The organism is Streptomyces pseudovenezuelae (assembly GCF_029892565.1).
Lineage (GTDB): Bacteria > Actinomycetota > Actinomycetes > Streptomycetales > Streptomycetaceae > Streptomyces > Streptomyces pseudovenezuelae_A.
Genome location: NZ_JARXVH010000012.1, coordinates 1 through 115343 on the forward strand (window position 1 = coordinate 1; position 115343 = coordinate 115343).

Sequence of the window (115343 nt, forward strand, 5' to 3'; positions counted from 1 at the left end):
GCCCTCGTGGCTTGCTTGAGCCGGATGCGGGGAAAGCTCGCACGTCCGGTTCTGAGGGGGCCGGGGATCAGCAATGGTCTCCGGCTACCCGACCAACGTACGCAAGCTCTAGTCCGCGCCCAGCGCCTGCGGCAGCTCGCCCCTCCGTCTTATCCCCAACTTCTTGTACGTGCTGGTGAGATGGGTCTCCACGGTGCGGCGGGCGAGGTGGAGGAGGCCGGCGATCTCCGTGTTCGTGCGCCCCTGGGCTGCTAGTTGGGCGATGCGGCGTTCGCTGCCGGTGAGGGAGCGGGAGCCGGTGCGGACCAGGGCGGGGCGGCGGGCGCCGCCCTCGCGCAGGGCCTCCTCCGCGAGGGTCCGCAGCCGCAACGCGCCCAGGCGCTCGGCTCGTTCGGCCGCCTCCCGCAGACACTCCCGGGCCCGGGCGCCCTCGACGGCGGTCAGTTGCCGGCCCTGTGCGAGGAGGGCCGCCACCAGCTCCGGCTCGGTCGCAGCGGGCGCCGCGCGCAGCAACCGTACGGACTGCTCGGCCAGTTCGAGGCCGCGGCGGCCGCCGGTGACCGTGCCGAGGACCCGCAGGGCGCGGCCCACCGTGCGGGGCGTGCCCCACTCGCGGGCCAGCCGCAGCTCCTCCTCGGCCAGCATGAGCGCCTCTCGGGGGTCGCCGAGCGCGAGCCGGCACTCGGCGGCGGCCGAGCGCCACGGCGTGACCACCGGGCTGATCACATCGCGCGCGGTCTGGCGGCGCCCGCACTCCAGGAAGTCGTGCAGCGCCCCCGCGTGGTCGCCCGCGGCGGCCCGCTGGACTCCGCGCGCGTAGAGGAACCGGTTCAACTCCCAGGAGTCCGGCGCCTCCCGCAGGTCGAAGCCGTCCGCGAGCCGTCGTGCCTCGACGGTGCGGCCGGTCTCCACCAGCGCGATCAGGGTGTGGGCGTGCACGTTGGAGGGTCCGTCGTGCAGCCGGACGGGCGGCTCGACCGGGAGGTCCGCCCACTCGCCGCGCACCGCCGCGATGTCGGCGCGGGTGTTGAGCAGCGCCTGGTGCATCGGGTGCAGCATGCCGGGGCGCTGACCGGCCAGGCCGCGCTCCACGAGCCGGTCCGCCTCGTCGAGTTCGTCGGCCCACTGGGCGATGGTGGCGGCCGTGCCCAGCAGGAATGGCTCGGTCATGGGGTCGGCCGGTTCGGCGAGCAGGTCCCGTACCTGGCGCATGGCGTCCTCCGCCGAGGTCAGTCCGGCGGTCGCCACGAACCGTACGAGCAGCGCGCGGGTGGCCGGGCCGACCAACTCCGGGGCGCTCTGGGCGCGTTCGCACAGGCTTCGGTACACCTCGCGGCGGACCGTCTGGTCCTGCTCGGACAGCAGGGCGGAGGCGCTGTGCAGGATGCCGGCCAGATCGGGGTGGCCGACGAGCTGCTCGTCCACCCCGCGCAGCACCTCCACCGCCGCGCGGGCCCGGCCGCGCCCGGCGAGCGCGGTGCCCAGGGCCATGGCGGCCCGCACCCGGTCCTGCGGCCGGCCGGGCAGTGCCAGCGCCTCGGTGAGCCGGGGTATCCCGGCCGAGGAGCCACGGCCCGCGCACTCCAGGGAGCCCAGCTCGGTCAGCAGCCGCTGCCGGCGTTCGTCGGGCAGCGTCTCGTCCAGGGCCCGGCGCAGATACTCCACGGCGTCGTCGGGGCGGCCGTCGCGCACGGCGAGCGCGCCGGCCTCCTGGAGCACGCCCGGTGCCCAGGCGGTGCCCACCCGGTCGGAGACCAGCAGTTGCCGGGCCACCGCCTCGGTGGGGGCGCCGCGGTGCAGCATGGCCTCGGCGGCGGCCCGGTGCGCGGCGCGCCGCCGGGTCATGGGTACGCCGGTGAGCACCGCGTCCCGCAGCAGCGGATGGGCGTAGCGCGGCCGGCCGTCGGCGTCCGGGCGCAGCAGGCCGAGCCCGGTCATCGCGGTCAGCCAGCCCGCCACCCGCGCCGGGTCAGCCCCCGCCAACTCGGCGAGCAGGTCGCCGAGTTGACCGGCCGGTTCGACGTCCTCGGCGCCGGCCGGCGCGTGGTCCCACCCCTCGTCGAGGGCGGCGAGGGCCCGCGCCACCTCCGCGGTGCCGGGCCCGGCGCTGTCCAGCCACCATGAGACGGCCGCCGAGTACTCCCCGGGGTACAGGGCGGCGGTCGTCTCGGGCACGGGCCGGGGGACGCCGGGGGCGGCGAGGTCGTCAAGGAGGGCACGCAGCAGCAGCGGGCTGCCCGCGCCGGCCCGCACGCAGTCGGCCACCCAGGACGGGCGGGCCGAGGGGAACTTCGCGCGCACCACGAAGGCCGCCCGGTCCGGGGTGAACGGGGCGAGGGTGTGGGTGTGCACGAGCGCCGGCGAGAGGGTGTGGGTCAGGCCCGGTGTGGGCACGTCGATGTCGTACTGGCTGCGTTCGGTGACGGCCAGCAGGACGGGCTGTCGTAATCGGCCCACGTGCCGGGCGATCTCCACGAGCCAGCGGTGGGAGGGGGCGTCGGCGAGGTGGATGTCGTCCACGGCGAGCAGCAGGGGGGACTCGTCGGCGTACGAGCGAAGTACACGGCGCAGCAGGGCGGCCCGGTCGCGTTCGCTCGCCGCGGGGCCGGGTTCGTCGAATTCCGGTACGAGGCCGAGGAGTTGGAGCACGGTGGCGAAGGGTGCGGCGGCATCGCCCGGCGAACAGCGGGCGCGCAGCACGCGCATGCCGTGGGCGGCGGCGTCTGCGGCGGCGGCCTCCAGGACGGTGGTCCGGCCGGTGCCGGTGGCGCCGCGCAGCAGCACCAGGCTCCCGGTGCCGGCCCGGGCGCGGGCCGCCGCGTCCGCCAACAGCGCGGCGGCTTCCCGATGTTCGCGCGGTCGGTCATGGTGCGCCTGGGACATCCCTGCCTCCTTGCTCGGACGTGCCGTGTTCCGCTGTCGAGGACGACCGCAGAAGCTGGTAGGTGACGTGACAAGTCCCACGGCGGCCGGAACCCGTCGTTCGGGAACCGGGCAGTCCACCTCCGTCGTGGTACCCGTACGGCCGATCTCGTGGTGCTGCTCGTGGTGCTCCACGATTGCGCCCGCCCCACCCGCCACACGAGTGTGAGGAGTACACGCCTGTCACCGCCCGCACAGAGGTGGCACGCACGTGGACATAGGGGAAACGCTTGCTCAGCTCATCGCGGACCACGCGCTCCGGGACGGCGGACGTGCCCGAGCGGATACCCGTGGCGGTGCACGCACCCGACCCGATCCTGCGCGAAGGGGCCACCGGGCAGCTGCGCCGGTACCCGGAGATCGAACTGCGCGAGGAGTCCGGCCCCGGCACGGTGGCCCTCCTCGTGGGCGACGTGCTGGACGAGGCCACGCTGACCCGGCTGCGCCGGCTGGTGCGCAGCGAGGGGGCGCGGGCGGTGCTCGTGGTGAGCTCGCTGCGGGAGACCGAGCTGCTCGACGTCATCGAGTGCGGGGTCGGCGCCATCGTGTGGCGGCACGAGGCCACGGCGACCCGGCTGGTGCAGGCCGTGATCGCGGCGGCGCGCGGCGACGGGGACCTGCCGGCCGATCTGCTGGGCCGGCTCATCAACCAGGTCGGGACGCTGCACCGCAGCGCCGCAGGCCGGACCGGCGCACCCTCCTCGGGGCTGACGCCGCGTGAGGTGGATGTGCTGCGGTTGGTCGCCGAGGGACTGGACACCGGAGAGATCGCCGCCAAGCTGTCCTACTCCGAACGCACCGTCAAGAATGTGATGCACGGGTTGACGACCCGACTGCATCTGCGCAACCGGGCGCACGCCGTTGCCCATGCCCTTCGGGAAGGTTACATCTGACCGGAAGGGCAGCCGGGGCCGCCCCCTCGGACAGGGCGTTCTGCCCCGCCGCCGTCCCCTGCGTGCCTGCGGGGGCGGGGCGGGCCGGGGGCAGGATCGGGTAACGGCAGGCCACACACGCGGTTGAGCACGGCAGGGCGGGAGCACGACGGTGATCCACGAAGTGGACGAGGTCCTCAAGGAGCTGCTCGGCGGCGGCGCGCTGACGGGTTCCGGGATCGACGTCGCGCTCGACGCACCGACCCGCGACTGGGCCGCCCGCCGCAACGCCCCCACCATCAACGCCTACTTGTACGACATCCGTGAGGACGTCAATCGGCGGCAGCGCGGACATATGCCGGTGCGCGACGAGCGCGACGTGATCGTGAAGCGGCGGCAACCGCCGCGCTGGTTCCGGCTGTCGTATCTGGTGACGGCGTGGACGAAGCAGCCGCAGGACGAACACCGGCTGCTGTCCGCCGTGTTGGCCACGCTGATCCCGCGCGAGCTGATCGCCCCCGGGGAACTCCCCGGCTCGCTGGGCGCGTTGGGCCTCACGGTCGGCATCTCGGTGGCCGGCATCCAGACCGAGGCGCGCTCCTTGGCCGAAATCTGGTCCGCGCTGGGCGGCGAGCTCAAGCCGTCCCTCGACCTGGTGGTCACCGCGCCCTTCCCGGCCTACCCCGAGTACGACGCCGGCCCGCCCGTCACCGAGGGCGCCGCGGTCCGCGTCCGCACCATGGACGAGGAGCACCCGGTCACCGAGGAACGCGCCCACCGCCCGGCCCACGTGGCCGCCGCCCGCGACGCCCGCACCACGGCACGGCTCGGCAAGGGCCGGGGGACGGACGGCACGTGACGACGCAGATCCCCCAGGCCCAGCCGGGTTCGGCACGCGAGGCCGCGCTGGAGGAAGCCGCTCTGCACGAAGAGGCGCCGCGCGAAGGGGCACCTGACGAAGGGACCCCGCACGAAGAGGCGTCCTACGCACCGACGGAGTCCGACTTCGCAACCGACCTCGCCCCCGCCCCCGCCGTCTCCCTCATTGCCCGGCTCGGCGCGCTGCGTGACCGTGTGGCCGAGCTGGTCGACCTCCGGTCCGCCGACGACCCCACGTCCGCCGATCCGATGCGCGGGCTGTATCTGTCGGACGAAGCGATACGGCACCTGCTGCTCCCGGTGGAACCGGTCCGGGAGGCCTTCGCCGAGGGCCGCCTCGGTGCGCCCGTCGCCCCGCAGGACCGTCTCGTCGCCCTCGCCGGGCGTCTCGGACTGACCGAGTTCGACGCCGTGCTGCTGCTCATCGCGCTCGCGCCCGATCTGGACCGCACCTTCGAGCCGCTGTACGGATACCTGAACGACGACGTCAGCCGGCGTCGGGCCACGGTCGCCCTCGCGCTGGACCTGCTCGGAGTGCCCGTGCACTCGGCCGGCTCCCGGGCGCGGTTCCATGCGACGGCCCCCTTGTCGACGCTCGGGTTGCTCACCGTGGAGGAGCCCGAGCGTCCTTTCCTCAGCCGGTCGTTGCGGGTGCCCGACCGGCTCGTGGCGCATCTGCTCGGCGACGACACCCCGGACGCGACGCTCACCGGCCACCTGCACCCGCTGCCGGCGCCGCCTCCCTCGTATGACCCCCAAGAGCCGTTCCTGGACGGAGAGTTCGCGCCCTTCGTGCACCGGCTGACCGCCTCTCTCACCGCCGGCCCGCTCACCGTCTACCTCCGTGAGCGGCGCGAGGGCGAGGGGCTCGCCTGTGTCGCCGCCGCACTGGACACCGCAGGCATGCCGGCGCTGCGCTTCTCGGGTCCCGAGGACCGGGTGCCCGACCTCCTGCGAGAAGCGCGGCTGAGCGGTCGCGCGATCGTCGTCTCCGGGCTGCCGGACCAACCGGCCGGGCTGATGCGGGAGTTGATGAGCGCCGCCGACGTGTCCGTGCTGGTCACCGGGCCCCGCCCGTACGACCCCCAATGGTGCGAGCACGACCCGCTCGTGCTGGACGTGCCCGCGCAGCAGGCGGAGGCGGTACGCACCTGGTCGGCCGCCCTGGGCGAGGAGCCCGACTTCGATCTGGCCGCCGTCGTCGCCCCGTACCACCTCTCCGGCGACCGCATCGCGCGCGCCGCGCAGGCCGCCCGCCAGCTCGCCCGCTTCGACGGGACCGCGCTCTCCCCCGCACATCTGCGCCTGGGCGCCCGACAGCAGTCCGCGTCGGGCCTTGAGCAGCACGCACGCCGTATCCACCCCGCCGTCGACTGGCAGGACCTGGTCCTGCCCGACCGGCCCCTCACCCAGTTGCGCGAACTCGCCCTGCGCGCCCGGCATCGCGACCGCGTCCTCGGCGACTGGCGGCTCAGCGCGGGCGGCGGCCGGGGCCGGGGTGTGCTCGGGCTGTTCGCGGGCGAGTCCGGCACTGGCAAGACGCTGTCGGCGGAGGTGGTCGCCGCCGAACTGGGTCTCGACCTCTACGTCGTCCAACTCTCGTCCGTGGTCGACAAATACGTCGGCGAGACCGAGAAGAACCTGGAGCGCATCTTCTCCGAGGCCGACCGCACCGACGCCGTGCTCCTCTTCGACGAGGCCGACGCCGTGTTCGGCAAGCGGTCCGAGGTGAAGGACTCACACGACCGGTACGCCAACATGGAGAGCGCCTATCTGCTCCAGCGGCTGGAGTCCTTCCACGGCATCGCCCTGCTCACCACCAACCTGCGCGCCAACATCGACGAGGCGTTCACCCGGCGCCTGGACCTGGTGGTCGACTTCCCGTTCCCGGACCGCCACCAGCGGCTCGCCCTGTGGCGGCAGAGCCTGTCCCACGTGCCGTGTGCCGGCGAGCTCGAACTCGGGCCGGTGGCCGCCGACTTCGAGCTGGCCGGCGGCTCCATCCGCAGCGCCGTGGTGACCGCCGCGTACCTCGCCGCGGCCCGCGACGACCTCGTCACCGGGGCCGACCTCCTGGAGGGCGCCCGGCGCGAGTACCGCAAGGCGGGCCGACTGGTGCCGGGCGAAGGCTCCTGGTAACCGGGGCACTTGGCGACGGCGGCGGCCGGGCTCCCCCTCGGCCGCCACCGGTCTCGGTCAGTCCTGCACGCGCCATTTCTGGTTGGGCGTGCCGGAGCAGGTCCACAGCTGGAGCTTGGTCCCCTTGGCGGTCCCGTTGTCCTTGGCGTCCACGCACTTGTCGGCCTGCGGGTTCACCAGGTCGCCGGCCTGGCTCAGCACGAACTGCTGGGCCGGGTTGCCGCTGCACCGGGCGAGCTGGATGTGCGCCCCGTCGTCCTTGGAGCCCCACGCCACGTCCATGCACATGCCGACGGAGCGCACGGTGCCGTCGCCGCGGAAGTCCCACTTCTGGTTGGCGGCGGTGTCCGCGCAGTCCCAGAGCTGAAGTTGGGTGCCGTCCTTGCCCTTGCCGTTCTGCGCGCCGGGGACGTAGATGCAGCGGTTCGAGCCCTGTCCGATGATGAGCTGACCCACCACCTTGGCGGTCTTCTTCGGCTTGGGCTTCGACTCGGTCGACGGCTTCTTCCCGCCGCCCGTCGAGCCCGAGGAACCGGACGAGTCGGTGTTCCCCGAGCCGCCCGACCCGTTGTCCGACTCCTCCTCGGTCGCCAGCGGAACGGACGGCTCCGGAGCCGCCTGGGCGAGGTCGGGAGAGGCCTGTGACGAAGGAGCGAGGGTGTTGCCGGCCACGACGGGCTTCGGTTTGGCGGCGGTGCCGACCTGGGGCTTGTAGGCGATCCAGAACATCGTGAAGGCGAGAGCGAGGGCGAAGAAGAGGCCGAAGAAGGTCGCCAGCCAGCGGGGCAGGAACCCGCGCTGGAGGTAAGTCCCCTCCACGGGAAGGGGGTTGGCGCCCGACCGCAGTACCGACAGGGTGTACGGCCGCTGTTCCTTCGACCCGAACCAGATGATCTTGCGCGGCTTCAGTGTCGTCTTCACGAAGGCGGCCCGCCCCGGCTCGATCTGCACATTGCTCGGGTAGATCTCGTACGCGAGATGGTCACCGTGGTCGTTGCCGCTGATCGACGCCGTCAGCTTCGTGTTGCCGATGTTGTCGATCGCCAGCCTCGGCCGCCCACGAAAACGCCCCTTCACAGTGGGGGGCACCAATTCGGCCCGCACCTCCGTGAACGGAGTGATCGTCAGGTTCCCCTCGGGAACGGTCGTCGCCTCCGGATGCTCGGTCGGCGTGATCCGTACCGCGTACGGGTTCGGTCCCGCCGCCGCGTCAGGCGTGCGCGGTGGGGAGAACGTCAGATCCACCGACCCCGTCGTCCCGGGGTACAGCCGGAGCGTCGGCGGCTCCACCGTCGTCCAGGGCGCCACCGGCCCCACCGCCTCGAAGCGGTACTCGTCCACCACGTCACCGGTGTTGCGCAGGCGCAGCCGCACACGCGTGCTGCCGCCCGGGTCAACCGTCGCGGAAGCGGGTTCCAGAGAAGTCCACAGAGCGGTCACGTCATCCCTCCGTCGGGTGGACGATCCGCCACTCCTGGTCGTCGGTGGTGGAGCAGTCGAAAAGAGTGAGATTGAGGTCGTTGGCGGTGCTGCTGTGCCCGTCCACGTCAAGGCACTTGTTGTTGCCGGCGAAGTTGCGGATCCAGTAGGCGCCGCTCTCCTGCTTGTCGATCCACCACAGCTGGTTGTCGGCGGTCGTACCGTCGCAGGTGAACTCGGTGATCTTCGTGCGGATCGGCTGTGCCCCGTAGTACGGCAGATCCATGCAGAGCTGGTCCTTCACATTGCGGATCTGGAAGAGCGGACGGCTGCCGGGGCCGCCCTTCGCGTACTTCACCTCAAGGTTCCAGAGCTGGTTGTCGTGGCTGGTGCCGTCGCAGATGTACTGGCGCACCGGACCGTTGATCGTGCCCTTGTCGAAGTTCGGGATGTCCGCGCACTTGTTGGTCGTCGCGTTGCGCAGCAGGACGTTCGTCGCCGGCACCACGGGCTTCGGGGCCTTCTTCTTGGGCGGGGCCTGTGAATTGCCGCCTCCACCACCGCCCCCGCCGCCGGCCTGCTCGGTCTGCCCACCGCCGGTCTGCGCCGGAGCGGACGGCTCCGGAGCGGGGGGCGTGAGAACCGGACTCGGGGTCGGGGTGGGCGTGAGGGCGTTGCCTGCCTCGACGGGCTTCGGCCTGGCGCCGGTACCGACCTGGGGCTTGTAGGCGATCCACAGCATCGCGAAGGTGATCGCCAGGGCGAAGAAGATGCCGAAGAAGGTGGCCAGCCAGCGGGGCAGGAACCCGCGCTGGAGGTAAGTCCCTTCCACCGGATGGGGGTTGGCGCCCGACCGCAGGACGGAGAGTGTGTACGGCCGCTGCTCCTTCGGGCCGAACCAGATGATCTTGCGCGGCTTCAGCGTCGTCTTCACGAACGCCGCGCGACCCGGCTCGATCTGCACATTGCTCGGGTAGATCTCGTACGCGAGTTGATCACCGTGGTCGTTGCCGCTGATCGACGCCGTCAGCTTCGTGTTGCCGATGTTGTCGATCGCCAGCCTCGGCCGCCCACGAAAACGCCCCTTCACCGTCGGCGGCACCAACTCGGCCCGCACCTGCGTGAATGGAGTGATCGTCAGGTTCCCCTCGGGGACGGTCGTCGCCTCAGGGTGCTCGGTGGGCATGATGCGGATCGCGTAGGGGTTCGGTCCCGCTGTCGCATCCGGCGTGCGCGGCGGGGAGAACGTCAGATCCACCAACCCCGTCGTCCCGGGGTACAGCCGGAGCGTCGGAGGCTCCACCGTCGTCCAGGGCCCAACCCGGCCCACCGGCTCGAAGCGGTACTCGTCCACCACGTCACCGGTGTTGCGCAACCGAAGCCGCACGCGCGTACTGCCGCCCGGATCAACCGTCGCGGAAGCGGGTTCGAGTGAGGTCCACAGGGTCATGGCGTCACACCGTCAGCTTGATGGCTTCGATCCAGTGGTTGTTGTTGAAGTTGCCGGCGGTGTTGAGCCCCGGGCGGGCACCGTTGCAGACCTGGCTGCTCCAGTCCTGTTCGACCTGCTTGACGCTGTTGCAGAGCTGACCGGAGCCGACGTTCCAGACGAAGGTCACCATGTACGGGGCGTCCTTCGCCGTGCTGCCGACGTAGTTGTCCTTGCGGTCCGCGATGACGGCCGTCCACTTGGGCAGCCAGCTGCCCTGGCCGTTGGTCGACTGGGGGTTGTGCACCATGGCCGTGCCGGCGGAACCCTCCACGTTGTACACCGCGATGTTGAGAGCCGTGACCTGCTTGCCCTGGCCGACGGTGCCGCCGATGGTGCCGTCGCACACCGGCTTCTGCCAGCCCACGCCGAAGACGAACGCGCGGTAGCAGACGTGCCGTCCGCCGGGGTCGCTCTTGGCCAGGCGTTTCACGGCGGTCGCCGCCGTGTCCGCCTTGGGCTTGGCGGTCACCGTGGCCTTGGCCCCGCCGCCTCCGCCGGACCCGCTCCCCCCGGCCGCCGCGCCGGAGTCGGCGGCCGGCGGTGCGCTGGTCACCGAAGGGGCCGCCGGTATCACCGGAGCGGCACTCGCCGAGGGGGTGGGCGTGAGGGCGTTGCCTGCCTCGACGGGCTTCGGCCTGGCGCCGGTACCGACCTGGGGCTTGTAGGCGATCCACAGCATCGCGAAGGTGATCGCCAGGGCGAAGAAGATGCCGAAGAAGGTGGCCAGCCAGCGGGGCAGGAACCCGCGCTGGAGGTAAGTCCCTTCCACCGGATGGGGGTTGGCGCCCGACCGCAGGACGGAGAGTGTGTACGGCCGCTGCTCCTTCGGACCGAACCAGATGATCTTGCGCGGCTTCAGTGTCGTCTTCACGAAGGCCGCGCGACCCGGCTCGATCTGCACATTGCTCGGGTAGATGTCGTACGCGAGTTGATCGCCGTGGTCGTTGCCGCTGATCGACGCCGTCAGCTTCGTGTTGCCGATGTTGTCGATCGCCAGCTTCGGCCGCCCCCGGAAACGCCCCTTCACGGTCGGCGGCACCAACTCCGCGCGCACCTCCGTGAACGGAGTGATCGTCAGATTCCCCTCGGGAACGGTCGTCGCCTCAGGGTGCTCGGTCGGCGTGATCCGTACCGCGTACGGGTTGGGGCCCGCCGTCGCGTCGGGCGTGCGCGGTGGAGCGAACGTCAGATCCACGGTGCCGGTCGTCCCCGGGTACAGGCGGAGCATCTGCGGCTCCACCCTCGTCCACGGGGACACCGGCCCCACCGCCTCGAAGCGGTACTCGTCCACCACGTCACCGGTGTTGCGCAACCGAAGCCGCACGCGCGTACTGCCGCCCGGATCAACCGTCGCGGAAGCGGGTTCCAGAGAAGTCCACAGGCTCACAGCGTCACGTTAGGTGGGGTCGGTGGTGCCGGTCAGGAGGCTTTGGGGCACATCGGGTGACCGGCGGGGCACAGTGGTGACGGTCAGTTGTCCTTGAGGTCGTCGAGTCCCGGCCTCGCGCGGGGGCCGGTCGAGTAGGGCCGCATGGTCATGTATCGCCGGCTGTTGCCGTCCTGGAAGTCCAGCTTGTCGAGCGAGGTCCGCGCCCCCATGGAACGGTGGGCGGACAGGCCGACCTCGTCGCGGGTGATCTCCGTGACGCTCGGGTCGCGGCGCGCGCCTGTTGTCGAGCCAGCTCTCCATGTTGGCCAGCGCCTCGGCCGTCATCATGACGGCGAGCCGACGGCCCTCGATGTTGTTCCCCCGGCGCTCCTCCTCCTGGCGCTCGTCGCGGCTCGCCGTGGTGGGGTAGGCCCACATCGCGACGGACAGGGCCTTGACGGGCAGCCCGTGGTGCTCGGCGATGACCTCCAGCACGTAGAGCCAGTAGGACGGCCCCTGTTGCACGGCCGGCTTGGTGACCCGCTGCACGGCGCCGGTGGCCGCGGGGGCGGCGGAGCGCGTCGGCGCCGGGATCCACTGCACCGGCGGCACCGAACCGCTCATCACCCGGCGGGCGTTCTCCACCGCCCGGCGTTCGCCCGAGTCGTTCTCGCTGGAGACCTTCACCCCGGTGCCGTGTCATGCACGAGGGCCCGACGCTGCACGGACGGTGTGTGCCCGCAGCCCGCGTCGTGCTCGTGGCGCTCCTCGGCGACGGCCTGGGTCACGGCGGCGTTGCCCGCGAGGCGTTGCAGGTCCAGCATGCGCTGTGCGGGCGTACCCGGTGCCGGGGCGGGGCCGCCGCTCCGCTGATCGCTGTCCTCGCGGACCGGTGTCCCCTGTGCGCACGGCACTCCCTCGAAGCCGCACGCCGGCTCCCCGGCGTTACCGGGCCGTCGGGAGAGCGGGAAGGTCCGCGAGGGCAGCGATGAGGGCAGAAGGGCGGGGCACCGCCGACCGGACTGCCCTTCCGGGCAACCAAGTTGCCCCCGATCAGGCACTGGAGGCCGTTTCGCGGAGAGTTGCGCGCGCGTGAGGGTGGGAGGCGTTCCTGTCTCGTACCCCGAGGAGAGCAGAGCATGCCGTCCTACCTGTCGCCCGGCGTCTACGTCGAGGAGGTGGCCAGCGGTTCGCGCCCCATCGAGGGAGTGGGCACGTCGGTCGCGGCCTTCGTGGGACTCGCCCCGCGCGGCCCGCTGAACGAGCCGACCCTGGTGACCAACTGGACCCAGTACGTGGCGGCCTTCGGTGAGTTCACCGACGGGTACTACCTCGCGCACTCCGTCTACGGCTTCTTCCAGAACGGCGGCACGGCCGCCTACGTCGTCCGAGTCGGCGGTGCCCCGGGCGCCTCCACCGGGAACGGCGCCGGCCCCGCCGCGGTCACCGGCTCCTCCGCCCCGGCGGCGCTCCCCGCGGGCGAGCCCCGCCAGTTGGGCACCTTCTCCGTGACGGCGCTCACCTCCGGCAGCAGCGGCCCGCTGAGCGTCGAGGTCGCGGACGCCGAGGGCGAGGGCCCGGCCGAGCGGTTCAAGCTGCTCGTCAAGGACGGCGAGAAGACCGTCGAGAACTTCGACGTGACCGCGAAGAAGGGTGGCCGCAACTACGTGGTCACGCAGGTGAAGGAGCGCTCCAAGCTCATCACCGTGACCGAGGCCGCGCCGTCCGCGCAGTTGGCCCGTCCGGACAACCAGACGCTGGCCCTGGTCTCCCCGGCCGCCGCGTCGGCCACCCCGGACAGCCCCGCCGAGGCCTCGCACCCCGGCCCGGCCACCTACCTCGGCGACTCCGCCGACCGCACCGGTTTCGGCGGCCTGGAGGCCGTGGACGAGATCTCCATGGTCGCGGTGCCCGACCTGATGGCCGCCTACCAGCGCGGCGCGATCGACCTGGAGGCCGTCAAGGCGGTCCAGTTGGGCCTGATCGCGCACTGCGAGCTGATGGGCGACCGGGTCGCCGTCATCGACCCGCCGCCGAGCCTGAACGCCCGTCAGATCCGGGTGTGGCGACAGGAGACGGCCGGCTACGACTCCAAGTACGCGGCCCTGTACTACCCGTGGATCAAGTCCTTCGACCCCTCCAGCGGCCAGTCCCGGCTGATCCCGCCGAGCGGTCACGTGGCCGGCATCTGGGCGCGCAACGACTCCGAGCGCGGTGTGCACAAGGCGCCCGCCAACGAGGTCGTGCGCGGCGCGGTCGACCTGGAGATGCAGATCACCCGCGGTGAGCAGGACCTGCTCAACCCGATCGGCGTCAACTGCATCCGGTCCTTCCCGGGCCGCGGCATCCGCGTCTGGGGCGCCCGCACCCTCTCCTCCGACCCGGCCTGGCGCTACCTGAACATCCGCCGGTACTTCAACTACCTGGAGGAGTCGATCCTGATCGGCACCCAGTGGGTGGTGTTCGAGCCGAACGACCACGCGCTGTGGGCCCGGATCCGGCGCAACATCTCGGCGTTCCTGGTCAACGAGTGGCGCAGCGGCGCCCTGTTCGGGCAGCGGCCCGAGGAGGCGTACTACGTCAAGTGCGACGAGGAGACCAACCCGCCGGAGTCGGTCGACGTCGGCCGGGTCGTCTGCGAGATCGGCATCGCGCCGGTCAAGCCCGCCGAGTTCGTGATCTTCCGGCTGGCCCAGTTCTCCAGCGGCAACGGGGAGTTGGAGGAGTAGGCAGCCCTGCGCTTCTCCGGTCGTCTTCACCATCCTTAGAAGGACAGCGAATTCATGAGTCTCCAGCCGGGTGACGCCCTCACCTCACATAATTTCGGCCTGCAGATCGACGGTGTGATGGTCGAGTACCTCGCCGAGGTCAGCGGCCTGAGCATCGAGCAGGACGTCATCACGTACCAGCAGAACACCCCCAACGGCCAGAACGTGGTCAAGAACCTGCCGGGTGTGAAGAAGAACGGCACCTGCACGGTCATCCGCGGTATGACCCAGTCGGCCTCGTTCACCCAGTGGATCAACGAGTCCATCTCCGGTCAGATGACGACGGCCCGCAAGAACGCGTCGATCATCATGATGGACTTCCAGAACAACCCGGTGAAGCGCTACCACCTGCGCAACGCCTGGTGCAACAAGATCGACGCGAGCACGGTGAAGGCCGGCGAGGCCGCCGCGCTCACCGAGACCGTCACCATCGCGTTCGAAGAACTGGTCATCGAGTAATGCGTCGTTCGGCTGCCAGGGCCGGCGGCGCCGTCTCGTACTCCGGCGCGGACGCGGCGGCGCCCGCGCCGGAGACGGACGGGGAGTTGACGGCCGTGCAGGCGGCACCGGGTGTACAGACGGCCCCGGCAGCACCACCCGCTCCCGTGCAGCAACCGGAGCCGCTGCGCACGGAGTTCGCCTTCCAACTGCCGCGCGGATACGTCGACGAGGCGGGCACCGTCCACCGGGACGGCGTGATGCGTCTGTCGACGGCACGGGACGAACTGGTCCCGCTGCGGGACGTACGGGTGCAGGAGAACCCGGCGTTCCTCTCGGTGGTGCTGCTGGGCCGGGTCATCACCCGCCTCGGCACGCTGCCGATCGTCCACGACGGCATCGTGGAGAACATGTTCGCCTCCGACCTGGCCTTCCTGCAGGACTTCTACCGCCAGATCAACGCGGAGGGCCACACCCGCGCCGCCGTGCAGTGCCCGCACTGCTCGGAGCCGTTCGAGGTGGAACTCGGCGGGAGCCGCCTGGGGGAATCGTGACGTACGCGACCGACCGGCTGCACGAGGAGATCGCGTACGTCGCCTACCACTTCCACTGGAGCATGGACGAGATCCTCGACCTGGAGCACGCCGACCGCCGCCGCTTCACCGACGAGATCGCGTCCCTGGTGACACGGGCCGGGGCGGAGGGCTGAGCGGTGGGTTTCCTGGACCGGTTGCGCAGGCGGGGTGACTCCGTCGGTGGGCGGGGTGATGGCGACGGTGGCGCGGGCGGGAGCACGGGTGACGGCGAGAACGCCGTCGCCCCCGCACCCGTGTCATTGGGCAGTACGGCACCAGTGCTCGCCTCCTGGCCGGGGTTGCCGCCGATCCAGCGGACCCTGTCTTCGGGGCGCGCGGGGGTCGCCGACGCCGCCTTCGGTGGCCGCCTGCCGACCTGGCAGAACCCGTCGTTCATGGGCACGACGTCCCACGCCGTCCTGGACGGCCACTCCAGCGCTCTCCTCGGCCAGGCGGCCCGCGCGGCGGCGCGTCCGGTGCCGGGCCTCGAACGACCCGCGGGCGCCTTGCCGTTGGCCGGCCCCGAGCCGACACCGACCCCGGTACAGCGGGTACCCGCGGTGCCTTTGCGGGTGCTTCCGCCGTCGGTGCCGGGGGGCCGTCCGGCCGCGAGCGGAAGTCCTACGGCTGGGGCACGAACGCCCGTGGTCGGGCAGGCCGTTCAGCGGGTGGCTCGGGCCAGTGCGTCGCCTACAACGAATCCGATCAGTGCAACCCGCCCAGCCGGCAGTCCCGTTGCGGGCGGAGGTGCGTCGGCTCCCGCTCCTTCCGGAGGTGCGTCGGCGCCGGCTCCTTCCGGAGGTGCGTCGGCGCCCGCTCCTTCCGGAGGTGCGTCGGCGCCCGCTCCTTCCGGAGGTGCGTCGGCGCCCGCTCCTTCCGGAGGTGCCGAGGGCGACGCTCGTACGAGTACACCCTCCATCGGCGCGAGCGGCACGGGCGGAAACACGGTCCCGGTTCAGCGGGTCGCCGCGGTGGGCCCCTCGGCTGTCGCCGCCCCGACACGCGCTGTTCCCGCCGGACCGAGCGCCGCCCCCGTGATGCCGCCGCCGGCATCCGGTCTCCGGGTCAGGAACATCCCGGCTGCCTCACCGTCCCTGCCTCCGCAGTCCCTCACGAGGGCCCGGACCGGTGCTGCGGCGGTACAGCGCCGTACGTTGCCGGTGGCCCCGCGAGCCTCGGCCGGGCCTGCGGCGTCGGGCGCGAAGGCGGCGGCGGGCGGTACGGGTGGGGGTACGGCCGACACGGGCGGATCGGCGGCGCCCTCGGCCGAGAGCGACCGAGCGGGTCGCTCCACGGGTTCCGCGCCGACAGCCCTTTCTGTAGGTGAGGTCGCCGACGTCGTCGTGCAGCGCGCTCCCGGCGACAGCGGCTCCACACCCGTCGACGCCCCGCGTATCGAGGACGCGCCGGGAGTCGTCCCCTCCGCTTCCGGTCCGACGGACACGCCCCCCGTCGTCCAGCGACGCACGGCCACGGGGTCGTCCTCACCGTCCGACGTCGGTCGTACGACGAGGCCGGGCCCCACGCCGACCGCCGCCCCGGCGCAACCGCCTCGCGCGACGGCGGACGCCAACTCCCCTGTTCCGCCTCGCACTTCACCGCCCGTGCAGCAGCCGTCGGCGCCTTCCGGCTCCGCGCCCACTCCCGTGCAGCGCACCACGGCGGCCCCGAGCGGCACTGCAACACCCGCACAGCAGACCCCGGTCGTACCCGGCGCAAAGCCAACTCCGGTGCAGCGCAGTGCCGCGGCTCCCGCCGGCACCCCAACGCCCGCTCACCGGCCGCCGGTAGCGCCCACCGACGCCCCCACGGCACCGCTGCCCACGCCGGGCTCCACCCCTTCCGCCTCCTCCCCCACCTCTTCCTCTTCGGGCACCCCGGTCCAGCGAGCCGCCAAGCCCACCCCCGCGCCGCCCCAGGCCGACCCCGCCCGCCCGACCGCCACCCCGTCGAGCCACCGGTCGAGCCCCGCGTCGGCCACCGCACCGACCACCTCAACGAACCCCCGGTCGGCCACCGCACGGACCACCCCGCCGACCCCCCAGTCGGCCACCGCACCGACCACCCCGTCGAACCAGCAGTCGGCCACCGCACCGACCACCCCGCCGAACCCCCAGTCGGCCACCGCACGAACCTCGCCGACCGTCCCGCCCGCTTCCCTCCCGTCGGTCCAGCGAAGCACCGCCCGCTCGACCTCCCGCTCCACCCCGCGCCCCGGCCTCGGCGCCCCGCTGGCCGCAAAGCCCGTCACGCCCACGGCCCCGCAGACGCCCCCGGCCGCCCAGAACTCGGCGCCCCCGGGCCCCAGTTCGGCCACTCCTCCCCATCCGGCGGCCTCCACACCAACACCCGCCACACCGCCGACCCCCACGACCATCACCACCCCGGTCGGCTCCCCCACCCCGACCACTCCCACGTTCCCCACCGCAGGAAGCAGCGCCACCGGAGCCACGGGCCCCACCACTTCCACGGGCCCCACCACTTCCACGCGCCCCACCACCCCGGTCCTCCCTGCCGTTCCCTCCAGTTCCGCCACGCCCTCCAGCTCCACCCCACCCCCCATCCAGCGCACCCCGGCCACCTCACCGGCGCCCGCCCCTCGCCGCTCCCCGTTGGGCGCCCCCCTGACCGCCCCGCCGGCCGATGCGACGCCCCTCCTCGGCGCCCCCGTCCCGGCGGCACCGGCCGTGCCCGCGGCGCGCTTCACCGCCGTACCGAACGAGTCATTCGTGCAACGCCTCGCCACCGCACCACCTGCGGCGCCGACTGCTACTCCGCCGGGCTTCCCGTCGGCACCTCCGGTGACCGCGTCACCCGGCAACTCCCCCTCGGCACCGGGCACTCCGGCCACCTTCGCCCCGCCCGGATTCCCGCCGGCACCCGTCACGGGCGCCCCCCTCAGCCTCCCGTCGGCGCCGCCCACCGTCATGTCGCACCAGCCGCCCACCCAATTCCCCACCACGGCCACTCCCATCGGCCAGGGTCCGGCGCCTATGCCGCCAACTGCCCACTCGGCACTGCCGGTTCAGCGGAAGGTTGCCCCCGTCAAGCCCGCCCCCCTGCGGCGCCCGGCGGCGCCCGTCACCGGCCGTGCCCCGCTCCCCGTGGCCGCGCTCACTCCGCCCCCGCTGCCTCCGGCCTCGGCCGTCCAGGGCTCTGGCTCTTCCCCGTCGGCCGGCCAACAGAGCACCGCTGCCTCCCCCTTGGCCGTCCAGCGCGCCCCGTGGAGCAGGTCCAAGTCGCCGGCCAAGCACAAGACGACGCACAGCGCCACGGGTGCCCTCGCGGCGGCCGCCGCGGCGACGGTGGCGTCCACGCTCGGCCGGCACGCGCCCGCCGCTCCGCCCGCCAGCGCGCGCCGCGCCGACCCGCCGCCACCGCCGTACACCGCCACCACCTCGGGTCCGCCGCCGAACGAGCCGCCGCCGCCCTACTCCGTGTCCGCGTCCGCCTCGGCCGCCGCGCCGCCGCCCGAGTACACGGCGGTCGCCGCCGGTGGGTTCGACCCGCGGGACCTCACCGACTTCCAGCTCGACGAACTCGTGCACCGGATCATCGGCCGCATAACCCGGCTGATCCGCACCGAACTCCGTATGGACCGTGAGCGGATCGGCAAGCTCCGCGATCCGCGCCACTGACCATCGATCGCCGACGACCAACCGCCCACCGTCCGCCGCCCATTCACCACTGAACGACAGAAAGGCCCCGCGATGTCCCGCCAGGACCCGGGCTCCACCATCTGGTTCACCCTCAGCATCGACGGGGAAAGCCTCGGCTACTTCAACGGATGTGAGGGTCTGTCGTCCCAGGTGGAGGTCGAGCACCGCCAGGAGGGCGGGAACAACGGCTTCGTCTGGCAGTTGCCGACGCGGGTGACGTTCTCCACGATCCGGCTGACGCGTCCGCTCACCCCGGACACCACGAAGGTCGCCAAGTGGATCTCGTCGGTGCAGACGGGGATCAAGCGGCCCACCGCGCAGATCGCGGCGCTGCGCGCGGACGGTTCGGAGGTGGCGAGTTGGGGGCTGATCGACGTGCTGCCGGTGAGCTGGACCGGGCCCACCCTCGACCCGGCGAGCCCGTCCGTGGCCACCGAGGTCCTGGAGATCGCCCACCACGGGTTCACGGACTAGCGGGGAGCGGGAGACATGGCGAAGGGCAGCAAGGGCGCGGGCAAGAGCCTGGTACACGCCACGCTCGCGATCCACGAACCGCCGAAGGGCAAGAGCAGGGCGCCCGGCGGGATCATCAAGACGTTCGGCTTCGACTTCAACCCGGCGCAGCTGTCGCTGACCCGCCGCGCCCAGTGGAAGGTCACCCCCGCGCAGATCGAACGGGACGGTCCGCTACCGGAGTTCATGGGTTCGGAGCCGCGCGAGATGGGCGTCGAGATCTTCCTCGACACCTCCGACGAGCCGACCAGCAACAGCGTCCTGAAGAAGGTCGAGTCGCTGCTGTCGTGCTGTGAGGTGACGGCCAAGTCCATTGCCGCCAAGCAGCCTTCGCCGCCGTGGGTCGTCTTCCAGTGGGGGTCGTTCTCCACGGCCCGGTTCACGGCGTACGTCAGCTCGGCGGAGGCCAACTACACGCTGTTCTCGACGACCGGCGTGCCCATCCGCGCCACCTGCCGCCTGCAACTGCACGAGATCCCGAGCAAGACCAAGGGCCAGAACCCGACCTCCGGCGCGCTCACCGCGCAGCGCGTGCACCGAGTGGTGGCGGGCGACTCGCTGCAGTCGCTGGCCTGGCGGGAGTACGGCAACGCGGCCGCCTGGCGTTCCATCGCCGAGATCAACGGCATAGACGACCCGGGGCACTTGCCCACCGGCATCGAACTCGTGCTGCCGGCCGCCGAGGAGGTGCGTACCTGATGGTGCAGTCCGCGTACTCCAACGTCGTCGACGTGAAGATCGGCGGCGCCAAGCTGCCGCCCGAGTTCGCCCCCGACCTGGTGGAGAGTTACGTCGACCAGGGCGTCGGCGTCCCCGCCGCGTTCCGGCTCACCTTCCGGGATCCCTACCGGCTGTTGCTGGGCAAGCTGAACATCACCTTCGGCACCAAGGTGGTGTTCGCGCCGGTGGCCGACGGCGAGGGCGCCGGCGATCCGCTGCTGACCGGCGAGGTCACGGGACTTGAGGCCGACTACGACGGCACCGGCAGCTACACCGTCGTGCGCGGCTACGACCTCGGACACCGCATGCTGCGCCAGCGCCGGGTGGCCGCGTACCGCAACCAGAGCGCCTCCGACATCGCCCGCAAGCTGGCCGGCCTGGACGGCGTGCCGATCGGGAAGATCCAGTCGACCAAGACGGTCTACGAGTTCATCTCCCAGTCCAACATCACCGACTGGGACTTCCTGTCGCGCCTTGCCGACGAGAACGAGATGGTCATGTCCGTGGACGCGGACGGGAAGTTCCAGTTCGTGAAGCCCAAGTCGGCCTCCGGCGCGCCCTCGCCGAACACCGACGGCGACAAGAGCCCGTTCGTCCTCCAGGCCGGGCACGACATCCTGCGGCTGCGGGCCGCGGTCACGGCCGCCGACCAGGTGGGCAAGGTCGAGTCGCGCGGCTGGGACGTGACGACGAAGAAGAAGCTCACCGCCACCGCGCCCGCGAAGGACAACCCGGGTATCACGATCGGCACCACACCGGGCGCGGCGGCCGGGAAGTTCAAGACGGCCAAGCTGGTCGAGACGGGTACGCCCTACGACAAGCAGAGCGAGGTGAAGTTCGCCGCCGACGCCCTCGCCGACGACGTCACCGGGTCGTTCGCCGAGCTGGAGGTCGTCGCGCGCGGAAATCCCAAGCTGCGCCCGGGAGTTCCGGTCGCGCTCGCGGATGTCGGCGTGCCCTTCGAGGGCAAGTACACGGTCACCTCGGTGCGCCACGTGTTCGGTGACGGCAAGCACTACGAGGCGTGGGTGACGGTCAGCGGCCGGCAGTGGCGGTCGCTGTACGGTCTCGCCTCGGGCGGCGCGGACACCTCGCCGCGGCTGCCGAGTGTGGCCAACGCGCTGGTGACCGACGTCAACGACCCGCTCAAGCAGGGCCGGGTCAGGCTGCAGTTCCCGTGGCTGGACGACACCTACGTCAGCGACTGGACGCGGACCGTGCAGATGGGCGGCCTGGGCGGCGGCGGGATCTTCCCGCTGGACGTCAACGACGAGGTGCTGGTCGCCTTCGACCGGGGCGCGCTCGACCATCCGTTCGTCATCGGCGGGCTCTACAACGGCCGGGACAAACCGACCGTCGTCAGCGATGTGCCGCTGCACGACACCGTGCGCAAGAAGGCGAGCCGGCACACCGTCTCCGACCGGGACGGCAACCGGCTCGACCTGCTCAGCCAGAAGACCGGCATGCGCAAGCAGGGCGTCCGGCTGACCTCCGGCGACAAGATGCTGACCGTCTTCCTGGACCGGACGAAGACCGAGATCACCGTGGACAGCAAGGGCTCGGTCACGATCAAGGGCAGCCGGTCGGTGTCGGTGGAGGCCGGCACAGACCTCACGTTGAGCGCCCGGCGCGCGCTGACCATCAAGAGCGGCGGCCCGCTCAACATCCAGGGCGGCGGCGTGGTCAACATGCGGTCCGCGGGCGTGATCGGCCTGAACGCGGCCGGCGCCCTGAACCTGAACGCGCTGGGTGCCGCGAGCCTCACCGGTGTGGGCACCGTGCAGGTCACCTCGGCCGTCAACACGACGATCAAGGCGCCGACCACCATGGTCATGTCCCCGGTGTTCGGGGTCACCACCATCCCCGTGCCGATGGTTCCGTGAGCCGTTTCCCTGGAAGGCAGGTGTGTTTCTGATGGCCGAGCAGTTCGTCGGTTCCGGCTGGTCGTTCCCGCTACGCATCGGGCCGACCGGCGGGATCGCGCTGGTCAGCGGGGAGCGGGAGGTCGAGGAGGCGATCCGGCTGGTGCTTTCGACCTCGCCGGGCGAGCGGCCGATGCGGCCCGACTTCGGCTGCGCGATCCACGACCTGGTGTTCGCGCCGGTCAACGAGCAGACCGCGGGCCGCATCCAGCACGAGGTGCACATCAGCCTGGACCGCTGGGAGCCGCGGATCGAGGTCGAGGACGTCGAGGTCACGGCCGGCGGCGACCAGAGCGTGCTGTACATCGACGTCCGCTACTCGATCCGCGGCACCAACAACCCGCGCAGCCTGGTCTTCCCGTTCTACGTCATTCCGTCCCACGAGGAGCCCGACGCCGGCCCCGGCGCGGGCAACTCCCTTGAAAGCGACCGCTGATGGCCCTGCCCTCACCCAACCTCGACGACCGCCGCTTCCAGCAGTTCGTCGACGACGCCAAGCGCTACATCCAGCAGCGCGCCCCGGAGTGGACCGACCACAACGTCTCCGACCCGGGCGTCACCCTCGTCGAGACGGTCGCCCACATGGCCGACCAGATCGTCTACCGGCTCAACCGGGTGCCGGAGAAGAACCATCTGGCGTTCCTGGACCTGGTCGGGATCACCCTGTTCCCGCCGTCCGCCGCGCGCACGGACGTGACGTTCTGGCTGTCGGCGCCGCAGGAGGAGGCGATCCCCGTGCCGGTGGGCACCGAGGTGGCCACCATGCGGACCGAGAACGAGGAGGCGGTCGTCTTCGCCACCGAGCGCCAACTGACGGTCGTGCCATGTGAGTTGAGCCATCTGCTGGTGCAGCACCGGGGTGAGCCGGCGGTGGACCGGACGCCGGACCTGGCCATCGAGGACAGGGACCTGCTCTGCTTCTCCGAGTCCCCCGACCCGGGTGACTGCATGCTGCTGGGCCTGACCAACGCGGTGCCGCACTGCGCGGTCGCCCTCGACCTGGACAGCCGGGTGGACGGCGTCGGCGTGGACCCGCGGCAGCCGCCGCTGGTGTGGGAGGCGTGGACCGCGGACGGCTGGCAGCTGTGCGAGGTCGACCGGGACGGCACCGGTGGGCTCAACCGGCCCGGCGAGGTGATCCTGCACATCCCCAGTGGCCACGTCCTGTCGCGCAACGCGGGGCAGGAGGCCGGCTGGCTGCGCTGCCGGGTCATCGAACCCGGCCCCGGCCAGCCCTTCTACACCACCTCCCCCACCCTCCGCGCCGCCGAGGCCTTCACCATCGGCGGCACCACCGCGGTCGTACACGCCGAAGCGGTCTACGACGAGGCGCTCGGCGAGTCCACCGGGCTGCCGGGGCAGCGGCTGCGGCTGGCGCACGCGCCCGTGGTCGGCGACGACCCGCCGGTGCTGCTGCAGACCGCCGAGCACGACGGCTGGACGGACTGGCGGGTCGTGCCGCACTTCGCGGACTCGGGTCCTGGCGACCGGCACATCACCGTCGACGCGACCAGCGGCGAGATAGCCTTCGGACCCGCCGTGCGCGAACCCGACGGCAGCCTCCGGCAGTACGGCACGGTCGCCCCCAAGGGCTCGCCGATCCGGGCCCGCCGCTACCGCACCGGCGGCGGCCGTTCGGGCAACGTGGCGCGCGGGGCCGTACAGATCCTGCGCACCTCCATCCCGTACGTCTCCGAGGTCGTCAACCGCGAGGCCGCGCGCGGCGGAGTGGACGGCGAGACGGTCCAGGAGGCCAAGGTCCGGGCGCCGATCACCCTGCGCGCCCAGGAACGGGCCGTGACGCTCCGGGACTACGAGGAGCTGGCCCGCCGGGCGGCTCCCGAGACCGCGCGCATCACCTGCCTGGAGGGCGCTGAGGGCGAGCACGGGGCCTACGCGGTACGGGTGTTGGTGGTACCGCAGGCGGTGGCAGACCCCGGTGGCCGACTGCGCTTCGAGCAACTGGTCCCCGGGGACGCCCTGTTGGACCGCATCACCCGGCACCTCGACGAACGACGCCTGATCGGCACGAGGTTGGCGGTCGGGCCGCCGTACTACCAGGGGGTGACCGTCGTGGCCACCGTGCACGCCTTCCGGGGCGTCGACACCGACAAGGTGCGCCGCGACGCCCACGACGCCCTGTACCGGCACCTCGATCCGCTCACCGGCGGGTCGAACGGCACGGGTTGGCCCTTCGGGCGGCCCGTGCAGTCCGGCGAGGTGTTCGCGGTGCTGCAACGCGTGCCGGGCGTGGAGCTGGTCGACGAGGTGGTCCTGCACCCGGCCGACCCGCTGACCGGCAAGCGCGGTGAGGCGACGGACCGGATCGATCTGTCCGCGCCCTCGCTGGTGTTCTCGTTCGACCATCGCGTGCGGGTGATCGGGGACGGCAACTGATGAGAGGTTCCATAGACGGCCTCGAATCCTCGGCGCCGATCGGCATGATGCTGCCGGCCGTGTTCGCCGACGACGACCTCGCACAGCGCTTCGTCGGCGGCCTCGACGAGGTGGTGGCACCGATCCACGGCGTCCTCGACTGCCTCGACACGTACTTCCGACCGTCCCTCGCGCCGCTCGACTTCACCCAGTGGCTGGGCAGTTGGGTCGGCGCGGAGACCGACGGAAGCGAACCAGAGGCACTGCTGCGGACCGCCGTAGCCGCTGCCGCCTACCTGCACCGGGTGCGCGGCACCGTGCGCGGGCTGGCCGAGGCGGTACGCCTGGCGTTCGGCGTCACCCCGGAGATCACGGAGAGCGGGGCGGCGGCCTGGAGCGCGCGCCCCCTGGGCCCGGTCCCGGGCGAAGCGCGCCCCCGCCTCCACGTCCATCTACGCCTGCCTTCCCCCACCCCTGCGGACCACCACCGCCTGGACGCCCTCGTGGCGGCCGCCCGCCCCGCCCACATGCCGTACACGGTCCAAGTGACCGCAGGCGACCCCGCCGAAAGGACCCCGCAGACATGACGACCACCCAGAACTGCGCCGAATGCGGCACCCGCGCGGAACCGGGCCAGTCGTTCTGCGACGCCTGCGGGGCTGTGCTGAGCTGGACGGACCGGGCCAGCGCGAGTGCGACTGCCTCCGGCGGAGGTGCGGGGGCCTCCGGCGGAGGTGCAGGTGCAGGTGCCTCCGGCAGGAACGCGGGGGCCTCCGGCCAGGGCTCGGACGGCTCCGGCGGAAGTGCGAACGCCTCCGGCGGCAGCGCGGGGGCCTCCGGCAGGGGCGCGGACGGCTCCGGCGGGAACGCGGGCGGATTCGACAGCGGCGACGGCTTCGGCCGGAACGCGGCTGCGTCCGGCAACGGCGCGAACGGTTCTGGCGCGGCTGCGGACGCATCAGGCGGAGCCGCTAGTGGCTTCGGCGGGAGCGCTGGGGCCGCTGGCCAGGGTTCGGGGGGCTTCGGCCGCGGCTCACATTCAACTGGCAGGAGCACGAGCGCCGTTGGCGGAGGCTCAGACGGCTCCGGCAGGAACTCGGACGGCTTCGGTCAAGACGCTGACGGCTCCGGCGGGAACTCGGACGGCTTCGGCCAGGGCTCGGGGGGCTCCGGCGGGGTTGCCGACGGCTCGGGCCGTGGGTCGGATGAGGGGGCCTTCGTCACGTCCTCCGCAGGGGCCGGCTCCTCTGCCGGGGCGGGCGGGGCGGTTGCCGCCGGCTCTGGGGCGGGTGGTTCGTCGGCCCGTGGGTCCGGGGATCCCGGTTGGGACGCCTTCGGTCAGTCGGATGGGGGTGCGGGACTGGTTCGTAGTGCGCGGGAGGATCTGTTGGCCTCCCGTACGACGACCCCTGCGGCCGATGCGGACGCCCCGGGGGCTCCGAGCGCTTCCACCGGCGGGGCGGCCACCGCCAACCCGTCTCCCTCTGCCTCTTACTCCGACAACCCGTCCTCCTCCGCCCCGCCCATGGACGACGACACCATCCCCAACGACCCCGTCCCCGCCACGACGGGGACGACTCCGAACCGCACTGTCTTCCCGGACGCCCCGGCCCCCGCCGACCCCGCGTACCACGACGACATGGCCCACCGTGCGCGGCAGTTGCTCGTGCCGGTCAATGATCCGGTGCCCCGGCCGGTGGCGGAGCCCGCCGTCGCGCCGGTGCTGCCCGGGCGGCCGGCGCCGCAGCGGCCGCAGACCGTGCGGGCGCCGGGTGAGGAGCTCGGGGCGGACGGGGGGACGCCGTGTCCCTGGTGTGCCACGCGGAACCGGCCCGAGCGGCACTACTGCGCGCGGTGCGCGATGCCGATGGCCGGCGAGGGGCAGGCACCGGGCCGACTCCCTTGGTGGCGGCGGCTGTTGGGCTTCCGGAACCGGGAGACCCCGTGGGCCGGCGACCGCCCCAGGCTGCGCCGCGCCTTCGACCGCGTCCTGACCTGGCTGACCGCCGCGGTCGTGCTGACCCTGGTGATCTGGCTGGCGTTCAGCATCCCCAAGGGCGTCCAGGCCACCCGCGACCACTTCGCCAAGCGCGCGCAGGTGGCCCCCGACAGCGTCAGCGCGTCCCGGTCCTACCCGGGCCACAAGCCGGCGTTGGCCTTCGACAAGCTCAACGACACCTGGTGGGGTCCGGGAGTGTCGGAGTCGGGTCGCGGCGAGTGGATCGAGGTGAAGTTCGAGGAACCGACCCGCCTGCTCGACCTGCTCATCACGCCCGGCGTCTCCGCCCGCGCCGACCAGATCTCCCAGTCGGCCCTGCCGCACCGCATCGAGGCCACCATCACCCTGGCCAACGGCAAGACGGCCAAGCGTGAACTCACCCTCGACCAGGGCGCCGGCGCCCAGCGCCGGGCCTTCCGCGTCGGCGAGGTCACCAAGGTCCGCTTCACGATCGAGTCGGCGTACCTGATCTCCGGAACCAAGCAGGTCGCCATCGCCGAAATAGAGTTCTTCGGCCCGTCGAACGCGAACTCCGGCTGATACAAGCAGCCGAATTACGGGGGCAATTCGTGACGGCGGCGTGTGGATAGTTTCACACCCGCCGTCCGGGCCACGGAACGCTTGCGATGACCCCTGGCGTGACGTAATTACATGAATCATGAACCTGTTCACCCGTGCTGCGTCCCTGCGCCGCCCGGCATCCCCCACGGATTCCCCCCACCAGTCCCCCCAGCACCCCCAGTCCGGCCATTCTTCGCAACAGTCCCCCCAACCCCCGCTCCAGCCCCCGGCGTTCGCGCCCTCCGCCCCTGACCCCGGCCTGGCGGGCCTGACCGGGGACTGGCTGATCGACCCCGCGCACAGCCGTATCGGCTTCTCCGTCCGGCACGCCCTGGTCACGACCGTGCGCGGGGCTTTCACGGAGTACGACAGCCGGCTCCACCTCGACGGCGTCGACCCCTCCCGCTCACGCGCCGAGATCGTCCTGTCGACCGCGTCCGTCGACACCGGCGTGGAACAGCGCGACGCCCATCTGATCGGCCGTGACTTCCTGGACGCCAGGAATTACCCGCAGATGCGCTTCGTCAGTACGACGGTTCGGCTCACGGGCAATGACGTCTACCGCATGACCGGCGACCTCACCATCAAGAACCGCACCCGTCCCGTGGACCTGGAACTCACCTACATAGGACACGTCACCGACCCCTTCGGATACGACCGGGTGGGATTCGACGGCACGACCACCATCAACCGTTCCGAATGGGGCCTGGCCTACAACGCCCGGCTCGCGGAGGGCGGCGCGATGGTGAGCGAGAAGGTCCGGCTCCAGTTCGACATCGCCGCCATCCGGACCGTACCCAACGACTGAGCTCAACTCGTGGGCGCGGAAAGGTCGTAGACCACCGTCGAGCCCACGGTCCGCGGGGTGAACGTCGTCGTCACCCAGGAGGAGATCCGCGATCCGGTGGTGTCGGCGCCGTCGCGGGCGAAGCCGCCCTCTTCGCCGCCCTGGGCCACGAAGTAGTGGATCTCCCCGTCGGCGACGTACTGCTTGAACCGGGCGAGCGTCGGCGCCGGGTCGCCGCCGCTGAAGCCGCCGATGGGCATGACCGGTTCGCCGGTGGCGAGTTGCAGCCAGGTCTGATTGTCCGAGGCGACGGTCGCGGCCACCCAGGTGTAGTCCTGGGCGTTCTCGACCAGGACGGAGCGGAGTTGAGGCGTGACCGCTTCGACGCCTCCCAGCCTGTTGCCGCCGCCCTTGCCCGCACCGGCCGCCGCGCCACCGGTGGGCCCGCCGTGTCCCTGTGCGTCGGCCGTCGAGGCGGGGCCCGCGAGCGGGGTCTGCCCGGTGTGGGCCATGGTGACCGTGGCCCAGGTGTAGGAGGCGGGTCCGGCGAGTACGGCCGCCAGCGCGAGCCCCGTCGCCCCGAGGGCCAGGCGGCGCGGAAGGAGCCGCGCGAGCGCCGTCCCGGCCGCCGCCAGCACCCCAACGACCAGTACCGGCCAGCGTAGTTGGGAGGTCCAGCCGTCCGCGCGGCCGAGCAGTACGAACGCCCATGCCGCCGTCGCCGCGACCGTCACCGCCAGGACCACCGCCGGGACGGCGCGGTCTCGCAGGCGCCAGAGCAGGACCGTACCCATGGCGACCAGGGCGGCGACGTACGGCGCCAGCGCGACGGTGTAGTACTCGTGGAAGATCCCGGACATGAGGCTGAACGTCACCGCGGTGCACACCAAGGCGCCGCCCCAGGCCAGAACTCCCGCGCGGTGCAGGTCGGTTCGGGCGGCCCGGCGGGTGATCACCAGTGCGGTCACGAGAAGGATCAGTGCGGCGGGCAGCAGCCAGGAGATCTGGCCGCCCAGCGCGCTGTCGAACATGCGGGTGATGCCGCCCTCGCCCCCATGGCCGCCGGCGCCGCCTCCCCCCGCGCCACCTCCTCCGGGCACGCTGCCCCCTCCAGGCACGCCGCTCGGGACCGAACTCCCCCCGCTCGGCCCGCCCTTGCTCTCGTCGCCGGTGATGCGACCGAGCCCGTTGTAGCCGAGGGTCAGGTCCAGGAAGCTGTTGTTCGTGGAACCGCCCACGTACGGGCGGGAGTCGGCGGGCCACAGTTCGACGAGGGCCACCCACCAGCCGGCGCTGGCCACGATCGCGGCCCCGGCCAGCAGGACATGGCCGATCCGCCTGGTCAACGGCAGTGCCGCGCAGACCAGGTAGACCAGCGTCAGCGCCGGCAGGATCAGCCACGCCTGGAGGGTCTTGACCAGGAAGGCGAGACCGAAGCAGACCCCGGTGAGCACCATCCAGCGGGCCGCCCGGTGCCCTTCCAGGGCGCGTTGGAAGCAGTACAGCGCGCACACCATGAGCAGGGCCAGCAGCGCGTCGGGGTTGTTGAAGCGGAACATCAGCGCCGCGACCGGGGTCAGCGCCAGCAGCGCCCCGGCCAGCAGCCCGGCGGCCGGTCCGTACAGTCGCCGTACCGCCGCGTACAGCACCCCGACGGTGGCGACGCCCATCAGCGCCTCGGGGGCGAGGATCTGCCAGGACCCGACTCCGAAGAGCCGTACGGAGAGGTCCATGGGCCACAGTGCGACCGGCGGTTTGTCGACGGTGATCGAGTTCCCGGCGTCCGACGCTCCGAAGAACGCGGCCTTCCAGCTCTCGCCACCCGCCTGCACGGCCGCCGAGTAGAACTCGTTCCCGTAGCCCGACGCACCCAGATCCCAGAAGAAGGCAACCGCCGCGACGATCAACAGAGCCCAGAAGGCGGGTCGTTCCCATGGAGGGCTGTCGGCACGACCGGTGACCGCAGCCGTTCGAGGTGGCACTGGTCCCTCAAGAACAGAGGGGTTGAGCGTGGTCATGTGTCTCCTTGTGGGGGGACCGCGGGGACGTGGGAGTCCCTCCTTGGCGCGGCCGTCACCCTGCACGGCGGACTTCTCAGCCCGCTCTCAGCGCCGGGCCTGGGTGAGACGCCCGAGCGGGTCTCCCGTAGGGCCGCGCAGTACCGCTGACCAGGTGAAACAACGGGCCCCAGGAGGCGCCGACACCTCGGCGCGCCGCTCCCCACCCGCACCCCGGGCCCGTACATCTCAGGCGAATCTCAGATTCGGGCGGTGTGATGTCCCGGTGACTCCACGCCCTACGGACCCCGCCGCCACGGCGCTCCCCCTGGTCCGCCCCGACGGCACGCGTGTCCGGGTGCTCGTGGTCGACGACGAGCCGGATCTCACCGAGGTGCTGTGCGGCGCGCTGGCCTACGAGGGCTATCACGCGCGTCCCGCCGCGGACCGGGCGACGGCGGTGCGGGCCACGGCCGAGTTCCGGCCGGACGCGGTCATCCTGGACGTGATGCTGCCCGACGCCGACGGTCTCACCGTGCTGCGCGAGATCCGCGCCGAACTCCCCACCGTGTGCGTGCTGTTCCTCACCGCGCGGGACGCGGTCGAGGACCGGGTCGCCGGGATCCGGGCGGGCGGCGACGACTACGTCACCAAGCCGTTCAGCCTGGACGAGGTGACCGCCCGGCTGCACGGCCTGCTGCGCCGGGCCGGAATGGCACGCCGGAGCGAGGGCGAGACCGCGCTGACCGTCGGCGACCTGGTGCTCGACGAGGAAGCCCACGAAGTCACCCGGGCCGGCGAGGTCATCGCTCTGTCCCCCACGGAGTACGCGCTGCTGCGGCTGCTGATGAACCATCCACGCCAGGTGCTCAGCAAGACGCTGATCCTGGAGCGGATCTGGTCCTACGACTACGGCCACCACGCGCACGTGGTCGAGCTGTACATCTCGTATCTGCGCAAGAAGGTGGACGCCGGCCGGTCACCCATGATCCACACCGTGCGCGGTGTCGGGTACGTCCTCAAGCCCCCCACCTCATGAACGCGACGGTCCGATGAACGCTGCGACGCGTGCCCGCCTGAACCGGCTGCGCCCCCGCACCCTGCGCGCCAAGCTCACCTGGGGCCTCGTCGTGCTGCTCGCGCTGAGCTGCGCGACCGTCGGCGTGACGAGCGTTCTCGCCCTGCGCAGCTATCTCACCGACCAACTCGATCACCAACTGGCCGACTCCGGCTGCCTGTTCCCCTCCTCGCTACGGCAGTCCGCGGACGCCCAGCAGCAGCTCGGCGGGGACATCGACTACGGCGACCTGGCCGCCCGCTGGCGTGCCGACACCCGTGGGCAGAGCATCGGCACCTTCGGCGCGCGTCTGAACGACGGAGTGGTCAGCGATGCCGCCGTCGTCCGGGCCGACCGGGGCACCGCCGTCACCCTCGACACGGCCGACGCGGCGACGCTGAACGCCCTCCCCACCGACGGAAAGGCCCACAGCGTCACGTTCTCGACCCTGGGCGCCTACCGCGTGTACGCCTGCGCGGGAAAGGACGACGACCTCCTGGTCAGCGGCCTGCCGCTGGCGCCGCTCCAGGAGACGGTGCGGCGGCTGGCGCTGGTCTGTTCCGTGGTCTTCGGCGGGGCGTTGGTGATCACCGGGGTCGCCGGCGCCCTGTGGGTACGCCACTCGCTGCACCCCCTGCGCCGGGTGACGGACACCGCGGCGGCCGTCGCCGCGCTGAAGCTGGACAGCGGCGAGGTGACCCTGCCGGGGCCGACGGCTGCGGGCGATCCGCACAGCGAGGCCGGTCAGGTGGCCGCCGCGCTCGACCGCATGCTCGGCCACGTCCAGGAGGCGCTGGCCAAACGCCACACCAGCGAGGAGCGGCTACGGAGCTTCGCCGCCGACGCCAGCCATGAACTGCGTACCCCTGTCGCCTCGATCCGTGGCCACGCCGAACTCGCCCTGCGCCACCCCGGACCGGTCCCCGCCAAGGTCGAGCGGGCCCTGGACCGGGTGGCCGCCGAGGCGGCACGGATGAGTGCGATGGTCGACGACCTGCTGCTGCTCGCCCGCCTCGACGCCGGCCGCCCCCTCCAGCGGGAACGGGTCGACGTGACCCGCCTGGTCATCGACTGCACCGATGACGCCCGAGCGGCGAGCCCCGACCACGACTGGGTCCTGGACCTGCCCGAGACGCCCGTCACCGTCACCGGCGACGCCCACCGCCTGGCGCAGGTACTGACCAACCTCCTGGCCAACGCCCGGCTGCACACCCCGGCGGGCACCCTGGTGACCGTCCGCGTGGCGCGGAGCGAGCCGGGGCGGTGCAGGGTGTCCGTCGCGGACGACGGCCCCGGGATTCCGTCCGAGCTCCGCCCGACGCTCTTCGAACGCTTCACCCGTGCCGACCGCCGCCACCCCGGCACGGGGACGCGCGGTGCGGGCGCCGGGCTCGGGCTGTCCATCGCGGCGGCCGTCGTGGCCGCCCACGAGGGCACCCTGACCTTCGAGAGCGTCCCGGGTTCGACGGTGTTCACGGTGCTGCTGCCTGAGATTCCTCTTTAAAAGAGGCCGAAGGGCCCGTATCCGGCCTGGTCTGAGAGGGAACTGAGAGGTCCGCTGAGGAAGGTGGGGGCAGACCGTCGTCAGCTCCCGAGGAGTCCCATGAGCAGCGTTCAAAGCCATGCAGCGTCTGCGACCGACCTGCCTGCTCGGTACGTCCACGTGGAACACGTCATGGGCACCGTGGTCTCCGTCGACCTGCGCGACTGCGACCCGAAGGAGGCCGCGGCGGGCGCCGCCAGTGCGGTGCGCTGGCTGCACGAGGTCGACGCTCTCTTCAGCACGTACCGGCCGGACAGCGCCATTTCCCGTATCGACCGCGGGGAGTTGTCGCCGGAGAACGCGGGCGCCGAGGTGACCTGGGTGCTCGAAAGGTGCGCGGAGATTCGCCGTGCCACGAACGGGTACTTCGACGCCTGGGCCAGGGGCACCCTGGACCCGTCCGCCCTGGTGAAGGGCTGGTCGGTGCAGCGGGCCGCGGACGCCTTGGTGGCCCGGGGCATCACCGACCTCTGTCTGACGGCCGGCGGCGATGTCGTCAGCCGGGGCAACCGGGCGAGTGGGGGAAGTAGCGGGAGCAGCGGGAGCCGGGGAGATCGCCAGGACGGTCTGCCCTGGCGGATCGGCATCCAACACCCCAAGGATCGCGGCGCGTTGGCCGCCGTGGTGCACGCCACCGACCTCGCGGTGGCGACCTCGGGGGCGTACGAGCGCGGCGAGCACATCGTCGATCCCCACACGCGCACCGCCCCCACCGGGCTGCTGTCCGTCACCGTCTGCGGCCCCGACCTGGGCACCGCGGACGCGTACGCGACGGCAGCCTTCGCCATGGGACGCGGGGCAGCCGACTGGACACTGACCCTCGACGGATACGAGGCGATGACGGTCCTGGACGACGAACGCGTGTTTCTCACCCCGGGCTTCCCCCTGGCCGACCCCGCGGAGGAGTCACGATGACCGCACCCCACCTCTCCCGGCAGCCCCCGCCGAAGCCGCCCGTCCGCCCGCGCAACTGGCCCCCGCCGTCCGTTCCCCCGTCGTCCCGGCACGTCGTGCGGATGCCCCACAGGTTCCCGGCCCCCCGCCGCCCGCTCGCCGTCGACGCCCTGGCCGCTGCCGCCGGTCTCGGCCTGGGCATCTCCCTCGCCCTGGGCATCAGCTCCCAGACCGTCAGCGCGCTGCACGCCCCGGGCGGCATCGCCACCGCGCTCGGCCGCGTCACCGGAATGCTCAGCGGTTACGCCATGGTCGTCATCGTCCTGCTCTCGGCCCGCATCCCGCCCCTCGAACGCGCCCTGGGCCAGGACCGGTTGATCGTCTGGCACCGCCGCCTCGCCCCCTGGGGCCTGTACCTGCTCCTGGCCCACGCCGTACTGATCACCGTCGGCTACGCACGCGCGGCGAAGACAGGCCTCCTCGCGGAGATCGGCCAACTCCTGTGGAGCTACGCGGGCATCCTGTCGGCCACCGTCGGCAGCGCCCTCCTGCTGGCCGCCGGGGTCACCTCCTACCGGCGGGCGCGACGCCGGATGAAGTACGAGACCTGGTGGGCCGTCCACCTCTACACCTACCTGGGCCTCGGCCTCTCCTTCATCCACCAGATCGACACGGGCGCCCCGTTCGTGGGGCACCCCCTGGCCACGACCTGGTGGACCTCGCTGTGGGTGGGCGCCCTGGTCGTCGTACTCACCTTCCGAGTCGGTCTCCCGCTGTACCGATCCGTCCGGCACGACCTGCGAGTAGCCCAGATATCACCGGCAGGGCCCAACACCTGGTCCATCGTCCTCAGCGGCCGGCACCTGGAGAAACTGCCCACGGCCGGCGGCCAGTTCATGATGTGGCGGTTCCTGCGCCGCGAGTTGTGGTGGCAGGCCCACCCCTACTCCCTCTCGGCCACTCCCCAGGCGGGCCATCTCCGCATCACGGTCAAGGAGTTGGGCGACCACAGCACGGCCCTGTCCTGTCTGACCCCCGGCACCAGGGTGGCGTTCGAGGGCCCGTACGGCGTCTTCACCGCCGACGCACGACAGTCCCGGAACGTCCTGCTCGTCGGCGCCGGCGTGGGTGCGACCCCGATCCGGGCCCTCCTGGACGACCTGCCCCGGGACACCCACGTGGTCGTCCTGCTGCGCGGCACCCGCCCCGAAGACATAGCCCACCTGGACGAGTTCGAGCGCCTGGTCACCAAACGCCGAGGCCTGCTCCACACCCTGACCGGCCCGCGGCACACCCTCCGCCTGGACGCCCCCTCCCTCCACACCCTGGTCCCCGACATCGCCGGCCGGGACGTCTTCGTCTGCGGCCCCGACGAGTTCACCCGCAGGGTCGTCACCGCCGCGCGTGACGCCGGGGTGCCGGCGGCCCACATCCACCACGAGGACTTCACGTTCTGACGTTCCGACGTCCCGACCGCCCTTCCCCCTGGAGAACCCCATGCGACGAGCCCCGATCGTCCTGGTCACGACCGTCATCGGCACCACCGGCGTGCTGATGTTCAAGCCCCACGAGATCACCCCGTCGGTCGCGTCATCCTCCTCGTCGTCGTCCTCGTCCTCGTCGAGCCAGGACGCGACCGTCTCGAAGAGCGGCTCCACCACGACCGCCACCGGCTCCGCCATCAGCACCCAGTTCGGCGACACCCAGGTCCAGGTGACCATCAAGGCCGGCAAGATCACCGACGTGAAAACGGTCCAACTCCCCGGCAACGAGCCCCAGTCCGTACAGATCAGCAACGCCGCCGTACCCACCCTCCGAGAAAGCGCCCTGTCGAAACAGAGCGCCGCGATCGACTCGGTCAGCGGCGCGACCATCACCAGCCAGAGCTACGCCGCGTCCCTCCAGTCCGCCCTCGACAAGGCGGGCTTCAAGGCGGCGGACGGCTCCACGGCTCCGACGACGACACCGACGGAGTCGGAGGAGCACGGGCATGGGGGCGGGTTCGGGGATCGCGGGGGCTTCGGCTAGGCCGCCTGGCGCCCATCTCCCGTCTTTCGCAAGGAAGTTGAGCGGCAGGCCGGTCCCCCAAGAATCGGCAAAGGATGCATCGCCCATGCCAGGGGCACTTACCTTTTGATCTTCCTTGGCGTTATTTGTCACCTTTAAGCGCCAGGTAACTTCACAGGGTCATCACAGGTGTGATGCGTCATCACAGAGTGCAACGGGGGGAATCGCCATGCTTCGTAAGCCTGTGCTCAGAAAGCCTTTATCCCGGAAGCCCGGAGTCCGAAGACACAGCCGCTCCTGGTCCGCGGGAGGCACTCGCTGGGTAGCGGGCACCGTGTCCCTGGCCCTGACCTTCGCGATGCTCGACGGCGCGTACGCCGCGGCCGCTCCCGCCCCCGCGCAGGCAGGCGCCGAGGCCCCACGGAAGGCCGCGGCCACGCAGGCCGCGGACATCCCGTCCGCACGCGTGGCGGCCCGGCTGTCCGGCAAGCGGGTGGAGGCCCTGTCCGAGCGCACGGAGACCTCCACGACCTGGGTGAACAAGGACGGTTCACTCACCACGGAACTCACCGCCGGCCCCGTCCGGTTCAAGGACGAGGCCACCGGAAAGTGGCGCACCGTCGACCTCGACCTGGCTCGGACGGCGGACGGGACGGTCGAGCCCAAGGCGCATCCGGACGGGCTGCGACTGGCGGGCAGCACCGGGACTCCGGCCACGTCATGGAAGGCCGCACGCAAGGCCAAGGCCACGAACCTGGTGACACTGGGCGCAGGCGACCGGCAGATCACCCTCCAGTGGAAGGGCGGCCTGCCGAAACCGAAGCTGAAGGGGACGCGCGCCGAGTACGTCAACGCCGTTCCCGGCGCGGACGTGGTCGTGGAGGCCACCCGGACGGGCTTCGAGCAGTTCGTCCAGATCAACGAGCGCCCCGATACGGGCGGTTACTCCTACACGCTGCCCTTGAAGGCCAAGGGACTCAAGGCCAGGCAGCTGCCCAACGGCAGCGTCCTGTTCACGGACGGCAAGAACAGAAAACGGGCTGTCATGCCCGCGCCAACCATGTGGGACGCCTCCGTCGACAAGCGGTCCGGAGAGCACACCCGCAAGGCGAAGGTCGGCTTGAAGGTGGTGCGGAAGGGTTCCTCCGTCGACCTGGTCGTCACCCCGGACGCGAAGTTCCTCGCCGACCCGGACACCACCTACCCGGTCACCGTCGACCCGTCCACCTCCGCGTTGTCCAACGTCTTCGACACCTACGTGCAGCAGGGCGAGACCGTCGACTGGTCCACCGACACCGAACTCGACCTGGGCAACCCCGGCACCACGAACTCCAACGGCACCCCGCGCACCGCGCGCTCCTTCATCTCCTGGAACACCACCCCGATCCAGGACGCCCTGGTCTCCAGCGCCAAGCTGAGCCTGTGGAACTTCCACTCGGGCAACATCGACTGCAAGCCCTACCCGTGGGAGGTGTGGTCGACCGACGCGGCCTCGACCTCCTCGCGCTGGACCGCGCAGCCGTCGTGGATCGCCTCGAAGGCCACTTCCACCGAGACCACCGGCAGCCCCGAGTGCACCGCCCAGCCGGACGGCTGGATCAACGCGGATGTGAGCACGCTGGTGCAGGAGTGGGCGTCGGCCAGGGCCACCAGCAGCCACATGGGCCTGCGCGCCAGTGCCGAGTCGGTGCTCGCCCAGTGGAAGCGGGTCAACTCCGCCAACGCCGCCACCAACCCGCCCAAGCTGACCGTCACCTACAACTACCGGCCCAAGACCGGCACCGACCGGCAGGCGGGCCCGCCGTTCTTCAAGGGCACCGACGGCGCCTGGTACGTCAACACGACCACGCCGACGCTGCGTGACACCTTCACCGACGTCAACAACGACACGGTCGACGGCACCTTCGAGATCGACGACGCGGCCACCGGCACACAGGTCGGCAGCTACCTGGTGTCGCCGTACGTGCCCAGCGGGCAGCCCGCGTCGGTGACCGTGCCGGCCGGGGTGCTGCAGAACGGCAAGACGTACAAGTTCCGCACCAACCCCTACGACGGCACGCACTACAACAACGCGTGGTCGGCGTACGAGACCTTCACGGTCGACACCTCCGCCCCCTCGGCGCCGGCCTCGGTGACCTCCACCGACTATCCGGCCGCCCAATGGGTCAAGGGCGTCGGCCAGTCGGGCGTGTTCACCGTCACTCCGCCTTCCGGCGACCAGAACGGCGTCGAGTGGTCCCTCGACGGCGTCAGCTGGACCACCGTGCCCACCGGCGGCTCCACGAATCCGGTGAAGCTCACCATCACCCCCGACACCGCGGGTACCAACATCCTCTCGGTGCGCAGCACCGACAAGGCGGAGAACAAGTCCGACCCGGTCGTGTACACCTTCCACGTCGGACCGGGCGGCGTCACCAGCCCGCGCAGCGGCACCCGCACCGCGGCCCGGGTGCCGCTGACCGCAGAGGCGGACAGCGGCAAGTACTCCGGCGTCTCCTTCGACTGGCGGCGCGGCGACGCCGACGCGTGGACCCCGGTGCCCGCCACGGACGTGACCGTGGGCGGACAGCCCCTTCCCTCCTGGCCGGCCCCGCTCACCTCGGGCAAGAGCGCCAAGCTCACCTGGAACGCCACCTCGACGGTCAACCCCGACGGCGATGTCCAGTTGCGGGCCGACTTCACCGGCTCCGGGGCCTCGGCGTCGTCCGACCCGATCAGTGTCGTGGTGGACCGTGGCGCGGACGGCGCCGCCACCACGGACGTGGGCCCCGGCAAGCTCAACCTGCTCACCGGTGACTACGGTCTGTCCGCCACCGACGCCTCCTTCTTCGGCATGACGGTGGACCGGACGGCCTCCTCCCGGTCGCCCCAGGCGGGCTCCGACGACGACCAGGCGCCCATCTTCGGCAAGGAGTGGGTGTACGGCGCGGCGTCCGACCAGGTGGACACACCGTTCTCCTATCTGAGCAAGACCTCGGCCACCTCGCTGAGCGTCGTCACGGCCGGCGACGGCTCCGAGATCCGCTTCACCGCGACCGCGGACGGCAAGGGCTGGACGCCCGAGCCCGGCTCGGAGGACTACACGCTCACCGGTGCGTTCTCCGGCTCCGGCGGCTTCACCATCAAGAGCAGCGACGGCCAGGTCACCACCTTCGTCCGCACCACGTCGACCAGCACCACCTGGCAGGCGAGCACCTCGTACACCGACGGAGTCGCGGACTCCACCAACACGACCGTCTCCGAGCCGGTCACCGTCGGCGGTGTGCAGACCGCCCGGCCCAAGTACCTGATCGCGAACACCTCGGCCGTCCCGGCCGCGACCTGCCAGGCCGGCCCCTCGGCCAAGGGCTGCCGCGTACTGGAGTTCGTCTACGCGACCGCCACCACCGCGACGTCCTCGGCGGCCGGTGACGTGAAGGACCAGGTCTCGGCGATCCGGCTGTGGGCCACCGCGCCCGGGGCCGCGGCCGCGACCGCCACCAATGTGGCGGCCTTCCGGTACGACGGCTCCGGACACCTCACCGAGGCCTGGGATCCGCGGATCTCCCCGGCGCTCAAGACCACGTACGGCTACGACTCCGCGGGGCGTGTCACCGCCCAGACGCCTCCCGGGCAGCTGCCGTGGAGCTTCGCGTACGGTCAGGCGGGCTCCAACCCGGCGGCCGGCGCGGGCATGCTGCTGAAGGTGTCCCGTCCCACCCTCACGCCGGGCAGCGCCACCCAGACCAACGGCACCGGCGAGACGAACATCGTCTACGGCGTCCCGCTCAGCGGCGGCTCCGCACCGGAGGACCTCAGTGCGACGGCCACCGCGTCCTGGGGCCAGAGCGACCTGCCCACGGACGGCACCGCCGTCTTCCCGGTCGACCAGGTGCCCTCGGGCCACGACGGTCCGGCCCTCGGTTCCACGGGCTACCAGCGGGCGGCCATCCACTACCTGGACGCGTCCGGCCGCGAGGTCGACCTGGCCGTGCCCGGTCACCGCATCGGCGTCACGGAGTACGACGGGTTCGGGAACACCGTCCGCTCCCTGACCGCGGCCAACCGTGAACTGGCGCTCGGCGGCACCGCCGCGCAGCGCGACCGGCTCACGGGCCTGGGCATCAACGCCCTGTCGTCCGGCGAGCGCGCCCAACTCCTGTCCACCGTCTCCGTCCACAGCTCCGACGGTGTCCGCGAGACCGACACCTACGGCCCGCTGCACCAGGTCACGCTGGCGGCGAAGCTGGTCAGCGGCACCACCACGCTCGCCGCCGCGGGGAGCGCCCTCGCAGCGCGGACGCACACCGTCCAGGAGTACGACACGGGCCGCCCCACCGACGGGACGGCGACCGTCGAGGACCAGGTCACCAAGGTCACCGTGGGCGCGCAGCCGCGCTCCTGGCCGACCCTGCTGGCCGACCCCCGCGTCACCACCAACACCGTCGACTGGACGAAGGGCCAGCCCACCGGCACCACCCAGGACCCGGGCGGTCTGGGCCTCACCGCCGGGACCTCGTACGACAGCCAGAGCCGGGTCTCGGCCACGGCCCTGCCCGCATCGAGCGGGAGTGACGCCGGCACCACCAGAACCACCTACTACACCGGCAACGGCACAGGTACCTGCGGGAACCGGCCCGAATGGGCCGACCTGGTCTGCCAGACCGCGCCCGCGGCCGCGATCGGCGGCGGCGGCGGCAGCAACCCGACCGGCCGCCCCACCAAGACCTTCGAGTACGGCCTCTACGGCCAGGCCACGAAGGTGACCGAGACGGCCAACGGTGTCACCCGCACCACCACCTCCGGTTTCGACGCCGCGGGCCGGTCGACCACCCTCACCACCTCCGGCGGGCTGGGCGCCGCGGTGCCGGCGGGCACCACCACGTACGACTCCGCCACCGGTCTGCCGCTCAAGGACACCTCGACGGACGGCGGCACCGTCACCAAGGCGTACGACGCGCTCGGCCGGGACATCTCCTACACGGACGCCGACGGCGGCGCCACCACCACGTCCTACGACGCCCTGGACCGGCCGGTCACGGTGACCGACAGCGTCCCGTCCACGACCACCTACACCTACGACACGACGATCGACCCGCGGGGCCTGGTCACCTCGGTCGCCGACTCCGTGGCCGGGACGTTCGCGGCGCGCTACGACGCCGACGGCGCCGTCACCAGCCAGACGCTGCCCGGCGGTTACACCATGACCCAGACCGCCGACTCGACAGGTGCGATGACCAGCCGGGTCTACACCCGTACATCGGACGGCACCGTCCTGGTCTCCGACAGCGTCACCCTGACCGTGCACGGTCAGCGGGCCACGCACACCGGCACGCCCGGCATCACCGCGTCCCAGGCCTATGCCTATGACGCGGCGGGCCGCCTCACGCAGGTCCAGGACACCAGCACCGACGCCTACTGCACCACCCGCACCTACACCTACGACAAGAACAGCAACCGCAAGTCCCTGGCGAGCGCCACCGGGACGGTGGGCAACGACTGCACCACGTCGGGCGCCACCACGACGGCCTACAGCTACGACACCGCCGACCGGCTGGTGAACGCCGGCTATGTCTACGACGCCTTCGGCCGCACCACCAGCCGGCCCGGCGCCACGCTGGCCTACTTCACCAACGACATGATCCAGCAGCAGACCGCCGGCAGCAGGCGGCAGACCTGGAGCCTGGACTCCACACTGCGCCTGCGGTCCTGGACCACCGAGAGCAACTCCTCGGGCACCTGGACCCAGACCGGATCCAAGGTCAACCACTACGGCTCGGACGAGGACAGTCCCCGGTGGATCACCGAGGACACGGCCGGCACCGTCACCCGCAACATCGACGGCGCCGACGGCAACCTCGCCGCCACCACCACGAAGAACGGCGGCGTGGTCCTGCAACTGGCGAACCTGCACGGGGACATCACCCTGCAGCTGCCCGCCGACGCCTCGGTCGCGCCGACCGTCCTGGACGCCGACGAGTACGGCAACCCCAGAGCGGGCCAGTCGCCCACGCGATACGCGTGGCTGGGCGGCAAGCAGCGCTCCGACGAGACCGTCACCGGGCTCACCCTCATGGGAGCACGGCTCTACGACCCCACCACCGGCCGCTTCCTGTCCACCGACCCGGTCCACGGCGGCAGCGCCAACGCCTACGAATACGGCAACGGCGACCCCGTCAACAACTACGACCTCGACGGACGGTGCGGCAAGGCGTGTCACGAGGCCAAGGCGTGCTGGAGCCTGGGCTATTCGAACTGCCTGTTCGTGATGTACCTGTCCGGCATCCTGAGCTGGAACATCAAGGGCAACCACGGTCGGCGCAACGCCATCAGGCACTTCATCTGGCAGGCCAGTCTCACGTACTTCTTCGGCTGGAACGCCGCCGAGCGGATCGGCAACGCCCACGAGTGGGGGGAGAAGTGCCCGCGGCACGGACGCTGCGACACCAAGGTGGACCAGCACAACAACCGAGTGGCACGGATCTTCGAGAGCAGTAGCTGGAACCGCAGAACAACCCGGTACTGGCTGAACAGAGGACTGCTGTTCCAGTATCTCTACCAAGTGGGCAGCTACCTGTTCCGGTACGGCTACCTCTGGGGCTAGCCGTCGGCGCCACGCAGTGATCCGAACGAACAACCAAGCCGGGCGCGGCCCCGCCCTGTGCGGAGACCGCGCCCGGCCGTCAGTTGCCACACTTCTAGGAGCACCGTCTTGTCCCCCACCTCATCGCCCGCCACCCGCGTCGGGCTGGCGGCCGCCCTCCTCCTGCCGGCCGCCTTCCTCGGCGCGTGTTCCGCCCTCGGCGGCGACGACGGCTGCCACGACACGGCCGCCGAACTCAAGGGGCTGGCCGCCCAGCCGCTGCTCGGCTCGGCGCCCACCGGTGCCGCGGCGCCCACCAACTACCGCGGTGTGGGCGTGACCACCGGATGCGACGACGACAGCAGCGGAAAGCCCTGGCTGCACGCGGACCGTGTCTACGCCTTCCCGGGCAACCCCGATGACGTCCTCGCCCACTACGCGAAGACCGCCGCCGCCGAAGGCTGGCACCCCGAGGCGGACCCGGATCCCGAAGCGCCGCCCGCCACCGTGGAGGGCGCCTGCTGGACCAAGACCGAGAAGAGCCGGCACCTGCTGCTCAACATCGACTTCCACACCGACGGCTTCTCCCCGACACCCAAGGTCGGCACGGGCCTCGCCTACGCGGTGACGGTCGGCACCGAGGGCGACGGCGGCACACCCACCTGCTGGCAGTAGGGCCGGATTCCTCTGTGGAATCCACCGGAATTCCACCGATCACAGCGTGCTCGCACCGAAGACCGGTGACTGTGGGTTTCCTGTGCTCGCCGCGGAAAAAGCACTGGCCGTGGTGGTGAGCCGCATTCCTGGCGGGGTGCGGGGAACGGCACTCCTCCCCCGCGAACGGCACTGGTGGCCCGTCCCCACGCCGTGGCCACCGAAGCGGTCTGCTGACGCGGTTACTCCCACACCACCACGTTCCGCCGTACCGGCACCGTGGAGGGCCCGCTGGCGAACAGTTCCGGTGAGTGTGCCCGGATGCGCTCGATGTCGCTGAAGACGGCCCGCAGATGGGTGCGCATGGCGGCGCGGGCGAGCGGGACGTCCCCGCCGACGACCGCCTCGAAGATCTCGTGGTGCTGGACGGCGAACACGGCCGGGGAGACGTTCTCGTGCAGGCCGAGCCGCCTGGCCCGGTCGAGGTGGCCCTTGGCCGCGGCGACGTTGGTCCACACGTTGCCGTGGCCGCTCAGCCGCATCAGGCCCTGGTGGAACGCCTCGTCCAGCTCGAAGAACTCCTCCAGGCCGAGATCCGCGTGCCGCTGCCGCTCCAGGTTGCCCCGCAACTCCCCGACCACCTCGGCGTCGAGGTCCGCGGGCAGATCGTCCAGCGAGGCGAGTTCGACGGCCTCCCGCAGGAACTGCGCGTCGGCGACCTGCGCCGGGTCCACCCGGGAGACGAACGACCCGATCTTCGGGAAGACCTGCACCAGACCTTCCTGCGACAGCAGGATCAGGCTCTCCCGCACCGGCGTCCGGCTCACGCCGAGCGACGCCGCGAGCTCGTTCTCCGACAGGGCGGCGCCCGGGGCGAGTTCGAGGGTCAGGACCATCTGACGCAGCTTCAGATAGATCGCGCGCCGACTGGTGCGGTCCCGGTTCGATTGAGCCATACGGCCATCGTATCGGTGGGTGCGCGCCGGTGAGCTGGGCGGCCCGCGGCGGGGCAGGGAACGTAAAAACGTGGTGACACGACCATTGCCACTTCGCGACAGATGCTTGTATACAAGTACTGGACGACCGATCGTACGACCCCTGAAGGAGAGCCACCCGTGAGCAAGATCGAGCGCGTGGACGTGTTCGTCGCCTCCCCCGGGCGCACGTTCGTCACGCTGCGCATCACCACGGACGACGGTGTGACGGGCCTCGGTGACGCCACGCTCAACGGACGTGAACTGGCCGTGGCGAGCTACCTGCGCGATCACGTCGTACCCCTGCTGATCGGCAAGGATCCGGCCCGGATCGAGGACATGTGGCAGTACCTCTACCGAGGCGCGTACTGGCGGCGCGGGCCGGTCACCATGACGGCGATCGCCGCCGTCGACACCGCTCTGTGGGACATCAAGGGCAAGACCGCCGGGCTGCCCGTCTACCAACTGCTCGGCGGCCGGTCCCGGGACGGCGTCCTGGTCTACTCGCACGCCAGCGGCACCGACGTGCCGTCCCTCCTCGACGACGTCGAGCGCTACCTGGAGCTGGGCTACAAGGCGGTCCGTGCACAGGCCGCGGTGCCCGACGTCGGTGGCACCTACGGCGTCCGCAAGGGCAAGGTCTACGAACCGGCCGCGAGCGAGCTGCCGGACGAGCAACCCTGGGACACCGAGGCCTACTTGGGGTTCGCGCCCACGTATCTGGAAGCCGTCCGGGAGCGGTTCGGGTTCGGGTTCCATCTGCTCCATGACGTCCATCACCGGCTCACGCCGATCGAGGCGGCCCGGTTCGGCAAGAGCGTCGAGGCGTGCCGGCTGTTCTGGATGGAGGACCCGACACCCGCCGAGAACCAGGAGTCCTTCCGCCTGATCCGCCAACACACCACGACACCCATCGCGGTCGGCGAGGTGATGAACTCGATCTGGGACGTCCAGCACCTCATCACCGAGCAGCTCATCGACTACGTCCGCACCACCGTCGTGCACGCCGGCGGCATCACCCACCTGCGGCGGATCTTCGACCTCGCCGCGCTGTACCAGGTGCGGACCGGTTCGCACGGCGCGACCGACCTCTCCCCGGTCAGCATGGCGGCGGCCGTGCACCTCGACATCAGCGTGCCCAACTTCGGCATCCAGGAGCACATGGGCCACCCGGACGAGGCCGCCGAGGTCTTCCGCACGGGCGTGACGTTCGCCGACGGCATGCTCTTCCCGTCGGAGGAGCCGGGCCTGGGAGTCGAGTACGACGAGAAGGCGGCCGAGCGTTTCCCGTACCAGCAGCGTTACCTCCCGGTCGCGCGGCGCCTCGACGGGTCGGTGCACGACTGGTGAGCGCACGACTGAGCCGTACGACACCCCTCGTAGCGGAGGCCCGACCCGCGGTCGACCCCGCCCAACTCCGCCCCCGCATCGTCCACTTCGGCCTCGGCGCCTTCCACCGCGCCCACCAGGCGGTCTACACCGAGAACGCCGCCGCCCGGTCCGGTGAGCCCTGGGGCATCACCGCCGTGGCACCGCGGTCGGCGCGGACCGTACGCGCCCTGCGGGACCAGGACTGCCTCTACTCGCTCACCGAGCGCCGTCCGGACGGCCCCCGCACCCGGGTCGTGGGGTCGGTGGTCGACGCCCTGGCCATGGGGCCGGATGCCAAGGCGATCGGCACGCTGCTCGCCGATCCCGAGGTGACGGTGGTGACGCTCACCGTGACCGAGAAGGGCTACCACCGGCTCGCGGCCACGGGTGGCCTGGACACGGCCGCCGTCGCCGCCGACCTCGTGACGGACCCCGACGGGCCGTTCACCACCGTGGTCGGCACTCTGGCCGCCGGACTGGCGGCGCGGACACGGGCGGGCGGCACACCGATCAGCGTCGTGTCCTGCGACAACATGGCGGACAACGGCGCCGTGTTGAGCCGGGTCGTACGGGAATTCGTCGCCGCGTCCCACTGGCCCGACCGCGTCCGGATCATGGACCGGATCGCCGAGACCGTTCGTTTCCCCGCGACGGTGGTCGACCGGATCGTGCCCGCCATGACCGAGGCCGACCGGATCGCCGCAGCGACCGCTCTCGGGGTACGCGACGAACTCGCCGTGACGGCCGAGCCGTACCGGCAGTGGGTCCTGGAGGACTCCTTCGCGGCGCCCCGGCCGCCCTGGGAGCTCGACGGCGCCCTGTTCGTAAGGGATGTGACGCCGTATCAGCTCACCAAGCTGCGCCTGCTCAACGGCTCCCACTCCGCCCTCGCCTACCTCGGGACGGCCGCCGGCCACACCACGATCGCCGACGCCATGGCGGCCGACTGGGGCGAGCGTCTCGTCCGGGCGCTGTGCGCGGAGGTCGCGCCCACGCTCCCGGCGGGTGGCCCCGACCCGTCGGCGTACGCGGACGACCTGGTCGTACGTTTCCGCAACCCCGCCATGCACCACCTGCTCCGGCAGATCGGCTCCGACGGATCGCTGAAGATCACCGAGCGCTGGCTGCCCGCCCTGCGCGCGCTGCGCGCCCACGGCACCAGCACGCCGGTACTCGAACTCGCCTTCGCCGCCTGGGTGTTGAGCACCCGGCGGACCGACGCACCCTCCGACCCCGCGGCCGACGCGCTCGCCGCCTGTTGGAACACGACCACCACCCCCGTCGAGACGGTCCGCGCGCTGCTGCGCGTCCTCGGCTCGACGGACCTGGCGGGCGACGACGCCCTCACCACCGCCGTCGCGGACCGGCTGCCCGCCCTGCGAGCCGGGCGCATCGAGATCTGACTCCCCGCCCACACCGGCCGCCGCACATCGGTCCCCGAACCGCGTCCCGGAACCGCCTCCCCGAACACCGTCCCCGAACAATGGAGTTCACGATGAAGGACAGCGTCATAGCCGCTCAGCAGACGCCACCCGCGCACCGCACCACGAGCGATCTGGCCCGGGCCGCCGTCTCGGGATGGCTGGGCACGGCCATGGAGTTCATGGACTTCCAGCTGTACTCGCTCGCCGCCGCGATCGTCTTCAACAAGATCTTCTTCCCGGACGTCAGCCCCGCCATCGGCCTGATCGCCGCGATGGCGACCTACGGCGTCGGCTACGTCGCCCGGCTCGCCGGGGCCGTCTACTTCGGGCGGATGGGCGACCGGATCGGCCGCAAGAAGGTCCTCGTCATCACGATCCTGCTGATGGGCGCGTCCACCACCCTCATCGGCGCCCTGCCCACCTACGCCACGATCGGCATCCTCGCGCCGAGCCTGCTCGTCCTGCTGCGCCTGGTCCAGGGATTCGGCGCCGGCGCGGAGATCGCCGGGGCGACCGTGCTGCTCGCCGAGTACGCCCCCGTGCGCAGGCGCGGCCTGATCGCCTCGCTGGTGTCGCTCGGCACGAACTCCGGCACGCTCGCCGCCTCCGGTCTGTGGGCCATCCTCCTCGGCGCGCTCAGCGAGGACCAACTCCTCTCCTGGGGCTGGCGGTTGCCCTTCCTGCTGAGCTTCGCGCTCATGCTCTTCGCGGTCTGGCTGCGCCGCGGCCTCAAGGAGAGCCCGGTCTTCGAGGAACGCCCCGACGTCGTGGACGGTGTGGCGATGGACCGCGGCGAGGTCGAGTCCACCATCGCCGCCGGCTCCGCCGTCGACAAGCACCAGAGCAGCGTCCTGGCGGCGGGCATCCGGCAGCGCAAGGGCAAGGCGTTCTTCCTCGCGCTCGGCCTGCGCCTGGGCCAGGCGGGCAACTCCGGTCTCATCCAGACCTTCCTGGTCGGCTACATCGCCACCAACCTCTCGGTCGGCCGGTCCGTCCCCACGGACGCGATCGTCTACGGCTCCCTGCTCGGCTTCGCCACCGTGCCGCTCGTGGGCCTGATCGGCGACCGCTACGGACGGCGCCCCGTCTACATGGCGTTCTCCCTCCTGACGGTCGTCATCGCCTTCCCGGTGATGTTCCTCATCTCGTCCGGCTCCTCGGCGGCGGTGATGCTCGGCATGGTGCTCGGCCTGAACGTCGGTGTCCTCGGCCTGTTCTCGCTGGAGAGCGTGACGATGGCCGAGCTCTTCGGCTCCCGCACCCGGTTCACCCAGCTCGCCCTCGCCAAGGAGATCGGCGGCATCCTCACCACCGCGATCGGCCCGGTCCTCGCGGCCTCGCTCACCGCCGTCACCGGCAGCTGGTGGCCCATCGCCGTGATGCTCATCGTCTACTCGCTCATCACCTTCGTCAGCGCGTTCCTCGCCCCCGAGACACGCGGACGCGACCTGGTCCGACTGGAGGACGCCGTATGAGCAGTCGCAGCATGAGGGCGGTCGTGGTGCACGGCCCCGGAGACGTACGCATCGACGAACGGGCCCGCCCGGTACCGGCCGAGGGCGAGGTACTGCTCGCCCTGGAGTGGGGCGGTATCTGCGGCTCCGACATCGCGTACTGGAAGAACGGCGCGTCCGGCACCGCCTCACTGGCTCACCCACTGGTCCTCGGCCACGAGGTGGCGGGCCGGATCGCGGCGCTCGGCACCGGAGTCACCGGCCTGGACGAAGGACAGCAAGTCACCGTCCACCCGGCCCAGTTGGTGGGCGACGGCATCCTCCCGGCCCGGATCGCCGGACGCACCAACCTCTACCCGCGCATCCGTTACTTCGGCTCGGCGGCCTTCGACCCGCACACGGACGGCGGATTCAGCGAATACCGTATGGTCCCCGCGACCCAGATCCGCCCCCTCCCCGAGGGCGTCGACACCGAACAGGGCGCCCTGGCCGAGCCGTTGGCGGTCGCCCTGCACGCCGTGGGCCGGGTCCCCGACCTGCGCGGCCGAACCGTCCTGGTCAACGGGGCAGGCCCGATCGGCTCGTTGGTGGTCGCCGCCGCCAGACACCACGGGGCGGGCACCGTCATCGCCGCCGACCTCTCTGCCGCCTCCCTCTCCGTGGCCCGAGCGATGGGCGCCGACGAGACGCGTGACATCTCCCTCGGGCAGGCCCTGCCCGAGGACGTCGAGGTGGTCTTCGAGGCGTCCGGCGCCCCCTCCGCCCTCGGCCCGGTCCTACGGGCCACGGCTCGCGGCGGCACTCTCGTCCAGGTCGGCAACCTTCCCGGTGCCGCGGTCTCCGCCGCCCTCGGTGACCTGGTGACCCGCGAGATCACCTGGATCGGCTCGTACCGCTTCGTCGAGGAGATCGACGAAGCGCTGCTCGCGCTGCGGGACGGCTTGGACGTGACCCCGGTGATCACGCACCGCTTCCCGCTGGACCGGGCCGAGGAGGCACTGGCCGTGGCCGCCGACCCCGGCAGCGGAAGCAGCAAGGTGATGCTGCGCCTGACCGCCCCCTGACCCGCCCCACCACCTGACCACACGCACACACCCCACCCAGGAACCAGGAGAATCCCGTGCCCTTGCCGCCCCCGCCCCGTACGGCCGGCCGACCGGAACAGGCGGCCGACGTCGTGTGCGTCGGCGAGACGATGGCCGTCCTCAGCCCACCGGACCATCGCCCGCTCGACGAACAGTCGACGCTCGCGATGGCCATCGGCGGCGCCGAGTCCAATGTCGCCTGCACGCTGGCCGGCCTCGGCCACCGCGTCGCCTGGCTGAGCCGCGTGGGCGACGACCCGTTCGCGCGCCGCATCCTGGCCGAACTCGCCGCGCGGGGCGTGGACGTGACGGGGGTCGAGACCGACCCGGTCCGCCCGACGGGCGTCTACTTCAAGGACCCGGCCCCGGCTGGCACCCGTACCCACTACTACCGCGGCGGATCGGCCGCCACCCTGATGGGCCCGGACCTGACCCGGCTCCCGGCACTGCGCCACGCCCGCGTCGTACACCTGTCGGGCGTGGCCGCGGCCCTCTCGGACAGCTGCGCCCACCTCCTGGAGGCCATCCTCGTGGACCGCGCCCTCACCGAGGACACCGCCGGACCGACCGTCTCCTTCGACGTCAACCACCGTCCCGCCCTGTGGCAGGGCGGCACCGCGGAAGCCGCAAAAAGCCTGCTGACCCTCGCCCGCGCGGCCGACATCGTCTTCGTCGGCCGGGACGAGGCCGAGACCCTCTGGGGCACCGCCCGCCCGGACGACATAGCGGAGCTGCTCTCCCCCGCCCCGCTGATCGTCGTCAAGGACGCCGAACACGGAGCGACCTCCTACGCCGACGGCTCCCCTACGTTCGTCCCCGCACTGCCCACCCGGGTGGTCGAACCGGTCGGCGCGGGCGACGCCTTCGCGGCCGGCTACCTGGCCGCCGTACTGGAAAACCGCGACGAACGCGCCCGCCTGCGCCTGGGCCACCTGGCAGCGTCCGCGGCACTGCGCACCAGGGCCGACGTCCCGGTCCTGCCACCCCGCGCAGAGACCGACCACCACCTCACCCTGGACGACACCGCCTGGGCCGGCACGGCACCGCGATGAGCCACCGACCGACGCCGGACGCCTGACGCCTGAAGGAGCACCCCGCCATGAACACCCCTGATCCGAGCACCGACTTCCTCACCCACCTCCCGAAGGACCGGGTGATCGCCGTCGTCCGCGCCCCGGAGATCCCCGACGCCGCGGCGCTGTGCGCGGCGCTGCGCGCGGGCGGCATCCGCTGGATCGAGTTCACCCGGACCACCCCGGACCTCGTCACCCACCTGCGCAAGGCGGTGGCCGACGGCCGGGACGGCGTCGGCGCGGGCACGGTGATGACCGCGGAGCAGGCCGAGGAACTGATCGAGGCGGGCGCCCAGTACCTGGTCACCCCCGGCTGCCGCCCGGCCGTCGCGCAGGCGGCAGCGGCGGCCGGAATACCAGTCATCATGGGCGCCCTGTCCCCGACGGAGGTCGGCATGGCACTCGACCTGGGCGTGGCCGCGGTGAAGATCTTCCCCGCCCGCGCCTTCGGCCCCCGCCACTTCCGCGACCTGGCCGGCCCCTTCCCCGACGTCCCCCTGGTGGCGTCGGGCGGCGTCAACGCGACCAACGCGGCGGCCTTCCTCGCGGCCGGAGCACGCGCGGTGTGCGCAGGCTCGGAAGTAGTCCCATCCGCGGTGGTGGCCGCAGGTGACTGGCCCGAACTGACCCGCCGCGCCCGAGAGTTCACCACTTCCCTGCCACCCGAGCGGTCACCGGCGTAGCGCGTCAGGACAGGGCGAGAACGCAGAACTCGTGCCCCTCCGGATCGGTCAGACACGTCCAAGGGACGTCACCCTGCCCGAGGTCGAGGTCGGTGGCACCAAGGGCACGCAACCGCTCCACCTCCGCCGCTTTGTCCTCACCGGGATACGGCAGCAGATCAAGATGAACGCGATCCGGCACGGTCTTCACGTCGGCCGTCCGAAGGAACTCAAGAAACGGCCCGCCACCCTTCGCGGACCGCAACACCGCGTGATCGTCGGTCACTTCAAGCAGAACCCAGTCAATGGCCGCACCCCAGAACCGCCCCATGGCCCGCGGATCCACACAGTCGACCACCACCGCGGCGATCGGCCCGGTGTCCCGGTAGACGTCCCGAGGCTCCAGCACGCAGAACTCGTTGCCCCCGGGATCGGCGAGGACAGTCCACGGCACGTCGTCGCCCTGCCCCACATCGACGGGCACCGCACCGAGCCCCCGCAGTCGCGCGACCAACTCCGCCTGATGAGCGGCGGAGTTGGTGGCGAGATCGAGATGCGTACGGTTCTTCGTCGCCGTCTTGGGCTCCGGAACGGGAACGACGTCGATGCAGACGGCATCCGGGTGCGGCCAGACGAGCTCGCCGACGGGCGCGACGTACGTGGTCACACCGGGACTGACAACACTCCACCCGAGCGCCTCCCCCCAGAACCGCCCGACGGCCAACCCGTCAACAGCCTTGATGTTCACCTGAACAGGTCGCAGCGCCATGTCGGCGATCCTATGCACCTGCTGCGACGAAGACACCTGGGGCGACCACGCCTCCGACATCGTTGTCGGAAGCGTGGCCTGCCCGGGGCGCGGCCCTACGGGATGCAGCGGGCCCCGAGGGGGCACAGGACGCCGAGGAGCGCCGTCGGCTTACGGCGTGTAGCGGGCGTCACTGCCGTACAGCTCCCTGGTGAACGCGGAGACATCGGCGCTGCGATCGGCGCCGTCGAGGTTGTACGTCAGATAGACGCCGTACCCCTCGCTGACCGTGCGGCGGGCGAGGGCGGCGGCCGTACTCTGCGAGGTCCCGCCGATCTGGACGGCCGCCGGCGACAGCTTCGACTTGGGCAGTGCGATGCCGGGGACCTGCCAGGTGCCGTAGTACGGGTTCCAGGCGTAGTCGAACTTGGACGAGACGTCGACGCCGCCGTAGGACAGGCGCGACGCGGCCGGGCCGATGTTGTAGAGGCTGATGATCTTGTCCGGCATGTTGGCGCGCAGTGCCGACACCAGGTACACGAACGAACTGGCGTTGGGCTGGCCGGTGCCGTTGTTGCCGTAGTCGGCGTACTCGTCGTCGAAGTCGATGCCGTCGAGGCCGTACTTGGCCACGGTGTCCGACAGTTGTTTCGCGAACGTGGAAGCCGCCTGCTGGGACGGGAAGTTGGCGAAGCCCGCGCCCTGGTGGTTGCCGAGCACCGAGAGGACGACCTTGATGCCCTTCTGCTGCAAGGGCCGTATCTGCGTGGCGGCGTTGTCGAGGACGCGTTTCACGTTCTCGTTGAAGTACAGGGTCGCCGCCTTGGCGCTCGTGTCGTAGTTGATGTTCGCCGCGAAGATCACGGCGACGTCGAAGACGTTGCCGCCGCCGTTGGAGAGGGTGTACTTGCCGACGTTCAGCATGCTGTTGTTGTTCACCTCGACGTACGCCACCGAGGTCGGTCCTTGTTTCGCGGCAGCGGGGGCCGCTGCCGCGCCGGTCGTGGCGGTCGCGCCGAAGGCGAGGGCCGTGACGGCCGAGAGCGCGAGCGCGGCCGTCCATACTCTGCTCCGCACCGGAGTGAACATCGTTGATCGGTCTCCCATCGCATGGAGCGGCGCCCGACCTGTTCGCGAGCGCCGAGTGAGCCCCCCGATCTTTCCGTTCCCGTGACCGAATCCCCAGAACCATGCGAGAACTCTTTACGACTCCCACGCACGTCGCGCCGCAACCCCGAGCCCTGGCAAGGGAGTTACTGGAACGCCACGCTGCCGCACTGTCCGCGGCGCCTCACAACCCCACGATCTTGTTCCACCGCTTGGCGAACGCCACCCGCTCCGTCGACGTGATGTCACGCGCGATGGCAAGGTGCTTGCGCATCGTGGCGTCCGGAAAGATCAGAGGGTTGTCGGCGAGGGCGGCGGTGTCCTTGTCCTTGGAGGAAGCGAGCACGTCCTGCGCGGCCGGGACGGGACAGACGTAGTTCACCCAGGCGGCCAGCTCGGCGGCGACCTCGGGCTCGTAGTAGGAGTCGACCAGCCGCTCGGCGTTGGTCTTGTGGCGGGCCAGGTCGGGGATCATCAGGGAGTCCGACCAGAGCTCGGCGCCCTCCTCGGGGACGACGAAGCGGATGTCGGGGTTGTCGGCCTGGAGCTGGATCACGTCGCCCGAGTACGCCTGACAGGCCAGGACGTCGCCGCTGACCAGGTCCTTGGTGTAGTCGTTGCCGGTGAAGCGCCGGATCTGACCGTTGTCGACGTACTTCTCGACCTCCTCGCAGATGTCGTAGAAGTCGTCGGCGGTCCACTTGGTGATGTCCACGCCATTGCCCTGCATGAGCAGCGCGAACGCCTCGTCGAGGCCGGAGAGCAGAGTCACCCGACCCTTGAGGTCGCTCGCCCAGAGGTCCTTGACGTGCCGGATCTCGCGGCCCACCCGACGGTGGTTGTACGCGATGCCGGTGATGCCCGACTGCCACGGCACCGTGTACTTGCGCCCCGGGTCGAAGGCGGGCGAGCGCAGCAGCGGGTCAAGGTACCTGGCCACATTGGGCTGACGCGCGCGATCCATCTCCTGGACCCAGCCCAGCCGCACGAAGCGCGCGCACATCCAGTCACTGATGACGATGAGATCCCGGCCGGTCTGCTGGTGGTTCATGAGGGCGGGGCTGATCTTGCCGAAGAACTCGTCGTTGTCGTTGATCTCCTCGATGTAGTCGACGGAGATCCCGGTGCGCTTCTCGAAGGCGTCCAGCGTGGGCCGCTTGGTCGAGTCGTCGTCATCGGTGTCGATGTACAGGGGCCAGTTCGACCAGGTCAGCCGGTGGTCCGAGGCGGAGAGATCGGCCCCGGCCCGTTGCCCGGGACTCACGTACGCGGCGGGCACCCCGCAGCCGGCCAGCCCGCCCAGCACCGCGGCCCCGCCGAGCGCGCGCAGCAGGGTCCGGCGGGAGGGCGGGGAAGTCTTCGGTGAGAGGGCCATTACCGAAGCATGCCGCCCCCGCCTGTACCCGGACAATCGACGCAGCGTCGAGCGGCCCAGCGCAGGTCCGACACCTTGTCGATAGCCCCGGTCAAGCCAGCGGCAAGGCCGGGCCCAGCGACGCAAGCACATCCGTCCCCGCCCCCACCCCCGCCCCGCAGCACGGCAACCAGACCTCGACCGTCAGCCCACCCAGAGACCGGGTCCGGGCCCATACCCGCCCCCCGTGCGCCGCGACAACGGCAGCGACGATGGACAACCCAAGTCCCACCCCATCCCGCTCTCGCCCCCGCCCCCGCCCGTGCGGGGCGACACGGTCCGGACCGAGCCGCCGAAACGGCTGAAAGAGCCCCGCCGCCTGATCCGCGGGAATCACCGGCCCACTGTTCTCGATCCGCAGCCCGGGCCGCCCCGCCGCGTCCACCCCCGTCCACACACTCACCCATCCCCCCTCCCCCGCCGGCAGATTGTGGCGCACGGCGTTCTCCGCGAGGTTGACCACCAGCCGCTCGATCAACTGCGGGTCGCCAAGCGCGGACGCCGGCTCCAACCGCGCCTCGACCCGACAGCCACCCACCGCCGGCAGCCGTTCCCGCACGATGGCCGTCAGATCCACGAACTCCCGCCGCTCCAGCCCCCGTTGACTACGCGCCAACGTCAACAGCGCATCGATCAACCGCTCCTGCTCCTGCCCAGCCGCCCGCACCCGCCGCAACGCGTCCCGCAACACCTCCTCGGACGCGTCCGGATCGGCCAGCGTCACGTCCACGACGGCCTGTTGAAGCGTCAGCGGAGTGCGCAACTCATGCGAGGCATTGGCGACGAACTGCTTCTGCGCCTCAAACGCCCCCGCCAACCGAGCCAGCACATCGTCGAAGGTGTCCGCCATCGCCTTCAACTCGTCGTCGGGCCCAGCCACGGCAAGCCGCTCATGCAGATTCTCGGCCGAGATGCTCCGCGCGGTAGCGGCCATCGTCCGCAGCGGCGACAACACCCGCCCGGCCATCACCCACCCCAGGGCAACGGAGCCCAACGCCATCACCGCCAGGGCAATACCCCCCTCGATAAGCAGCTCATGCAACTGATCCGCCCGCACGGCATCCACGACGACACTCACAGTCGGCGGCCCATCAGCCCCACCCGGCACCGTCACCCCGTCCGGCGCCAGCCCCCCACCCTCGACAGTCCGAGCGGCCTGCCCCGGCGCGGCGTGCGCGGCAAGAACGTACGTGATCCCCAACAACAACGCCCCGGCAACAACGAACAACGCGCTGTAGAGCAACGTCAACCGCCACCGAATGCTCCGCGGCCACCACACCACACCCACACCCCGCTCTCCCCCACCTACCGGATCCGATACCCCGCCCGATCCACCGTCTCGATCAACGCCGGCTCCCCCAACTTCCGTCGCAACCTGCTCACCGTCACCTTCACGGTCTGACTGAACGGATCGGCCGCCTCATCCCACCCCCGCTCCAACAACTCCTCCGTGGAGACAACGGCCCCCTGCGCCCCGAGCAACAGCTCAAGCACGGCGAACTCCTTGGGGCTGAGCGGCAGTTGACCCCCCGCTCGACTGGCCTCCCGCCGAGCCGGATCAAGCCGAAGCTCCCCGCGAACCAACACCGGCGGCAACGCAGGCTGCGCACGCCGCGCCAACGCCCGTATGCGCGCGACGAGTTCGGAGAAAGCGAACGGCTTGGACAGATAGTCGTCGGCACCAAGTCCCAGCCCAGCAACCCGATCGGCCACGGTCCCGGAAGCCGTAAGCATCAGCACCCGAGCCCGACTCCCACCCCCGGCCAACCGCCGACACACCTGATCCCCATGCAGACCGGGCAGATCACGGTCGAGCACGACGACGTCGTACCCGTTGATCTCGGCACGCTCCAGGGCGGTCAGCCCATCAAGGGCAAGGTCGACCGCCATGCCCTCCCGACGCAGCCCCGCGGCCACCGTCTCGGCGAGTTCTTCGTGGTCCTCGACCAGCAGCACACGCATGGCCGTCAGTGTGGCGGGCTGGAGGTTACACACGGATAAGAGCGACCGTTCCGCTGCTGTAACCACCCAGGGAGTTGCCTGAGACCCGCAAGCAGCCGCAAGCATCCGCAACCAACAGCGCCTCACCACAGGCCTGATCACAGGAGGAACCATGCGCGCTCTGGCGACCCGATCGCAGAGCCTCGCCCTCGGCATCGCCGTGCTGACGGCCGCCGCGCTAGGCACGGTCAGCGCAACGGCCGCCCAGGCGTCCGGCACATCGACGACCAGGGCCCCGGGCGTGAGCGTAGGCAAGGAGAAGGGCGACGACGCCAAGCCCACCGAACCACCCCGCGGCGCCCGTCTCGCGGTGAAGTACAACCCGACAGCCGACGCCCCGGACGACCTCAACGCCGCCAACGACGACTTCGCCGCCTGCATGAAGAAGCAAGGCCAGTCGGTCTTCCCGGACTTCGAGGCATCCAAGGGCGAAGACGGAGGCGTTCTTCTGAAGGTTCGGATCACGAGCCCGGACTTCGACCCGACATCGAAGAGCTACCGAAAGGCGCTCAAGACATGCGCCCCGATCCTGGCGAAGGCGGGCCTCACGTTCCCGAACCCGTCGGACCTGCCGCTGCCTACGCCGGGCAAGCCCGGCAAGCCCGGTGAAGAGGCCCCGTCCCTGCCCAACCCGACCAACAGCATCAGGACCGCCTGACCATCGCGGAGGGAGAACGACGCGGCCCCGGACGGCACTTGATCCGTCCGGGGCCGCGCGCGTTCAACTACCGCCGAACCGCCGGAGGTCTACGCGTCGAGCGACGTCATCACGTGCTTGATCCGCGTGTAGTCCTCGAACCCGTACCCCGACAAGTCCTTGCCGTAGCCCGACTTCTTGAACCCACCGTGCGGCATCTCCGCGACCAGCGGAATGTGCGTGTTGATCCACACGCACCCGAAGTCCAGCCGCTTGGACATCCGCATGGCCCGCCCGTGGTCCTTCGTCCACACCGACGAGGCAAGCGCGTAGTCGACGCCGTTGGCCCAGGACACCGCCTGCTCCTCGTCCGTGAAGGACTGAACGGTGATGACCGGCCCGAAGACCTCGTTCTGGATGATCTCGTCGTCCTGCTTCAGCCCGGAGACGACGGTCGGCGCGTAGAAGTACCCGACGTCACCGACCCGGTGCCCGCCCGCCTCCACCTTCGCGTGCGCGGGCAGCCGCTCGATGAACCCGGACACCTGCTTGAGCTGGTTCGGGTTGTTGAGCGGCCCGAACAGCACGTCCTCGTCGTCAGGCTGCCCGGTCTTCGTCTCGGCGGCGGCCTTCGCGAGCGCCGACACGAACTCCTCGTAGATCCCCTCCTGCACGAGCACCCGCGTGGCCGCCGTACAGTCCTGGCCCGCGTTGAAGAACCCCGCCACGGAGATGTCCTCGACCGCCTTGGCGATATCCGTGTCCTCGAAGACGACGACCGGCGCCTTGCCGCCCAGCTCCAGATGAACCCGCTTGAGATCCTTGGCCGCGGACTCGGCGACGGACATACCCGCCCGCACGGACCCGGTGATGGAGGCCATCGCCGGAGTCGGGTGCTCGACCATCAGACGGCCGGTGTCACGGTCGCCGGTGACGACGTTGAAGACACCCTTGGGCAGGATCCCCCCGATGATCTCCGCGATCAGGACGGTCGACGCCGGGGTGGTGTCCGACGGCTTCAGCACGACGGAGTTGCCCGCCGCGAGCGCCGGGGCGAACTTCCAAACGGCCATCATCATCGGGTAGTTCCACGGCGCGACCTGCGCGCAGACACCGACCGGCTCACGACGGATGATCGACGTCATCCCGTCCATGTACTCGCCGGCCGAGCGCCCCTCCAGCATCCGGGCCGCGCCCGCGAAGAAGCGGATCTGGTCGACCATCGGCGGGATCTCCTCGGACCGCGTGAGCCCGATCGGCTTTCCGGTGTTCTCCACCTCGGCCGCGATCAGCTCCTCGGCGCGCTCCTCGAAGGCGTCCGCGATCTTCAGCAGGGCCTTCTGCCGCTCGGCGGGCGTCGTGTCGCGCCAGCCGGGGAAGGCCTCGGCGGCGGCCGCCATGGCGGCGTCCACGTCCGCCTGTCCGGACAGCGGCGCGGTCGCGTACGCCTCGCCCGTCGCGGGGTTGACCACCTCGGTGGTCCGGCCGTCGGCGGCGTCCTTGAACTCACCGGCGATGTAGTTCCGTAGTGTGCGCAGCCCACGCGGCTCGGTGCTCACTGCCGGCCTCCTGTCAGGTCGTGATGTCCAGTTCGTACTGTCCGGTCGCTGAGACACCCACCCTAATCCGCCGCCCCACGTTTTCAACACCCCTGGCCGCCGCATTGCTGCGAAATCCGCAGGTCTCAGTCACGTAAACAACGAATTTCATCGCTTCGCCCTTGCGGAACAATCGAGACGTCGTGCACAGTGAGGTCGTGGCCAGTCGAAGCGCAGAGCACAGGGACTCCCGCGAGTCCAGGAACGGCAGCAGCCCGCACCTGGACGCCGTCTCCCTCGCCATCATCGAGCAGCTCCAGGAGGACGGCCGGCGGCCGTACGCCGCGATCGGCAAGGCCGTTGGCCTGTCCGAGGCGGCCGTGCGGCAGCGCGTCCAGAAGCTGCTCGACCAGGGCGTGATGCAGATCGTCGCCGTCACGGACCCGCTCACCGTGGGCTTCCGCAGGCAGGCGATGGTGGGCGTCAACGTGGAGGGCGATGTCGAGTCCATAGCGGAAGCGCTGACCGACATGCCGGAAGTCGAGTACGTGGTGATGACCGCGGGCTCGTTCGACATCCTCGCCGAGATCGTCTGCGAGGACGACGACCACCTGCTGGACGTCATCAACAAACGCATCCGGTCACTGCCCGGAGTGCGCTCCACCGAAAGCTTCGTCTATCTGAAGCTGAAGAAGCAGACCTACATGTGGGGAACCCGATAACCGTGAGCCAGAAGGACCTCAGCAAGACCGCGTACGACCACCTGTGGATGCACTTCACCCGCATGTCCTCGTACGAGAACTCGCCCGTCCCGACCATCGTCCGGGGCGAGGGCACCTACATCTACGACGACAAGGGCAAGCGCTACCTCGACGGTCTCGCGGGTCTGTTCGTGGTCCAGGCCGGTCACGGCCGTGTCGAGCTCGCCGAGGCGGCCTTCAAGCAGGCGCAGGAGCTGGCCTTCTTCCCGGTGTGGTCCTACGCCCACCCCAAGGCCGTCGAGCTCGCGGAGCGCCTCGCCCACCACGCCCCCGGCGACCTGAACAAGGTCTTCTTCACCACCGGCGGCGGCGAGGCCGTGGAGACCGCCTGGAAGCTGGCGAAGCAGTACTTCAAGCTGCAGGGCAAGCCGACCAAGTACAAGGTCATCTCCCGCGCGGTCGCCTACCACGGCACCCCGCAGGGCGCCCTGTCCATCACCGGCCTGCCGGCCCTCAAGGCCCCCTTCGAGCCGCTCGTCCCGGGCGCGCACAAGGTGCCGAACACCAACATCTACCGCGCCCAGCTCTTCGGCGACGACCCGGAGGCCTTCGGCCGCTGGGCCGCCGACCAGATCGAGCAGCAGATCCTCATGGAGGGCCCGGAGACGGTCGCCGCGGTCTTCCTGGAGCCCGTGCAGAACGCGGGTGGCTGCTTCCCGCCCCCGCCCGGCTACTTCCGTCGGGTGCGCGAGATCTGCGACCAGTACGACGTGCTGCTGGTGTCGGACGAGGTCATCTGCGCCTTCGGCCGCCTCGGCACGATGTTCGCCTGCGACAAGTTCGACTACGTACCGGACATGATCACCTGCGCCAAGGGCATGACCTCGGGCTACTCCCCGATCGGCGCCTGCATCATCTCCGACCGCCTGGCCGAGCCGTTCTACAAGGGCGACAACACCTTCCTGCACGGCTACACCTTCGGCGGCCACCCGGTCTCCGCGGCGGTCGGCCTCGCCAACCTCGACCTGTTCGAGCGCGAGGGCCTCAACCAGCACGTGCTCGACAACGAGGGCGCCTTCCGCTCGACCCTGGAGAAGCTCCACGACCTGCCGATCGTCGGCGACGTCCGCGGCAACGGCTTCTTCTACGGCATCGAGCTGGTGAAGGACAAGGCGACCAAGGAGTCCTTCGACGACGAGGAGACCGAGCGCATCCTGTACGGCTTCCTGTCCAAGGCCCTGTACGACAACGGCCTGTACTGCCGTGCCGACGACCGCGGCGACCCGGTCGTCCAGCTCGCCCCGCCGCTGATCTCCGACCAGGGGACGTTCGACGAGATCGAGCAGATCCTGCGCGCGACTCTGACGGAGGCGTGGACGAAGTTGTAGTCCTCGCGCACTGATCTTCTGTCTGGATGATCAATACCGGCCCCGGTACCGCCCGTTCGAGTGAGAAACGGGCGCCCGGGGCCGTGTGCTGTCCGGCCTCCCGCCCCCCGCTGCCTAGCGTGCCAGTGACCGATCGGCCCTGCCTTCGTTCCCCCGCACGGGGGATTGGCACGGGAAATACGGATCTGAACGAGGTGTACGCGGATGGTGGCCCCGCCGGACAACGACGTGCTCTGGGCACGTGCCCTGCACTTCCAGCACAAGGACGGCTCGCCCGCGCTCAGCGGTGTCTCGCTCGGCGTCCAGCAGGGCGAGATCCTCGCCGTCAGCGGCCCCCGGGGCAGCGGCAAGACGACGCTGCTGCGCTGTCTGTCCGGCCTGGTGCCCGCCCAGCGCGGCGAGGTGTGGTTCAACAGCGTGCCGGTGCACACCATGGGCCCGATGACCCGCGAACGGCTGCGCCGTGACCGCTTCGGCTGGATCGACCCGGCGCCCGTGCTCGTCCCCGAGCTGAACGTCTGGGAGAACGCCGCCCTCCCCCTGATGCTGCGCGGCACCAGCCGACGGCGTGCCAAGATCGCCGCCCTGGAGTGGCTGGAGCGCCTGGACATCGGCGACCGGGCCCGCAAGCGCCCGCACGAGCTCCTCCAGTCGGAACGCCAGCGCGTCTCCATCGCCCGCGCGCTCGCCCCGGCCCCGACGGTCCTGTTCGCGGACGAGCCGACGGCCCCGCTGCACCGCGCCGACCGCGCCCAGGTCCTGCGCACCCTCACCACGGCGGCCCGCTCGCACGGCATCACGGTCGTGCTGGCCACCCACGACGCGGACACGGCGGCCTTGGCGGACCGGACGATCACCCTGCTGGACGGACGGCGCGTGAACACCGTCCACCTGCCCCCGGTCACCGAGTCGGAAGGCCGGGCCGCGTGCTCGCTCTCCGTCTGAGCCGCGGCGCCCACCCGGCCGTACAACTGCGCCGTCTCCTGGTCGCGGTGGCCTCGGCGGGCACCGGCTTCCTGTTCCTGTGCACCCTCGGCTACGCGATGAGCCACCCGGACAACGCCGGTGCCTCGCTGCTGCGCCTGGCCTGGTGTCTGACCCCGCTCGCGGCCACCGTCCACTTCGCCGTCGCGGTGGCCCGCACCGACCCCGGCACCAGGCCCCGCCCCGGCCTCGCGGCGATCGGCCTGGGCCCGGCCCGCCTGATGGCCGTCTCGGCCCTCACCACGGCCCTGTCATGCCTCCTCGGCTCGATGCTCGCCCTCCTCTTCTTCCTCCACCTCCGCGGCGACCTCACCGGCATGCCCTTCGACGGCGCGGCGGCCCAATTCCTGGCCGCGGACAGCCCGTTGCCGCTCCCGGCCGCCCTGACCCTGCTGGCCCTGGTCCCGGCGATCGCGTCGACGACGGTGGCCCTGGTCCTACGCCCCCGCGATGTCCGCCCACCCCAGGAACGCGTGGCAGGCCGGTCATACGGCCGCTTCGGGGCGTACGGCCGCTCGGCCGACCGCGAAACCTTCGGGGCGTACGGCCGCTTCGGCGCCCGCCTACGCACGCAGTCCGCGGGCAGTCGTGCCGCTGGGGCGGCGCCCGTCCCGCAGAGAGACGGCACCCCGCAAGCGCGGGCGAGCGAGGCCGACTCCCCAGCCGAAGCCGCAGCCGCAGCCGACGGCACCACTGAAGCACCGGCCCCCGCGCCCGCCTCCTCCCCCGCACCGCGAACCGCCCCGGTCGGCCTCCCCTGGGGCATCGCCATCCTCGCGGCAGGCCTCGCTGTAGAGGCGTACGCGAGCCGCACCACCCCCACCCCCCGCCTCGCCCTCCCCGGCGGCCTCACCACCGGCACCCCCGCCATCCTCGCCGGCTTCGCCCTCGCCGCCCTGGGCCTGGCCCTGGCCGCCCCCGGCCTCACCCACCTCTGCGGCCGCCTCCTGCAGTCCGCCCGCCCCGGCGCGCTCCGTCTGCTGGCCGGCCGCGTCCTCATGGAGGAGGCCACCCGCATCGGCCGGCCCCTGGGCATCGTCTGCGCGGTGGCCGCCGGCGCGTACGCGATGACCGCGCTCTACGACACGGGCGGCCCCGACTTCGGCCCCCTGACCACCCTCGGCACGCTCCTGGTCACCGGCTGCACCGTGGCCACCCTGCTGACCGCGGCCGTCGAGGCGAAGCACGCCCGCGCCGAGACCACCGCCGCGCTCGTCCGTCTCGGCGCCCCCGCCACGATGCTGCGCAGCGCCGCCGCGATCCGGGCCGGCGCCCTGCTGGCGCTGTTCGTCCCGCTGACCCTGGTCGTGGCCGAGCTGGCGGCCCTGCCGCTGACCCGCTGAACGAATCTCCCGGGCACCGATGAGTTGTGTGCCGACCGCCGGTCTACCCCACCGAACGGCACACACTCGACGGGAGCCCTCCAGCCATGTACCAGCAGATGATCTTCGTGAACCTGGCCACCGACGACGTCACGGCGTCGAAGAAGTTCTACACAGAGCTCGGCTACACGATCAACCCGCAGTTCAGCACCGACGACTGCGCCTGTGTCGTGATCAGCGACACCATCATCGCGATGTTCCTGAGCAAGCAGCGCTACGCCGACTTCACCAAGAAGGAGATCGCGGACTCCACGAAGACCAGCGAGGTGCTGCTGTGTCTGAGCGCCGAGAGCCGCGAGAAGGTCGACGAGCTGGTGAACAAGGCGGCCGCGGCGGGCGGCACCGCCAACGACGACGTCCAGGACCAGGGCTTCATGTACGGCCGCTCCTTCGACGACCTCGACGGCCACTCCTGGGAGGTCGTGTGGATGGACCCGGCGGCGGTCCAGGGCTGACCTCCGGGGTGCCTAGCATGGGCGCGTGCAGACGAGCCCGGCCCATGCGGCCCACCACGACGAACGCGAGATCGAGACGGTCGAGGACTTCGACGCGACCGTCTCGGCCCGCGGCACCCTCGCCGGACACCGGGTACAGGCCGTCGATCTGACGGACCGTACGCGGGAGTTGCTCTCCACCGACACCTCGGGCGCCGTCTTCCTCGGCTGCCCGATGCGCGAGGAGGCCGCGGCGAAGGTCCGCGCCGACGGCGCCCTGGTCTTCCCGCCGGTCCCGAACCTGCCCTTCGACCCCTACCGCGGCCATCTGTACACGCCCGACGAACTGTTCGCCTCGCTCGACAAGGGCTACGAGCAGACCCCGGACGCGCGCGCGTACGCCTGGTTCCAGCGGACCAAGGCCGACGGCGACATATACGCCTCGATGCTGCGCGCCGTCCACGACGACTCGGTCTCCGACGCCCTCGACGAACTCCTGCGCGGGGCGCGGGTGGTGGGCGTGATGGGCGGCCACGCGATGGCGCGCGGGACTCAGGCCTACGCCGGTGCCGCGCGCCTCGGCCGTGAGCTGAGCCGCGCCGGGTTCACCGTGGCGACCGGGGGCGGGCCCGGCGCGATGGAGGCGGCGAACCTGGGCGCGTACGCGGCGCCCTACGAGGACACCATGCTGGACGAGGCGTGCGAACTGCTGGCCGGTTCCCCGTCGTTCAGCCCCTCGATCACCGACTGGGCCCAGCGCGCCTTCGAGGTGCGCACCCGCTGGCCGAAGGGCAACCACTCGGTGGGCATCCCGACGTGGTTCTACGGCCACGAGCCGCCGAACCCCTTCGCGTCGCACATCGCCAAGTACTTCGCCAACGCCACCCGCGAGGACGGCCTGCTGGCCCGCTCCGGCGCGGGCGTGATTTTCCTGCCGGGTGCCGCCGGGACCGTACAGGAGATCTTCGACAGCGCGACGCCCAACTACTACGAGTCGCGCGGCGAACCGACGCCCATGGTGCTGGTCGATCGCGCGCACTGGACGGAGCGGCTGCCGGCGTGGCCCCTCTTGCGGGCGCTCGCCCGGGAACGGTCGATGGAGTCCCGTATCGCCCTCGTTGACCGGATCGAGGAGGCTCCGGAGGCTCTGAAACGTCTCGCTGGTTAATAAGAAGGCAAAGCCAACGCTCCAACTGTGCATATGCATTGACACTACTTATGGAACGCTTATAGACCTGTGAGCCTCCTGGGGATCGTGAAGCCTCGCCACACTGTCGCCTCACTTCCCCTCCAAGCCCCCCGCAGTTGCTCATCCCGTGAAGGGCAAACGTGTCCATATCTCGCCGCACCGCACGCCGTTCAGCGCGCGTCCTGGGCGTCGCCGCCGCCACCACCGCTCTCGCGCTGGGGGTCGCCGGTAACGCGCTCGCCTGCAACATCAGTGAGTTCTCCGCCGAAGCCAAGTGCGACGGCACCAACGGTGTCATCACCGTCACCGACAAAGACGCCTCCGGTACCCCGGCGACCATCACCGTGTTCCTCGAGAACAACGGCGCCGACTCCAAGCAGATCGGCGAGCAGGACGTCGTCGGTTCTCGCGAGGGTGTCACCATCACCTTCAAGGAGGACTGGGCGCCGAACGCCGAGTACCGCGTCCACGTCACGGCCGGGAAGGACAAGGAGCACCCGATCGTCGACAAGGACATCGAGGGCAACCTGAAGACCCCGTCCGCCGGCTGCTCGAAGGACGAGACGACTCCGCCGGCCACCACGCCGCCGCCGTCGGAGGAGACCACTCCCCCGGCCGAGGAGTCCGAGAGCCCGACCCCGTCGCCGTCGGAGAGCACCACCACTCCGGCCGACACGTCGAGCAACGCGCCGTCCCCGGCGGCCGGTGACTCCAACCTCGCCGAGACCGGTGCCAACTCCAACACCCCGATGATCGCCGGTGTCGCGGGTGCCCTGGTCGTCGTCGGTGGCGGAGCCGTCTTCTTCGGCATGCGCCGTCGTGGGGCCAACAGCGGTCGCTGACGCCCTCGTAGGACTTGTGTGTGGCCCGTCCCCAGAACACCGAGGGGGCGGGCCACAAGCATGTCATGGTGCCCGCGGCAGTCACGGCGCCCGCGGCACGGCATGTCAGGCGCCCGCAGGGGGCCGCGGCCTCAGAACGTCGCCCGCTCCAGCCAGAACTCCAGCAGCTCCCGCTCGCCGAGCACCTCCAACTCCGGGCTGTCCAGCGGCAGCCGACGGTAGAAGGCGAGCAGCACGGAGGTGAGCGGGCCGCGCAGGGCGACCGTCGCGCGTTCGTGGCCGCGTCGCCAGGAGACCCCGTCCTCGGTGAGTTCGACGAGCCACTCGGCGTTCAGGCCGGGGGCGGTGTCGGTGGCGTGCAGGTGGATGCCGCGGCGGCCCGGTCCGCGCAGCTCCTCGGCCGCCGGGTGCGGCCGCGTCCGTTGGATGTACGCCACGATCTCCAGCCACTCGTCGAGTGCGTCCGCGGCCACGTCCTGTGCGACCTCGTAGGGCAGCCCGGCGGCGAGTGTGGCGTCGGCGCGGTGGACGGTGATCTCGTGCGTCATCCGGCGGGCCCAGAAGCCCGCGTTGAGCACCCCGGCCCACCCCCAGACCTTCGTGTCCGGCCCGGCCTCCCGCAGGGCGCCCACGACCCCCTCACCGGCCTCGGCGAGCCATGCGTCCAGCGCGGCGGCGTCGCCCCGTGCCTCGGGACCGGCGACCCCGGGCACCCGCTCGCCGGGGACGGGCTCCTGGGCCCGGGTGCGCACCAGCAGTTCCGTCCAGCGCAGGGCGACGCCCATGTGCCGCACGAGCTGTTCCAGCGACCAGTCGGGGCAGGTCGGTACGGTCGCGGACAGGTCGGCGCCGGACGTCACCACGGCTCTCAACTCGGCCGTCTGATAGGCGATCTCGGCGCAGTAGCGGTCATGTGCGAGCGGCGTCATGCCCCGCACCCTACGGAGGTTCCGATCAGCCGAGGACGGCGATTTCGGCCGCGTCGAACTCCACGCCGACCGTGTCCCCGACCGCCGGCGCCTCCCGCAGCGCGCACGCCGCCTCCAGCCGGGGCGCGTCCGGCGGTTGGAGGTGTACGGCGACATGGGTGCCCTTGAAGGCGCGTGCGGTGACCGTGCAGCGCAGTCCCTCGTCGGCGGGCACCAGGCGTACGCCGGCGGGCCGTACGAGGAGCGTGCGCGACCCCTGGGGGGCGCCCTCGGGGACGGGGAGCTTGCCCCAGGGGGTCACCGCGAACTGCCCGGCGACCGAACCCTCCACCACGTTGTCGAAGCCGAGGAAACGGGCCACGAACTCGTCGGCGGGGTGCTTCCAGACCTCAAGTGGCGTACCGGACTGCGCGATCCGCCCGTCCCGCATCACCACGACCCGGTCGGCTAGCGCGAAGGCCTCTCCCTGGTCGTGCGTCACGGCGAGCACGGTCGTACCCAACCGCCCGAACAGCTCCCGGAGTTCGACGACCAACCGCTCCCGCAGCGACCGGTCGAGCTGCCCGAGCGGCTCGTCCAGCATCAGCAACCGCGGCCGGGGCGCGAGCGCACGGGCGAGCGCCACCCGCTGCTGCTCACCGCCGGAGAGTGAGCCGACGGCCCGACGGCCGGCGCCCGGCAGCCCGACGAGGTCGAGCAACTCCCGCACCCGCTCGGCCTGTTCACCCTTGGCGGCGCCGTGCATCCGCAGCCCGAAGGCCACGTTTCCGCCCACGTCCCGCTGTGGGAACAGCTGGTGGTCCTGGAACATCAGGCCCACGCCCCGCCGATGCGCGGGCACCCCCGCCTGGTCGCGGCCGTCGAGCAACACCCGCCCGGCGGTGAGGGGTTGCAGCCCGGCCACCGCCCGCAGCAGCGTCGACTTGCCGCTGCCGCTCGGCCCGAGCACGCACACGATCTCGTGCTCGGCGACATCGAGGCCGACGGCGTCCAGCACGGCCCGCTCACCGAACCGCACGGTCGCGTCCTCAAGGCTCAGCAGCATCTAGAACTCCCCGGTCCGGTCCGTGCGGAGCCGCTCAAGGACCAGCAGCGCCACCGCGCACACCACCATCAGAATCGTCGAAAGGGCCATCGCCTGCCCGTAGTTGAGGTCGCCGGGCCGCCCGAGCAGCCGCGCCACCGCGACCGGCAGCGTCGGATTGTCGGGCCGCGCGATGAACACCGTCGCCCCGAACTCCCCCAGCGACACGGCGAACGCGAACCCGGCCGCGACCAGCGCCGCCCGCCGCACCAACGGCAGATCGACCTCGCGCCACACCCGCCACGGCGACGCCCCGAGCACCGCCGCCGCCTCCCGCAGCCGCCCGTCCACGGCCCGCAGCACGGGCAGCATGGTCCGTACGACGAAAGGGACGCCCACCAGGGCCTGCGCCAGCGGCACCAGGATCCAGCTGCTCCTGAGGTCCAACGGCGGCTTGTCCAGGGCGATCAGGAAGCCGAACCCGACGGTCACCGCGGACACCCCGAGCGGCAGCATCAGCAGCGCGTCGAAGCCCCGCACCAGCCGGCCGGCGTCCCGGCGCGCGAGGGCCGCGGCGGCCAGACCTCCGATCAGCACGGCGATCCCGGTCGCGGCGAGGGCGTATTCGAGGGAGTTGCCGATCGCCTCGATCGGCGGCACGAGGAAGGTCCCGCCGTCCTCGGAGGTGAGCGCCCGGTAGTAGCCGAAGTCCGGGGCGCCCAGGGACCGTTGCACCAGCACGGCCAGCGGCAGGACGAGGAGTACGAGGACGGTGGCGAGGACCCCCGCCAGCAGCGCCCACTGCCGGGCCCCGCGCGGCCGGTGTGACGTCACCGACGCGTCGACCAGCCGCAGCGCGGTCTCCCGCCACCGTACGGTCCAGGCGTGCACGGCGAGGATCGCGCCGACCGCGACGAACTGGACGATCGTGAGGACGGCGGCCGTGGAGAGGTCGAAGATCTCGGAGGTCTGCCGGTAGATCTCCACCTCCAGGGTGGAGAAGGTCGGCCCGCCGAGGATCTGCACGACCCCGAAGGAGGTGAAGGTGAACAGGAAGACCATCAGCGCGGCGGCCGCCACCGCGGGCGCCAGCGCGGGCAGCGTGACCCTGCGCCAGGCCCGCAGTGGCGAGGCCCCGAGCATCCGGGCCGCCTCCTCCTGCCGCGGGTCCAGCTGCGCCCACAGGCCGCCCACGGTCCGTACGACGACCGCGTAGTTGAAGAAGACGTGCGCGAGCAGGATGGCCCAGACCGTCGTGTCCAGGCGTACGCCCCACAGCTCGTCGAGAAGTCCCCCGCGCCCGACCAGCGCCAGGAACGCCGTACCGACGACGACCGTCGGCAGTACGAAGGGGACGGTGACGACCGCGCGCAGGACGTGTTTGCCGGGGAAGTCGTAGCGGGCGAAGACGTAGGCACCGGGCAGGGCGATCGCCAGGGTGAGCGCGGTGGACGCGAACGCCTGCCAGGTGGTGAACCACAGCACGTGCCGGATGTCGGACTGCCCGAGGACGTCCACGATCCGCCCGAACCGCCATACCCCCTCGACCTTGAGCCCGCGCGCGACGATCGCGGCGACCGGCCAGGCGAAGAAGACGCCGAAGAAGGCGACGGGCAGGGCCATGAGCCCGAGCCGCGCCGCGTTCCCGCTCCGCCTCCTGCCGGCCGACTCCGGCCGCCTGACGGCTACTTCAGTACGAGTGACGTCCACGACTTGACCCACTGGTCGCGGTTGGCGGCGATCTTGTCGGGCGCCACGGTCTCGGGATCCTTGGCGGCGGGCCCGTACTTCGTGAACTCGGCGGGCACGGCCGCCCCCTTGAGCACGGGGTAGACGAACATGTTCAGCGGCATGTCCTCCTGGAACTCCTTGGAGACCAGGAAGTCGATCAGCGCCTTGCCGCCCGCGGTGTTCTTCGCGTTGCTGAGCAGTCCCGCGAACTCGATCTGCCGGAAGCAGGTGCCCGTCGCGACGCCAGTCGGCGCGGTCGTCGGCTTGGGGTCGGCGTAGATCACCTCGGCGGGCGGCGAGGAGGCGTACGACACGACGAGCGGCCGGTCGGCCTTGGTCTTCTTGCCACCGGCGGAACCGGAGAACTCCTCGTTGTAGGCCTGCTCCCAGCCGTCGACGACCTTGACGCCGTTCGCCTTGAGCTTCTTCCAGTACGCCTCCCAGCCGGCGTCGCCGTACTTGGCGGCGGTCCCGAGCAGGAAGCCGAGGCCGGGCGAGGAGGTGGCGGCGTTCTCGGTGACGAGGAGGTTCTTGTAGGCGGGCTTGATCAGATCGTCGTAGGACGTGGGCGGGGCCAGCTTGTGATCGGCGAAGTACTTCTTGTCGTAGTTGACGCAGATGTCGCCGTAGTCGATGGGCGTGACCCGGTGCTTGCCGGCGTCGAGCTGGTACGCGCTGTCGACCTGCCCGAGCCCCTTGGCCTCGTACGGCTGGAACAGCCCGTTGTCGAGCGCCCGGGAGAGCAGGGTGTTGTCGACGCCGAAGAAGACGTCGCCCTGGGGGTTGTCCTTGGTGAGGATGGCCTTGTTGACGGCCTGCCCGGCGTCGCCGTCCTTGAGGACCCGCACCTTGTACCCGGACTGCTTCTCGAAGTCCTGGAGCACGCTCTTGGAGACGGCCCACGAGTCGTGGCTGACGAGGGTGACGGTCTTGGAGCCCGCCGAGCCGCTGCCGCTGTCGGACGACCCGCACGCGCAGAGCGTGACGAGGCCGAGGCAGACGACGGCAGCCCAATACTTCTTGGTATTCACGGTGATGACCGAACTTCCTACCCAGAATGACCTGGGCGAGGTTCAGAGGGTCTGCGGCCCGGTTGCCGCACTCTCAGCGCTGTCGCGCTCCCCTGTCGGATATGAAGATGTACGTACGGAGAAAGATTACCGCTCGGTGGCCGCCAGCTGGCCACAGGCACCGTCGATCTCCTGACCACGGGTGTCCCGGACGGTGACCGCCACTCCGTGCGCCGCGATGGCCTCGACGAACGCCTTCTCGTCCTCGGGCCGGGACGCCGTCCACTTCGAGCCCGGGGTCGGGTTCAGCGGGATCAGATTGACGTGCACGGGCTTGCCCCGGAGCAGCCGCCCGAGCCGGTCTCCGCGCCACGCCTGGTCATTGATGTCCCGGATGAGCGCGTACTCGATGGACAGCCGCCGCCCGCTCTTCTGCACGTACTCGAACCCGGCGTCGAGGACCTCGCGCACCTTCCACCGTGTGTTCACGGGGACGAGGGTGTCGCGCAGCTCGTCGTCGGGCGCGTGCAGCGAGATCGCGAGCCGGCACTTGAAGCCCTCGTCGGCGAACCGGTGGATGGCCGGCACCAGCCCGACCGTCGACACGGTGATCCCACGCTGCGACAGCCCGAGCCCGTCGGGCGCGGGGTCGGTCAGCGCCCGGATGGACTGCACGACCCGCTTGTAGTTGGCGAGCGGCTCGCCCATCCCCATGAAGACGATGTTGGACAGCCGCGCGGGCCCGCCCGGGACCTCTCCGTCCCGCAGCGCCCGCATCCCGTCCACGATCTGGTGGACGATCTCGGCGCTGGACAGGTTCCGGTCGAGCCCGGCCTGCCCGGTCGCACAGAACGGGCAGTTCATCCCGCACCCGGCCTGCGAACTGATGCACATGGTCACCCGGTCCGGGTACCGCATCAGCACCGACTCGACGAGCGTCCCGTCGAGCATCCGCCACAGCGTCTTACGGGTGGTGCCCTCGTCGGTCGACAGATGCCGCACGACCGTCATCAACTCGGGCAGCAGCGCCTCACGCAGCTTCTCCCGCGAACCGGCCGGGATATCCGTCCACTCCGCCGGGTCGTGCGCGTACCGCGCGAAGTAGTGCTGCGAGAGCTGCTTGGCACGAAACGGCTTCTCCCCGACCTCGGCCACAGCGTCTTTACGCTCGGCGGGAGTGAGATCGGCAAGATGCCGCGGCGGCTTCTTGGCTCCGCGGGGGGCGACGAAAGTGAGTTCTCCGGGTGCAGGCATAACCCATCCAGTGTCGCAGATCCCCCGGTGTAGCCCGCTCCACTGTGGATACGGGTACCTACGCCATCGTCGCGGCACCCCCCACCCCGGAATCGTGGACCCCACAGAGCACCACCCACGCCTTCCACGAGGGGACCGCCCCATGGCCGCCGACCGTCACCACCACCGCCGACGCCGTGTCACCACCATCGCCACCGCCGTGGCAGCCGTCGCCCTGACCGCCGGGCTCGCCACCGGATGTGACCCCGACGACCCCGGCAGCGTGAGCGACTCGCTGGACTGTGCGCGCAACTACGACGACTTCGTCGACGGTCTCAGGGCGATCCATGAGACGCCGGACTCCCAGAAGCTCGACGAGATCGAGGTCAGGACCGACGACAGCAAGGTCGGGAAGGCCGTGCGCGAGTTGAACAAGGCGATCGCCGACTACAACAAGGCCGTCCTGAACGGCGAGCACCCCGACTCCGACGAGATCGACAAGGCGGCCGACAAGTTCAAGGACGTGTGCTCGTAGGACGTGTACTCGTAGGACGTGCGAGAGCCCCCGCCCGAGAAGAAGGGCGAGGGCTCCACAGGTCACACCGGTCACACAGGGTCGTTCCGTCAGCCCGAGCCCACGAACAGCACCAGCAGCAGCCAGACCACCGGGGCCGTCGGCAGGAGCGAGTCCAGGCGGTCCATGATGCCGCCGTGGCCCGGCAGCAGCGTGCCCATGTCCTTGATGCCGAGGTCCCGCTTGATCATCGACTCGCCGAGGTCGCCCAGCGTGGCACTGGCCGCGACCGCGAGGCCGAGCAGGAGGCCCTGCCACCAGGTGCCGTCGTCGATCAGGAACTGCATGAGCAGCGCCCCCGCCACCATGGCGAAGCTCACCGCGCCGAACAGCCCCTCGCGGGTCTTGCCGGGGCTGATGCGCGGGGCGAGCTTGTGCCGGCCGAACCGCCAGCCGACGGCGTACGCGCCCGTATCGCTCACCACGGTCAGCACCAGGAACGTCAGGACCCGCCAGGGCCCGTCGTCGGCGGTCAGCATCATCGCGACGAACGTGGCCAGGAACGGCACGTAGAAGGCCGCGAAGACGCCCGCCGTGACGTCCTTGAGGTAGCCCTCCGGCGGCTCCGTCATACGCCATACGAGGACGGCGAGCGCCGTGAGCGCCATGGCGACCCAGGCCCCCTCGGCGCCCCGCACGTACCCGGAGACGACCATCGCCGCGCCGCCGAGCGCCAGCGGGACCAAGGGCGCCTTGATGCCCTTGCGCTCCTGGAGCCGACTGGTCAGCTCCCAGAGGCCGACGACGACGGCGACCGCTATCACCCCGACGAAGGCGGCCTTGACGACGAACAGGGACGCGACGATCACGGCACCGAGCCCGACGCCGACTCCTATGGCCGCACCCAGGTCGCGTCCCGCGCTCTTCTTCTGCGGGCGGGGCGCCGGCTGCGGGGCGTCGGGCATGGGCTCCGGATTCTGCGGCGCGGCGTAGTGCTGCGCCTGCGGCGATTCGTCGCGGAACAAGGGACCGCTCAGCCGAGCGGCCCCCTGGTCGTCATCCTGGTCTCCGCCGTACGCGGGTCCGTCGGGCACGATGGGCATGGGGCGAGTCTGCTGCGCCTCAGGCGCATCATAGGCGGGACCCGCCGGGGCAGCCCCCTGGACAGGCCCCTGGTCGGACGGCCCCCAGTACCCGGTCTGTGGCGGCGCCCCCCAGGAAGAGTCGTTCATCAGACCTCGAGCAGCTCCGCTTCCTTGTGCTTCAGGAGCTCGTCCACCTGGGCGACGTACTTGTGCGTGGTGTCGTCGAGCTCCTTCTCCGCACGGCGGCCCTCGTCCTCACCGATCTCGCCGTCCTTGATCAGCTTGTCGATGGTGTCCTTGGCCTTGCGGCGCACGGAGCGGATCGAGATCTTGGAGTCCTCGGCCTTGGTCCGGGCGACCTTGATGTAGTCCTTGCGGCGCTCCTCGGTCAGCTCGGGGAACACCACCCGGATGATGTTGCCGTCGTTGCTCGGGTTGACGCCCAGGTCCGAGTCGCGGATCGCCTGCTCGATGTTGCGCATGGCGGTCTTGTCGAACGGGGTCACCACCGCCATCCGCGGCTCCGGCACGGAGAACGAAGCCAGCTGGTTGATCGGCGTCGGCGCACCGTAGTAGTCGGCCACGATCTTGTTGAACATCGCCGGGTGCGCTCGACCGGTACGGATCGCGGCGAAGTCCTCCTTGGCGACCACGACGGCCTTCTCCATCTTCTCCTCGGCCTCGAGGAGGGTCTCTTCGATCACCACTTGCTCCTGCGTGTCTTGAGTGAGGCCCGGCTGCGGTTCCTTGATGGGGCGGCGGCCGGCTGCGTCGCGTCTTCTTTCTGCACGGTTCCCGACCGGCGGGACATTGTCCATCCCCCGGTCAGGGTCCGTGGGTGGTGTTGCCCGTCAGTCCCGGCCGCCCTGTTCACCCACCAGCGTGCCGATCTTCTCACCCTTGACGGCGCGGGCGATATTGCCCTCGGCCAGAAGCTCGAAGACCAGGATCGGAAGCTTGTTGTCGCGGCACAGCGTGATGGCGGTCATGTCGGCGACCTTAAGGTCGCGGGTGATGACCTCGCCGTAGCTGAGGGAGTCGAATCGGACGGCCTCGGGGTTGGCCTTCGGGTCGGAGTCGTAGACCCCGTCCACGCCGTTCTTGCCCATCAGCAGCGCCTCGGCGTCGATCTCCAGGGCGCGCTGGGCGGCGGTGGTGTCGGTGGAGAAGTACGGCATGCCCATACCGGCGCCGAAGATGACCACGCGGCCCTTCTCCAGGTGGCGCACGGCGCGCAGCGGGATGTACGGCTCGGCGACCTGGCCCATGGTGATGGCGGTCTGCACCCGGCTGTCGATGCCCTCCTTCTCCAGGAAGTCCTGGAGGGCGAGGCAGTTCATGACCGTGCCGAGCATGCCCATGTAGTCCGAGCGGGCCCGGTCCATGCCGCGCTGCTGGAGTTCGGCGCCGCGGAAGAAGTTGCCGCCGCCGATGACGACGGCGACCTGGGCGCCGTCCCGCACGACGGCCGCGATCTCGCGGGCGATCTTGTGCACCACGTCCGGGTCGACGCCCAGGCCCCCGCCGCCGGAGAAGGCCTCTCCGGACAGCTTCAACATGAACCGGCCGCGTACTTTGCCGTCGTCGCTCTTCTGGGGCTTGGTGGTCATGGGAGATCCCGCCTCTTTCACGTCGTGCACATACAAAGAAGGCCACTGCCGGTGGGGTGTCGATCGCATCCCATGCTCGGCAATGGCCTCCTCGTCAGATCTGCTGTCGTCCGTCACGCGCGCGCGTGACGGCGTACCGGACGACTGCGTCCGACCCTATCGGGGCCGGGCGCCGATCGCGGCACGGACTCAGATGCCGACCTTGATGCGCGTGAAGCGCTTCAGGGTGACACCGGCCTCGTCCAGGATCTTCTGGACGGACTTCTTGGGGTCGAGCGCGTAGGGCTGACCGAGCAGCGTCGCGTCCTTGAAGAAACCGTTGACGCGACCCTCGACGATCTTCGCGATCGCGGCCTCGGGCTTGCCCTCGGCGCGGGTGGTCTCCTCGGCGACACGGCGCTCGGACTCGACGACCTCGGCCGGCACGTCCTCCTTGGCCAGGTACTTCGGCGCGAAGGCGGCGATGTGCTGGGCGACGCCCCTGGCGACCTCGGCGTTCGGCTTGTCGAACTCGACCAGGACACCGATCTGCGGGGGCAGGTCGGGCATCGTGCGGTGCATGTACGCGGTCACGAAGCCGTCGGCGAACGCCGCGAAGCGGTCCAGGACGATCTTCTCGCCGAGGTTGGCGTTGGCCTCGTCCACGAACGCCTGGACGGTCTTGCCGGCCTCGATCTCGGAGGCGAGCAGGGCGGCCAGGTCGGCCGGAGCGGTCTTGGCGACGTGCTCGGCGATCTGGTTGGCGACGACCTGGAACTTCTCGCTCTTGGCGACGAAGTCCGTCTCGCACTTCAGCTCGACCAGCACGCCGGAGGAGTTGTCGTCGGCGATGACGGAGACCACGGCGCCGTTCTCGGCGGAGCGGCCCTCGCGCTTGGCGACGCCCTTCTGGCCCTTGATACGGAGCGCCTCGACGGCCTTCTCGACGTTGCCGTCGGCCTCGTCCAGCGCCTTCTTGCAGTCCATCATGCCGGCGCCGGTGAGCTCACGAAGCTTCTTGACGTCGGCGGCGGTGTAGTTCGCCATGAGTCTGTGAATCTTTCTGGAAGTCTGGAAGATCGAAGATCTACGGGGTCCACGACCCCCGTCTAGTCGGGGGCCGCTGACTCTCCGCCGACCTACAGGTGAACGGCGGGAGCGGACTTCACCGCGCCCGAAGGCGCTTCTGATGCAGTACCGCTCCCGCCGTCAACACTGACGCTTACGGTCAGGCCTGCTCGACGTCCGCGGCCGGAGCCTCAGCAGCCGGAGCCTCGGCCTCGGGGGCCTCAGCAGCCGGAGCCTCAGCAGCCTCGGCGGCAGGCGCCTCGGCCTCGGGGGCCTCGACAGCGGCCTCGACGGCAGCCGGAGCCTCGGCCTGCTCGGCGTCGGCGACCTTCTCGGTCTCGGCAGAGGTCTGCACCTCGGCCTCGGCCGCCGGAGCCTCGTCCGCCTTCTTCTCACCCTCGAGCAGGTCGCGCTCCCACGCGGCCAGCGGCTCGCCCGCGGCCTTGTCGCCCTTGCCCTCGGTGGCGACACCGGAGCGGGAGATGAGGCCCTCGGCGACCGCGTCCGCGATCACACGGGTGAGCAGGGTGACGGAGCGGATCGCGTCGTCGTTGCCCGGGATCTTGTAGTCGACCTCGTCGGGGTCACAGTTGGTGTCGAGGATGGCGACGACCGGGATGTTGAGCTTCCGGGCCTCACCGACCGCGATGTGCTCCTTCTTGGTGTCCACGATCCAGACGGCGCTGGGCACCTTGGACATCTCGCGGATACCACCGAGGGTCTTCTCCAGCTTGGCCTTCTCGCGCGAGAGCACGAGAAGCTCCTTCTTGGTGAGACCGGACGCGGCGACGTCCTCGAAGTCGATCTGCTCAAGCTCCTTGAGGCGCTGCAGACGCTTGTAGACGGTGGAGAAGTTGGTGAGCATGCCGCCCAGCCAGCGCTGGTTGACGAAGGGCATGCCGACGCGGGTGGCCTGCTCGGCGATGGCCTCCTGCGCCTGCTTCTTCGTGCCGACGAACATGACCGTGCCGCCGTGGGCGACGGTCTCCTTGACGAACTCGTAGGCGCGGTCGATGTACGACAGCGACTGGAGCAGGTCGATGATGTAGATGCCGTTGCGCTCCGTGAAGATGAACCGCTTCATCTTCGGGTTCCAACGACGGGTCTGGTGACCGAAGTGGACGCCGCTTTCCAGCAGCTCCCGCATCGTGACGACGGCCATGGCCGTACTCCTTGGTGTTCTCGGTTCTGCCGCGGATGCCGGACGGCTTCCGCGCCTGACGCCCACATGCGCCGTGCCACGAGGGACCGAGGGGCGCTGACAGGGACCGTTGCCGGCCGCGTGTCGGGGCGTGCGAAGTCGACCCGGTGACCCGGATCGCCAGAAGAAGTGTACGGGACCCTGGAGGTACCGGGTGACGCCGCTGTCCACAACCGGGGAGTAGTCCACAGATCCCGGCCATGATCGCCGGACCACGAGACCGTTCTCGCATGCGAGAGAAGCGATGTACACGGCTGTGGAAGCGATACGCGAGGCTGGTGGTAGCCCTGCTACTGGGCTCGGCGCCAGCCCTCCTGGCCCCATGGGCCCGAGCGGACGCCCAGCCACCACCCCCCGACCCGGGCGAGCGGGCCCCGGCGATCGGACGGGCCTGGCCGGTGGGCACCCGGCCAACGGTCCTACGAGGATGGGAGCCACCGGCGACGGTGTACGGCCCCGGTCACCGCGGCGTGGACCTGGCCGCCACCCCGGGAACTCCGGTGCGCGCGGTAGCCGCCGGCCGGGTCTCCTTCGCGGGCCGTGTGGCCGGCCGGGGCGTGGTCTCCGTGGAACTGACCGGCACAGACGTACGCACGACATATGAACCGGTACGGGCGTCAGTGAAGAAGGGCGACGCGGTGGCGGCCGCCGAGCCGGTAGGCACAGTGGAACCAACGGCCACGCACTGCCCGGTCACCTGCGTGCACTGGGGCCTGTTGCGAGGCGACGCCTACCTGGACCCGCTCACCCTGCTGCCACCCTGGCTACTACACACGGGCCCGTCCCGCCTGCTCCCGGTCCTGGACGTACCGCTGCCGCCGGAGTCGGCCTCGTACGCAGGGTGACGCCGCGCGTGGTCAACCCGTGGACCCCAACGCCGCGCCCCGTCAGCCCCGCACACCCCGAAGCGCCATGCTCACCGCCGCGTTCGTGATCACCGACGGCTCCTCGGCCGCGCCGAGTTCGATCCGGCGGACGGCCGCGTCCACGACGCCCTGGAGCATCATCGCCGCGAGGCGGGGCTGTTCGTGGCCCAGTTCCGCCAGGGCCTCGACGATCATCGCGACGAGGCCGCCGTGTGCGGCGCGGATCTTCTCCCGGGCGCCCGCGTCCAGTTCGCTCGCGGAGATGGCCACGACGGCGCGGTGGCGCCGGTCGCCGACCAGGGCCAGCTGCCGGCGGACGTACGCCTCGACCTTGCCCTCGGCCGTCTCCGCCCGCTCCATGGCCGCCTCGACCTCCGCGGCCCAGACCGGGAAGTCGACCTCGCACAGCTCCTCGACCACGGCGGCCCTCGACCGGAAGTACTCGTACACGGACGAGCGCGCGAGCCCCGTCCGCTCGGCGAGCGCGGGGAAGGTCAGCGCCTCCGTCCCGCCCTCGGACAGCAGGGACCGCGCCGCGTCCAGCAGGGCGGCTCGCTGCATCGACCGATGCTCGGCCACGGAGGCCGCTCGAATCCTTGGCACGTCAACCACTCTACGGACGTGCCTCGCCGGGCGGGAGTCTCTCCACCGGGACGGGCGTCACTCGCCCTCGCTCCAGCGGGCGGCACCCCACCGCTCAGCGGCCGAAACTCGCCAGCTTCGCGCGCAGCTGCAGCACCGACTTGGTGTGGATCTGGCTGACCCGGCTCTCGGTGACACCGAGCACGTTCCCGATCTCGGCGAGGGTGAGGCCCTCGTAGTAGTAGAGCGTGACGACGGTCTTCTCGCGGTCGGGCAGGGTGTTGATCGCCCGCGCCAGGAAGCGTCTCAGCTCCCGGTCCTCGGCCACCTCCACCGGGTTGTCCGCGGCGGTGTCCTCCAGCGTGTCCATCAGGCTGAGCCGGTCGCCGCCCTCGCCTCCGACGTGCAGCAGCTCCTCCAGCGCCACCACGTTCGCCAGCGACAACTGGCTGAACACCGCGTGGAGTTCGTCCACCTGGATGCCCAGCTCGGCGGCCACCTCCCCCTCCGACGGGGTCCGCCGCAGCCGCGCCTCCAGGGTCGCGTACGCCCGCTCCACGTTCCGCGCCTTCTGCCGCACGGACCGCGGGATCCAGTCCAGCGCCCTGAGTTCGTCGATCATCGCGCCCCGGATCCGCGTGATCGCGTACGTCTCGAACTTGATCTCCCGGTCGACGTCGAACTTCTCGATCGCGTCGATGAGCCCGAACACCCCCGAGGAGACGAAGTCGGCCTGCTCCACGTTGGGCGGCAGACCGACGCTGACCCGTCCCGCCACGTACTTCACCAACGGCGAGTAGTGCAGGATCAGCTGCTCCCGCAGCCGCTCGTCGCCCGTCGCCTTGTACGACCGCCACAGTTCGTCGAGCGTCGAGGGAGCGGGCGGTCGCACGCTGCCACCGTCGCGGGCGGCTGGCGGGATCGCCGCCCGGTCGGACCCGGAAGTGTGCTGGGGCATTCGTCGCCTTGTGCCGTTCTGCCGTGAATCGGGGCTGCCTGGGTGAGCTGTCGGTCTGATGTCGAGTTGCCTGTCTGCGTCGGAATTCACGTGAGCGTAGCGTGACTGGAGTGTCGCGGTGAGCGATGGCGGGCGCCCGAGGTGTACCCGAAGGTGTCCCGTCGACCACTCACCGCGTCAAGACAGTCGCTCTAAGTGATCATCACGGAGCGCCAACTGCCGGGATTTCCAAAGGTGTCCGGCCTCCCCCGGACGGCCGAACACGCTCGGTCAGCATCGGCCCCGATCCGCTCCGACGGACAACATCGCCTGGCGTGTCAACTTCCAGCCGTCGCCGTGTCGTTCGACGTAACCGAGTGATCGGAGTTCGTACAGTCTCGCGATCGCGTCGTCCTCCGTGGTCTGCGCATCGCGGGCGATCCCGTCGGCCGGCACCGCGCCGCGGGCGGGCAGTGCGGCGAGGACGTGCCGGGCAGCCGGGTCCAGCAGGTCCCGGGGCAGCACCGGCCCGCGCCGTTCCGGAGCCAGCTCCCCCATGTCGCCGACGAGTTCGACGACTTCGGCGGCGTCGGTGACCAGCACGGCGTCGGCGCGCAGCAGTTCGTGCACGCCGGCGGAGAGCGCACTGGTCGCCGGCCCCGGCACCCCTATCGTGTGGCGCCCCAACCGCCGTGCGGCCCGTGCGGTGACCAGCGAGCCGCTGCGGTAGGCGGCCTCGACGACCACGGTGCCCCGGGTCAACGCGGCGATCACTCGGTTGCGGACGATGAATCTGCTCGCTGTCGGATGCTCACCGGGCGCCAACTCGCCCACGACCAGGCCCTGTTCCGCGATCCTGCCGATCAACTCCGTGTGTCCGCGCGGATAGGGCCGGTCCACCCCGCAGGCAAGCACCGCGACGGTGGCACCACCGGCGCCGAGCGCGCCCCGGTGTGCGGCGGCGTCGACCCCGTAGGCGCCGCCGGACACGACCACCCAGCCGCACTCGGCGAGCCCGGCGGCGAGGGTCGCGGCCATGTGTGCCCCGTACTCGGTGCAGGCCCGCGCGCCCACGACGGCGACGGATCTGAGCGCCCACATCCGCAGGCTCGCCGGACCGCGCACCCACAGCCCGAGCGGACGCGCGTCCCCGAGGTCGTCTATCTGCGCGGGCCACTCGGCGTCTCCGGGCCGGACGAACCTGACCCCGGCGGCCCGCGCCACGGCGAGGTCCCGTTCGGGCTCGGCCCGCTCGGTCCGCGCCCGCAACCCGGCCCACCGTTTGTGGGTCACCCCGGCGAGCTGCGGGCCACGGCCGCGCAACCGCTCCAGCACCTCCTCGGCGCCCAGCTCCCGGACCCACCGTCCGCAGGTCTCGTCCCCCGGTTCGAGGACGCGGGTGAGGTGAACGACGGCGAGCAGCTCGGGCCCGGGACCGCCGTCCGCTGGCCCGCCTCCAGAACCGCCACCCACCGGCCCGGCCCCAGAACCACCGCCCACCGGCCCGACCCCGGGACCGCCGCCCACCGACTCGACCCCAGAACCACCGCCCGCCAGCCCGCCTCCGGAACCGCCACCCACCGGCCCGGCCCCAGAACCACCGCCCACCGGCCCGACCCCGGGACCGCCGCCCGCCGGCCCGACCCCAGAACCACCGCCCACCGGCCCGACCCCAGGGCCACCGCCCGTCGGCCCGCCTCCGGGACCGCCGCCCGCTGGCTCGACCCCAGGGCCACCGCCCGTCGGCCCGGCCCCAGGGCGACCGCCCACCGGCCCCGCCCCGGCTTCCTCCTCCGCGCTCATGTCAGCGCCCCGATGGCCATCGGCACCCCTCGGGGCACTCCGGTGCGCAGTTGCAGCGCCAGGGCCACGTCGGTCGCGTCGGGCCGGTCGTGGCCCACGAGGTCGGCCACGGTCCAGGCCACGCGCAGCACCCGGTCGATGCCGCGGGCGCTGAGCACCCCCCGCTCCAGGCTGCGCTCGGCCTCGTCCATGGCCCCCGGCGTCGCATGCCAGCGGCTGCGCAGCTCGCGCCCCGGCACCTCGCTGTTGCTGCGCCACGGGGTGCCCGTGAACCGTTCGGTCGCGCGCTCCCGTGCCGCCCTGACCCGGTCGGCGACCGTCGCGGTGGACTCGCCCCGGGCGCCGGGCGCGGTGAGTTGAGCGCGGGTCACCGGGTCGACCTCGACCCGGAGGTCGACCCGGTCGAGCAGCGGTCCGGACAGCCGCGCCTGATAGCGGCGGATCGTCGAGGGCGGGCAGTCGCACAGGGAGTTCAGCTGCGAGAAACGTCCGCAGGGGCACGGGTTGGCCGCGAGCACCATCAGGAAGCGTGCCGGGAACCGCACCACCCCGGCACTGCGCGCGATCACCACGTGCCCCGCCTCCAGCGGTTGCCGCAGGGCGTCGAGGGTCTGGCTGTGGAACTCCGGCGCCTCGTCGAGGAAGAGCACGCCCCGGTGGGCCAGCGAGACCGCACCGGGCCTCGGGATGCCCGGGCCGCCACCGACGAGCGACTGCATCGTGGCCGAGTGGTGCGGGGCGCAGTAGGGAGCCGCGTCGACGAGGGGCTTGCCCGGGGGCAGCAGCCCGGCCACCGAGTGCACCGCCGTGACCTCCAGGGACTCCTCCCGGCCGAGCGGGGGCAGGACGGCGGGCAGCCGCTCCGCGAGCATCGTCTTGCCCGCGCCGGGCGGTCCCTCCAGGAACAGGTGGTGTCCGCCCGCGGCCGACACCTCCACGGCGGTGCGCGCCGACATCTGGCCCACGACATCGGCCAGGTCATGGCCGTGGTCATGCTGTGCGGCGCCCATGCTGTGCATGCCCGTGGCCGCTCCGGTGCCCGGTACCCGCAGCCCTGCGAGGAGCGGATCCGGGCGGCCCAGGTCGTCGGGCGTCTCCTCGGGTACGGGCTCGTCCGTGAGCACCGCGATGAGCTGGCGCAGGCTGCGGACGCCCAGCACCGAGATGCCGGGCACCAACGTGGCCTCCGCGGCGGCGCACTCCGGCACCACCACCTGCTCGTAGCCGGCGTCGGCGGCGGCCAGTACCGCGGGCAGGATGCCCCGGACCGGTCGCACGCGCCCGTCCAGGCCCAGCTCCCCGATCATCACGATGTCGGCGAGCACCCGCGGGTCGATCCGCTCACTGGCGCCGAGCACCGCGCACGCGACAGCGAGGTCGAACCCGCTGCCCGCCTTGGGCACCGACGCCGGGCTGAGCCCGACCGTCAGCTTCTTCTGCGGCCACTCGCCCCCGGAGTTCACCACCGCCGCCCGTACCCGATCCCGGCTCTCCGTCAGACTCTTGTCCGGCAGGCCGACCAGCGTGAACGCCGCGACCCCCGGTTCGAGGTCGGCCTGGACCTCGACGACCACTCCCTCGACGCCCACCAGGGCCACCGAGCACGTCCGTGCGAACGCCATCTCAGGCCACCCCCCGCGCGTGCTCGACCACGGGTGCGCCGCGATCGGGGAGCAGGACGCCGACCAGGTCGATGCGGACGCCTCCCGGCGGTGCGCCCCCGTGCTCCTGGGCCCAGCGCTCCGCGAGGGTGCGCAGCCGCTCCGCCTTGGTCGGCGTGACCGCGGCCATGGGATGTTCGAAGGGACCCGCCCTGCGGGTCTTCACCTCGCAGACCACCAGGACGTCCCCGTCCCGGGCCACGATGTCGATCTCGCCGGTCCGCCCGCAGCGCCAGTTGCGCTCCAGGACGGTCAGGCCGGCCTCGCTCAGTCGCCGCGCGGCGAGGTCTTCTCCGTACTTGCCGAGTGCGCTTCGTGCGTTCATGTCGGCACCACCTCCGGCGCCAACGCTCACGCAACCGGGCGGATCAAGTTGATCTTGGTGCGCTACTCACCGGTTGTGGAAAACTCCGCCACCCACACGAGGGACCCTCACCCGCTCGGGTGAGTATCGCCCGCACGAACGACCGTCACAGCCGCCGTCACCCGCCCGGCAGCTCCAGATCGCTCTTGTTGAGCTCTTCGATGTTCACGTCCTTGAACGTGAGGACGCGGACCTGCTTCACGAAGCGGGCCGGGCGATACATGTCCCAGACCCACGCGTCCGCCATCGACACCTCGAAGAACACCTCACCCTGGACCGAGTGCACCTGCATCTCGTAGTCGTTGGTCAGGTAGAAACGCCGCTCGGTCTCGATCACGTATTTGAACAGACCGACGACATCGCGGTACTCCCGGTAGAGCTTCAGCTCCATCTCGGTCTCGTACTTCTCGAGGTCCTCGGCGCTCATGGCATGTTCCCCTTCAGCCGTGCGATCCCACCATTGTGCGCCAGTCCCGCATGCCCCTAGACGATTTCTGGGTCAAGGGTCACCGGGCCGGGCGGGGGACCTTCGTCGAGCAGCCTGCGCAGCAGCTCGGCGAGTCTGGTCGGATACACCGTCTCATGTGCCCGGGTCAGTTCCTGACAGGTCCACCAACGCGCTCCGGCGACGCTGCGCCGCTCCAGCTCGGTCAGCCCCAGGGCCTGGGTCACCGTCTGCGTCGTACGGGCCAGGTAGTACCACTCGTCCTGGTCCCAGCGCCGACCGGCGAACGGGAAGGAGCACATCCGCCGCCACAGCACCGGGCCGAGTTCGATGTCGGTGATGCCGGTCTCCTCGGCGAGTTCCCGCACGGCGGCCTGCTCGCGGGTCTCCTCGCCCTCGACGCCGCCGCCCGGGGTGAACCACCAGTCGTCGGAGGGGTCGTCCGGCTCATGGCCGTACAGGAGCAGGATGCGGTCGTCGGGGTCGAGCAGCACGACCCGGGCGACCTTGCGCAACCCGCCCTCGTAGGTGTCCGTCGCCTCAGCGGGCACCCACGGGCTCCGTCCGATTCCGGGCGCGGCGGCCGCCCAGCCGCTTGGCGATCGGGCCGTACGCGCCGCCGCCCAGAACGAGCACCGCACCTACGACGATCAGCGCGACGATCGTGCGCAGCGGGCCCGGCGTGGAGAGGGCGCCCAGCTCCTCGAAGCCGGTCGGCTTCTTCAGCATGCCGTTCATGGGCCAGACGACCGCGTCGACGCGGGCCGTCACGGCACTGCGCGAGACCGTGCCGTTCGCCGCGTCCGTGAGGTGGGCGGTGGAGTCGAGGGAGCCCTGGCGCTCGTCGCCGAGCAGGAACAGCCGGCCCTTGGGCACGGTGACGGACGGGAAGTTCGTGATCTCGGCGAGGCTGCCCTTGGGCAGATACGGCTCGTCTATCTGCTTGCCGTTGACGGTCAGCTTGCCGTTCGTGCAGCAGGAGACCTTGTCACCGCCGACCGCGACCACGCGCTTGACCACGGCCGCGTTGGTCACCCAGCTCTTGTCGTTGAAGACGACGACATCGCCCCGGTGCAGTTCGCCGCCGTCGACGCGCTGGGCCAGCACCCGGTCACCGGCGTCGATCGTCGGCGTCATCGAGCTGGTGGGCACGGTGTACGGCTTGTAGACCACCGCTCCCCAGGCGAACCCTCCAAGGAACAGCACAATGCCCAGTGCGACCGCCAGTCCGGACAGTCGCTGTCCGGTCCGGCTGCCCACCGGGCCCGTGCCTGTGCCGCCGCTGTGCGGGGCCGTACGCGTCATGCTCTCGCCACCCATGGATCCGCACCCTACCCGGCGGTACCTGACCCGGTCAGCCCCTCACGGGGACCGGGGTCACAGCTCCACGAGGGCTTCACGAAGGGATGCTGCGAGCCGCCTCAGCGGGTCTCGGCGGGCGCGATCCGCCGCCGGCGCCACAGGGCCACCGGCACCATTCCGGCGAGGGCGACCGCGTCGGGCGCGGCCGTCAGGGCTCCGGACGCCGAGGACTGGTCGCTCAGGCCCTGCTGGTCGAAGGTGTCCGGGACCGGGAGGGTGTCCCAGCGGTTGATCGGCCAGGCGATGACGATGGCGCGGCCGACGACGTCCTTGACCGGGACCATGCCGTGGTGCGCGTCGTCCTGGTTGTAGCGGGAGTCGCGGGAGTTCTGGCGGTGGTCGCCCATCACCCAGATGTAGCCCTTGGGGATCTTCACCGTGAACTGACCGCCCTGATCGTCCACGCTGCACGGCGTGTTGCCGGCGTAGACGAACGAAGTGTCGTTCAGTGCCTTGCCGTTGACCTTCACCGGTCCGGTGCCCTTGCAGGAGACCGTGTCGCCGCCGACGCCGATGACGCGCTTGATGAGGTCCTTCTCCTCGGCGGACGGCATCAGGCCGATCCAGCTGAGGACCTTCTGCAGCGCATTCGGGTCGGCCGTGGGCTCGCCCGCCAACCAGTTGTCCGGGTCGTGGAAGACGACGACCTCGCCGCGCTCGGGCTCCGACCCGAACCACGGGGTGAGCTTGTCGACCAGGACCCGGTCGCCCTGCTGGAGGGTGTTCTGCATCGAGTCCGAGGGGATCGAGAACGCCTGCACCAGGAAGGTCTTGATCAGCAGCGCGAGCACGAGCGCGATGCCGATCAGGATCGGCAGCTCCTTCCAGAAGGAGCGGGGCTTCTTCGGCCCCGGCGTCGGATCGCCCGGACCCCGGTCCTCGGCCCGGGTCCGCTCGCCGGACGCCGGAGCGTCACTGGTCGCCCCGGAGTCACTCCCGGGGGTCACGGCGCTGTCCGCGGCCGGGACGGCTGCTTCCGCGGGTTGCCCGCGGTGCTCCTCGCCGTCGTGTCCGGACCGTGCGCCAACCGCCACATCCCCCACGCCAACTCCTTACTCTGTGCCGCCGCCTGCCCCATGTACGGCGCAGGCCCACCACTCCCATAACGAGCGGGAGTTCCGCAGGGCTCGGGAGTTGGATCGTTCCGTTCGGATCGTCGGAGGCAACCCTATGCGACAGCTGGGGGACGGCGGTCGTCCCCGACACCGAGTTGGAAACGGAGGCGAAAGTTTTAGGTTCGTTGAGGCTGGTCATGTGCCCGAACGGCCAGGCGATGACCTTGGCGCGGCCCACCACAGAGTCCAGGGAGACCGTTCCGCCGTAGTCGGTGTCCTGATGTGCCCGGGAATCAGCCGAGTTGGCGCGGTGGTCGCCCATCACCCACAGCCGCCCCTTGGGGACGGTGATGTCGAACTGCTGGATGGAGGGGGCGTTTCCGGGATACAGGTAGTCGCCCTCGGTCAGGGGAACACCGTTGACGGTGACCCGGCCTTGCGTGTCACAGCACTTGACGTTGTCGCCGCCGACGCCGACGACCCGCTTGATGAGGTCCTTCTCGTTGTCGGACGGCAACAGGCCGATGAAGGTGAGCCCTTCCTTGACCTGCTTGATCACGATGGGGTCGCTCTTCTTGGTGGTGGTCTGCTCGTCGTCGAGCCAGCCGCCGGGGTCCTTGAAGACGACGACGTCCCCGCGCTTGGGCTCGGAGCCGAACCACGGGGTGAACTTGTCCACCAGGACACGGTCGCCGATCCGGATCGTCTGCTCCATGGAGCCGGACGGGATCACGAACGCCTGCACCAGGAAGGTCTTCAGGACCAGGGCTATGAGGACGGCGACGCCGACGAGGAGGGGTATCTCCTTGACCGCGCTGCGCCGTCGGCGGCGCTTGACCTTGCGCTGCAGCTTGCGCCGATCGGCACGGGAGCGGCCGTCGCCCGCCGGGGCGCTGCTGGTGCGCCGGGAGCCGGTGGGAAGCAGGTTCTCGGTGCCGAAAGGGTTGCTGGGCACCGAGCCTCGCGGTCTGCCGCGGTTACCCATGCGCACCGTCCCCCTTCTCAGACGCGGTCGCCTCCGCGGCGGGCACGCGCGCATAGGCGCTCGGACGGTGCAGGCGGGTCCAGTGGTCGGTGGGCCAGGCGATCCAGTCGGCGCGTCCCACGACGTCGGCCACGGGGATCATGCCGCCGCCGGGCGAGCCCAGGTGGTCGCGGGAGTCGCTGGAGTCGCTGCGGTGGTCGCCGAGGACGAAGAGGGTGCCGTCGGGCACGCGGACGTCGAAGGGGACCGTGGACGGACCGTCGCCGGGGAACAGGAACGTCGACTCGTCGACCGACCGGCCGTTCACCTGGAGCCTCCCCTCCTTGTCACAGCAGACCACGTGGTCTGCCCCCACACCCACTACCCGTTTGACGTAGTCGCCGTTCCCGAAGTAACCGGTTCCGTCGAACACGACGACATCACCGCGCCGCGGCTCGGCACCAAAACGGTACGCCAACTTATTTACGAGAACGCGGTCGCCGATCCTCAATCCGTTCTCCATGGATCCGCTGGGAATCTGGAAGGGTTGGACCACGAAAGCGTTGAGGAGCAGCAAAAACACCAGGCAGACCAGTGCGGTCAGGGTGATGAACCCGCCGGGCAGCCAGTCGGTGATCCACGCCACCAACGCGAAACGCGACCGGCCCTCCGAACCCTCTGTGTCCGAGTTCTCCCCGGATGTCCCCGGGGAGTCGGAAGGGCTGGAGGAGCGGTCGCGCTCCGTCGACTGTGCTTCGGTGTCCATCGGAGCCAGATGCTATCCGGCCCCTCTGTGACGCCCGGAGAGCGCTCAGTTGTCGCGCTTCTCCTTGATCTTCGCGGCCTTGCCGCGCAGCTCGCGCAGGTAGTACAGCTTCGCGCGACGCACGTCACCGCGGGTGACGAGCTCGATCTTCTCCACGATCGGGGTGTGCACCGGGAAGGTGCGCTCGACGCCGACGGAGAAGGAGACCTTGCGGACCGTGAAGGTCTCGCGGACGCCGGCACCCTGGCGACGGATCACCACGCCCTTGAACTGCTGCACACGGGAGCGGTTGCCCTCGATGACGCGGACGTGCACGTTGACCGTGTCGCCCGGGCGGAAGGCCGGGATGTCGGTGCGCAGCGATGCGCCGTCGACGATGTCGAGCAGGTTGGACATTTCGTCTGCTTTCTTCGCTGATGCCACAGGTCATCACCGGGAACTAGGTTCTCTGAAGGATGCTGTCCGGGTCGGGGCGGGCGTCGTGTCCCCCTGTGGCAGGGGCGCACGCCGGACGACGCACAACAGCGACCTATTCTCCCACGCCGTCCGGCCTGCGCCAAAATCGGCCGTGGGGCTCGCCCTCCGGATCCGGCGCCCAGCCCAGGATGGAGAGCATCTCGCGGTCCTTCTTGTCGAAGGCCTTGGGCTCGCAGCGCTCGATCAGGTCGGGCCGGTGGGCGGCCGTACGCCTGAGCGCCTCGTCGCGGCGCCAGCGGGCGATCTTCCCGTGGTGCCCGCTGAGCAGCACGTCCGGGATGTCACGGCCGCGCCACAGGGGCGGCTTGGTGTAGACGGGCCCCTCCAGGAGGTTGGTCATCGCGCCGGGCGCGAACGAGTCGTCCCGGTGGGACTCGGCGTTGCCGAGGACGCCGGGCAGCAGCCGCGCCACGGCCTCCGTGACGACCAGTACGGCGGCCTCGCCGCCGGCCAGCACGTAGTCGCCGATGGACACCTCGTAGACCGGCATCCGCGTCGCGTACTCGTCGATCACCCGGCGGTCGATGCCCTCGTAGCGCGCGGGCGTGAAGATCAGCCAGGGGCGCTCGGAGAGCTCGACGGCGAGTTCCTGGGTGAAGGGACGGCCGCTGGGGGTGGGGACGATCAGCGCGGGGGCGCGGGAGCCGCTCTCGTAGCCGTCGGCCAGGACGGAGTCCAACGCATCGCCCCAGGGCTCGGTCTTCATGACCATGCCGGGGCCGCCGCCGTAGGGGGTGTCGTCGACCGTGTTGTGGCGGTCGTACGTCCAGGAGCGCAGATCGTGCACGTGCACGTTCAGCTGTCCACGCGCGCGTGCCTTGCCGACCAGGGAGACGTTCAGGGGCTCCAGGTACTCGGGGAAGATCGTGACGACGTCGAGCCGCATCAGGACTCGTCCCGGCTGGAGGCGACCTCCGCCTGGTCGTCGATCAGTCCGGGCGGCGGGTCGACGACCGCCCGCTGCTCCTCCAGGTCGATCTCGACGACGATCGACTCGACGAACGGGATCATCACCTCGCTGCCGTCGGGCCGCTCGACGATGAAGAGGTCCTGGGAGGGCAGGTGCGAGATCTCGGTGATGCGGCCGATCTCGGTGCCGTCCCGGGTGACCACGTCCAGGTCCATCAGCTGGTGGTCGTAGTACTCGTCCTCCTCCTCCGGCAGCTCCTCGGGATCGATCTCGGCGATCAGGAGGGTGTTGCGCAGGGCCTCGGCCGCGCTGCGGTCGTTGACGCCCTCGAAGCGCAGGAGGAGCCGGCCGCTGTGGACGCGGCCGGTCTCGATGGTGAGCGGGCCGGTGGCGGCCGGGTCGGTGGCCAGCACCGCGCCGGGGGCGAGCCTGAGCTCCGGCTCGTCGGTACGGACCTCGACGGTGACGTCGCCCTTGATGCCATGGGCGCGACCGATGCGGGCGACTACCAACTGCACTTCTCTGGATCTCCTGTCATGACGACGACGGGCCGGGGACGGCCCACTGGCCCTCCCCGGCCCGAGCCGGTGCTACGTGTCTCGGCGTCAGCGGACGTGGTCCACGTCGACAAGGTCGACGCGGACACCGCGACCGCCGATGGCGCCCACGACGGTGCGCAGAGCGCGTGCGGTGCGGCCGTTGCGGCCGATCACCTTGCCGAGGTCGTCCGGGTGGACCCGGACCTCCAGCACGCGCCCGCGGCGCAGGTCGCGCGAGGCGACCTGCACATCGTCAGGGTTGTCGACGATGCCCTTCACGAGGTGCTCGAGAGCCTCCTCGAGCATGCTCAGGCCTCGGTCGACTCGGACGAGGAGGACTCGGCCGCGGCCTCGTCCTTCTTGTCGGCCTTCTTCTTCTGGGTGATGGCCTCACCCTTGCTCGCGTCGTCGCCACCGAGGGCGTCGAACACCGGGCGCGCGGCCTTCGGCTCGGCCACGAGCAGCGGCGCCGGGGCCGGCAGGCCCTTGAACTTCTGCCAGTCGCCGGTCAGCTTGAGGATGGCGAGGACGGGCTCGGTCGGCTGCGCGCCGACACCCAGCCAGTACTGCGCGCGGTCCGTGTCGACCTCGATGCGCGAGGGGTTCTGCACCGGGTGGTACAGACCGATCTCCTCGATGGCCCGGCCGTCACGGCGGGTACGGGAGTCGGCGACGACGATGCGGTAGTGAGGCGAACGGATCTTGCCCAGACGCTTCAGCTTGATCTTGACTGCCACGGGAGTAGGTTCTCCTGGTTTTGACGTGGTTGGGCACGGCGGGACGGCCGCGTGGGGTTGCGGTACCCGAGTGCCCGATGGACGCGTCAGCCGGAGGCGAGAGGGTTCCTGTGCGGCTGTCGAGTACAGCTAGCCATTGTGCCACACCCTGCGGGTCCCTTCGCCCCCGGGAGTGCGTGGGCATGCCTGAGGTGCACCCGGCGTCCCGGGTGCCCTCGGGCTGCGCACGCCACTGCGCCGTCCCGAGTGCGGCCGCCACGAGCAGCCGCACCCGTCAGCCGGCCGCCGCGCCCACGACCTCCGGGATCCGGAACGGCTTCCCGCAGCCCCCGCAGACGATCGGCGCCTGGGCGAGGACGGACGGGACGACCCGCACGTTACGACCGCAGTCGCACACGGCCTTGACCCGCACGCCGCCCCCGGAGGAGCCGTGGCGGGCGGCCGGACCGCGGAAGGAGCGGCCGGTGTCCGAGGAGGTGGCCGCGGTGTGGGCCTTCAGGGCGCGCTGGAGCCGCTCGATGGTCGGGCGGTACCGGCGCTTGGCCTCGGGGTTGAGCGTGACCAGCGAGAAACCGCTGCTCGGGTGGGGCTCCTCCTGGTGGTCCAGGCCCAGCTCCTCGGCGATCGCGAGGAATCTGCGGTTGTGGTAGCGGCCGGCGCGCGAGGTGTCGCGGACTCCGCGGGCGGCGGCGATGCCGTGGACTGCCTCATGGAGCAGTCGCTCGAAGGAGAGCTCGTGTCCGCACGCGGACGACGACTCTCCGATCAGGGACTCTGGCGCGGCAAGGTCGGGCAACTCGGGGTGGTACCGCTGAATGTCGGCCCACGCCTGTGCCAGCTCTGCGGCGAGAACAGGTGGTGTCTGTGTCGTGCTCACGTAATGACAACGAGCGGGGGTGCCGCTGTGTTCCTATTCCGGGCCATCCCAAATAATTTGCACGTACCCGTCAGTTGCCGCTGATGCGTCCGGACGAGGGCGGGTGCGCTGATCTGCGGAGAAGCCTCACAGCTCATACCAAGCCGGTACGTAGCCTGACGTACGCACCGACGCGTAGATGATGTCCACACGCCGGTGCGGCTGCGATCCGCAGATGCGCAAGGGGCGTTTCGGTCGCTCTCGCGACGCAAGGGCCCCGCCCTAGTAAGCGCGTGCGACGACCGCGACGTTACCGGGCTGCTCGTCGCTGTCGGGCACCGACCCGTCCTCGGCGACCAGACACCGTACGGTCACCGCGTGCTCGGCCAGTCTGACCTCGCCCTCCGTGCCGAGATCCGCCCACGGGATGCGCGCCCAGCCCCCGGCCGCGGCGACCTCCACGGCCTCCTCGACCGTCGCCACGTCGGAGGTGCGGGACTCCCGGCGCTCCCGTGACTGCGCGAGAAGCAGCGCCTGGTCCTCCTCGAACACCTTGGGAAGCAGTCCTACGAGGGAGCCGAGCGCCACCGGCTCCTTGCCCCCGGGGATCCGGCGGGCCAGCATCGCGGTGCCGTTCTCCAGGTCACGGGGGCCGACCTCGATGCGCACGGGCACGCCCTTGAGCTCCCAGTCGACGGCGCGGCGCCCGAACGGTACGTCCGTGCGGTCGTCGACCTGGACCCGTACGCCCGCCGCCTTCAGCTGATCGCCGATCTCGCGGACCTTGGCCAGAACCGCCTCGTCGCCCTTGATGGCGAGGACGACGGCCTGGGTCTGCGCGAGGTTGGGCGGGACGCGCAGGCCGTTGTCGTCGCCGTGCATCATCACCAGGGCGCCGATCATGCGGGTCGTCGAGCCCCAGGAGGTCTGCCAGACGAGCTCCTGCTTGCCTTCCTTCGACAGGTACTGGGTGTTGAACGCCTTCGCGAAGGTCTGGCCCAACTCGTGGCTGGTGGCCATCTGGAGGGCCTTGCCGTCGCCCATCATGCCTTCGAGCGTGAGGGTGTTGATGGCGCCGGCGAACCGCTCCTTGACCGTCTTGCGGCCCGCCACGACGTCCATCGCGAGGACCTTCACCATGAAGTCCTCGTAGACCTGGCGGTGGATGTGCGCGGCGAAGTCGCGGGCGTCCTCGAAGGTCGCGTGCGCGGTGTGGCCCTCCTGCCAGAGGAACTCGGTGGTGCGCAGGAACAGGCGGGGGCGCAGTTCCCAACGGACCACGTTCGCCCACTGGTTGATCAGCAGGGGCAGGTCACGGTAGCTCTGGATCCACTTCGAGAAGTAGTCGTTGATGATCATCTCGGAGGTGGGCCGGACGACCGCGGGCTCCTCCAGGTCCTTGCCGCCACCGTGGGTGACCACGGCCAGCTCGGGCGCGAAGCCCTCGACGTGGTCGGCCTCCCTGGCGAAGTACGACTGCGGGATCAGCAACGGGAAGTACGCGTTCTGCGTACCCGTCTCCTTGATCCGCCCGTCCATCTCGGCCTGCATCCGCTCCCACAGCCCGTACCCGTACGGTCGGATGACCATGGTGCCGCGCACCGGACCGTTGTCGGCCAGTTCGGCCTTGTTGATCAGGTCCTGATACCAACGCGGGAAGTCGTCCGCTCGGGGAGTGAGCACGGGTGCCTTAGCCATGGCGCGATGGTACGGGTCCAAGTTGCCGGGATGTGAAATCTCGCCACAGACATACCGCAGCCACAAGCAGGACCCGAGAAACCCTGGACGCGGCTGCTGGTGCGGAGTTACCTGGCAATGCGGGGGAAGTGCACGCACGTCTCGGGGGCAATGGATACGGGCACAGCGACAACTCTCGGCGGATTGGGGCGCTTTGATGACACCTACGCTCGTGCGGCAGCACCCTCCTCACGCGGACGAGACGTCCCGCGTGGACCTGTGTGCACGCGCGCGTGACTGGTCCGAGATCCAGGAGCGGATGCTGGTGCCGCTCTACGAGGCCGTCTACGAGCGACTGGAAGTGGGCCCCGGCACCCGGCTGCTGGGCCTGGGCTGCGGCAGTGGCCTCGCCCTTCTCATGGGGGCCGCCAGAGGCGCGGCGGTCAGCGGTGTCGACTCCTCCCGCGAACGACTCGCCCTCGCGCGCGAGCGGCTGCTCCCGACGGCCTGGGGCGCACGCACGCGTGGGGACACCCGGATCGTCGACGGCACACCCGGGGACGCGGCCGACGCGGAGACGCCCGCGTACACCCTGGTGACGGCTTTCGAGCCCATCGGGTGTCTGGCGGGCGACTCGGAGGGACTCGGCGGGCAGTTGCGGGCGGCGACTCCGCTCGCCGAGCGCGGGGCGCCCGTGGTGCTGGCCGGCTGGGGTCCGCCGGAACGCTGCGCCACGTCGTCCGTGCTGCGGGTGGCCACCAGACTGGCGGATCCGCTGCGCAGCGCGGGCAGTTGGCGCCCCGCCCTTCGCGACGACCTGGAGGAGGTCGCCCAGCGGGCCGGCCTCAAGCCGGACGGCTCGGGACGGGTGTCGTGCCCGTTCGGGTACGCCGACGTGGAGAGTGCCGTACGAGGGCTGCTGTCGACGGGTCTCTTCGACGCGGCGATCACCGCGACCGACCAGGCGCAGGTGGACAAGGAGCTGGCGGAGGCCCTGCACCCGTATCAGCGGCGGGACCGGACGGTGTGGATGCCGAACGTGTTCCGGTATCTGATCGCGCGTACGCCTTAACGGACCTCCTAGGAGTCCTCTTTCCTCAGGCGCGTGACGCCCGCGATCCGGTACGCGTCCGTCTCCTCCAACGTCTCGTTCTCCAGCAGCGCCGCGGCCAGGGTGTCCAACTGGCCGCGGTGGTCGCGGAGTTTGCGGCAGGCCTCCTCGTAGCACTCGTCGACGATGCGGCGCATCTCGTCGTCGATGACGTCGAGGGTCTGGGGCGCGGCGGCGAGGCCGTACGCCTGCTGGGCGTCGTTCGGGAGGGCCGAAAGGCGGCCCACCCGTTCGCTCATCCCCCACCGCGCGACCATGCCGCGCGCGATGTTGGTGACCTGTTCGAGGTCGTTCTCGGCGCCGGTGGTGATCACGTCGTAGACGACCTGTTCCGCGGCCATGCCGCCGAGGGCGCCGATGATCCGGCCGCGCAGGTACTCCTCGGTGTACGCGTACTTGTCCGCGTCCGGCGTCGAGAGGGTGACGCCCAGGGCCCGGCCGCGCGGGACGATGGTGATCTTGCGGACGGGGTCGGCGCCGGGCTGGAGCATGCCCAGGAGGGCGTGGCCGCTCTCGTGGTAGGCGGTGCGGCGGCGCTCCTCCACGGGCATCACCAGCGGGCGTTCGGCGCCCAGTTGGACCTTCTCCAGGGCTTCCGAGAGGTCGGCCTGGGTGACCTGGTCCTGCTTGCGCTTGACCGCGAGGAGGGCGGCCTCGTTGGCGAGGTTGGCGAGTTCGGCGCCGGTCATGCCCGGGGTCGTACGGGCGACCTGGGCCAGGTCCACTCCGGGGGCGAGCGGGATCTGGCGGGTGTGGATCTCCAGGATCGCCTCGCGGCCGCCGCGGTCGGGCGGCGAGACCACGACCACCCGGTCGAAGCGGCCTGGGCGGGTGAGGGCCGGGTCCAGGACGTCGGCGCGGTTGGTGGCCGCGATGACGATGACGCCCTCCGAGCCGGAGAAGCCGTCCATCTCGGTCAGGATCTGGTTCAGGGTCTGTTCGCGCTCGTCGTGACCGCCCATTCCCGAACCGCCGCCGCGGGCCCGGCCGATGGTGTCGATCTCGTCGATGAAGATGATCGACGGGGCCACCTTGCGGGCCTCGGCGAACAGTTCACGCACGCGTGAGGCACCGACACCGACGATCATCTCGATGAACTCGGAGGCGGACGCCGAGAAGAACGGCACCCCCGCCTCCCCCGCGACCGCCCGCGCGAGCAGCGTCTTGCCGGTGCCGGGCGGGCCCGCCAGGAGCACGCCCCGGGGCATCTTGGCGCCCATCTTCCGGTAGGCGTCGGGGTTCTTGAGGAAGTCGACGACGTCGTTCAGCTCGCCCTCGACCTCGTCGATACCGGCCACGTCCTCGAAGGTGGTCCGCTGCTGCCCCGGCTCCAACTCGACGGGCTTGGGCGGGGCCTTGCGGCCGAGCATGCCGCCCGCGCCGCCCATGCCCGCGCTCATCCGCCGGGCGATGAAGATCCACAGGACGACCAGGAGCAGCATCGGGGCCAGCGAGATCAGCAGATTGGCCAGAAAACTACGGTGCTGGACGACCGGCTCCGCCGTGACCGTGACGTTGTGCCTGGTCAGGTCCTCCCAGAGCTGGTCGTCCGCGAAGGTCGGCCGCTCGGTGTTGAACTTGGTGTACTTGCCGTCGCCCTCGGGGTTGTCCTGGCCCTTCTTGAGCTGGCCCTGGATCGCGTCGCCCTTGGCGTAGATCTTGCTGACGTTGCCCGCGTCGACCTGCTTGCTGAACTCCGTGTACGAGATCGTCGGCTCGTCGCCCTCGTTGAAGAACGACAGCACCAGGTTGGCGATCAGGTAGACGACCAGCGCGGTCAGGATCAGGCTCCACCAACCGCCGCGCATCTTCCTCCCGCCCGGCGACGGCTTCGGGGGCTCGTCCGGGGTGCCCTCGGTACGCCAGGGCTGGTCGGGCGACTTGCGCGGCGGCGCAGGGTTGGTCATATCGGGACGTTACGACACGGAACAGACGTCGGCACGCCCAGCATGCGTCGAGGGCACCCCTCCGGAGAAGGGCGCCCTCGACGACGTAAAGGGGCTGTCAGCCCATGCACTTCCTGAGACTCAGCCCATGAACTTCTTGAACTCGTCCGGCAGCTCGAAGTCCTGCGGCGCCTGCTGGCCCGGCACGCCGAACGCGCCGCCGCCGGCCTCGCGCCGCTGGGCCTCCTCCAGCTCCTGCTGCTTGCGCTTCATCGGGTTGCCGGAGCGCTGCTTGCCCTTGGCCTTCTTCGGCTGCTTCTTGCTGCGGCCGGGGCCGCCGCCCATGCCCGGTACGCCCGGCATCCCGGGCATGCCGCCGCCCTGGGCCATGCGGGACATCATCTTGCGGGCCTCGAAGAACCGCTCGACCAGGTTCTTGACCGCGCTGACCTCGACGCCGGAGCCCTTGGCGATACGGGAACGGCGGGAGCCGTTGATGATCGTCGCGTCCTGGCGCTCGGCCGGGGTCATCGACTTGATAATCGCGGCCGTGCGGTCGACGTCCCGCTCGTCCAGGTTGTTGATCTGGTCCTTGATCTGCCCCATGCCGGGCAGCATGCCGAGCAGCTTGGAGATGCTGCCCATCTTCCTGACCTGCTCCATCTGGGCCAGGAAGTCGTCCAGGGTGAAGTCCTGGCCCTTCTTGGACGCCAGCTTGGAGGCCATCTTCTCGGCCTCTTCCTGACTGAACGTCTTCTCCGCCTGCTCGATCAGGGTGAGCAGGTCACCCATGTCGAGGATGCGGGAGGCCATCCGGTCAGGGTGGAAGGCGTCGAAGTCCTCCAGCTTTTCGCCGTTCGACGCGAACATGATCGGCTTGCCGGTGACCGAGGCGATCGACAGGGCCGCACCACCGCGCGCGTCACCGTCGAGCTTGGAGAGCACCACGCCGTCGAAGCCGACGCCGTCACGGAAGGACTCGGCGGTGTTGACCGCGTCCTGGCCGATCATCGCGTCGACGACGAAGAGGATCTCGTCCGGCGAGACGGCGTCGCGGATGTCCGCGGCCTGCTGCATCAGCTCCTGGTCGATGCCGAGGCGGCCTGCGGTGTCCACGATCACGATGTCGTGGACCTTGGACTTCGCGAACTCGATGGAGTCCTTGGCGACCTTGACCGGGTCGCCCACGCCGTTGCCCGGCTCGGGCGCGTAGACCGCGATCCCGGCCCGCTCGGCGACGACGCTCAACTGGTTCACGGCGTTCGGGCGCTGGAGGTCGGCGGCGACGAGCAGCGGCGAGTGCCCCTGGTCCTTGAGCCACTTGCCCAGCTTGCCCGCGAGGGTGGTCTTACCGGCACCCTGCAGACCCGCGAGCATGATCACGGTCGGCGGGTTCTTGGCGAAGCGCAGGCGCCGGGTCTCGCCGCCGAGGATCGTGACGAGTTCCTCGTTGACGATCTTCAGGACCTGCTGGGCCGGGTTCAGCGCCTTGTTCACATCGGCGCCGAGGGCACGCTCCTTGACGTTCTTGATGAACGTCCGTACGACGGGCAGGGCCACGTCCGCTTCGAGCAGCGCGATCCGGATCTCGCGCGCGGTGGCGTCGATGTCCGCCTCGGAGAGCCGTCCCTTGCCGCGCAGGTTCTTGAAAGTGGCTGAGAGGCGATCGGAGAGAGTATCGAACACGGCGCTCGCGGTCCTCGGGGTCGGTGGCTACTGGGGAATCGCCCTCCAGGGTATCCCGGCTCGGTACGGCACCGGGATCCCGCGTCATCCCCGGAGCATCTCCTCCAGTTTGCGCGCCACGGACGCCGCTTCCTCGCCGGGCAGGACGGCGCCCTCGGGCCCGGTCACGTAGAAGGCGTCGACGGCGTTCGCGCCCAGTGTGGAGACGTGCGCGCTGCGCATCAGGACGCCCGCGTCCTCCAGGGCCCGGCCGATCCGGAACAGCAGTCCGGGGGCGTCCTGGGCGCGCACTTCGATCACGGTGGCGAAGCGCGAGGCGGCGGACGCGACCGTCACCCGCGCCGCCGGTGCCACCACACCGCGGCGGCGCGGATACGCGGCGTCCCGCTCGGCGAGCCGGCCCGCGACGTCCAGGGAGCCGTCCAGGGCGCGGACCAGGTCGGCCCGCAGCCGCGCGGCCTGGGGCAGCGAGCCGTACTCGGCGGCGACCCGCCAGTTCAGCAGCAGCACGGAGCCCTCGACGCCGTCCGGCAGGTCCAGCGCGCGCAGTTCGGCGGTGCGCACGGTAAGCCGGTGCATCGCGAGGACGCCGGCCACCGCGGGCAGCACCCGGGGCTGGTTGGGTACGGCGATCAGCAGCTCCACGCCGAGCGGCTCCGGATCCCCGGCCGGCTGGTCCTCCGTCGGCGGCTCGGTCTGCGCGCGCAGGGCGAGGACCGGGCTGCCGGTGGCGACCGCCTCGATGGCGAGCCGCTCCTGCTCGGCGGTGGGCGCGGCGGACTCGGGCTCCTCCGGGACGTCCCCGGCGAGCACGGCGGCGACCCGCTTCACCAGGTCGGCGACGAGGGACCCGCGCCAGGACGACCAGGCCGCGGGCCCGGTGGCCAGCGCGTCCGCCTCGGTCAGCGCGTGCAGCAGCTCCAGCGTGCTCTGCGTGCCGACCGCCTCGGCGACCGCGCGCACGGTGGCCGGGTCCTCCAGGTCGCGCCGGGTGGCGGTCTCGATGAGGAGGAGGTGATGGCGTACGAGGGTGGAGAGCACCGTGACGTCCGTGCGGTCGAAGCCGATGCGGGCGGCGACGTCCTTGGCGATGATCTCGCCGGCCACCGAGTGGTCGCCGGGCCAGCCCTTGCCGATGTCGTGCAGCAGCGCGGAGACCAGGAGGAGGTCGGGGCGGCTGACCCGGCGGGTGAACTCGGAGGCGCGTACGGCGGTCTCGATCAGGTGCCGGTCGACGGTCCAGATGTGCACGGCGTTGCGCTGCGGCCGGCAGCGCACCCGCTCCCAGTCCGGCAGCAGCCGCGTGATCAGGCCCTCCGCCTCCAGCGCCTCCCAGACCTCGATGGTGGGCTGCCCGGAACCGAGCAGGGTCACCAGCTGTTCGCGCGCCTCGGCGGGCCAGGGTGTGGGCAGCGGGCGCACGGTGGCCGCCAGGCGCCGTACGGCGTGCAGGGAGAGCGGCAGGCCGGCCTGTGCGGCGGCAGCGGCGGCGCGCAGCGGGAGGACGGGGTCGCGCTCGGGGCGCGCGGCCCGCGCGAGCACCACCTCGCCGTCCTGCTCCACGACGCCCTCGGCGAGCGGCGAGCGCTCGGGGACGGGCTTGTTGCCGCCGAGCATGGCGCGCAGCCGCGGCCGCACCGCCCGCGACCTGAGCACGCGCCCCACCTCGCGCCAGGTGACGTCACTGGCGTACGAGATGACGCGGGCGGCCTCGTACACCTGGCGCAGCAGGGTGTCGGCGTCGAGCAGGCCGAGTTCGGCGGCGACCTGGTCCTGCTCCTGGAGGGCGAGCCGGTCGGTGGCGCGGCCGGTGGCCAGGTGCAGTGCGTCGCGGACGTCGAGCAGTCGCCGACGGGCGTCGTCGAGGCCCTCGCGCGGGGCGTCTGCCAGCCAGGAGGCGGCGACGGCGCGCAGGGTGGTGGCGTCGCGCAGGCCGCCGCGGGCTTCCTTGAGGTCGGGTTCCAGGAGGTACTGCAGCTCGCCCTGGCGCTCCGCGCGCTCGGCGCAGAGTTCCTGGAGTTCGGGGAGGCGTTTGGGTGCCTGGTTGCGCCAGTCGGCGAGGACCGACGTGCGCAGGGCGGCGGTGAGGCCGAGGTCGCCCGCGAGGTGGCGGGCGTCCAGGAGGCCGAGCTGGACCTTCAGGTCCTCGCCGGCGGTCCTGCGGGCCTCGGCCGGGGTGCGGACCGAGTGGTCCAGGGCGAGGCCGAGGTCCCAGACCGGGTACCAGATGCGGTCGGCCAGGGCGGCCACCGCGCCGGAGTCGGCGCCGTCGTGCAGGAGGAGCAGGTCCAGGTCGCTGCGCGGGGAGAGCTCGCCGCGGCCGTAGCCGCCGACGGCGACCAGGGAGATGCCCCGCAGGTCCGCGGCGCCGGCGGTGAAGAGCCCCGACAGCCAGTCGTCCGTCAGTTCGGCCAGGGCGGCACGGCGCGGCGGCCCGGACCGCGCCCCCTCCTGGAGGAGGCGCAGCCGGGCCGCCGCGTAGCCGCTGGGTCCCGAATCCTCTGCTTCGTTGCGCACGTCCGTGCTCGACACCCAGCGACTCCTGTTCCTCTTCTTTTAGAGCGCGTCCGGTCCGCGCTCGCCGGTCCGTACCCGTACGGCCGTCTCGACCGGGAGGGACCAGACCTTGCCGTCACCGATCTTGCCGGTGCGTGCGGCCTTGACGATGACGTCGATCAGCTGCTCGGTGTCGTCGTCCTCGGCGAGTACCTCGATACGGATCTTCGGTACCAGGTCCACCGTGTACTCGGCACCGCGGTAGACCTCGGTGTGTCCCCGCTGACGACCGTAGCCGCTGGCCTCGGTGACCGTCAGACCGTGGACCCCGAAGGCCTGCAGGGCCTCCTTGATCTCGTCGAGCCGGTGCGGCTTCACGACGGCGGTGATGAGCTTCATGCGTCCACCTTCTTCGTCTCCGCGGCGGCCAGCGCGCCGCCACCGATGCCACCGCCGGCGCCGCTGAAGTCGTATGCGGTCTCGGCGTGCTCGGCCTGGTCGATGCCCGAGATCTCCTCGTCCTCACTGACCCGCATACCGATGGTCTTGTCGAGGATGAAGGCGAGGACAGCGGAGACGATCAGCGAGTAGGCCAGGACGGCGAAGACACCGGCGCACTGCTTCCAGAACTGCGTCATGCCGCCGCCGTAGAAGAGGCCTTCCACGTCGGACTGGCCCTTGCCGCTGGCAAAGAAGCCGATGAGCAGGGAGCCGACGACACCGCCGACCATGTGGACGCCGACGACGTCGAGCGAGTCGTCGTAGTTGAAGCGGTACTTCAGGCCGACGGCCGCGGCGCAGGCGACACCGGCGATGACACCGACCGCGATCGCGCCGAGCGGGCTGACCGCACCGCCGGACGGGGTGATGGCGACCAGACCGGCGACCGCGCCGGAGGCGGCGCCCAGAGTGGTGAACGCGCCGTGGCGGATCTTCTCGTAGGCGAGCCAGGCGAGCATGGCGGCCGCGGTGGCGATCTGCGTGTTGACGAACATCAGCGGGCCGACGCCGTCGTCGTTGCCGAGCCACGAACCGGCGTTGAAGCCGAACCAGCCGAACCACAGGAGACCGGCGCCGAGCATGACCAGCGGGAGGCTGTGCGGACGCATCGGGTCACGCTTGAAGCCGGCGCGCTTGCCGATGACGAGGATCACGCCGAGCGCGGCGGCACCCGCGTTGATGTGGACCGCCGTACCACCGGCGAAGTCGATCACACCGAGCTCGAAGGCCCAGCCACCGGTGCCCCAGACCCAGTGCGCGACCGGGAAGTACACGATCGTCGCCCACAGGACGAGGAAGAGCGACCAGGCGGTGAACTTCACGCGGTCGGCGATCGCGCCGCTTATCAGGGCCGGCGTGATGATCGCGAACATCATCTGGAAGACGGCGAAGACGAAGACCGGGATCGTGTACCCCGACCAGATGTCCATCTTGTCGATGCCGCTGAAGCCGACGAAGTCGGATTCCCAGCCGATCAGCGAGCCGTGGTCGGTTCCGAACGACATGGAGAAGCCGTAGAGCACCCACAGGATCGTGATGATCCCCATGCTGATGAAGCTCATCATCAGCATGTTGAGCGTGCTCTTGACGCGGACCATGCCTCCGTAGAAGAAGGCGAGGCCCGGGGTCATGATCAGCACCAGGGCGGAACAGATAAGCATGAAGCCTGTGTTGGCGGCAGACAACTTGTCTGCGGCAAGCGTGATGGCTGGTGCCATCGGCGTCTCCTCGTCGTTGGTACGGCCCCGTGCGGGCGAAGCCTGAGCGGTCATGAGGGGTGGGCCGGTTATGCGCCATGAGATTGGCGCAGCGCGGTTTCCGTCGAAGCCCCTCGTTGTTTCGCCGCCGTGACGAAGGCGTCCTGTGTGTTACGCGTCGATGAACTGGCAGATGTTCGGCCGAGCGATCGTTATCGTGGCGCAACCTTCCGCAGAGGAACGAAACCGGCCGCGGTCGGCCTTCCGATGACCTGGCACGGGGGAGCCGAGTCGGGCAGTTCGGGAGGGCCGGCCGCGGCCGGGGTTCTGGGGCTGCGCCGGGTTTCAGACCGCTTCGGCGGTCTCCGGCAGCTCGATGGCGAGCTTGTCGGTGAGGTCGATGACCTCGGCGAGCTCACCGAAGTCACGGACGGCCGTGTCGACCGTCTTTCGAATACGAGTGTTCACGCGCTCCGAGCGGACCTTCTTGGCTACGTGCATGGCGTCCTCGACGAGGACCGTGCTCCGCTCGGGCTCCCGCTGCAGCAGGTGCACCGTGGCCATGCCGATCAGGTTCAGTGCGTACGACCGCTGGTGCTCGCTGTCCTTGGCGAACAGCTCGACGGCCCGCCGCATCACGGGCTCGGCCAGCGAGGCGTAGGTGGGGCTGCGGCCGGCCACGTAGGCCAGGTCGCGGAAGGAGTGGCTGTTCTCGCCGTGCAGTTCGGCCTCGGAGAAGAAGCGGATCCAGTCGGACTCCGGCTCGTCCCAGTCGTCCACGTCGGCGAAGGTGTCCTCGGCCATCCGGACCGCCCGCTTGCACTTGCCGGGCTGCCCCATGTTGGCGTACGCGCGGGCCTCCATCGCATACAGCATGGACTGGGTGCGCGGGCTCGCGCAGTCCCGGCTGCCGTACTGCGCGAGGTGGATCAGCTCCAGCGCGTCGTCGGGCCGGCCGAGGTGGATCATCTGCCGGCTCATGCTGGACAGGACGTACGAGCCCAGCGGCTTGTCGCCCGCCTCCTTGGCGGCGTGCAGGGCCAGGACGAAGTACTTCTGCGCGGTCGGCTGCAGCCCGACGTCGTACGACATCCAGCCGGCCAGCTCCGCCAGCTCGGCGGCGACCTTGAACAGCTTCCTGGTGGTGGAGTCGGGCTGGGGCTCCTGGAGGAGGTCCGTCACCTCGTGCAGCTGGCCGACGACCGCCTTGCGGCGCAGACCGCCGCCGCACTGGGCGTCCCACTGGCGGAACATCACCGTGGTGGACTCCAGCAGCTCCAGCTCGGGCCGCGACAGCCGGCCGCCGCGCCGGCTCGCGGCGAGCGACTCGGCCTGGGCCGACTGGGGGCTGTGCGACGAGGGCACCAGCCAGCGCTGCATCGGCTCGATGAGGGACGGGCCCGCGGACAGGGCCAGCGAGGTTCCGAGGAAGCCGCGCCGGGCCAGCATCAGGTCGCTGCGCGAGAACTCGCTGAGCAGGGCCACCGTCTGCGGGCCCGTCCAGGGCAGGTCGACGCCGGTCACGGAGGGTGACTGGCGGGCCGCGCGCAGGCCGAGGTCCTCGACGGAGACCACACAGCCGAAGCGCTCGGAGAACAGCTCGGACAGGATCCTGGGGATGGGCTCGCGGGGGTTCTCGCCGTCCAGCCAGCGGCGGACGCGCGAGGTGTCCGTCGAGATGTGGTTGGCACCCAACTGGCGTGCCCTGCGGTTGACTTGCCGGGCGAGTTCGCCCTTCGACCAGCCGCTGCGCACGAACCACGACGTGAGCAGCTCATTGGGCAGCTTCTCCGTGCTGGTCGCGGTTGTCCCGCTTCCGCCGTTGCCGCTCACTGGAACGCCCCCATCCCTGAGACCACTTGTCGCTGAGTGCGCCAAGCCTTATCAGAATGCCGGTAAATACGGCCGTCCGTCTGCCGGTTGTCACCCTTCGAACGGAAAGCCGACTTGCCTCCGGCATACCCACGAGTGCATGTGCCCCCAGGACCCGTGCACTCAAAGTAATCCTACGATCACTGCTCCAGCCATGGCGATCCCGGAAACGCCACCATTCGCCACCCCTTCGAATGAACCTACGGTCGCCCACGCACGATTCACTTGACATAGGACGACCGGGAGTCGGCGGAGCGGTGCACTCAGGGGCGCGCACCACCAGGTTCACCACCCGGGACACATCCGAGCGCCGCCTGGACCACGCGGGGCAGGGAAGTCGGGAACACAGAGTCACGTTCCGCATCCGCGTCGTAACCACCGGCGCTTCGGACACGTTGGAGGGGGCATGGGCTTCACGATCGGCGGCATCCGGGAGATCCGCTCCGGCACGCGTCGGCGCGGCCGCTCCTTCGAGTGCACGGCCGTCGCCGAGTTCACCGGTCTCTGGGGCTGGGACGTGGTGCGGGGCGCGCGGGCCGCGGCCGGCGCCTGCTCGTGCGGTCGCCGGGACTGTCCCGAACCGGGCGCGCATCCACTGGAGTTCGCGCCCCAGGTGCCGGCCGGCGCCACGCTCGACGAAGTCACCAAGGCCTGGGCGGAGTTCCCGGGAGCGTCGGTCATGCTGGCCGTCGGCCGCGCCTTCGACGTGATCGAGGTGGCCGAGCCCGCCGGGCGCCGCGCCCTGGTCCGCCTGGAGCGCATGGGCCTGCCCGTCGGCCCGGTCGCCGCGACCCCCGAGGGCCGTGCCCACTTCTTCGTCGCCCCCGGCGCCGCCGCCGAACTCCCCGAGCTGCTCTACCGCATGGGCTGGGACGACCCCACCTCGCTCGACCTGCGCGGCCTCGGTCCCGGCACGTACATCACGGCCCCGCCGTCCGACCGCGGCGGCCTGGGCCCGGTCCACTGGCTGCGGCCCCCCGCCCTGGACGCGGCGTCCCAGCCCCCGGCGGCCCGCCTGCTGCTGGGCACGCTGGCGTACGTGGCCCACCGGTCGCGGGCGTAAGGGCTGTCGTTCGGATCAGCCCAGCACGCCCGCCCACAGCGAAGCGCCCGTCCCTGACTGCATCTCGGGGGCGGGCGCTTCTTCGTCGTGGGCGAATGGTCGTACGAAGGTCCGCACGAAGGCGCGGTACGGAAACCGGCTACGGGTTCTCGGAGTTCACTCCCCGATAAGGGCATCCACGAACGCCTCCGGCTCGAAGGGCGCCAGGTCGTCCGCGCCCTCGCCGAGACCCACCAGCTTGACGGGTACGCCCAGTTCGCGCTGGACCGCGATCACGATGCCGCCCTTCGCGGTGCCGTCGAGCTTGGTGAGGACGATGCCGGTGACGTCGACGACCTCGGCGAACACGCGGGCCTGGACCAGGCCGTTCTGCCCGGTCGTCGCGTCGAGGACGAGCAGCACCTCGTCCAGTGGCGCCTGCTTCTCGACGACCCGCTTCACCTTGCCGAGCTCGTCCATCAGGCCGGTCTTGGTGTGCAGTCGGCCCGCGGTGTCGATGAGGACGACGTCGGCCCCCATCTCCTTGCCCTCCTTCACCGCGTCGAAGGCGACGGAGGCGGGGTCACCGCCCTCGGGCCCGCGCACGGTGTAGGCGCCGACCCGCTCGCCCCAGGTCTGCAGCTGGTCCGCGGCGGCGGCCCGGAAGGTGTCGGCGGCGCCCAGCACGACGCTGTTGCCGTCGGCCACCAGGACCCGGGCGAGCTTGCCGGTGGTGGTGGTCTTGCCGGTGCCGTTGACCCCGACGACCATCACGATGCCGGGCTTGCGGTCCTCGGGCTCGGTCTTCACGACCCGGTCGACGTCGGTGCCGACCAGCTTGAGCAGCTCCTCGCGCAGCAGTGTGCGCAGCTCGTCGGGGGTGCGGGTGCCGAGGACCTTCACGCGGGCGCGCAGGCCGTCGACCAGCTCCTGGGTGGGCTGCACGCCGACGTCGGCGGTGAGCAGGATGTCCTCGATCTCCTCCCAGGTGTCCTCGTCGAGGTGCTCGCGCGACAGCAGCGTGAGCAGCCCCTTGCCCAGGGCGTTCTGGGAGCGGGAGAGGCGGGAGCGCAGACGGACGAGGCGTCCGGCGGTCGGCTCGGGGACCTCGATCTCGGGAGCCGTGGGATCGGGCCCCGCGGGCGGCTCCTCGACGGCGACGGGCGCGGGGCCGCCCGGCAGATCCACCTCCTCTATCGTCCGGCGCGGTTCGTCGCGCGGCGTCTCGGCCTCGTCGCCGACGTGCGGCTCGGCCGGCGGTGCGGTGATGTCGGGTACGGAGGTGGGCGGCGGAGGCAGCGGCTTCTTGCGCCGACTGCCCACGACGAGCCCGCCGATCGCACCGAGCACGACCACGGCGATGACTACAGCAAGGATGACGGTTTCCATAACGCACTCAGTATCAGCCATGGGCCTCGGCCGGACCCAGGCAGTGTTTTCACATGGGCTGAATGGGCTGATTCCATGACTTAACCGGACTGCCGCACGACGGCACCCCCTCGCACCTCAAACAGGGGCCCACGACTCTGGCCGTCTGACGCTCCGTCAGCTACCGTCCCTCGCACATCCGCCCGGCGAAGGGGACCCCATGCCCGTCACGGTCGTACGTTTCAACCTCGTCGAACCCGACGCCACCCCCGCCTCGCTCGGCGCCCGCTACCGGGCGGCCGTGGAGATGGCCGCGTACGCGGACGAGCGCGGGGTCACCACCGTGCAGACGGAGGAGCACCACGGCGTCGCCAACAACTGGCTGCCCTCGCCGTTCGCCTTCGCGGCCACGGTGTTCGGCGCGACCCGCACGATCGCGGTCACCGTCTCCGCGATCATCGGCCCGCTGCACGACCCGCTGCGGCTGGCCGAGGACATCGCGGTGCTCGACCTGCTCAGCGGCGGCCGGCTGGTGACGGTGGCCGGCATCGGCTACCGGCCCGAGGAGTACGCCCAGTTCGACGTGGACTGGAAGCGGCGCGGCAAGCTCCAGGACGAACTCCTGGAGACCCTGCTCAAGGCCTGGACCGGCGAGCAGTTCGAGTACCGGGGCCGCACGGTACGGGTCACCCCGCGCCCGGCCACCGAGCCGCACCCGCTGCTCCTGGTCGGCGGCTCCTCGAAGGCCGCCGCCCGCCGCGCCGCGCGCCTGGGCCTGCCCTTCTTCCCCAGCGCGCACCTGCCGGAGCTGGAGGCCTACTACAAAGAGCGGCTGGTCGAGTACGGCACCGAGGGCTGGACCATGATGCCGACCGCCGAGACGCCCCTGCTGCACATCGCCGAGGATCCCGACCGGGCGTGGGCGCACTACGGCAAGCACTTCCTGCACGAGGCACGGACGTACGCCTCCTGGCAGTCCGGCGAGATCCGCTCGGCGGTGAAGTCGGGGGCCACGGACGTCGACGAGCTGCGCGCCGAGGGCGTGTACCGGATCCTCACGCCCGACGAGTGCGTGGCGCAGGGGCTCGACAACCTCGTACTGCATCCGCTCGCGGGCGGGATGCCGGTGGACGAGGGATGGCGCAGCCTTCGGCTGTTCTGCGACGCCGTGCTGCCCCGGCTCGTCGACTGAGCCGGGGCGGTCGCTGCGCGGGTCAGCCCATCTCCTCTAGCTTCTTGCCCTTCGTCTCCTTCACGAACTTCAGGACGAACGGGATGGAGAGCGCGGCGAAGACCGTGTAGATCACGTAGGTCGCGGAGAGGTTCCAGTCGGCCAGCGACGGGAAGCTCGCGGTGATGGCCCAGTTGGCGATCCACTGCGCGGAGGCGGCGATGCCGAGGGCGGCGGCGCGGATCCGGCTCGGGAACATCTCGCCGAGGAAGACCCAGACCACGACGCCCCAGGACAGGGCGAAGAAGAGGACGAAGACGTGGGCCGCGATCAGGGCGGTCCAGCCCTGCGTGGACGGCAGCTTGCCGTCGACCAGGTGGTGGGAGAAGGCCCAGGCCTCCAGCGCGAGACCGACGACCATGCCGACCGAACCGATGAGGGCCAGTGGCTTGCGACCGATGCGGTCCACGAAGATCATGGCGATCACGGTGCCGATGATGTTCACGATCGACGTCGTGAAGGAGTAGAAGAACGACTCCGTCGGGTCGACGCCGACCGACTGCCACAGCGTCGAGGAGTAGTAGAAGGCGACGTTGATGCCGACGAGCTGCTGGAAGGCCGAGAGGCCGATGCCGACCCAGACGATCGGCTTGAAGAAGAAGCCGCCACCGCCGAGCAGGTCCTTGAAGGTCGACTTGTGCTCGCTCTTCATCGCGTGCTCGATCTCGGCGACCCGGGCGTCCAGGTCGACCTCGTCGCCCTCGACCTCACGCAGCACCTTGTGAGCGCGTTCCAGCTTGCCCACGGAGATCAGGAAGCGCGGGGACTCGGGGATCGCGAAGGAGAGCAGACCGTAGAGGACGGCCGGGATCACCATGACGCCGAGCATGACCTGCCAGGCTTCCAGGCCCATGAGCTTGCCGCGCTGGTCGCCGTCGGCGGCGTTCAGCAGACCCCAGTTGACCAGCTGCGAGATCGCGATGCCGATGACGATCGCGGCCTGCTGGAACGAGCCGAGCCGGCCGCGATAGGCGGGCGGGGAGACCTCGGCGATGTAGGCGGGGCCGATGACGGAGGCCATGCCGATGGCGAAACCGCCGATGACCCGCCAGAACGCGAGGTCCCAGAGGTCGAAGGGCAGCGCGGAACCGACGGCGCTGACGGTGAACATCACCGCGGAGATCTGCATACAACGGATGCGGCCGATGCGGTCCGCGATGCGTCCGGCGGTCGCGGCGCCGATGGCACAGCCGATCAGGGCGATCGCGATGACCTGTGCCAGGGCCGCGGAGCCGATGTCGTAGCGGTCCCGGATGGCCTCGACGGCGCCGTTGATCACGGAACTGTCGTAGCCGAAGAGGAAACCGCCCATCGCGGCCGCCGCCGCGATGAAGATGACGTGCCCGAGATGTTCGGGGTGAGCCGGTCCGGCTCCTGACTTGGGGGCCTCAGCGGTGCTGGTCACGTGTACTCCTTGGGCCACCGGCAACGCTGCCGAATGGGGGACCCTGCCAGATCGGTGGCATCTGAAAGTAAAAACGACGTTGCCGAGACTATGCCTTCAAGTTTCGAAGTCAAGAGGCGGCACATGTGAGATCTGGGCACACTCGTGAGGGAAGTGTGTTCAATACTTGAAGGGAAGGTTCAGCGAAGCCGCTGGCTGATGACCTTCGAGACCCCGTCGCCCTGCATGGAGACGCCGTACAGGGCATCGGCGACCTCCATCGTCCGCTTCTGGTGCGTGATCACGATGAGCTGTGACGCCTCCTGCAGCTCCTGCATGATCCGGATCAGCCGCTGAAGGTTGGTGTCGTCGAGCGCGGCCTCGACCTCGTCCATGACGTAGAAGGGGCTGGGTCGAGCTTTGAAGATCGACACCAGCAACGCTACGGCGGTGAGTGAGCGCTCGCCACCGGAGAGCAGGCTCAACCGCTTGACCTTCTTGCCCGGCGGGCGGGCCTCGACGTCCACTCCCGTGGTGAGCATGTTGTCGGGATCGGTGAGGATCAACCGGCCTTCGCCGCCCGGGAACAGCCGGCTGAAGACGCCCTCGAACTGCACGGCCGTGTCCCGGTACGCCTCGGTGAATACCTGTTCGACGCGCTCGTCGACCTCCTTCACCACCTGGAGCAGGTCGGCGCGGGTCTTCTTCAGGTCTTCGAGCTGCTCGCTGAGGAACTTGTGGCGCTCCTCCAGCGCGGCGAACTCCTCCAGGGCGAGCGGATTCACCTTGCCGAGCTGCTGGTACGCACGTTCGGCCGCCTTGAGCCGCTTCTCCTGCTCGGCGCGGTGGAAGGCCTTGGGCTGGTTGCGCGGGTGCTCGGGGTCGTCCGGGAGCTCCTCGCCCTCGGCGGCGAGCGAGGGCGGCACGAGCTGGTGGGGGCCGTACTCGTCGACGAGCCCGGCCGGTTCCACGCCGAGTTCCTCCAGCGCCTTGGTCTCCAGCTGCTCGACCCGCATCCGCTTCTCGGCGCCGAGCACCTCGCCGCGGTGCACGGAGTCCGTCAGCTTGTCGAGCTCGCCCTTGAGGTCGCGGCCGGTGGTCCGGGCGACGGTCAGCTCCTGCTCGCGCCGCGCCTTGGCGGCGTCGGCGGCGGACCGCTCCTGATCGGCCCGGCCGAGCGACACCTCGACGTGCAGGAGCAGTTGGCGCGCACCGGAGGCGACGGCCTCGGCGACGGCCGCCTCGTGACGCAGCCGGGCGCGGCGCTGCTCGGCACGCGCGCGGGCGTCTCGCTCCGCGCGGGCGGCACGGTCCAGGGAGTCGGCCCGTCCCGCCAGCCCCTTCACCCGTTCCTCGTGTGTACGGACCTGGAGGCGGGCCTCCATCTCCGTCTGGCGGGCGTTGGCACCGTCGGCGGCGAGCCGGTCCCGTACGGAGGTGTCGGGCTCCTCCTCGACCGGCATCTCCTCGGCCACGGCCAGCCGTTCGGCCAGTTCCTCGGCCTCTTCTAGGGCCTTGTCGAGGGCGTCCTGCGCGCGGGCGGCGGCTGCGGTCGACCTCTCGGCCTCACCTGCGGCGCCGCGTGCCTGTCCGGACAGGCGTCCGAGCTGCTGGGCCACGGCCGACTTCTCCCGGTCGGCTGCCCTTCGCCGCTCCCCCAGCGCCTCGACCTGCGCGGCGGATTCCTTGCGGTGCTCGGCTGCCGCGTGCTGGGCCTCGGTGAGCTCTTCGCAGCGGACTGCCAGCTCTTCCAGTTCGGCGGCGGCCTCGTCGACGGAGGCCTGTACTTCGAGGAGGCTGGGGGCGCCCGCTGAGCCGCCGTGGGCGAAGTGGGCGGCCAGGAGGTCGCCTTCGGCGGTCACCGCGGTCAGCTCGGGGTGCCGGTAGACCAACTCCTCGGCGTCCTCCAGGGTGCTGACCACGACAATGCCGTGCAGGAGGCGGCGGATTGCGGGCACGAGGTCGGAGGGGGCGCGCACCAGCTCCGCGGCGGAGAGGGGGGCGTTCGGTGATGGGGCGTCCGCGGGTGCTTCGCGGCTGATCGCGCCGTTCCCCGCGCCCCTTTGGGGCACGTCTGCCGACGTCGGCTCCTCTGGGGCCCCCGCCAGGAGCAACGCCGCCCGACCACCGTCCTGCTTGCGGAGCAGGCGGATCGCGTCCGCCGCCGCCGACGGGGTGGTCACTGCCAGAGCATCCGCCGCCGCGCCGAAAGCCGCCGCCAAGGCCACCTCGTAGCCCGGTGTCACCGTCAGCAGTTCCGCCGCCGGACCCAGCAGTCCCGTAAGGCGGTCCTTCGCGCCCAGCAGTATCCCGGTGCCGTCCTTGCGCCGCAGGCCCATTGCCAACGCTTCGTGGCGGGCCTGGGTCGCGGCTCGTTTGCGTTCCGCTGCCGTGGCCGCCTCGCGGGCGGCCGTCATCGTGGCCTCCGCCTCGGCCAACCGGCGCTTCGCCGCGTCGTGCTGCTCGCCGAGCTCCACGTCGCCGGCGTCGAGGCCGTCGACCTCCGCCTTCAGTGCCTCGTACTCCTCCTGGGCGGTGACGGCCCGCTCCTGGGCCTCGTCGCGGGCGGCGGCGAGGCGGTCGATCTCGGCCTGGGCGGAGGCGGCGCGGGAACGGGCCGCGTTGACCTGACCGTTCAGCCGGGCGAGGCCCTCGCGGCGATCGGCGATCGCGCGGGCCACGTCCTTCAGGCGCCGTTCCTCCTGGATGAGTTCGCGCTCCAGGTCGGAGCGGTGCGCGACCGTGTCCTCCAGCGCCCGCTCGGCCGCCTCCAGGGCCGCTTCCAGCTCGGCCTCCTGCTCGCGGATCCGGGCGGCCTCGCGCTCCATGTCCTCGGGGTCACGACCGCGCCGCTCCTCCGGAGGCACCGAGGTGGCGCTCTTCACGCGCGCGTCGGCCAGCGAGATCGTGCCGCGCACCCGCTCGGCGAGCTGCGAGAGTTCGTACCAGGTCTGCTGGGCGCGCTGGAGCCGCGGGGTGAGCTGCCGTACCTCGTCCTCCAGGAGCGCCTCGCGCTGCTGGGCCTTCTTCAGCTCCAGCTCGGCGGCTTCCTTGCGTTCCTTGAGTGCGGCCTCGTCGGCGACCTCGGTCTGCAGCGCGGATCGCAGCCGTACGAGATCGTCGGCGAGCAGGCGCAGGCGGGCGTCGCGGAGGTCGGCCTGGATGACGGCGGCCCGGCGGGCGACGGCGGCCTGCCGGCCCAGGGGCTTGAGCTGGCGGCGGAGTTCGTCGGTCAGGTCCTGCACGCGCGCGAGGTTGGCCTGCATCGCGTCCAGCTTGCGCAGCGCCTTTTCTTTGCGCTTGCGGTGCTTGAGGACGCCGGCCGCCTCCTCGATGAAGGCGCGGCGGCCCATGGGATCGGCGTGCAGGACGGAGTCGAGCTGGCCCTGGCCGACGATGACGTGCATCTCGCGGCCGATGCCGGAGTCGCTCAGCAACTCCTGGATGTCGAGGAGGCGACACGTGTCGCCGTTGATCTGGTACTCGCTGCCGCCGTTGCGGAACATGATCCGCGTGATGGTGACCTCGGCGTACTCGATGGGCAGCGCACCGTCGGAGTTGTCGATCGTCAGGGAGACCTCGGCGCGGCCGAGGGGCGGACGCCCCGTGGTGCCGGCGAAGATGACGTCCTCCATCTTGCCGCCGCGCAGCGACTTGGCGCCCTGCTCGCCCATGACCCAGCTGAGCGCGTCCACCACATTGGACTTGCCCGAGCCGTTCGGTCCCACGACACACGTGATACCCGGCTCGAACCGGAGCGTGGTCGCCGAGGCGAACGACTTGAACCCTCGGAGGGTCAGGGCCTTGAGGTGCACGCCGCTGGACTCTACCTTCCGCCGCTATCTCACTCCATGAACGTCCGGTTCCCCGCGGTTTCGCCGTTGAACGTGCAGGGCACACCAAACGTTAAAGAGGGTGAAGGGCGACGGGGGAAAGAAAGAAGGGACGCCGAAGCGTCCCTTGCAAACTCTGACAACTTAGCGGCTGATGTTGGCCACCGAACCCCTGCTGTCGTGGTGCGATGCAGTGATCAGGTGAGCGCAGGCTCCGCCTGGCGTGCGTCGATGCTCTCGAGAAGCGATTCGTGAGAAGCGGCAGCCGTCAGCGCGTCGTTCTCCGCCTGGATCCGTCCGAGCTCGGATTCCAGGTCCTGGACGCGCTGCTGGAGCCGTCGCATCTCGGCGAGGAGTCGCGGGTCGGAACCGCCGACGTAACCGAGAAGCGCCTTTGCCATGATGGATGGTCCTCCACACTGAGTGACCGACCGAAGCGGTGTGGGTCGTGAGGGAATCGCACCCGCAGTGCCTGGCACTGTTGAGAAAGTGCTGCCGTTCTCCATGCCAAACAGCTAAGGTGCGCGGGGTTTTCAGCGTCTCACCAAAAAGTTTGACGGTCAACACGATCACGCCCTGTATTGACGGGCAACCCGCGGTCGGCGGCCTGAAGACGGCGGCGCTGCGACTCCTGCGGGGTCCTGAGGGCGTGGCGATCATTCTTAGCTGCGGAGCCTGCCACGACGCGGGGTCCTTGGCAACCACCAGGCCATTCCTGCTCGGGGCAGCTGCCGGTGGCATGTCCCTCCGCTTCGGCCTGGGCCGCTTTACAGAACCGGCTCAACGGATGGCGAAGCCGTCGTATCCCCCACGGGGTGTGTCCCAGATCTCGGTGACACCGTCCACGCACCCGGGCGTGTCGTCACCCTGCAGCCACCCCAGGAGTCCCTCACACCCCTCCCGGGGGCCCTCCGCGACCACCTGAACCCGTCCGTCCGCCAAATTGAGAGCAAAACCACTCAGGCACCCGAGCTCCAGGGCCTTGGCCCGCGTGAACCAGCGGAAACCCACACCTTGGACGCGTCCCCGCACCCAGGCGACCAGCCGCACATCCTCGCTCATGAGTGCAACCTAACCGGCCAATGTCTCTCGGGGCACTCCCTCCCCTGGCGCCATGCGGTACCGTCCCCATCCAATGAATCTCATATGAAACTCACTCGATCGAGTGAGATGCCGTGAGTCGGGTCACAGCCAAGATTCCATGGGTCCCGAGGTTCAACGGATCCCGAGGTCCTATGGGTCCGCTTGACCGCAAGAACGAGGAAGGCAAGGACATGGGACGCCACCGACGCTCCGCCGCCGGCCGCGCCGCCACAAGCCGCGCCACGGGGGTCACTACAAGGGACGGCTCGTACGCGAGCGGCTACGACCCTCAGGAGTACTCGTACAGCTATGAGCCGTCGCAGTCCTACGGCGGTGGGGCCCCGGAGTCGTTCGGGAGCGGCCCCGCCACGGACAGCGAGGCGCACACCAGGGCGTCCGCGCGCAGCGCCGCCTACCTCTTCGCCAACGAGGACGACTTCGCCACGGTCTTCCCGAATGACGGGCGCACGCCCGTCGGGGACTCCGGCCGGGGCCGCTCGCACCGTCGGCGCAAGAAGACCGTGACGCCGGTGAAGTCCGGTCTGCTCGGGGTCTCGGCGGCGGTCGCCATCGGCACCGTCGCGGTCGCCACGGGTTCGATGCCCGGCCTCGACAACTACAAGCTCGGCGGCGGGGGTGGCGGCGACAAGGTCCAGGCCGCCGGCACGCCGACCAACTCCGCGACCGAGCAGGGCGGCACGTCCGGCAGCGCGGAGAACCGGGACGACGGCTCCTCGACGAGCCGCGACTCCGACCGCGCGGCCTCGCCGAGCACGATTCCCTCGACCTCGCCGTCGACGGCCGCGCCGAGCAAGAAGCCGACCGAGAAGCCGGTGGAGACGCCGAGCGAGAAGCCGACCACCACGCCTTCGGAGAAGAAGCCCGCCCCGCCGGCGAAGACCTCCTCCCCGATCACGGTCTCCGCGGAGTCCGCGGCCGAGGCGCAGGTGCTCCAGCTGGTCAACGCCGAGCGGGCCAAGGTCGGCTGCAGCCCGGTGGCCGCGAACAGCGCGCTGTCGGAGCTGGCCGAGGCCTTCAGCGACGCGATGGCCGCGGAGGGCTTCTTCGACCACACCGACCCCAGCGGGGCCACTCCGTGGGACCGCGCGGCGAAGCTGGGCATCGCCGGTCTCGGCGGCGAGAACATCGCCCGCGGCCAGGCCGACGCGGCCGCGGTGATGGAGGCCTGGATGAACAGCCCCGGCCACAAGGCCAACATCCTGAACTGCGACTTCAAGACCCTGGGCGTCGGCGTGCACCTCGGCGAGGGCGGCCCGTGGTGGACGCAGGACTTCGGGTACTAGACCCGGTACGCACGACTCGAACCCGGCGCTAACTGAGGGTTAGCGCTGCCTTCGAGTACGCTCGTGGCATGGACATCACGCAGGAGCCCACGGACGTGCGGGACCTCCCGTACAGCGTGTTCGCGAAGGCCTGCCCCTCTCGCGGGACGCTGGAGCATGTCACCGGCCGCTGGGGCGGGCTGACCCTCGGGGCCCTGTACGAAGGCTCGCTGCGCTTCAACGAACTGCGCCGGCGCGTCGACGGCGTGAGCGAGAAGATGCTCTCCCAGACCCTGCACGCGCTGGAGCGCGACGGCCTGGTGCACCGCGAGGCCCAGCCGACGAACCCGCCCCGCGTCGACTACGAGCTGACCGCCCTCGGCCGCGAGATCGCCGAGCGGCTGCTCGGCCTCATCCACTTCGTCGAGGGCCGCATGGACGACGTCCTCGCGGCCCGCGAGCGCTACGACGGGACGCGCGGCGCCCTCTGACACGTCGGGCAGAAGTAGCTGGACCGGTTCATCCACGGGCGCCGGCGCATCGGCGTACCGCACCTCTTGCACGGCAGACCCTCACGCCCGTACGCGTCCAGCGACCGGTCGAAGTACCCGGACTCGCCATTGACGTTGACGTAGAGGCTGTCGAAGCTGGTGCCGCCGACGGCGAGCGCCGCGTTCATCACATCCCTTACGTGGCCCAGGAGTTCGGCCGTGCGCGGGCGGGTGAAGCCGGCCGTGGGGCGCTCGTAGTGGACGCGGGCGCGCCAAAGGGCCTCGTCCGCATAGATGTTGCCGACTCCGCTGATCAACGACTGGTCCAGCAGGGCCCGTTTGATGGTCGTGCGCTTGCGGCGCAGCGCCTGGTGGAAGGCCTCGTCGTCGAACAGCGGGTCGAGGGGGTCACGGGCGATGTGCGCGATGACGTCGGGCAGGCCCTCGGGGGTGTTGTCGTGCAACGACAGTCCACCGAAGGTGCGTTGGTCCACGAAGCGGAGTTCAGTGGCGAGGTCGTCCGCGAACCTGACGCGGATCCTGAGGTGCTTCTCGTCGGGTGCGGTGGCGGGCTGGACCAGGAGCTGGCCGCTCATGCCCAGGTGCGCGAGGACCGACTGGTGGGTGTCCTCCAGGGGCAGCCACAGGTACTTGCCGCGGCGGCTCGGGACCCCGACGCGATGCCCCTTGAGGCGGTGCGTGAAGTCGTCGGCGCCGGCGATGTGCCGGCGTACGGCACGCGGGTGCAGCACCTCGGCGTCGGCGACGACACGATGGGTGACCCATCGCTCCAGGCCGCGCCGGACGACCTCGACCTCGGGCAACTCGGGCATCGGGACTCCCGTACCGGAAAACCGCTGTGGATGAACCGAGCGCCCGGCCCCCGGAGGGGACGGGCGCTCGGGATGCGCTGTTCGTCAGGCGGAGACGGACGACGGGCCTTCCCCGTCTTCCTCGGCGGCT

101 protein-coding genes (1 of these 101 running past the window's edge) are annotated in these 115343 nt (G+C 70.8%); 44 read left to right on the plus strand and 57 right to left on the minus strand.

The window, feature by feature from the left end; all coding sequences use genetic code 11:
- Positions 1-108: 108 nt before the first annotated feature.
- A complete protein-coding gene (locus M2283_RS32620; RefSeq protein ID WP_280880067.1) occupies positions 109-2883 on the minus strand; it encodes a helix-turn-helix transcriptional regulator in 2775 nt (924 codons plus the stop codon).
- Positions 2884-3152: 269 nt separating this feature from the next.
- On the opposite strand from M2283_RS32620, the gene M2283_RS32625 reads away from it, so the two are divergent.
- From M2283_RS32625 to M2283_RS32635, 3 genes are all read left to right on the plus strand, one after another.
- Positions 3153-3815, plus strand: coding sequence for a helix-turn-helix transcriptional regulator (locus M2283_RS32625; RefSeq protein WP_280880068.1), 663 nt, complete (start codon positions 3153-3155; stop codon positions 3813-3815).
- Between the two features lie 151 nt (positions 3816-3966).
- On the plus strand, positions 3967-4653 hold the full coding sequence (locus M2283_RS32630; RefSeq protein WP_280880069.1) for a DUF4255 domain-containing protein: 687 nt from the start codon (positions 3967-3969) through the stop codon (positions 4651-4653).
- A 185-nt stretch (positions 4654-4838) separates the two neighbouring features.
- Positions 4839-6812 (plus strand): ATP-binding protein, encoded by a 1974-nt coding sequence (locus M2283_RS32635; protein WP_280880313.1) that lies wholly within the window; start codon positions 4839-4841, stop codon positions 6810-6812.
- A gap of 57 nt (positions 6813-6869) precedes the next feature.
- Here M2283_RS32635 and M2283_RS32640 read toward each other — a convergent pair whose 3' ends face one another.
- Genes M2283_RS32640 through M2283_RS32660 form a run of 5 tightly spaced genes read right to left on the minus strand, consistent with a single transcriptional unit; the run spans position 6870 to position 11916 of the window.
- Positions 6870-8252, minus strand: coding sequence for a ricin-type beta-trefoil lectin domain protein (locus M2283_RS32640; RefSeq protein WP_280880070.1), 1383 nt, complete (start codon positions 8250-8252; stop codon positions 6870-6872).
- 1 nt (position 8253) lies between these two features.
- The gene (locus M2283_RS32645; protein WP_280880071.1) at positions 8254-9681 is read right to left on the minus strand and encodes an RICIN domain-containing protein; all 1428 of its coding nucleotides are present in this window, start codon (positions 9679-9681) and stop codon (positions 8254-8256) included.
- Positions 9682-9685: 4 nt separating this feature from the next.
- On the minus strand, positions 9686-11110 hold the full coding sequence (locus M2283_RS32650) for a hydrolase (RefSeq protein ID WP_280880072.1): 1425 nt from the start codon (positions 11108-11110) through the stop codon (positions 9686-9688).
- 9 nt (positions 11111-11119) lie between these two features.
- Positions 11120-11779, minus strand: coding sequence for a hypothetical protein (locus M2283_RS32655; protein WP_280880073.1), 660 nt, complete (start codon positions 11777-11779; stop codon positions 11120-11122).
- Positions 11776-11916, minus strand: coding sequence for a hypothetical protein (locus M2283_RS32660; RefSeq protein ID WP_280880074.1), 141 nt, complete (start codon positions 11914-11916; stop codon positions 11776-11778). The genes M2283_RS32655 and M2283_RS32660 overlap by 4 nt, the downstream gene beginning before the upstream one ends.
- 315 nt (positions 11917-12231) lie before the next feature.
- Here M2283_RS32660 and M2283_RS32665 point away from each other — a divergent pair, with 315 nt between their 5' ends.
- The 4 genes from M2283_RS32665 to M2283_RS32680 are packed head-to-tail and all read left to right on the plus strand — an operon-like array spanning position 12232 to position 15007.
- Positions 12232-13821 carry a phage tail sheath subtilisin-like domain-containing protein gene (locus M2283_RS32665; protein ID WP_280880075.1) on the plus strand — a complete coding sequence of 530 codons (1590 nt, stop codon included), beginning with the start codon at positions 12232-12234 and terminating at the stop codon, positions 13819-13821.
- Positions 13822-13875: 54 nt separating this feature from the next.
- Positions 13876-14319 carry a phage tail protein gene (locus tag M2283_RS32670; protein WP_123997412.1) on the plus strand — a complete coding sequence of 148 codons (444 nt, stop codon included), beginning with the start codon at positions 13876-13878 and terminating at the stop codon, positions 14317-14319.
- A complete protein-coding gene (locus tag M2283_RS32675) occupies positions 14319-14852 on the plus strand; it encodes a hypothetical protein (RefSeq protein ID WP_280880076.1) in 534 nt (177 codons plus the stop codon). The genes M2283_RS32670 and M2283_RS32675 overlap by 1 nt, the downstream gene beginning before the upstream one ends.
- Positions 14849-15007 carry a DUF6760 family protein gene (locus M2283_RS32680; RefSeq protein ID WP_185146030.1) on the plus strand — a complete coding sequence of 53 codons (159 nt, stop codon included), beginning with the start codon at positions 14849-14851 and terminating at the stop codon, positions 15005-15007. The genes M2283_RS32675 and M2283_RS32680 overlap by 4 nt, the downstream gene beginning before the upstream one ends.
- An 821-nt stretch (positions 15008-15828) precedes the next feature.
- On the opposite strand, the gene M2283_RS32685 is transcribed toward M2283_RS32680, so the two are convergent.
- Both M2283_RS32685 and M2283_RS32690 read right to left on the minus strand, forming a co-directional pair.
- Complete coding sequence (locus tag M2283_RS32685; protein WP_280880077.1) at positions 15829-16551, minus strand: hypothetical protein; 723 nt, start codon at positions 16549-16551, stop codon at positions 15829-15831.
- Positions 16552-16647: 96 nt separating this feature from the next.
- Positions 16648-17760, minus strand: a complete 1113-nt coding sequence (locus M2283_RS32690) for a hypothetical protein (protein ID WP_280880078.1) — start codon at positions 17758-17760, stop codon at positions 16648-16650.
- Positions 17761-18076: 316 nt separating this feature from the next.
- On the opposite strand from M2283_RS32690, the gene M2283_RS32695 reads away from it, so the two are divergent.
- The 9 genes from M2283_RS32695 (at position 18077) to M2283_RS32735 (ending at position 27431) form a co-directional block, all read left to right on the plus strand.
- Entirely contained in the window at positions 18077-18511 is a 435-nt protein-coding gene (locus M2283_RS32695; RefSeq protein WP_280880079.1) for an extensin, read from the plus strand.
- A 72-nt stretch (positions 18512-18583) separates the two neighbouring features.
- A complete protein-coding gene (locus M2283_RS32700) occupies positions 18584-19006 on the plus strand; it encodes a phage tail protein (RefSeq protein WP_280880080.1) in 423 nt (140 codons plus the stop codon).
- A 15-nt stretch (positions 19007-19021) separates the two neighbouring features.
- Complete coding sequence (locus M2283_RS32705) at positions 19022-19744, plus strand: LysM peptidoglycan-binding domain-containing protein (protein ID WP_280880081.1); 723 nt, start codon at positions 19022-19024, stop codon at positions 19742-19744.
- The gene (locus tag M2283_RS32710) at positions 19744-21648 is read left to right on the plus strand and encodes a VgrG-related protein (RefSeq protein WP_280880082.1); all 1905 of its coding nucleotides are present in this window, start codon (positions 19744-19746) and stop codon (positions 21646-21648) included. Before M2283_RS32705 ends, M2283_RS32710 begins: the two co-directional genes overlap by 1 nt.
- Positions 21649-21679: 31 nt before the next feature.
- Positions 21680-22123: a GPW/gp25 family protein gene (locus M2283_RS32715; RefSeq protein ID WP_280880083.1), complete on the plus strand. Its 444-nt coding sequence runs from the start codon at positions 21680-21682 to the stop codon at positions 22121-22123.
- Positions 22123-24084, plus strand: coding sequence for a putative baseplate assembly protein (locus tag M2283_RS32720; protein ID WP_280880084.1), 1962 nt, complete (start codon positions 22123-22125; stop codon positions 24082-24084). Before M2283_RS32715 ends, M2283_RS32720 begins: the two co-directional genes overlap by 1 nt.
- Positions 24084-24650: a phage tail protein gene (locus M2283_RS32725; RefSeq protein ID WP_280880085.1), complete on the plus strand. Its 567-nt coding sequence runs from the start codon at positions 24084-24086 to the stop codon at positions 24648-24650. Before M2283_RS32720 ends, M2283_RS32725 begins: the two co-directional genes overlap by 1 nt.
- Before the next feature lie 938 nt (positions 24651-25588).
- Positions 25589-26602 (plus strand): NADase-type glycan-binding domain-containing protein, encoded by a 1014-nt coding sequence (locus tag M2283_RS32730; RefSeq protein WP_432423164.1) that lies wholly within the window; start codon positions 25589-25591, stop codon positions 26600-26602.
- Positions 26603-26720: 118 nt separating this feature from the next.
- The gene (locus tag M2283_RS32735) at positions 26721-27431 is read left to right on the plus strand and encodes a YceI family protein (RefSeq protein ID WP_280880086.1); all 711 of its coding nucleotides are present in this window, start codon (positions 26721-26723) and stop codon (positions 27429-27431) included.
- A 2-nt stretch (positions 27432-27433) separates the two neighbouring features.
- Here the strand turns inward: M2283_RS32735 and M2283_RS32740 are convergent, their stop codons facing one another.
- Positions 27434-29428: a glycosyltransferase family 39 protein gene (locus tag M2283_RS32740; protein ID WP_280880087.1), complete on the minus strand. Its 1995-nt coding sequence runs from the start codon at positions 29426-29428 to the stop codon at positions 27434-27436.
- A 265-nt stretch (positions 29429-29693) separates the two neighbouring features.
- On the opposite strand from M2283_RS32740, the gene M2283_RS32745 reads away from it, so the two are divergent.
- From M2283_RS32745 to M2283_RS32775, 7 genes are all read left to right on the plus strand, one after another.
- Positions 29694-30446: a response regulator transcription factor gene (locus M2283_RS32745; protein ID WP_280880088.1), complete on the plus strand. Its 753-nt coding sequence runs from the start codon at positions 29694-29696 to the stop codon at positions 30444-30446.
- Positions 30447-30459: 13 nt separating this feature from the next.
- Complete coding sequence (locus tag M2283_RS32750) at positions 30460-31968, plus strand: sensor histidine kinase (RefSeq protein ID WP_280880089.1); 1509 nt, start codon at positions 30460-30462, stop codon at positions 31966-31968.
- A gap of 99 nt (positions 31969-32067) precedes the next feature.
- Complete coding sequence (locus M2283_RS32755; RefSeq protein ID WP_280880090.1) at positions 32068-32922, plus strand: FAD:protein FMN transferase; 855 nt, start codon at positions 32068-32070, stop codon at positions 32920-32922.
- Positions 32919-34358, plus strand: coding sequence for a ferredoxin reductase family protein (locus tag M2283_RS32760; RefSeq protein WP_280880091.1), 1440 nt, complete (start codon positions 32919-32921; stop codon positions 34356-34358). The genes M2283_RS32755 and M2283_RS32760 overlap by 4 nt, the downstream gene beginning before the upstream one ends.
- A 40-nt stretch (positions 34359-34398) precedes the next feature.
- Positions 34399-34929, plus strand: coding sequence for an FMN-binding protein (locus M2283_RS32765; RefSeq protein ID WP_280880092.1), 531 nt, complete (start codon positions 34399-34401; stop codon positions 34927-34929).
- A 337-nt stretch (positions 34930-35266) separates the two neighbouring features.
- Positions 35267-41491, plus strand: coding sequence for an RHS repeat-associated core domain-containing protein (locus tag M2283_RS32770; protein WP_280880315.1), 6225 nt, complete (start codon positions 35267-35269; stop codon positions 41489-41491).
- A 108-nt stretch (positions 41492-41599) separates the two neighbouring features.
- Positions 41600-42145 (plus strand): hypothetical protein, encoded by a 546-nt coding sequence (locus M2283_RS32775; protein WP_280880093.1) that lies wholly within the window; start codon positions 41600-41602, stop codon positions 42143-42145.
- A 221-nt stretch (positions 42146-42366) separates the two neighbouring features.
- Here the strand turns inward: M2283_RS32775 and M2283_RS32780 are convergent, their stop codons facing one another.
- Complete coding sequence (locus M2283_RS32780) at positions 42367-43080, minus strand: GntR family transcriptional regulator (RefSeq protein WP_280880094.1); 714 nt, start codon at positions 43078-43080, stop codon at positions 42367-42369.
- Between the two features lie 159 nt (positions 43081-43239).
- Here M2283_RS32780 and manD point away from each other — a divergent pair, with 159 nt between their 5' ends.
- The 6 genes from manD to M2283_RS32810 all read left to right on the plus strand — a co-directional run bounded on the left by manD (position 43240) and on the right by M2283_RS32810 (position 50188).
- A complete protein-coding gene (manD, locus tag M2283_RS32785; protein ID WP_280880095.1) occupies positions 43240-44448 on the plus strand; it encodes a D-mannonate dehydratase ManD in 1209 nt (402 codons plus the stop codon).
- Positions 44445-45872 carry a mannitol dehydrogenase family protein gene (locus M2283_RS32790; RefSeq protein ID WP_280880096.1) on the plus strand — a complete coding sequence of 476 codons (1428 nt, stop codon included), beginning with the start codon at positions 44445-44447 and terminating at the stop codon, positions 45870-45872. Before manD ends, M2283_RS32790 begins: the two co-directional genes overlap by 4 nt.
- Positions 45873-45964: 92 nt before the next feature.
- Entirely contained in the window at positions 45965-47368 is a 1404-nt protein-coding gene (locus M2283_RS32795) for an MFS transporter (protein ID WP_280880097.1), read from the plus strand.
- The gene (locus M2283_RS32800) at positions 47365-48411 is read left to right on the plus strand and encodes an L-idonate 5-dehydrogenase (protein ID WP_280880098.1); all 1047 of its coding nucleotides are present in this window, start codon (positions 47365-47367) and stop codon (positions 48409-48411) included. The genes M2283_RS32795 and M2283_RS32800 overlap by 4 nt, the downstream gene beginning before the upstream one ends.
- Positions 48412-48467: 56 nt before the next feature.
- Positions 48468-49484: a sugar kinase gene (locus tag M2283_RS32805; RefSeq protein ID WP_280880099.1), complete on the plus strand. Its 1017-nt coding sequence runs from the start codon at positions 48468-48470 to the stop codon at positions 49482-49484.
- A gap of 47 nt (positions 49485-49531) precedes the next feature.
- Complete coding sequence (locus tag M2283_RS32810) at positions 49532-50188, plus strand: bifunctional 4-hydroxy-2-oxoglutarate aldolase/2-dehydro-3-deoxy-phosphogluconate aldolase (protein ID WP_280880100.1); 657 nt, start codon at positions 49532-49534, stop codon at positions 50186-50188.
- 4 nt (positions 50189-50192) lie between these two features.
- On the opposite strand, the gene M2283_RS32815 is transcribed toward M2283_RS32810, so the two are convergent.
- From M2283_RS32815 to M2283_RS32835, 5 genes are all read right to left on the minus strand, one after another.
- On the minus strand, positions 50193-50936 hold the full coding sequence (locus tag M2283_RS32815; RefSeq protein ID WP_280880101.1) for a VOC family protein: 744 nt from the start codon (positions 50934-50936) through the stop codon (positions 50193-50195).
- Between the two features lie 150 nt (positions 50937-51086).
- Complete coding sequence (locus M2283_RS32820) at positions 51087-52004, minus strand: endo-beta-N-acetylglucosaminidase H (RefSeq protein WP_280880102.1); 918 nt, start codon at positions 52002-52004, stop codon at positions 51087-51089.
- Between the two features lie 202 nt (positions 52005-52206).
- Positions 52207-53397, minus strand: a complete 1191-nt coding sequence (locus tag M2283_RS32825) for an ABC transporter substrate-binding protein (RefSeq protein ID WP_280880103.1) — start codon at positions 53395-53397, stop codon at positions 52207-52209.
- 91 nt (positions 53398-53488) lie between these two features.
- A complete protein-coding gene (locus M2283_RS32830; RefSeq protein ID WP_280880104.1) occupies positions 53489-54685 on the minus strand; it encodes a HAMP domain-containing sensor histidine kinase in 1197 nt (398 codons plus the stop codon).
- Between the two features lie 56 nt (positions 54686-54741).
- Positions 54742-55398 carry a response regulator transcription factor gene (locus M2283_RS32835; protein ID WP_280880105.1) on the minus strand — a complete coding sequence of 219 codons (657 nt, stop codon included), beginning with the start codon at positions 55396-55398 and terminating at the stop codon, positions 54742-54744.
- 151 nt (positions 55399-55549) lie between these two features.
- Here M2283_RS32835 and M2283_RS32840 point away from each other — a divergent pair, with 151 nt between their 5' ends.
- Positions 55550-56095, plus strand: coding sequence for a hypothetical protein (locus M2283_RS32840; RefSeq protein ID WP_280880106.1), 546 nt, complete (start codon positions 55550-55552; stop codon positions 56093-56095).
- A gap of 89 nt (positions 56096-56184) precedes the next feature.
- Here M2283_RS32840 and M2283_RS32845 read toward each other — a convergent pair whose 3' ends face one another.
- Positions 56185-57633 (minus strand): gamma-aminobutyraldehyde dehydrogenase, encoded by a 1449-nt coding sequence (locus M2283_RS32845; RefSeq protein ID WP_280880107.1) that lies wholly within the window; start codon positions 57631-57633, stop codon positions 56185-56187.
- Positions 57634-57815: 182 nt separating this feature from the next.
- Between M2283_RS32845 and M2283_RS32850 the strand changes: the two genes are divergently transcribed.
- From M2283_RS32850 to M2283_RS32880, 7 genes are all read left to right on the plus strand, one after another.
- Positions 57816-58334, plus strand: coding sequence for an Lrp/AsnC family transcriptional regulator (locus M2283_RS32850; protein ID WP_280880108.1), 519 nt, complete (start codon positions 57816-57818; stop codon positions 58332-58334).
- Positions 58319-59701, plus strand: a complete 1383-nt coding sequence (locus tag M2283_RS32855) for an aspartate aminotransferase family protein (RefSeq protein WP_280880109.1) — start codon at positions 58319-58321, stop codon at positions 59699-59701. The genes M2283_RS32850 and M2283_RS32855 overlap by 16 nt, the downstream gene beginning before the upstream one ends.
- Before the next feature lie 204 nt (positions 59702-59905).
- Positions 59906-60646 carry an ABC transporter ATP-binding protein gene (locus M2283_RS32860; protein ID WP_280880110.1) on the plus strand — a complete coding sequence of 247 codons (741 nt, stop codon included), beginning with the start codon at positions 59906-59908 and terminating at the stop codon, positions 60644-60646.
- Positions 60628-62028, plus strand: a complete 1401-nt coding sequence (locus M2283_RS32865; RefSeq protein ID WP_280880111.1) for a hypothetical protein — start codon at positions 60628-60630, stop codon at positions 62026-62028. Before M2283_RS32860 ends, M2283_RS32865 begins: the two co-directional genes overlap by 19 nt.
- Positions 62029-62114: 86 nt before the next feature.
- Positions 62115-62522 (plus strand): VOC family protein, encoded by a 408-nt coding sequence (locus M2283_RS32870; RefSeq protein WP_280880112.1) that lies wholly within the window; start codon positions 62115-62117, stop codon positions 62520-62522.
- Between the two features lie 25 nt (positions 62523-62547).
- Positions 62548-63669 (plus strand): LOG family protein, encoded by a 1122-nt coding sequence (locus M2283_RS32875; RefSeq protein ID WP_280880113.1) that lies wholly within the window; start codon positions 62548-62550, stop codon positions 63667-63669.
- 161 nt (positions 63670-63830) lie between these two features.
- On the plus strand, positions 63831-64532 hold the full coding sequence (locus M2283_RS32880) for an LAETG motif-containing sortase-dependent surface protein (RefSeq protein WP_280880114.1): 702 nt from the start codon (positions 63831-63833) through the stop codon (positions 64530-64532).
- 131 nt (positions 64533-64663) lie between these two features.
- On the opposite strand, the gene M2283_RS32885 is transcribed toward M2283_RS32880, so the two are convergent.
- The 5 genes from M2283_RS32885 to rlmN form a co-directional block, all read right to left on the minus strand.
- Entirely contained in the window at positions 64664-65461 is a 798-nt protein-coding gene (locus M2283_RS32885; protein ID WP_280880115.1) for a maleylpyruvate isomerase family mycothiol-dependent enzyme, read from the minus strand.
- 25 nt (positions 65462-65486) lie between these two features.
- Positions 65487-66506 carry an ABC transporter ATP-binding protein gene (locus tag M2283_RS32890; RefSeq protein ID WP_280880116.1) on the minus strand — a complete coding sequence of 340 codons (1020 nt, stop codon included), beginning with the start codon at positions 66504-66506 and terminating at the stop codon, positions 65487-65489.
- The gene (locus M2283_RS32895; protein WP_280880117.1) at positions 66507-68108 is read right to left on the minus strand and encodes an ABC transporter permease; all 1602 of its coding nucleotides are present in this window, start codon (positions 68106-68108) and stop codon (positions 66507-66509) included. It abuts the gene before it with no gap.
- Positions 68109-68170: 62 nt separating this feature from the next.
- Positions 68171-69247 (minus strand): thiamine ABC transporter substrate-binding protein, encoded by a 1077-nt coding sequence (locus M2283_RS32900; RefSeq protein ID WP_280880118.1) that lies wholly within the window; start codon positions 69245-69247, stop codon positions 68171-68173.
- Positions 69248-69373: 126 nt separating this feature from the next.
- Positions 69374-70480 carry a 23S rRNA (adenine(2503)-C(2))-methyltransferase RlmN gene (gene rlmN, locus M2283_RS32905; RefSeq protein ID WP_280880119.1) on the minus strand — a complete coding sequence of 369 codons (1107 nt, stop codon included), beginning with the start codon at positions 70478-70480 and terminating at the stop codon, positions 69374-69376.
- A gap of 142 nt (positions 70481-70622) precedes the next feature.
- Here rlmN and M2283_RS32910 point away from each other — a divergent pair, with 142 nt between their 5' ends.
- Complete coding sequence (locus M2283_RS32910) at positions 70623-70994, plus strand: hypothetical protein (protein ID WP_280880120.1); 372 nt, start codon at positions 70623-70625, stop codon at positions 70992-70994.
- 89 nt (positions 70995-71083) lie between these two features.
- Here M2283_RS32910 and M2283_RS32915 read toward each other — a convergent pair whose 3' ends face one another.
- From M2283_RS32915 to rpsB, 5 genes are all read right to left on the minus strand, one after another.
- Entirely contained in the window at positions 71084-72205 is a 1122-nt protein-coding gene (locus M2283_RS32915) for a phosphatidate cytidylyltransferase (protein WP_280880121.1), read from the minus strand.
- Entirely contained in the window at positions 72205-72762 is a 558-nt protein-coding gene (gene frr / locus M2283_RS32920; RefSeq protein ID WP_280880122.1) for a ribosome recycling factor, read from the minus strand. The genes M2283_RS32915 and frr overlap by 1 nt, the downstream gene beginning before the upstream one ends.
- 147 nt (positions 72763-72909) lie before the next feature.
- The gene (pyrH, locus tag M2283_RS32925) at positions 72910-73668 is read right to left on the minus strand and encodes a UMP kinase (RefSeq protein ID WP_280880123.1); all 759 of its coding nucleotides are present in this window, start codon (positions 73666-73668) and stop codon (positions 72910-72912) included.
- 189 nt (positions 73669-73857) lie between these two features.
- Entirely contained in the window at positions 73858-74694 is an 837-nt protein-coding gene (tsf, locus tag M2283_RS32930) for a translation elongation factor Ts (RefSeq protein ID WP_280880124.1), read from the minus strand.
- Positions 74695-74875: 181 nt separating this feature from the next.
- Positions 74876-75877, minus strand: a complete 1002-nt coding sequence (rpsB, locus tag M2283_RS32935; RefSeq protein ID WP_280880125.1) for a 30S ribosomal protein S2 — start codon at positions 75875-75877, stop codon at positions 74876-74878.
- Positions 75878-76146: 269 nt separating this feature from the next.
- On the opposite strand from rpsB, the gene M2283_RS32940 reads away from it, so the two are divergent.
- Complete coding sequence (locus M2283_RS32940; protein ID WP_280880126.1) at positions 76147-76761, plus strand: M23 family metallopeptidase; 615 nt, start codon at positions 76147-76149, stop codon at positions 76759-76761.
- Positions 76762-76803: 42 nt separating this feature from the next.
- On the opposite strand, the gene M2283_RS32945 is transcribed toward M2283_RS32940, so the two are convergent.
- The 18 genes from M2283_RS32945 to proS all read right to left on the minus strand — a co-directional run bounded on the left by M2283_RS32945 (position 76804) and on the right by proS (position 91938).
- Entirely contained in the window at positions 76804-77361 is a 558-nt protein-coding gene (locus M2283_RS32945; RefSeq protein ID WP_280880316.1) for a TetR/AcrR family transcriptional regulator, read from the minus strand.
- A 118-nt stretch (positions 77362-77479) separates the two neighbouring features.
- Entirely contained in the window at positions 77480-78322 is an 843-nt protein-coding gene (gene whiG / locus M2283_RS32950; protein ID WP_280880127.1) for an RNA polymerase sigma factor WhiG, read from the minus strand.
- Between the two features lie 270 nt (positions 78323-78592).
- Positions 78593-79774, minus strand: coding sequence for a DNA-processing protein DprA (gene dprA / locus M2283_RS32955; RefSeq protein WP_280880128.1), 1182 nt, complete (start codon positions 79772-79774; stop codon positions 78593-78595).
- A gap of 326 nt (positions 79775-80100) precedes the next feature.
- Positions 80101-81726 carry a YifB family Mg chelatase-like AAA ATPase gene (locus M2283_RS32960; RefSeq protein WP_280880129.1) on the minus strand — a complete coding sequence of 542 codons (1626 nt, stop codon included), beginning with the start codon at positions 81724-81726 and terminating at the stop codon, positions 80101-80103.
- A 1-nt stretch (position 81727) separates the two neighbouring features.
- Positions 81728-82090 (minus strand): YraN family protein, encoded by a 363-nt coding sequence (locus tag M2283_RS32965; RefSeq protein ID WP_280880130.1) that lies wholly within the window; start codon positions 82088-82090, stop codon positions 81728-81730.
- A gap of 157 nt (positions 82091-82247) precedes the next feature.
- Positions 82248-82556, minus strand: coding sequence for a DUF2469 domain-containing protein (locus tag M2283_RS32970; RefSeq protein ID WP_003965949.1), 309 nt, complete (start codon positions 82554-82556; stop codon positions 82248-82250).
- Positions 82557-82612: 56 nt separating this feature from the next.
- Positions 82613-83125: an NUDIX hydrolase gene (locus tag M2283_RS32975; RefSeq protein ID WP_280880131.1), complete on the minus strand. Its 513-nt coding sequence runs from the start codon at positions 83123-83125 to the stop codon at positions 82613-82615.
- Positions 83115-83894 carry a signal peptidase I gene (gene lepB / locus M2283_RS32980; protein ID WP_280880132.1) on the minus strand — a complete coding sequence of 260 codons (780 nt, stop codon included), beginning with the start codon at positions 83892-83894 and terminating at the stop codon, positions 83115-83117. The genes M2283_RS32975 and lepB (M2283_RS32980) overlap by 11 nt, the downstream gene beginning before the upstream one ends.
- A gap of 101 nt (positions 83895-83995) precedes the next feature.
- Positions 83996-84979, minus strand: a complete 984-nt coding sequence (gene lepB, locus M2283_RS32985; protein WP_280880133.1) for a signal peptidase I — start codon at positions 84977-84979, stop codon at positions 83996-83998.
- A complete protein-coding gene (lepB, locus tag M2283_RS32990) occupies positions 84867-85976 on the minus strand; it encodes a signal peptidase I (protein ID WP_280880134.1) in 1110 nt (369 codons plus the stop codon). The genes lepB (M2283_RS32985) and lepB (M2283_RS32990) overlap by 113 nt, the downstream gene beginning before the upstream one ends.
- A complete protein-coding gene (gene lepB / locus M2283_RS32995) occupies positions 85969-86721 on the minus strand; it encodes a signal peptidase I (RefSeq protein ID WP_280880135.1) in 753 nt (250 codons plus the stop codon). The genes lepB (M2283_RS32990) and lepB (M2283_RS32995) overlap by 8 nt, the downstream gene beginning before the upstream one ends.
- Positions 86722-86766: 45 nt before the next feature.
- Entirely contained in the window at positions 86767-87117 is a 351-nt protein-coding gene (gene rplS, locus M2283_RS33000; protein ID WP_123997467.1) for a 50S ribosomal protein L19, read from the minus strand.
- A 133-nt stretch (positions 87118-87250) separates the two neighbouring features.
- Complete coding sequence (gene trmD / locus M2283_RS33005) at positions 87251-88084, minus strand: tRNA (guanosine(37)-N1)-methyltransferase TrmD (protein ID WP_280880136.1); 834 nt, start codon at positions 88082-88084, stop codon at positions 87251-87253.
- Positions 88084-88626: a ribosome maturation factor RimM gene (gene rimM, locus M2283_RS33010; protein ID WP_280880137.1), complete on the minus strand. Its 543-nt coding sequence runs from the start codon at positions 88624-88626 to the stop codon at positions 88084-88086. The genes trmD and rimM overlap by 1 nt, the downstream gene beginning before the upstream one ends.
- 87 nt (positions 88627-88713) lie before the next feature.
- Positions 88714-88953, minus strand: coding sequence for an RNA-binding protein (locus M2283_RS33015; RefSeq protein WP_005479813.1), 240 nt, complete (start codon positions 88951-88953; stop codon positions 88714-88716).
- Positions 88954-88955: 2 nt separating this feature from the next.
- Positions 88956-89384 (minus strand): 30S ribosomal protein S16, encoded by a 429-nt coding sequence (gene rpsP, locus M2283_RS33020; protein WP_280880138.1) that lies wholly within the window; start codon positions 89382-89384, stop codon positions 88956-88958.
- Between the two features lie 274 nt (positions 89385-89658).
- Entirely contained in the window at positions 89659-90261 is a 603-nt protein-coding gene (locus tag M2283_RS33025) for a hypothetical protein (protein ID WP_280880139.1), read from the minus strand.
- A 261-nt stretch (positions 90262-90522) separates the two neighbouring features.
- Positions 90523-91938, minus strand: a complete 1416-nt coding sequence (proS, locus tag M2283_RS33030; RefSeq protein ID WP_280880140.1) for a proline--tRNA ligase — start codon at positions 91936-91938, stop codon at positions 90523-90525.
- Positions 91939-92134: 196 nt separating this feature from the next.
- Here proS and M2283_RS33035 point away from each other — a divergent pair, with 196 nt between their 5' ends.
- Positions 92135-92989: a class I SAM-dependent methyltransferase gene (locus M2283_RS33035; RefSeq protein WP_280880141.1), complete on the plus strand. Its 855-nt coding sequence runs from the start codon at positions 92135-92137 to the stop codon at positions 92987-92989.
- 8 nt (positions 92990-92997) lie between these two features.
- Here the strand turns inward: M2283_RS33035 and ftsH are convergent, their stop codons facing one another.
- The 6 genes from ftsH to nsdA form a co-directional block, all read right to left on the minus strand.
- Complete coding sequence (gene ftsH, locus M2283_RS33040) at positions 92998-94935, minus strand: ATP-dependent zinc metalloprotease FtsH (protein WP_280880142.1); 1938 nt, start codon at positions 94933-94935, stop codon at positions 92998-93000.
- Between the two features lie 120 nt (positions 94936-95055).
- Complete coding sequence (gene ffh, locus M2283_RS33045; RefSeq protein ID WP_280880143.1) at positions 95056-96600, minus strand: signal recognition particle protein; 1545 nt, start codon at positions 96598-96600, stop codon at positions 95056-95058.
- Between the two features lie 84 nt (positions 96601-96684).
- Positions 96685-99132, minus strand: a complete 2448-nt coding sequence (locus M2283_RS33050; RefSeq protein ID WP_280880144.1) for a [protein-PII] uridylyltransferase — start codon at positions 99130-99132, stop codon at positions 96685-96687.
- Between the two features lie 24 nt (positions 99133-99156).
- On the minus strand, positions 99157-99495 hold the full coding sequence (locus M2283_RS33055; protein WP_123997477.1) for a P-II family nitrogen regulator: 339 nt from the start codon (positions 99493-99495) through the stop codon (positions 99157-99159).
- Positions 99492-100814, minus strand: a complete 1323-nt coding sequence (locus M2283_RS33060) for an ammonium transporter (RefSeq protein ID WP_280880145.1) — start codon at positions 100812-100814, stop codon at positions 99492-99494. The genes M2283_RS33055 and M2283_RS33060 overlap by 4 nt, the downstream gene beginning before the upstream one ends.
- 324 nt (positions 100815-101138) lie before the next feature.
- Positions 101139-102626: a transcriptional repressor NsdA gene (gene nsdA / locus M2283_RS33065; protein WP_280880146.1), complete on the minus strand. Its 1488-nt coding sequence runs from the start codon at positions 102624-102626 to the stop codon at positions 101139-101141.
- A gap of 445 nt (positions 102627-103071) precedes the next feature.
- Here nsdA and M2283_RS33070 point away from each other — a divergent pair, with 445 nt between their 5' ends.
- Positions 103072-103728 carry a bifunctional DNA primase/polymerase gene (locus M2283_RS33070; RefSeq protein ID WP_280880147.1) on the plus strand — a complete coding sequence of 219 codons (657 nt, stop codon included), beginning with the start codon at positions 103072-103074 and terminating at the stop codon, positions 103726-103728.
- A gap of 156 nt (positions 103729-103884) precedes the next feature.
- Here M2283_RS33070 and ftsY read toward each other — a convergent pair whose 3' ends face one another.
- Entirely contained in the window at positions 103885-105096 is a 1212-nt protein-coding gene (gene ftsY / locus M2283_RS33075; protein ID WP_280880148.1) for a signal recognition particle-docking protein FtsY, read from the minus strand.
- A 199-nt stretch (positions 105097-105295) separates the two neighbouring features.
- On the opposite strand from ftsY, the gene M2283_RS33080 reads away from it, so the two are divergent.
- The gene (locus M2283_RS33080) at positions 105296-106267 is read left to right on the plus strand and encodes an LLM class flavin-dependent oxidoreductase (RefSeq protein ID WP_280880149.1); all 972 of its coding nucleotides are present in this window, start codon (positions 105296-105298) and stop codon (positions 106265-106267) included.
- A 22-nt stretch (positions 106268-106289) separates the two neighbouring features.
- Here the strand turns inward: M2283_RS33080 and M2283_RS33085 are convergent, their stop codons facing one another.
- The 4 genes from M2283_RS33085 to M2283_RS33100 form a co-directional block, all read right to left on the minus strand.
- Positions 106290-107711, minus strand: a complete 1422-nt coding sequence (locus M2283_RS33085; protein ID WP_280880150.1) for a sugar porter family MFS transporter — start codon at positions 107709-107711, stop codon at positions 106290-106292.
- Between the two features lie 179 nt (positions 107712-107890).
- On the minus strand, positions 107891-111505 hold the full coding sequence (gene smc, locus M2283_RS33090) for a chromosome segregation protein SMC (protein WP_280880151.1): 3615 nt from the start codon (positions 111503-111505) through the stop codon (positions 107891-107893).
- Between the two features lie 215 nt (positions 111506-111720).
- Positions 111721-111924, minus strand: coding sequence for a hypothetical protein (locus M2283_RS33095; protein ID WP_020128723.1), 204 nt, complete (start codon positions 111922-111924; stop codon positions 111721-111723).
- A gap of 379 nt (positions 111925-112303) precedes the next feature.
- Positions 112304-112585, minus strand: a complete 282-nt coding sequence (locus M2283_RS33100) for an acylphosphatase (RefSeq protein ID WP_280880152.1) — start codon at positions 112583-112585, stop codon at positions 112304-112306.
- 212 nt (positions 112586-112797) lie between these two features.
- On the opposite strand from M2283_RS33100, the gene M2283_RS33105 reads away from it, so the two are divergent.
- Positions 112798-113910: a CAP domain-containing protein gene (locus M2283_RS33105; protein WP_280880153.1), complete on the plus strand. Its 1113-nt coding sequence runs from the start codon at positions 112798-112800 to the stop codon at positions 113908-113910.
- Positions 113911-113978: 68 nt separating this feature from the next.
- Positions 113979-114380, plus strand: coding sequence for a winged helix-turn-helix transcriptional regulator (locus tag M2283_RS33110; protein WP_280880154.1), 402 nt, complete (start codon positions 113979-113981; stop codon positions 114378-114380).
- Here the strand turns inward: M2283_RS33110 and mutM are convergent.
- A complete protein-coding gene (mutM, locus tag M2283_RS33115) occupies positions 114353-115213 on the minus strand; it encodes a bifunctional DNA-formamidopyrimidine glycosylase/DNA-(apurinic or apyrimidinic site) lyase (protein WP_280880155.1) in 861 nt (286 codons plus the stop codon). The genes M2283_RS33110 and mutM overlap by 28 nt on opposite strands.
- An 84-nt stretch (positions 115214-115297) precedes the next feature.
- On the minus strand, positions 115298-115343 hold the final stretch of the coding sequence (rnc, locus tag M2283_RS33120; RefSeq protein ID WP_280880156.1) for a ribonuclease III. It continues 875 nt past the right edge of the window; 46 of the gene's 921 nt are visible here — the last part of the coding sequence; the start codon falls outside the window, past its right edge; its stop codon occupies positions 115298-115300.

Bases quoted from the DNA above. Each gene is read 5' to 3' on its own strand.
- mutM (WP_280880155.1), bottom strand. From the start codon at position 115,213: ATGCCCGAGTTGCCCGAGGTCGAGGTCGTCCGGCGCGGCCTGGAGCGA.
- M2283_RS33015 (WP_005479813.1), bottom strand. From the start codon at position 88,953: ATGCTCGAGGAGGCTCTCGAGCACCTCGTGAAGGGCATCGTCGACAAC.
- M2283_RS32675 (WP_280880076.1), top strand. From the start codon at position 14,319: ATGCGTCGTTCGGCTGCCAGGGCCGGCGGCGCCGTCTCGTACTCCGGC.
- rpsB (WP_280880125.1), bottom strand. From the start codon at position 75,877: ATGGCCGTCGTCACGATGCGGGAGCTGCTGGAAAGCGGCGTCCACTTC.
- M2283_RS32885 (WP_280880115.1), bottom strand. From the start codon at position 65,461: ATGACGCCGCTCGCACATGACCGCTACTGCGCCGAGATCGCCTATCAG.
- M2283_RS32940 (WP_280880126.1), top strand. From the start codon at position 76,147: ATGCGAGAGAAGCGATGTACACGGCTGTGGAAGCGATACGCGAGGCTG.
- M2283_RS32890 (WP_280880116.1), bottom strand. From the start codon at position 66,506: ATGCTGCTGAGCCTTGAGGACGCGACCGTGCGGTTCGGTGAGCGGGCC.
- M2283_RS32825 (WP_280880103.1), bottom strand. From the start codon at position 53,397: ATGGCCCTCTCACCGAAGACTTCCCCGCCCTCCCGCCGGACCCTGCTG.
- M2283_RS32770 (WP_280880315.1), top strand. From the start codon at position 35,267: ATGCTCGACGGCGCGTACGCCGCGGCCGCTCCCGCCCCCGCGCAGGCA.
- M2283_RS32660 (WP_280880074.1), bottom strand. From the start codon at position 11,916: ATGCTGGACCTGCAACGCCTCGCGGGCAACGCCGCCGTGACCCAGGCC.
- rlmN (WP_280880119.1), bottom strand. From the start codon at position 70,480: ATGCCTGCACCCGGAGAACTCACTTTCGTCGCCCCCCGCGGAGCCAAG.
- M2283_RS32895 (WP_280880117.1), bottom strand. From the start codon at position 68,108: ATGGCCCTGCCCGTCGCCTTCTTCGGCGTCTTCTTCGCCTGGCCGGTC.
- M2283_RS32725 (WP_280880085.1), top strand. From the start codon at position 24,084: ATGAGAGGTTCCATAGACGGCCTCGAATCCTCGGCGCCGATCGGCATG.
- M2283_RS32620 (WP_280880067.1), bottom strand. From the start codon at position 2,883: ATGTCCCAGGCGCACCATGACCGACCGCGCGAACATCGGGAAGCCGCC.
- M2283_RS32860 (WP_280880110.1), top strand. From the start codon at position 59,906: ATGGTGGCCCCGCCGGACAACGACGTGCTCTGGGCACGTGCCCTGCAC.
- M2283_RS32815 (WP_280880101.1), bottom strand. From the start codon at position 50,936: ATGGCGCTGCGACCTGTTCAGGTGAACATCAAGGCTGTTGACGGGTTG.
- M2283_RS32705 (WP_280880081.1), top strand. From the start codon at position 19,022: ATGGCGAAGGGCAGCAAGGGCGCGGGCAAGAGCCTGGTACACGCCACG.
- M2283_RS32840 (WP_280880106.1), top strand. From the start codon at position 55,550: ATGCGCGCTCTGGCGACCCGATCGCAGAGCCTCGCCCTCGGCATCGCC.
- M2283_RS33070 (WP_280880147.1), top strand. From the start codon at position 103,072: ATGGGCTTCACGATCGGCGGCATCCGGGAGATCCGCTCCGGCACGCGT.
- M2283_RS32800 (WP_280880098.1), top strand. From the start codon at position 47,365: ATGAGCAGTCGCAGCATGAGGGCGGTCGTGGTGCACGGCCCCGGAGAC.
- M2283_RS32970 (WP_003965949.1), bottom strand. From the start codon at position 82,556: ATGAGCGCCGAGGACCTCGAGAAGTACGAGACCGAGATGGAGCTGAAG.
- M2283_RS33035 (WP_280880141.1), top strand. From the start codon at position 92,135: ATGACACCTACGCTCGTGCGGCAGCACCCTCCTCACGCGGACGAGACG.
- lepB (WP_280880132.1), bottom strand. From the start codon at position 83,894: ATGGGTGGCGAGAGCATGACGCGTACGGCCCCGCACAGCGGCGGCACA.
- proS (WP_280880140.1), bottom strand. From the start codon at position 91,938: ATGGCTAAGGCACCCGTGCTCACTCCCCGAGCGGACGACTTCCCGCGT.
- pyrH (WP_280880123.1), bottom strand. From the start codon at position 73,668: ATGACCACCAAGCCCCAGAAGAGCGACGACGGCAAAGTACGCGGCCGG.
- M2283_RS33105 (WP_280880153.1), top strand. From the start codon at position 112,798: ATGGGACGCCACCGACGCTCCGCCGCCGGCCGCGCCGCCACAAGCCGC.
- M2283_RS32780 (WP_280880094.1), bottom strand. From the start codon at position 43,080: ATGGCTCAATCGAACCGGGACCGCACCAGTCGGCGCGCGATCTATCTG.
- ftsH (WP_280880142.1), bottom strand. From the start codon at position 94,935: ATGACCAACCCTGCGCCGCCGCGCAAGTCGCCCGACCAGCCCTGGCGT.
- M2283_RS32810 (WP_280880100.1), top strand. From the start codon at position 49,532: ATGAACACCCCTGATCCGAGCACCGACTTCCTCACCCACCTCCCGAAG.
- M2283_RS32740 (WP_280880087.1), bottom strand. From the start codon at position 29,428: ATGACCACGCTCAACCCCTCTGTTCTTGAGGGACCAGTGCCACCTCGA.
- M2283_RS32670 (WP_123997412.1), top strand. From the start codon at position 13,876: ATGAGTCTCCAGCCGGGTGACGCCCTCACCTCACATAATTTCGGCCTG.
- M2283_RS33110 (WP_280880154.1), top strand. From the start codon at position 113,979: ATGGACATCACGCAGGAGCCCACGGACGTGCGGGACCTCCCGTACAGC.
- M2283_RS32715 (WP_280880083.1), top strand. From the start codon at position 21,680: ATGGCCGAGCAGTTCGTCGGTTCCGGCTGGTCGTTCCCGCTACGCATC.
- M2283_RS32710 (WP_280880082.1), top strand. From the start codon at position 19,744: ATGGTGCAGTCCGCGTACTCCAACGTCGTCGACGTGAAGATCGGCGGC.
- M2283_RS32870 (WP_280880112.1), top strand. From the start codon at position 62,115: ATGTACCAGCAGATGATCTTCGTGAACCTGGCCACCGACGACGTCACG.
- M2283_RS32750 (WP_280880089.1), top strand. From the start codon at position 30,460: ATGAACGCTGCGACGCGTGCCCGCCTGAACCGGCTGCGCCCCCGCACC.
- M2283_RS33100 (WP_280880152.1), bottom strand. From the start codon at position 112,585: ATGAGCGAGGATGTGCGGCTGGTCGCCTGGGTGCGGGGACGCGTCCAA.
- M2283_RS32665 (WP_280880075.1), top strand. From the start codon at position 12,232: ATGCCGTCCTACCTGTCGCCCGGCGTCTACGTCGAGGAGGTGGCCAGC.
- M2283_RS32735 (WP_280880086.1), top strand. From the start codon at position 26,721: ATGAACCTGTTCACCCGTGCTGCGTCCCTGCGCCGCCCGGCATCCCCC.
- M2283_RS33080 (WP_280880149.1), top strand. From the start codon at position 105,296: ATGCCCGTCACGGTCGTACGTTTCAACCTCGTCGAACCCGACGCCACC.
- M2283_RS32795 (WP_280880097.1), top strand. From the start codon at position 45,965: ATGAAGGACAGCGTCATAGCCGCTCAGCAGACGCCACCCGCGCACCGC.
- lepB (WP_280880135.1), bottom strand. From the start codon at position 86,721: ATGGACACCGAAGCACAGTCGACGGAGCGCGACCGCTCCTCCAGCCCT.
- M2283_RS33060 (WP_280880145.1), bottom strand. From the start codon at position 100,814: ATGGCACCAGCCATCACGCTTGCCGCAGACAAGTTGTCTGCCGCCAAC.
- tsf (WP_280880124.1), bottom strand. From the start codon at position 74,694: ATGGCGAACTACACCGCCGCCGACGTCAAGAAGCTTCGTGAGCTCACC.
- whiG (WP_280880127.1), bottom strand. From the start codon at position 78,322: ATGCCCCAGCACACTTCCGGGTCCGACCGGGCGGCGATCCCGCCAGCC.
- M2283_RS32765 (WP_280880092.1), top strand. From the start codon at position 34,399: ATGCGACGAGCCCCGATCGTCCTGGTCACGACCGTCATCGGCACCACC.
- M2283_RS32760 (WP_280880091.1), top strand. From the start codon at position 32,919: ATGACCGCACCCCACCTCTCCCGGCAGCCCCCGCCGAAGCCGCCCGTC.
- M2283_RS32965 (WP_280880130.1), bottom strand. From the start codon at position 82,090: ATGAACGCACGAAGCGCACTCGGCAAGTACGGAGAAGACCTCGCCGCG.
- M2283_RS32700 (WP_280880080.1), top strand. From the start codon at position 18,584: ATGTCCCGCCAGGACCCGGGCTCCACCATCTGGTTCACCCTCAGCATC.
- M2283_RS32755 (WP_280880090.1), top strand. From the start codon at position 32,068: ATGAGCAGCGTTCAAAGCCATGCAGCGTCTGCGACCGACCTGCCTGCT.
- M2283_RS33095 (WP_020128723.1), bottom strand. From the start codon at position 111,924: ATGGCAAAGGCGCTTCTCGGTTACGTCGGCGGTTCCGACCCGCGACTC.
- lepB (WP_280880134.1), bottom strand. From the start codon at position 85,976: ATGGGTAACCGCGGCAGACCGCGAGGCTCGGTGCCCAGCAACCCTTTC.
- M2283_RS32910 (WP_280880120.1), top strand. From the start codon at position 70,623: ATGGCCGCCGACCGTCACCACCACCGCCGACGCCGTGTCACCACCATC.
- M2283_RS32645 (WP_280880071.1), bottom strand. From the start codon at position 9,681: ATGACCCTGTGGACCTCACTCGAACCCGCTTCCGCGACGGTTGATCCG.
- M2283_RS32730 (WP_432423164.1), top strand. From the start codon at position 25,589: ATGGACGACGACACCATCCCCAACGACCCCGTCCCCGCCACGACGGGG.
- rplS (WP_123997467.1), bottom strand. From the start codon at position 87,117: ATGTCCAACCTGCTCGACATCGTCGACGGCGCATCGCTGCGCACCGAC.
- M2283_RS32960 (WP_280880129.1), bottom strand. From the start codon at position 81,726: ATGGCGTTCGCACGGACGTGCTCGGTGGCCCTGGTGGGCGTCGAGGGA.
- M2283_RS32820 (WP_280880102.1), bottom strand. From the start codon at position 52,004: ATGTTCACTCCGGTGCGGAGCAGAGTATGGACGGCCGCGCTCGCGCTC.
- trmD (WP_280880136.1), bottom strand. From the start codon at position 88,084: ATGCGGCTCGACGTCGTCACGATCTTCCCCGAGTACCTGGAGCCCCTG.
- M2283_RS32915 (WP_280880121.1), bottom strand. From the start codon at position 72,205: ATGAACGACTCTTCCTGGGGGGCGCCGCCACAGACCGGGTACTGGGGG.
- M2283_RS32720 (WP_280880084.1), top strand. From the start codon at position 22,123: ATGGCCCTGCCCTCACCCAACCTCGACGACCGCCGCTTCCAGCAGTTC.
- M2283_RS33055 (WP_123997477.1), bottom strand. From the start codon at position 99,495: ATGAAGCTCATCACCGCCGTCGTGAAGCCGCACCGGCTCGACGAGATC.
- ftsY (WP_280880148.1), bottom strand. From the start codon at position 105,096: ATGGAAACCGTCATCCTTGCTGTAGTCATCGCCGTGGTCGTGCTCGGT.
- M2283_RS32835 (WP_280880105.1), bottom strand. From the start codon at position 55,398: ATGCGTGTGCTGCTGGTCGAGGACCACGAAGAACTCGCCGAGACGGTG.